This window comes from Paenibacillus mendelii (genome assembly GCF_024498075.1).
Taxonomy (GTDB): Bacteria; Bacillota; Bacilli; order Paenibacillales; family Paenibacillaceae; genus Paenibacillus_Z; species Paenibacillus_Z mendelii.
In genome coordinates this window covers 346029-461371 of the sequence record NZ_JANHOF010000004.1, presented here as the reverse complement: position 1 = coordinate 461371, position 115343 = coordinate 346029, and the positions used below count along the sequence as shown (strand labels likewise).

Annotated in this window: 106 protein-coding genes, 1 pseudogene and 1 riboswitch (1 of these 108 only partly in view); of the genes and pseudogenes, 84 read left to right on the top strand and 23 right to left on the bottom strand. The window is 49.9% G+C overall.

Annotated elements, in window-relative coordinates; translation table 11 throughout:
- Positions 1 to 351, bottom strand: partial view of a class I SAM-dependent methyltransferase gene (locus NNL21_RS16395; RefSeq protein WP_204818335.1) — the start only. Its footprint begins 516 nt before the window's first position; 351 of the gene's 867 nt are visible here — the first part of the coding sequence; it begins with the start codon at positions 349 to 351; its stop codon lies beyond the left edge, outside the window.
- A complete protein-coding gene (locus NNL21_RS16390; RefSeq protein ID WP_204818334.1) occupies positions 338 to 1066 on the bottom strand; it encodes a response regulator in 729 nt (242 codons plus the stop codon). Before NNL21_RS16390 ends, NNL21_RS16395 begins: the two co-directional genes overlap by 14 nt.
- Positions 1067 to 1429: 363 nt before the next feature.
- On the opposite strand from NNL21_RS16390, the gene NNL21_RS16385 reads away from it, so the two are divergent.
- A complete protein-coding gene (locus NNL21_RS16385) occupies positions 1430 to 3286 on the top strand; it encodes a sensor histidine kinase (RefSeq protein ID WP_204818333.1) in 1857 nt (618 codons plus the stop codon).
- On the opposite strand, the gene NNL21_RS16380 is transcribed toward NNL21_RS16385, so the two are convergent.
- Positions 3287 to 3613 carry a helix-turn-helix domain-containing protein gene (locus NNL21_RS16380; protein ID WP_204818332.1) on the bottom strand — a complete coding sequence of 109 codons (327 nt, stop codon included), beginning with the start codon at positions 3611 to 3613 and terminating at the stop codon, positions 3287 to 3289.
- Positions 3614 to 3813: 200 nt separating this feature from the next.
- The gene (locus NNL21_RS16375) at positions 3814 to 5706 is read right to left on the bottom strand and encodes a terpene cyclase/mutase family protein (RefSeq protein WP_204818331.1); all 1893 of its coding nucleotides are present in this window, start codon (positions 5704 to 5706) and stop codon (positions 3814 to 3816) included.
- 352 nt (positions 5707 to 6058) lie between these two features.
- Here NNL21_RS16375 and NNL21_RS16370 point away from each other — a divergent pair, with 352 nt between their 5' ends.
- The 6 genes from NNL21_RS16370 (at position 6059) to NNL21_RS16345 (ending at position 11227) form a co-directional block, all read left to right on the top strand.
- A complete protein-coding gene (locus tag NNL21_RS16370) occupies positions 6059 to 6337 on the top strand; it encodes a hypothetical protein (RefSeq protein WP_204818330.1) in 279 nt (92 codons plus the stop codon).
- Between the two features lie 260 nt (positions 6338 to 6597).
- On the top strand, positions 6598 to 7569 hold the full coding sequence (gene cyoA, locus NNL21_RS16365; protein ID WP_204818540.1) for a ubiquinol oxidase subunit II: 972 nt from the start codon (positions 6598 to 6600) through the stop codon (positions 7567 to 7569).
- Positions 7570 to 7597: 28 nt separating this feature from the next.
- The gene (locus NNL21_RS16360; RefSeq protein ID WP_204818329.1) at positions 7598 to 9568 is read left to right on the top strand and encodes a cbb3-type cytochrome c oxidase subunit I; all 1971 of its coding nucleotides are present in this window, start codon (positions 7598 to 7600) and stop codon (positions 9566 to 9568) included.
- 1 nt (position 9569) lies between these two features.
- Complete coding sequence (gene cyoC, locus NNL21_RS16355) at positions 9570 to 10229, top strand: cytochrome o ubiquinol oxidase subunit III (protein WP_204818328.1); 660 nt, start codon at positions 9570 to 9572, stop codon at positions 10227 to 10229.
- Position 10230: 1 nt separating this feature from the next.
- Positions 10231 to 10581 (top strand): cytochrome o ubiquinol oxidase subunit IV, encoded by a 351-nt coding sequence (cyoD, locus tag NNL21_RS16350; protein WP_204818327.1) that lies wholly within the window; start codon positions 10231 to 10233, stop codon positions 10579 to 10581.
- Positions 10582 to 10885: 304 nt separating this feature from the next.
- Complete coding sequence (locus NNL21_RS16345) at positions 10886 to 11227, top strand: LapA family protein (protein ID WP_204818326.1); 342 nt, start codon at positions 10886 to 10888, stop codon at positions 11225 to 11227.
- A 147-nt stretch (positions 11228 to 11374) separates the two neighbouring features.
- Here the strand turns inward: NNL21_RS16345 and NNL21_RS16340 are convergent, their stop codons facing one another.
- The gene (locus NNL21_RS16340) at positions 11375 to 12193 is read right to left on the bottom strand and encodes a DUF6597 domain-containing transcriptional factor (protein WP_256555281.1); all 819 of its coding nucleotides are present in this window, start codon (positions 12191 to 12193) and stop codon (positions 11375 to 11377) included.
- A 143-nt stretch (positions 12194 to 12336) separates the two neighbouring features.
- Between NNL21_RS16340 and NNL21_RS16335 the strand changes: the two genes are divergently transcribed.
- Positions 12337 to 12786 carry an SRPBCC family protein gene (locus tag NNL21_RS16335; RefSeq protein ID WP_204818325.1) on the top strand — a complete coding sequence of 150 codons (450 nt, stop codon included), beginning with the start codon at positions 12337 to 12339 and terminating at the stop codon, positions 12784 to 12786.
- Positions 12787 to 12869: 83 nt separating this feature from the next.
- On the opposite strand, the gene NNL21_RS16330 is transcribed toward NNL21_RS16335, so the two are convergent.
- Positions 12870 to 13775, bottom strand: coding sequence for a helix-turn-helix domain-containing protein (locus NNL21_RS16330; RefSeq protein ID WP_204818324.1), 906 nt, complete (start codon positions 13773 to 13775; stop codon positions 12870 to 12872).
- A gap of 238 nt (positions 13776 to 14013) precedes the next feature.
- Between NNL21_RS16330 and NNL21_RS16325 the strand changes: the two genes are divergently transcribed.
- The 18 genes from NNL21_RS16325 (at position 14014) to NNL21_RS16240 (ending at position 38665) form a co-directional block, all read left to right on the top strand.
- Positions 14014 to 15039 carry a Gfo/Idh/MocA family protein gene (locus NNL21_RS16325; protein WP_204818323.1) on the top strand — a complete coding sequence of 342 codons (1026 nt, stop codon included), beginning with the start codon at positions 14014 to 14016 and terminating at the stop codon, positions 15037 to 15039.
- Positions 15032 to 15745 (top strand): PIG-L deacetylase family protein, encoded by a 714-nt coding sequence (locus tag NNL21_RS16320; RefSeq protein WP_204818322.1) that lies wholly within the window; start codon positions 15032 to 15034, stop codon positions 15743 to 15745. Before NNL21_RS16325 ends, NNL21_RS16320 begins: the two co-directional genes overlap by 8 nt.
- 343 nt (positions 15746 to 16088) lie before the next feature.
- Complete coding sequence (locus NNL21_RS16315; protein WP_204818321.1) at positions 16089 to 17039, top strand: sugar phosphate isomerase family; 951 nt, start codon at positions 16089 to 16091, stop codon at positions 17037 to 17039.
- Between the two features lie 236 nt (positions 17040 to 17275).
- Positions 17276 to 18571 carry an aspartate aminotransferase family protein gene (locus NNL21_RS16310; protein ID WP_204818320.1) on the top strand — a complete coding sequence of 432 codons (1296 nt, stop codon included), beginning with the start codon at positions 17276 to 17278 and terminating at the stop codon, positions 18569 to 18571.
- 42 nt (positions 18572 to 18613) lie between these two features.
- Positions 18614 to 20347, top strand: a complete 1734-nt coding sequence (locus NNL21_RS16305; RefSeq protein ID WP_204818319.1) for a dihydroxy-acid dehydratase — start codon at positions 18614 to 18616, stop codon at positions 20345 to 20347.
- A gap of 93 nt (positions 20348 to 20440) precedes the next feature.
- Entirely contained in the window at positions 20441 to 21616 is a 1176-nt protein-coding gene (locus NNL21_RS16300; protein ID WP_204818318.1) for a M20 family metallopeptidase, read from the top strand.
- A 184-nt stretch (positions 21617 to 21800) separates the two neighbouring features.
- Positions 21801 to 22937, top strand: a complete 1137-nt coding sequence (locus NNL21_RS16295) for an ROK family transcriptional regulator (protein ID WP_204818317.1) — start codon at positions 21801 to 21803, stop codon at positions 22935 to 22937.
- Between the two features lie 261 nt (positions 22938 to 23198).
- Positions 23199 to 24386: a hypothetical protein gene (locus tag NNL21_RS16290; protein WP_204818316.1), complete on the top strand. Its 1188-nt coding sequence runs from the start codon at positions 23199 to 23201 to the stop codon at positions 24384 to 24386.
- An 89-nt stretch (positions 24387 to 24475) separates the two neighbouring features.
- A complete protein-coding gene (locus tag NNL21_RS16285; RefSeq protein WP_204818315.1) occupies positions 24476 to 25732 on the top strand; it encodes a DegT/DnrJ/EryC1/StrS family aminotransferase in 1257 nt (418 codons plus the stop codon).
- A 158-nt stretch (positions 25733 to 25890) separates the two neighbouring features.
- On the top strand, positions 25891 to 27066 hold the full coding sequence (locus NNL21_RS16280) for a Gfo/Idh/MocA family protein (protein WP_204818314.1): 1176 nt from the start codon (positions 25891 to 25893) through the stop codon (positions 27064 to 27066).
- Between the two features lie 2 nt (positions 27067 to 27068).
- Positions 27069 to 28097, top strand: a complete 1029-nt coding sequence (locus tag NNL21_RS16275) for a TIM barrel protein (RefSeq protein WP_204818313.1) — start codon at positions 27069 to 27071, stop codon at positions 28095 to 28097.
- 6 nt (positions 28098 to 28103) lie between these two features.
- Positions 28104 to 29057 carry a sialidase family protein gene (locus tag NNL21_RS16270; RefSeq protein WP_204818312.1) on the top strand — a complete coding sequence of 318 codons (954 nt, stop codon included), beginning with the start codon at positions 28104 to 28106 and terminating at the stop codon, positions 29055 to 29057.
- 86 nt (positions 29058 to 29143) lie between these two features.
- Complete coding sequence (locus NNL21_RS16265) at positions 29144 to 29413, top strand: hypothetical protein (RefSeq protein WP_204818311.1); 270 nt, start codon at positions 29144 to 29146, stop codon at positions 29411 to 29413.
- A 43-nt stretch (positions 29414 to 29456) separates the two neighbouring features.
- Complete coding sequence (locus tag NNL21_RS16260; RefSeq protein ID WP_204818310.1) at positions 29457 to 30029, top strand: leucine-rich repeat domain-containing protein; 573 nt, start codon at positions 29457 to 29459, stop codon at positions 30027 to 30029.
- A gap of 288 nt (positions 30030 to 30317) precedes the next feature.
- Positions 30318 to 33626 (top strand): DEAD/DEAH box helicase, encoded by a 3309-nt coding sequence (locus NNL21_RS16255; RefSeq protein WP_204818309.1) that lies wholly within the window; start codon positions 30318 to 30320, stop codon positions 33624 to 33626.
- A 165-nt stretch (positions 33627 to 33791) separates the two neighbouring features.
- Positions 33792 to 34670, top strand: coding sequence for a phytanoyl-CoA dioxygenase family protein (locus NNL21_RS16250; protein ID WP_204818308.1), 879 nt, complete (start codon positions 33792 to 33794; stop codon positions 34668 to 34670).
- Positions 34671 to 35339: 669 nt separating this feature from the next.
- A complete protein-coding gene (locus NNL21_RS16245) occupies positions 35340 to 37553 on the top strand; it encodes a hypothetical protein (RefSeq protein ID WP_204818307.1) in 2214 nt (737 codons plus the stop codon).
- A 44-nt stretch (positions 37554 to 37597) separates the two neighbouring features.
- A complete protein-coding gene (locus NNL21_RS16240) occupies positions 37598 to 38665 on the top strand; it encodes an SGNH/GDSL hydrolase family protein (protein WP_256555280.1) in 1068 nt (355 codons plus the stop codon).
- Positions 38666 to 38764: 99 nt separating this feature from the next.
- Here the strand turns inward: NNL21_RS16240 and NNL21_RS16235 are convergent, their stop codons facing one another.
- Positions 38765 to 39832 carry a branched-chain amino acid aminotransferase gene (locus NNL21_RS16235; RefSeq protein ID WP_204818306.1) on the bottom strand — a complete coding sequence of 356 codons (1068 nt, stop codon included), beginning with the start codon at positions 39830 to 39832 and terminating at the stop codon, positions 38765 to 38767.
- 119 nt (positions 39833 to 39951) lie between these two features.
- On the opposite strand from NNL21_RS16235, the gene NNL21_RS16230 reads away from it, so the two are divergent.
- Entirely contained in the window at positions 39952 to 40845 is an 894-nt protein-coding gene (locus NNL21_RS16230; RefSeq protein ID WP_204818305.1) for a LysR family transcriptional regulator, read from the top strand.
- Between the two features lie 32 nt (positions 40846 to 40877).
- Here NNL21_RS16230 and NNL21_RS16225 read toward each other — a convergent pair whose 3' ends face one another.
- A complete protein-coding gene (locus tag NNL21_RS16225; RefSeq protein WP_204818304.1) occupies positions 40878 to 41762 on the bottom strand; it encodes a LysR family transcriptional regulator in 885 nt (294 codons plus the stop codon).
- Positions 41763 to 41871: 109 nt separating this feature from the next.
- Between NNL21_RS16225 and NNL21_RS16220 the strand changes: the two genes are divergently transcribed.
- The 4 genes from NNL21_RS16220 (at position 41872) to NNL21_RS16205 (ending at position 46052) form a co-directional block, all read left to right on the top strand.
- Positions 41872 to 42243, top strand: a complete 372-nt coding sequence (locus NNL21_RS16220; protein ID WP_204818303.1) for a CidA/LrgA family protein — start codon at positions 41872 to 41874, stop codon at positions 42241 to 42243.
- On the top strand, positions 42243 to 42923 hold the full coding sequence (locus tag NNL21_RS16215; protein ID WP_204818302.1) for an LrgB family protein: 681 nt from the start codon (positions 42243 to 42245) through the stop codon (positions 42921 to 42923). The genes NNL21_RS16220 and NNL21_RS16215 overlap by 1 nt, the downstream gene beginning before the upstream one ends.
- Positions 42924 to 43156: 233 nt before the next feature.
- A complete protein-coding gene (locus NNL21_RS16210; protein ID WP_204818301.1) occupies positions 43157 to 44311 on the top strand; it encodes an outer membrane protein assembly factor BamD in 1155 nt (384 codons plus the stop codon).
- 643 nt (positions 44312 to 44954) lie between these two features.
- On the top strand, positions 44955 to 46052 hold the full coding sequence (locus NNL21_RS16205; protein WP_204818300.1) for an SGNH/GDSL hydrolase family protein: 1098 nt from the start codon (positions 44955 to 44957) through the stop codon (positions 46050 to 46052).
- Positions 46053 to 46263: 211 nt separating this feature from the next.
- Here the strand turns inward: NNL21_RS16205 and NNL21_RS16200 are convergent, their stop codons facing one another.
- The 5 genes from NNL21_RS16200 to NNL21_RS16180 form a co-directional block, all read right to left on the bottom strand.
- Positions 46264 to 46764: a GNAT family N-acetyltransferase gene (locus tag NNL21_RS16200; RefSeq protein WP_204818299.1), complete on the bottom strand. Its 501-nt coding sequence runs from the start codon at positions 46762 to 46764 to the stop codon at positions 46264 to 46266.
- Between the two features lie 26 nt (positions 46765 to 46790).
- Positions 46791 to 47264 carry a GNAT family N-acetyltransferase gene (locus NNL21_RS16195; RefSeq protein WP_204818298.1) on the bottom strand — a complete coding sequence of 158 codons (474 nt, stop codon included), beginning with the start codon at positions 47262 to 47264 and terminating at the stop codon, positions 46791 to 46793.
- 5 nt (positions 47265 to 47269) lie between these two features.
- Positions 47270 to 47872 (bottom strand): DJ-1/PfpI family protein, encoded by a 603-nt coding sequence (locus NNL21_RS16190; protein ID WP_204818297.1) that lies wholly within the window; start codon positions 47870 to 47872, stop codon positions 47270 to 47272.
- Positions 47873 to 47923: 51 nt separating this feature from the next.
- Positions 47924 to 48005, bottom strand: a riboswitch (ZMP/ZTP riboswitch).
- A gap of 189 nt (positions 48006 to 48194) precedes the next feature.
- Positions 48195 to 48623, bottom strand: coding sequence for a VOC family protein (locus tag NNL21_RS16185; protein WP_204818296.1), 429 nt, complete (start codon positions 48621 to 48623; stop codon positions 48195 to 48197).
- A gap of 82 nt (positions 48624 to 48705) precedes the next feature.
- Positions 48706 to 49293 carry a hypothetical protein gene (locus NNL21_RS16180; protein ID WP_204818295.1) on the bottom strand — a complete coding sequence of 196 codons (588 nt, stop codon included), beginning with the start codon at positions 49291 to 49293 and terminating at the stop codon, positions 48706 to 48708.
- Between the two features lie 472 nt (positions 49294 to 49765).
- On the opposite strand from NNL21_RS16180, the gene NNL21_RS16175 reads away from it, so the two are divergent.
- Positions 49766 to 50170: a DUF6220 domain-containing protein gene (locus tag NNL21_RS16175; RefSeq protein ID WP_204818294.1), complete on the top strand. Its 405-nt coding sequence runs from the start codon at positions 49766 to 49768 to the stop codon at positions 50168 to 50170.
- 91 nt (positions 50171 to 50261) lie between these two features.
- Here NNL21_RS16175 and NNL21_RS16170 read toward each other — a convergent pair whose 3' ends face one another.
- Complete coding sequence (locus NNL21_RS16170; RefSeq protein WP_204818293.1) at positions 50262 to 50636, bottom strand: SET domain-containing protein; 375 nt, start codon at positions 50634 to 50636, stop codon at positions 50262 to 50264.
- 273 nt (positions 50637 to 50909) lie between these two features.
- Positions 50910 to 51518 carry a TetR/AcrR family transcriptional regulator gene (locus tag NNL21_RS16165; RefSeq protein WP_204818292.1) on the bottom strand — a complete coding sequence of 203 codons (609 nt, stop codon included), beginning with the start codon at positions 51516 to 51518 and terminating at the stop codon, positions 50910 to 50912.
- Between the two features lie 179 nt (positions 51519 to 51697).
- On the opposite strand from NNL21_RS16165, the gene NNL21_RS16160 reads away from it, so the two are divergent.
- Together NNL21_RS16160 and NNL21_RS16155 are read left to right on the top strand one after the other, a co-directional pair.
- Positions 51698 to 53098 (top strand): MDR family MFS transporter, encoded by a 1401-nt coding sequence (locus NNL21_RS16160; RefSeq protein ID WP_204818291.1) that lies wholly within the window; start codon positions 51698 to 51700, stop codon positions 53096 to 53098.
- A gap of 123 nt (positions 53099 to 53221) precedes the next feature.
- Positions 53222 to 53470, top strand: coding sequence for a glutaredoxin (locus NNL21_RS16155; protein WP_204818290.1), 249 nt, complete (start codon positions 53222 to 53224; stop codon positions 53468 to 53470).
- Positions 53471 to 53574: 104 nt separating this feature from the next.
- Here the strand turns inward: NNL21_RS16155 and NNL21_RS16150 are convergent, their stop codons facing one another.
- Entirely contained in the window at positions 53575 to 54465 is an 891-nt protein-coding gene (locus NNL21_RS16150) for a LysR family transcriptional regulator (protein ID WP_204818289.1), read from the bottom strand.
- Between the two features lie 116 nt (positions 54466 to 54581).
- On the opposite strand from NNL21_RS16150, the gene NNL21_RS16145 reads away from it, so the two are divergent.
- The 23 genes from NNL21_RS16145 to NNL21_RS16035 all read left to right on the top strand — a co-directional run bounded on the left by NNL21_RS16145 (position 54582) and on the right by NNL21_RS16035 (position 79305).
- On the top strand, positions 54582 to 55958 hold the full coding sequence (locus NNL21_RS16145; RefSeq protein WP_204818288.1) for an MFS transporter: 1377 nt from the start codon (positions 54582 to 54584) through the stop codon (positions 55956 to 55958).
- Positions 55959 to 56052: 94 nt separating this feature from the next.
- Positions 56053 to 56457 (top strand): MerR family DNA-binding protein, encoded by a 405-nt coding sequence (locus tag NNL21_RS16140; RefSeq protein WP_204818287.1) that lies wholly within the window; start codon positions 56053 to 56055, stop codon positions 56455 to 56457.
- Positions 56458 to 56544: 87 nt separating this feature from the next.
- Positions 56545 to 57144, top strand: a complete 600-nt coding sequence (locus NNL21_RS16135; protein WP_204818286.1) for a class I SAM-dependent methyltransferase — start codon at positions 56545 to 56547, stop codon at positions 57142 to 57144.
- Positions 57144 to 57824 carry a DUF7002 family protein gene (locus NNL21_RS16130; protein WP_373567569.1) on the top strand — a complete coding sequence of 227 codons (681 nt, stop codon included), beginning with the start codon at positions 57144 to 57146 and terminating at the stop codon, positions 57822 to 57824. The genes NNL21_RS16135 and NNL21_RS16130 overlap by 1 nt, the downstream gene beginning before the upstream one ends.
- Before the next feature lie 210 nt (positions 57825 to 58034).
- Positions 58035 to 59018 carry a metallophosphoesterase gene (locus NNL21_RS16125; protein WP_204818284.1) on the top strand — a complete coding sequence of 328 codons (984 nt, stop codon included), beginning with the start codon at positions 58035 to 58037 and terminating at the stop codon, positions 59016 to 59018.
- Positions 59019 to 59250: 232 nt separating this feature from the next.
- Positions 59251 to 59931 (top strand): GntR family transcriptional regulator, encoded by a 681-nt coding sequence (locus NNL21_RS36530; protein WP_204818283.1) that lies wholly within the window; start codon positions 59251 to 59253, stop codon positions 59929 to 59931.
- Positions 59932 to 60281: 350 nt separating this feature from the next.
- Positions 60282 to 61949 (top strand): ABC transporter substrate-binding protein, encoded by a 1668-nt coding sequence (locus NNL21_RS16115; RefSeq protein WP_204818282.1) that lies wholly within the window; start codon positions 60282 to 60284, stop codon positions 61947 to 61949.
- A gap of 21 nt (positions 61950 to 61970) precedes the next feature.
- Entirely contained in the window at positions 61971 to 63956 is a 1986-nt protein-coding gene (locus NNL21_RS16110) for an ABC transporter permease subunit (protein WP_204818281.1), read from the top strand.
- 2 nt (positions 63957 to 63958) lie between these two features.
- Positions 63959 to 64807, top strand: a complete 849-nt coding sequence (locus NNL21_RS16105; RefSeq protein ID WP_204818280.1) for a carbohydrate ABC transporter permease — start codon at positions 63959 to 63961, stop codon at positions 64805 to 64807.
- Positions 64808 to 64914: 107 nt separating this feature from the next.
- The gene (locus NNL21_RS16100; RefSeq protein WP_256555304.1) at positions 64915 to 66996 is read left to right on the top strand and encodes a right-handed parallel beta-helix repeat-containing protein; all 2082 of its coding nucleotides are present in this window, start codon (positions 64915 to 64917) and stop codon (positions 66994 to 66996) included.
- Between the two features lie 32 nt (positions 66997 to 67028).
- On the top strand, positions 67029 to 67787 hold the full coding sequence (locus tag NNL21_RS16095; protein ID WP_204818278.1) for an SDR family NAD(P)-dependent oxidoreductase: 759 nt from the start codon (positions 67029 to 67031) through the stop codon (positions 67785 to 67787).
- A gap of 52 nt (positions 67788 to 67839) precedes the next feature.
- The gene (locus NNL21_RS16090; RefSeq protein WP_204818277.1) at positions 67840 to 68130 is read left to right on the top strand and encodes a hypothetical protein; all 291 of its coding nucleotides are present in this window, start codon (positions 67840 to 67842) and stop codon (positions 68128 to 68130) included.
- Positions 68123 to 68884 (top strand): phytanoyl-CoA dioxygenase family protein, encoded by a 762-nt coding sequence (locus tag NNL21_RS16085; protein ID WP_204818276.1) that lies wholly within the window; start codon positions 68123 to 68125, stop codon positions 68882 to 68884. Before NNL21_RS16090 ends, NNL21_RS16085 begins: the two co-directional genes overlap by 8 nt.
- Positions 68885 to 68944: 60 nt before the next feature.
- On the top strand, positions 68945 to 70852 hold the full coding sequence (locus NNL21_RS16080; protein ID WP_204818275.1) for a DUF8034 domain-containing protein: 1908 nt from the start codon (positions 68945 to 68947) through the stop codon (positions 70850 to 70852).
- A 173-nt stretch (positions 70853 to 71025) separates the two neighbouring features.
- Positions 71026 to 71151: a hypothetical protein gene (locus NNL21_RS16075; protein WP_256555279.1), complete on the top strand. Its 126-nt coding sequence runs from the start codon at positions 71026 to 71028 to the stop codon at positions 71149 to 71151.
- Entirely contained in the window at positions 71148 to 72632 is a 1485-nt protein-coding gene (locus NNL21_RS16070) for an aminotransferase class I/II-fold pyridoxal phosphate-dependent enzyme (RefSeq protein WP_204818274.1), read from the top strand. Before NNL21_RS16075 ends, NNL21_RS16070 begins: the two co-directional genes overlap by 4 nt.
- A 1315-nt stretch (positions 72633 to 73947) precedes the next feature.
- On the top strand, positions 73948 to 74856 hold the full coding sequence (cyoA, locus tag NNL21_RS16065) for a ubiquinol oxidase subunit II (protein ID WP_204818273.1): 909 nt from the start codon (positions 73948 to 73950) through the stop codon (positions 74854 to 74856).
- Positions 74857 to 74892: 36 nt separating this feature from the next.
- On the top strand, positions 74893 to 76866 hold the full coding sequence (locus tag NNL21_RS16060; protein ID WP_204818272.1) for a cbb3-type cytochrome c oxidase subunit I: 1974 nt from the start codon (positions 74893 to 74895) through the stop codon (positions 76864 to 76866).
- Complete coding sequence (cyoC, locus tag NNL21_RS16055) at positions 76866 to 77495, top strand: cytochrome o ubiquinol oxidase subunit III (protein ID WP_204818271.1); 630 nt, start codon at positions 76866 to 76868, stop codon at positions 77493 to 77495. The genes NNL21_RS16060 and cyoC (NNL21_RS16055) overlap by 1 nt, the downstream gene beginning before the upstream one ends.
- Positions 77496 to 77825 carry a cytochrome o ubiquinol oxidase subunit IV gene (cyoD, locus tag NNL21_RS16050; protein ID WP_204818270.1) on the top strand — a complete coding sequence of 110 codons (330 nt, stop codon included), beginning with the start codon at positions 77496 to 77498 and terminating at the stop codon, positions 77823 to 77825.
- Between the two features lie 115 nt (positions 77826 to 77940).
- Positions 77941 to 78333 (top strand): FixH family protein, encoded by a 393-nt coding sequence (locus tag NNL21_RS16045; protein ID WP_204818269.1) that lies wholly within the window; start codon positions 77941 to 77943, stop codon positions 78331 to 78333.
- Between the two features lie 46 nt (positions 78334 to 78379).
- On the top strand, positions 78380 to 78712 hold the full coding sequence (locus NNL21_RS16040) for a c-type cytochrome (RefSeq protein WP_256555303.1): 333 nt from the start codon (positions 78380 to 78382) through the stop codon (positions 78710 to 78712).
- A gap of 17 nt (positions 78713 to 78729) precedes the next feature.
- The gene (locus tag NNL21_RS16035; RefSeq protein ID WP_204818267.1) at positions 78730 to 79305 is read left to right on the top strand and encodes an SCO family protein; all 576 of its coding nucleotides are present in this window, start codon (positions 78730 to 78732) and stop codon (positions 79303 to 79305) included.
- A gap of 116 nt (positions 79306 to 79421) precedes the next feature.
- On the opposite strand, the gene pdxR is transcribed toward NNL21_RS16035, so the two are convergent.
- Positions 79422 to 80876, bottom strand: coding sequence for a MocR-like pyridoxine biosynthesis transcription factor PdxR (gene pdxR / locus NNL21_RS16030; RefSeq protein WP_204818266.1), 1455 nt, complete (start codon positions 80874 to 80876; stop codon positions 79422 to 79424).
- A 277-nt stretch (positions 80877 to 81153) separates the two neighbouring features.
- Between pdxR and NNL21_RS16025 the strand changes: the two genes are divergently transcribed.
- Complete coding sequence (locus NNL21_RS16025) at positions 81154 to 82101, top strand: carbon-nitrogen hydrolase family protein (protein ID WP_204818265.1); 948 nt, start codon at positions 81154 to 81156, stop codon at positions 82099 to 82101.
- Between the two features lie 141 nt (positions 82102 to 82242).
- Here the strand turns inward: NNL21_RS16025 and yjcZ are convergent, their stop codons facing one another.
- A complete protein-coding gene (gene yjcZ / locus NNL21_RS16020) occupies positions 82243 to 82341 on the bottom strand; it encodes a sporulation protein YjcZ (RefSeq protein ID WP_256555278.1) in 99 nt (32 codons plus the stop codon).
- Between the two features lie 919 nt (positions 82342 to 83260).
- On the opposite strand from yjcZ, the gene NNL21_RS16015 reads away from it, so the two are divergent.
- Both NNL21_RS16015 and NNL21_RS16010 read left to right on the top strand, forming a co-directional pair.
- A complete protein-coding gene (locus NNL21_RS16015; RefSeq protein WP_204818264.1) occupies positions 83261 to 83728 on the top strand; it encodes a GNAT family N-acetyltransferase in 468 nt (155 codons plus the stop codon).
- Positions 83729 to 83995: 267 nt separating this feature from the next.
- Entirely contained in the window at positions 83996 to 85039 is a 1044-nt protein-coding gene (locus tag NNL21_RS16010; protein WP_204818263.1) for a Gfo/Idh/MocA family protein, read from the top strand.
- 91 nt (positions 85040 to 85130) lie between these two features.
- Here NNL21_RS16010 and NNL21_RS16005 read toward each other — a convergent pair whose 3' ends face one another.
- A complete protein-coding gene (locus NNL21_RS16005; RefSeq protein ID WP_204818262.1) occupies positions 85131 to 85826 on the bottom strand; it encodes an endonuclease/exonuclease/phosphatase family protein in 696 nt (231 codons plus the stop codon).
- A 419-nt stretch (positions 85827 to 86245) separates the two neighbouring features.
- Between NNL21_RS16005 and NNL21_RS16000 the strand changes: the two genes are divergently transcribed.
- The 17 genes and pseudogenes from NNL21_RS16000 to NNL21_RS15910 all read left to right on the top strand — a co-directional run bounded on the left by NNL21_RS16000 (position 86246) and on the right by NNL21_RS15910 (position 104465).
- On the top strand, positions 86246 to 86755 hold the full coding sequence (locus NNL21_RS16000) for a phosphatase PAP2 family protein (RefSeq protein WP_204818261.1): 510 nt from the start codon (positions 86246 to 86248) through the stop codon (positions 86753 to 86755).
- Between the two features lie 23 nt (positions 86756 to 86778).
- Positions 86779 to 87426, top strand: a complete 648-nt coding sequence (locus NNL21_RS15995; RefSeq protein WP_204818260.1) for a GNAT family N-acetyltransferase — start codon at positions 86779 to 86781, stop codon at positions 87424 to 87426.
- Positions 87427 to 87576: 150 nt separating this feature from the next.
- Positions 87577 to 89898 carry a glycoside hydrolase family 2 protein gene (locus NNL21_RS15990; RefSeq protein WP_204818259.1) on the top strand — a complete coding sequence of 774 codons (2322 nt, stop codon included), beginning with the start codon at positions 87577 to 87579 and terminating at the stop codon, positions 89896 to 89898.
- 87 nt (positions 89899 to 89985) lie between these two features.
- Positions 89986 to 91167: a cellulase family glycosylhydrolase gene (locus NNL21_RS15985; RefSeq protein ID WP_204818258.1), complete on the top strand. Its 1182-nt coding sequence runs from the start codon at positions 89986 to 89988 to the stop codon at positions 91165 to 91167.
- Between the two features lie 186 nt (positions 91168 to 91353).
- Positions 91354 to 92055 (top strand): phytanoyl-CoA dioxygenase family protein, encoded by a 702-nt coding sequence (locus tag NNL21_RS15980; protein WP_204818257.1) that lies wholly within the window; start codon positions 91354 to 91356, stop codon positions 92053 to 92055.
- 325 nt (positions 92056 to 92380) lie between these two features.
- The gene (locus NNL21_RS15975) at positions 92381 to 93451 is read left to right on the top strand and encodes a sensor histidine kinase (protein ID WP_256555277.1); all 1071 of its coding nucleotides are present in this window, start codon (positions 92381 to 92383) and stop codon (positions 93449 to 93451) included.
- Positions 93448 to 94083: a response regulator gene (locus NNL21_RS15970; RefSeq protein WP_204818255.1), complete on the top strand. Its 636-nt coding sequence runs from the start codon at positions 93448 to 93450 to the stop codon at positions 94081 to 94083. The genes NNL21_RS15975 and NNL21_RS15970 overlap by 4 nt, the downstream gene beginning before the upstream one ends.
- A 139-nt stretch (positions 94084 to 94222) precedes the next feature.
- Positions 94223 to 95155: an ABC transporter ATP-binding protein gene (locus tag NNL21_RS15965; RefSeq protein WP_204818254.1), complete on the top strand. Its 933-nt coding sequence runs from the start codon at positions 94223 to 94225 to the stop codon at positions 95153 to 95155.
- A gap of 12 nt (positions 95156 to 95167) precedes the next feature.
- Entirely contained in the window at positions 95168 to 96442 is a 1275-nt protein-coding gene (locus NNL21_RS15960; RefSeq protein WP_204818253.1) for an ABC transporter permease, read from the top strand.
- Positions 96442 to 97545 (top strand): ABC transporter permease, encoded by a 1104-nt coding sequence (locus tag NNL21_RS15955; protein ID WP_204818252.1) that lies wholly within the window; start codon positions 96442 to 96444, stop codon positions 97543 to 97545. Before NNL21_RS15960 ends, NNL21_RS15955 begins: the two co-directional genes overlap by 1 nt.
- Positions 97546 to 97756: 211 nt before the next feature.
- Positions 97757 to 98842: a Gfo/Idh/MocA family protein gene (locus NNL21_RS15950; RefSeq protein WP_256555276.1), complete on the top strand. Its 1086-nt coding sequence runs from the start codon at positions 97757 to 97759 to the stop codon at positions 98840 to 98842.
- Between the two features lie 192 nt (positions 98843 to 99034).
- Positions 99035 to 99997, top strand: coding sequence for a helix-turn-helix transcriptional regulator (locus tag NNL21_RS15945; protein ID WP_204818251.1), 963 nt, complete (start codon positions 99035 to 99037; stop codon positions 99995 to 99997).
- Positions 99998 to 100073: 76 nt separating this feature from the next.
- The gene (locus NNL21_RS15940) at positions 100074 to 100685 is read left to right on the top strand and encodes an SRPBCC family protein (protein ID WP_204818250.1); all 612 of its coding nucleotides are present in this window, start codon (positions 100074 to 100076) and stop codon (positions 100683 to 100685) included.
- Positions 100686 to 101022: 337 nt separating this feature from the next.
- Complete coding sequence (locus NNL21_RS15935; RefSeq protein ID WP_204818249.1) at positions 101023 to 101910, top strand: fructose bisphosphate aldolase; 888 nt, start codon at positions 101023 to 101025, stop codon at positions 101908 to 101910.
- A gap of 216 nt (positions 101911 to 102126) precedes the next feature.
- Positions 102127 to 103307 (top strand): annotated as a pseudogene (locus NNL21_RS15925) (DUF2515 family protein).
- A 134-nt stretch (positions 103308 to 103441) separates the two neighbouring features.
- Entirely contained in the window at positions 103442 to 103921 is a 480-nt protein-coding gene (locus tag NNL21_RS15920; RefSeq protein WP_204818248.1) for a DUF6530 family protein, read from the top strand.
- Positions 103922 to 104105: 184 nt separating this feature from the next.
- The gene (locus NNL21_RS15910; protein ID WP_204818247.1) at positions 104106 to 104465 is read left to right on the top strand and encodes a GIY-YIG nuclease family protein; all 360 of its coding nucleotides are present in this window, start codon (positions 104106 to 104108) and stop codon (positions 104463 to 104465) included.
- A gap of 95 nt (positions 104466 to 104560) precedes the next feature.
- On the opposite strand, the gene NNL21_RS15905 is transcribed toward NNL21_RS15910, so the two are convergent.
- From NNL21_RS15905 to NNL21_RS15890, 4 genes are all read right to left on the bottom strand, one after another.
- The gene (locus tag NNL21_RS15905; RefSeq protein ID WP_204818246.1) at positions 104561 to 106477 is read right to left on the bottom strand and encodes a glycosyl hydrolase family 18 protein; all 1917 of its coding nucleotides are present in this window, start codon (positions 106475 to 106477) and stop codon (positions 104561 to 104563) included.
- A 172-nt stretch (positions 106478 to 106649) separates the two neighbouring features.
- Positions 106650 to 106928 carry a YxcD family protein gene (locus NNL21_RS15900; protein WP_204818245.1) on the bottom strand — a complete coding sequence of 93 codons (279 nt, stop codon included), beginning with the start codon at positions 106926 to 106928 and terminating at the stop codon, positions 106650 to 106652.
- Between the two features lie 2 nt (positions 106929 to 106930).
- The gene (locus NNL21_RS15895; protein WP_204818244.1) at positions 106931 to 107359 is read right to left on the bottom strand and encodes an SHOCT domain-containing protein; all 429 of its coding nucleotides are present in this window, start codon (positions 107357 to 107359) and stop codon (positions 106931 to 106933) included.
- A 170-nt stretch (positions 107360 to 107529) separates the two neighbouring features.
- Positions 107530 to 107850, bottom strand: coding sequence for an iron-sulfur cluster biosynthesis family protein (locus tag NNL21_RS15890; protein WP_256555274.1), 321 nt, complete (start codon positions 107848 to 107850; stop codon positions 107530 to 107532).
- A gap of 112 nt (positions 107851 to 107962) precedes the next feature.
- Between NNL21_RS15890 and NNL21_RS15885 the strand changes: the two genes are divergently transcribed.
- From NNL21_RS15885 to NNL21_RS15855, 7 genes are all read left to right on the top strand, one after another.
- Positions 107963 to 109477, top strand: a complete 1515-nt coding sequence (locus tag NNL21_RS15885; protein ID WP_204818243.1) for a carboxypeptidase M32 — start codon at positions 107963 to 107965, stop codon at positions 109475 to 109477.
- A 203-nt stretch (positions 109478 to 109680) separates the two neighbouring features.
- Positions 109681 to 110385: a methyltransferase domain-containing protein gene (locus NNL21_RS15880; RefSeq protein ID WP_204818242.1), complete on the top strand. Its 705-nt coding sequence runs from the start codon at positions 109681 to 109683 to the stop codon at positions 110383 to 110385.
- On the top strand, positions 110318 to 111511 hold the full coding sequence (locus NNL21_RS15875) for an NAD(P)/FAD-dependent oxidoreductase (RefSeq protein WP_256555302.1): 1194 nt from the start codon (positions 110318 to 110320) through the stop codon (positions 111509 to 111511). Before NNL21_RS15880 ends, NNL21_RS15875 begins: the two co-directional genes overlap by 68 nt.
- Positions 111512 to 111578: 67 nt before the next feature.
- On the top strand, positions 111579 to 112052 hold the full coding sequence (locus NNL21_RS15870) for an SRPBCC family protein (protein ID WP_204818240.1): 474 nt from the start codon (positions 111579 to 111581) through the stop codon (positions 112050 to 112052).
- Positions 112045 to 113277 (top strand): beta-ketoacyl-[acyl-carrier-protein] synthase family protein, encoded by a 1233-nt coding sequence (locus NNL21_RS15865; RefSeq protein WP_204818239.1) that lies wholly within the window; start codon positions 112045 to 112047, stop codon positions 113275 to 113277. The genes NNL21_RS15870 and NNL21_RS15865 overlap by 8 nt, the downstream gene beginning before the upstream one ends.
- Before the next feature lie 127 nt (positions 113278 to 113404).
- Positions 113405 to 114406, top strand: coding sequence for an ABC transporter substrate-binding protein (locus NNL21_RS15860; protein WP_204818238.1), 1002 nt, complete (start codon positions 113405 to 113407; stop codon positions 114404 to 114406).
- Between the two features lie 29 nt (positions 114407 to 114435).
- Positions 114436 to 115239: an ABC transporter ATP-binding protein gene (locus NNL21_RS15855; RefSeq protein ID WP_204818237.1), complete on the top strand. Its 804-nt coding sequence runs from the start codon at positions 114436 to 114438 to the stop codon at positions 115237 to 115239.
- Positions 115240 to 115343 lie beyond the last annotated feature (104 nt).

Here is a 115343-nt window from a genome sequence, read left to right as displayed (position 1 = left end):
GATAGGTCGGCCAGCTGTGCGGATCTTGTCCATCATCCAGCTCCAATTGACCGCCTGCTCGGGGAATAGGCCGGTATGCTTGAAGCTTGTCGGGCGGATATGGAACTTCAGCTCCTTGTATCCGATCGTCCAACGATCCGGTACTTGCGTGTTGAAATTCCATTCTCCGCCGCCTGAGGAGCTGCGATGGTAGTGGCCGTCCGCATTGTTCCAGCGTCCACCTTCATTCGTTCTAGGCCAGATGACCTGCGGATCCGGCCGGCGAAGCACATATTTGCCCCAACGCTCCAGCTTCTCACCGCTTCCGGTATCCAGTAGTTCATAATCGTTCCATTGATCAGCGTTGTACATGAGTAATTCCTTCCTTGAAGTTGAATTTATAGCCGACGCCGCGGACCGTGACGATAATAATCGGGTTGGTTGGGTCAGGCTCGATTTTCTTGCGCAGATTGCTGATATGCACCATGAGTGTGCGGGTATCTCCCATGCTATCGGCACCCCACACGATAGTGTATAACTCATCCAGCGGGAATGCACGATTAGGCGATTGAGCCAAACAAACGAGCAGCTCAAATTCTTTGGCTGATAAGGCAATCTCCTTCTCGTAGACATGGACGGTTCTTGCTTGTAAATCAATGACAATCCCCTCGAACGCAAGGACCTCATCAGGTGCGCGGTCACCGAGCTGTTGACCAATTGCCGATTGCCGCCTCAGATGAGCTTTAACCCTTGCCACGAGCTGGCTTGGGCTGAACGGCTTCGTCATATAATCGTCGCCGCCAACATCCAGACCGTGTATAATGTCGGTATCGTCACTTTTGCAGCTGACGAATAGGATCGGAACGCCGGAATCCAAGCGGATTTGCTTACATACCTCGATGCCGTCCAGACTCTTCAGCTGAATGTCCAATATGATCAAATCCGGCTTTAGTTCTTTGGCCAGCCGGAGGGCGTCCTCACCATTGTCCGTCGTATGTACAACGAAGCCGTCCTGCTCGAGATACAGGCCGATCAGCTCGGTAATGTCGGGTTCATCATCAACAACCAAAATTCGATTTCCTTGCATTGTATATCCTCCCCATGAAAGTTGGTGACCAGACCTGTGCCTTTGGTCAAACCAATGCTCCTCCTCGGTTATTATATCGAATGTATGGAGGTATGATCAATCGACGTTTTCATTATATAGGAGGGAAGACTTATTCGCCGTCTTTTTATCATCGTCATCTTACTAACAGCCGTACAACTTCTTCTAACCAGCTGTTCTTCCAACACGGACAACGCTGCCCCTGAGGCAAAGGAGGGGGTTCTGGATCTTAGAAACTGGTCATTCGAAGAAGACGGGAAGGTCGAGCTGCAAGGACAGTGGGCATTCTATAGCTATAAGCTGCTTGAGCCGCAGGAGGTAACGCCGAGTGGACAACCACTCCTTGTGGACGTCCCCAAATCATGGAACAGCTATCCAAGCGGCTTCGGATTGAAGGGTGGACAAGGGTTTGCGACCTACCGGCTGAATGTGCTCATCGATCAAGCCGATCAGCTGCTGGCGATTCGAGTGCCTAATATATTCAGCTCGTACAAGCTGTGGATCAATGGCAAGCTGCTGGCAACGGCAGGGCAGGTTGGTACGAGCCGCGACACCTCGAGCGCGGAGCAGTTCCCTCGCATCGTGACCTTCAACGGACAGGCCGATAAGCTGGATATTGTGGTCCAAGTATCCAACTTCCAGCATCGCAAAGGCGGCATATGGAAGGATTTTACGCTTGGGGACAATAGTGATATCACGAAATCCCAGATGAAGCTGACGGTCCAGGAGATGATTATTTTCGGAAGCCTGATGATCATCGGCATCTACCATATCGGACTTTATGCTTTCCGGCGGCAGGAATATTTTACGCTCTACTTTGGTCTGCTGTGCCTCTTTGTCGCGGCGAGGACAAGCGTGACCAGCGATGCTTATCTGATGCAGCTGTTCACCAGTCTAACCTGGGAAGCCGGGATGAAGGTCGAATATATTTCATTTGCCTTAAGTGTGGTCTCGGGCTATTTGTACATCTATGGATTGTTTCCGAAGGATGCTTCCAAGCGGGTAAAGCGGATTATTGTCAGTTTCGGCATCTCGCTTTGTTTTGTGGTGCTGCTGACACCAGCAATTGGCTTTACTCGGCTATTGCCGGTCTTCCAGCTGTTTGTCCTGTTGGCCAGCCTGTACTCGCTGTTCGTCCTCATTACCGCGCAGATGCGGAAGAGGGAAGGCGCGTCGTTCGTACTTGCGGGAGTGGCGGTGTTCGTCGTTACCATCCTCAACGACATGCTGTTCTATAATGAATGGTTCGCGAACAACCAGCTCGTACCCCTCGGCCTCTTCTTTTTTATTCTGATGCAGTCGTTTATTATTTCCACCCGCTTCTCAAGCGCGCTGCGGAGAGTGGAGCAGGTATCGGATGAGCTGCGGGAGTTGAACATACACCTCGAGGAGCGTATTGAAGAGCGAACGGAGGCGCTGCGCCGAACGAATGAGACCTTGGAGCAGACAAACCGGGAATTGGCAAGAGTAGAGATGTCGCGGAGGCATCTGATGACGAACATTTCTCACGATCTGCGAACGCCGATCACACTGCTGCAAGGGTACTTGGAGGCCATGCAGGATGGCGTAGTAAAATCCGAAGAACAGCAGAAGAAATATATCCGCATGATGCTTGGCAAGGTTGGCGGTTTGAATCGGCTCATTGGGAATTTGTTCGAGCTTACTAAGCTCGAGGCGGGGCAGCTGCGATTTGAATATGCAGAGGTGACGCTATCGGAGTGGATGAATCAGCTGTGCGAGCATTATGAATTGGATGTCCGGAGCAGGGGCATCCAATTCATATGCGGGTATACTCCATCTCCTGAAGAACAGGAGGAGCCACTGCCTCCGGAGCGGATCCTGCTGCATATCGATCAGCAGCGGATGGATCAGGTGCTGGCTAATTTGATCTATAATGCGATCAAGTACACGCCTGCGGAGGGGAGGATAGCGCTTACTTTTCAGTTCGAACGAAATTCCAATCGGGCTGTCGTAAAGGTAGGGGATACGGGCAGCGGGATAGAATCCGAACATATGCCATTTATTTTCGACCGTTTCTACAAGAAAGATAAGGCGCGAAACTCGGCAGAAGGAGGCAGCGGCTTGGGACTTGCGATTGCCAAAGAGATTGTAGAAGCGCATGACGGAACGATCAGCGCGGAAAGCGTATTTGGTGAGGGAACCGTAATTTGTTTTACGCTTCCTGCCGTCCTAGCGGAGTGATTATTCCGCCTGCCGGATGACAGCCATCATTTTCGCGATCGATTGCTTCCGTTTGTCCTGATCCATGCTGTTCAAGATCCGAATGATCTCCAGCGCTTCAGGCATGACCTGGGGGTCAGCCTTAGCAGATTGTTCACCGCCAATGATGTAATCAAGCGAAACATTGAACAAGGCGGCAAGCTTCTTCAATGTTTCGTATACCGGCTGGCGGTTGTTTATTTCGTAATGACTGTAAGCGGAGCGTGTAATCCCGATTTGCTTTGCGACTTCTTCCTGCGAAATGCTTTTTCTCAGCCTTAGTTCACGCAAGCGATCTCCCATCGTCATCTTAACGGCTCCTTACTTTCATACTAAACAATAAGACCTAGTACAAATGGTATATATCCTACTACTAGTAATTTATGATACGAAGTGTATCATTGTCAAGGCTTGCAATGAAAATTTATAGGTAATTCGGGGTTTTTTCGCATTCAAAGAGAGCCGGCGGCAAATGGAAGGCCGCCCGGTTCTCTTTGTTTCTATGGAGATCAAGGTGAAGGGAAGAATTTGCTGCGGTATTGAGACAAGGCAAGCAGCGGCCAGATAAGCGGATAGCTCTCATACCGGGAATAAATATGGCCGGGCAGTCCGGCTCCTGTCGGGTAGGAAGTCACACTTCCTGTGGTTAGCAGGTGGCGCAGCAGGAAGTCGGCAGCCCGATCCGTTGCTTCATTCGCAGAATCGAGTACCGAGACCAGCGCATCCAGTGCCCAGGCCGTTTGAACGAGAGTGGAGTATTGAAGCGGGATGTACCTCATGATGCGATCGCTGCCGCATGATTCACCGAATCCTCCATCCGGATTCTGAATCGAGAGCAGCCACCCGATCGCTTTGACTATCTGGGGATGCTCCAGCGGCTCACGTACAGCCGACAGGCCTGTTAGCGCAGCCCAAGTGCCGTAAATATAACAAACTCCCCATCTGCCGTACCAAGATCCATCCTGCTCCTGTGTTTCGTAAAGGTAGCGGCAAGCGCGGTTAACGAATGGATGCTTGCCCGATAACCCCACGGTTCGACCTAGATATTCAAGCGTACGACCGGTTAAATCGGGAGAGGAAGGGTCCGTCGCAGCAGCTTCCGCCCCTTCAAGAGGAATCCACTTCATCAAGGGATGGTTGTTGTTCCGCTCGAATGCGGCCCAGCCTCCATCATCGTTCTGCATCGACAGGATCCAATGAAGCCCGCGTTCTGCCGCATCATTGTGTTGATTTGTCTGCCGAAGCGGCTCAATGGCCCGAAGCGCGGCAGTCGTATCATCGACGTCGGGATTGATCGTGTTGATGTCCGAGAAGCCCCAACCGCCAGGCTCAGGGTTCTTCACGTGAAGCTGCCAGTCTCCCAGCTTGGTATGCTGCCTGCTGAGCAAGTAGTTTCCCGCTTGAATAATGGAAGGATGATGGGGAGGGACGCCGGCTTGCGTGAGGGCGTGACTGGCAAGGGCGGTGTCCCAAACCGTCGATGTCGTCGTTTGCAGATGGAGCCCGCCGCTGTCTGGCCGCAGAAAGGCTATAATGCCATCGATCGCCCGGAGAATGACGGGGTGGCTTCTATCATATCCGATCGCTTGCAGCGCATAGATCATGAATATCGTCGAGCTGGCGTAGCTGTATAGTGTTCCATCAGGCTCAATTCGATCAAGCATATAACGCTCTGCTGTCTGTGTCGCTCGTTGCTTGAAGGCGGACGGAGCCTCTTTCCAAGCGGCTGCCCATTGCTTCAGCTGTCCAAGCAAGCCGCTTCGGAAGTATGGATCCCAGAGCGAGTCATCCAGACTGTTGTCGATCATGGTCGGCTGTAACTCATTTAGGACGGGGATCTCGGGCGCTTGAAAGGTTTTGTGGCGATCGGCCAGAAGAAGCATGGGCGCCATATGAACGCGGGCATAGCCGGAGAATTGAAAGAAATGTATAGGCGATGAGACAGGCAGCATAAGTAGAGCAAGTGGTATCGGAAAGAAACGCGTCCATGGGATCTGACCGATTACGGCGAGCATGAATTTGGTGAGCAAGCTGTCGACGCGCCTGATTCCTCCCCGCCGAACGATCGCCTCCTTAGCCCTCAGCATCATAGGTTCATCGGAGCTTACCCCGGCGTAAAGCAATCCAAAATAACATTCGACCGTTGCGGATAGGTTGCCGCCAGTTTCATCCGGATATACGTTCCATGAGCCGTCTGCCAACTGTCTATTCAATATCCGGTCGCATAAGCCGCTGACGATCTCCGGTTTATCCAGCTCCATTGTCCGAATTAGGATTAGAAAATTCGCATCCGTCATCATCCCGCTTTCCGTAAAGCCATACCGCCACGAACCGTTATTCTGCTGGTCGCGCTGCAGCTGCTGGACCAGAGCGGAAATTCCTTCGTTCATTCGATTGCGCATGTGTATCCCCTCCGTTCTTCGCTATTGCTAATGTATGAGGAGGCCGCATCGGTTCATAACCTAGCGAAATGCGATATCGTCACAGGTTTCGCGAAGCCGGTTATCGTATATATGAGTCTGATTTATTATTAGCGGGTAATGATTGGAATAGCGAGAAGTCTTCACCTGCATGTGGCTTTATGGTGCCTGGATAGCTCTGGAATTCCGAATCATGGCCGCAAATACCGCCCTTTTTTTGTTTTTGTCTAATTTTTGAGCAAAAAGTGAAATTTATTTGAACACTTTTCATTCATTTGCGGTTATAATAGAACTATAAGAGCGGTTACACAAAGAAAACGGGGATGTGATCGGAATGAAAGCGAACAACATGAAGGCTGGACATCCGGAACTGGAGCGGGCTAAGCGTTTGTTCACGGCAATGAAAATTATGGCATGGGCTTGTTTGGCGGCTGGCATCATTCTTAGCATGTGGAATGTAAGCCACTTCAGTGACAAGAATTTGTCATTGATGGTAGGCATCGGGTTCATGGTAGGCAGCGTCTTCATTTATACAATCGGCACTGCGATTAATATGGTGGAGACTCGCAAGCTGGACATACATGACATGACAGAAAGACCCGATATCGCATAACTGTCACTCAGGTGCATGATTGAAGACAAGAAGCCCCTCCCGAGAGTCGATCGGGAGGGGCTTCTTGTCTTTGGTTTTCAATAATCGACGAATTGGTGAAGGAATTATTACAGAAATTCTAATTTTCAATGACGCCTTTGTTAACAGTGCAGATAGGTGCAGATATATGCCTTCACATCTGTTATGGTTACTCCATGAGAGAAAAATCACAAAGGTAGTCTCAACAATGAATGGCCGCTAAGGAGATGAGAAAGTTGAAAATGCCGACCAAATGGAAACGTTTAACAGCACTAGCGACGATGGTTCTGACAACGGCTTTGTTATCGGGCTGCAGCAATATGATGGTGCTGGATCCAAAAGGCCCGATCGGCGCGCAGCAGAGAGATCTGATCCTGATTTCTTCAATTTTATGTGCAGTTATTCTCGTACCCGTACTTATCATGACTTTTGTCATCGCATGGCGCTACCGTGACAAGCCGGGCAATAAGTCAAAGTACACGCCAAAATGGGAGCATAGCACCAAGCTGGAAACCATTTGGTGGGGAATCCCCATTGTCATCATTGGGATATTAGCCGTAATCACGGTTCGTTATACGTATGCTACGGAGCCTTCCAAACCATTGGAGTCGGCGAACGAGACGATGGTCATCCAAGTTACTTCATTAGATTGGAAATGGTTGTTCCAATATCCGGAGCAAGATATTGCAACGGTAAATTATCTCCAATTCCCGGCAAATGTGCCGATACGCTTCGAGCTGACCTCGGATGCGCCGATGAACTCCTTCTGGATTCCTCAGCTCGGTGGACAGATGTATACGATGTCCGGGATGGCGATGAAGCTGCATCTGCAAGCAGATGAACCCGGAAGCTTTTTTGGTTCGGGAGCGAACTTCACCGGCAGGGAATTCGGCAAGATGAATTTCGAGGCGAAGGCAACGACTCAAGAGGAGTTTGATGCTTGGGTGAAGCAGATTAAGTCGGAATCACCGGCACTAACCTTAGAAGGGTACAGCAAGCTTGCTGAGCAAGGAGTCACGCATGAGCAGTCATTCTCCTCGTTCCCCGAAGGGTTGTTCAATAAAATTGTGAATAAATACGCCTCCTCTCACCAGCATGGTGCGAAGACGGAAGCGAGTACGGACAAGCAAGAGAAAAGCGAGAAGGATGCGGAAGCAGCCGACTCCACTGCCGATGGCCAAGAAGGTCATGATGCAAATCATGCGGGTCATTAACGAATAGACGAAAGAGAGGAGAGACCGCATGTTTGAGAAAATAAAGGAGTTTGCGTCTGAGTTTTTCGTAACGGGCGACCCCCTCATTTATGGGGCCGATGTCGGTATTGCGCTGACGTTGATATCCATCGTGGTTGTCTTGACCTATTTCAAAAGATGGGGCTGGCTCTGGCGTGAATGGCTGACGAGCGTTGACCATAAGAAAATCGGTATCATGTATATTATTGCTTCACTGCTTATGCTGTTCCGCGGCGGCGTGGATGCGCTCCTGATGCGCACACAGCTGGCTATGCCGGATATGCAGTTCCTGGAACCGGAACACTATAACCAAATCTTCACGACGCATGGCGTCATCATGATTCTATTCATGGCCATGCCGCTCATGTTCGGTTTATTCAACATCGTCATTCCGCTGCAGATCGGCGCGCGTGACGTTGCCTATCCATTCTTGAACTCACTTAGCTTCTGGCTGTTCTTCTGGGGCGCGATGCTGTTCAACATGTCGTTTGTCATCGGCGGTTCGCCGAATGCAGGCTGGCTGGCATATCCGCCTCTGTCGGAGCTGTCACACAGTCCAGGGGTCGGGCAAGATTTCTATATCTGGGGCATCCAAATCTCGGGTATCGGGAGCTTGATGACCGGGATCAACTTTATCGTTACAATCTTGAAGATGCGCGCGCCAGGCATGAAGCTTATGAAAATGCCGATGTTTACCTGGTCCACGCTTTCGAGCTGTATCACCATTATCTTTGCATTCCCGATCCTGACTGTGACACTTGCGCTGCTGTTCCTGGACCGCTATCTGGGCGCGCACTTCTTCACACTTGACGGCGGGGGCAACCCGATGATGTATATTAACTTAATCTGGATGTGGGGTCACCCTGAGGTCTATATCGTCGTACTCCCGGCATTCGGTATCTTCTCGGAGATCGTCTCGACGTTCTCGCGGAAGAAGCTGTTCGGTTATAAATCCATGGTGTTCGCACTCATGAGCATTAGCTTCTTCTCCTTCTTCACATGGGCGCATCACTTCTTTACAATGGGCTCTGGAGCTAACGTTAATGCCTTCTTCGCCATAACAACGATGATTATTGCCATCCCGACCGGGGTCAAGGTGTTTAACTGGCTGTTCACCATGTTCCGCGGAAGGATTTCGTATAAATCACCGATGCTCTGGACGATGGGCTTTATCCCATGCTTCGTCGTCGGGGGCATGACAGGCGTATTGCTGTCCGTCGCTCCAGCCGACTTCCAGTTCCATAACAGCTACTTCCTGATCGCGCATTTCCATCAGGTGCTCATCGGCGGCGTTGCCTTCGGATATTTCGCCGGCCTGTATTACTGGTGGCCGAAGATGTTCGGCTTCAAGCTGAATGAGAAGCTTGGCAAATGGGCTTTCTGGCTCTGGAATATCGGTTTCTACGTGTGCTTCATGCCGCAGTATTTCCTTGGCTTGGATGGCATGACTCGCCGCGTAAGCTCGTACGGCTGGGACATGGGCTGGGGTCCGCTTAACCTGGTATCGACAATCGGGGGCTTCCTGATGGGGATCGGCTTCCTGTTCCAAGTCTGGCAAATTGCGCACAGCATTAAGTTTATGGAGCGCGACACGACTGGCGATCCATGGAACGGTCGTACATTGGAGTGGTCGATTCCATCGCCGGCTCCTGTATATAACTTTGCTACATTGCCTCAAGCTACCGAACAAGATGCTTGGTGGGAAGAGAAGCAACGCCGTGAGCAGGGACAGAAGCCTGCTGCACAGCCGCCGCTGGAACCGATTCATATGCCTCGCAATTCGGGGATACCATTTATCAAATCGTTCTGCTGGTTCGTAGCGGGCTTCGGCTTCGTATTCGACTGGCTCTGGATTGCCATACCGGGTCTTGCGGGCGTAGCAATCTGCATGCTAATCCGCTCGTTCACGTACAATACGGATTATTACATTCCGGTCGATGAGATCAAACGGACGGAAGCGGCGTTAAGGGGGTCGGTCTAACATGGAAACAACATTCTTAGGACGCAAGCGCAAACGGCTTGAAGCCGCGCATGCGGACATCGGCGGACATAGCGCAGGCGGTTCGCACGATGAGCATCACGACCATGAGTCGCTCAAGACTTTCGGCTTCTGGATCTTCCTGATTACAGACTGTATTCTGTTCGGTACATTGTTTGCGACATACATCGTCCTTCGCGGCAATACCAATGGAGGTCCGACAGCCGAAGAGCTGTTTCAGATGCCGGGCGTAATCGCATCGACATTCATCCTGCTTACGAGCAGCTTCACAAGCGGATTAGCAGTGCTATCCATGAATCGGGGGAACGTGAAGGGCCTGATCGGATGGCTTGCCGTAACGGCGCTGCTGGGCGCATCGTTTATAACGCTTGAAATTACCGAATTCGTGCATATGGTTCAAGCAGAGAATGCCACAATCGGAACGAGCGCGTTCTTGTCGGCCTTCTATACACTGGTCGGAACGCACGGCTTGCACGTTTCGCTGGGCCTTGTCTGGATGGTAGCGCTGATGATCCAGCTTGCCCGGCATGGCATCACGGCGGTGACCAAACGGAAGGTCAATGTCATTAGCTTGTACTGGCACTTCCTGGACGTTGTCTGGATCTTCGTCTTCACGATTGTGTATATGATGGGGGTGATGTAAGATGGCACAGCAACCAAACGGATCACATGGTGCAGGCGGCCACGGCCACAGTTCCCATAAGGGTCACGGCTCGTTCAAGTCTTACCTCATCGGTTTCTTATTGTCGATTGTACTGACGATTATTCCACTGGTCGCAATTCTTAAGGATCTAGTGGAAGGCACGGCGGCCTTGGTCGTTCTGCTTGTCACGGCAGTGCTGCAGTTTATTGTCCAATTGCTCTTCTTCATGCATCTGAATGAAGAAGATAAACCACGCTATAATTTGATGACGCTCATATTCGGGCTTGTCATCGTCCTGACGATCGTAGCAGGATCGATCTGGATCATGACGAATAATGCGGTAGCTCATTAAGCATGACAAGGCTGTTCCAAGTAGAAATTACTTGGGGCGGCTTTTTTATTATTAAACGACGGTTAAACAACGGGTTTCAAACGATTCATAAGCATGCTGCACCGTGCTCGTGGGCAGGAATCATCACTGCGCGCTTTGCGGCATGAAAGTGCTTGAACCGGGCAAGTTCGAGCAGTATAATGAGCGAGAGCGAATGGAGTTAATCCTTTCCACGCATGTTAAATACCGTGGTGCTTACAAGGGTGCAACTATAAACATACATACGTAAGACGAAGGCACTCACACAATGGAAAGGGGAATGGCTATGAAGACACAATGGACCATCATTGCGGCGCTGCTGTTCGCTTTGATAACGGCGATCTTTGCTGTTATTAATGTGGAGGCCGTACAAGTCAATTTTCTATTCACCGAGACGAAAAGCCCGCTCATTCTCGTCATACTTGTATCCACGCTGCTTGGCGGATTAACGGTCGGACTATTCGGCATCGTTAGGCAATATAAATTACAGCGCCGTATCCGGGAGCTGGATCATAAGCTGGCCTCGCTTGGCATAGACGAGCAGGATGTGACCGGCTCTCCCGTGAAATCAACCGAGAAGCCGCGCCGCGGAGACGACAGCAAACCAATCGTACTTCCTAAGGAGTAATAGTTTTGCGCTTGCTCACCTTGCAATAGGATGGCGTAGTATCAGAGCAGCCGATACCGGAGATAACTCCGAGATCGGCTGCTTTTCTTAATTTGGTTAATTCGGATGTCTGGAAGGAGAGCATCGTTCAAGGATCTTAAATAGCGTTTATACCTTTCTCGCGCGAATGTATTCTTCTGGCGATAGGCCGACAATCGATTTGAAATCACGAATGAAATGAGATTGGTCATAGTAACCCAAATCGAGTGACAAGGCGGTCCAGTCATTGGCTTCGTCTTGGTGCATTCGTTCCGCGGCTTCATGCAGCCGATAGCGTAGAATGACCCATTTTGGACTTACCCCAACATAACGATCGAATAGTCGCTGCAGGGTTCGTTGATGAAGCCCGCTCATACGAGCGGCATCGTTAACTTGGCGTATCGTGCGGTCGTCACGAATCCCGTAGACGATTTCACTTACAAGCTCGACATTCGGATCCCGCTCAGGCAGGCGATCCCGAAAGAACGTATCCACACGGTGCGCGGCTTGCTCGATATGGTGATACTGCTGCAGAACTTCACCTTCTAGCGATAAGCTGTCCAGGCCGAAAACCTCTTCAATGCCTAGAGACTGGTCGGTTAAATGCGATACAGGAGCATTCCAAAACGGATAGAATCCTCCAGGCTTGAATTTCACGCCTACCACCCAGCCTTGATCCTTAAGCAGATGGCTCGAGGTTGCGCTTGATACGCCGTAAATGCGGGTAGTCTCTTTCTCGACGACCAGGTTGACATTGGGGTGGGCAATAACGGTTTGGCAATAAGGAGCTTGTCCACGCAGATCCCATTGGATCACCCAATAATGCTGGATGAAGAAGCTCGTATCGGGCGAGGGGGGGAATCGGTTTAATGAAAATTTGGTGTCCCCCATGCTGGGATGGAGGATGCCTTTTCCTAGGCTGTTAGTGCTTCTGATGATTGCATCCATCTGTGTACCTCCTAATTGTGAAACTTATGATTCTATCCTTGTCGCATTTTTACAATACAAGATGTTCATATATCAGTAGCATAAGAGGAGCGGTCGAGCAGTCGACTGCCGCAACGATAATAATTTAATTCTGGAGGTAGAGCATGGATCTTACTTATCATATCTATATCGGCGCGAAGCCTGAGGAAGTGTGGAACGTTCTGATTTCAGACGAAGCTGTGAAGCAAACGATGTTCGGATGCACGATTCGCTCGACATTCGAAGTTGGTGATGATTACGCGTATGTCGGACCAGGCAACGACGGTGATGAGACGGTGCATGTTTATGGAAAAATACTTGTCTTCGAACCTAACCGGATCATGAGCTATACGGAGCATGCCGGACCTTCCTATCGCGATAATCACGCTGAGCTGGAGACCCGGGTAACCATGGAGCTCGAACCCATCGGTGAATGCACGAAGGTGACGCTGGTCAATGATCTATGGCCGGCCGATCACCCGTCATACGAGAAGACGAAGGAATCATGGCCGATGATTCTATCCAATATCAAAACCTATGCGGAAACCGGAAAGACGCTGGACTTCGGCTGGTAATTGATCCTTGGATGTCCTATAGAATAAGTTAGAACCCCGATCAGCTGAAGGAGCTTCTGCTTCCATGCTGGCCGGGGTTCTTTCTAATACGGGAAGGACGGCTGCTCGAGCTTGGCTTTGACCGATTTGGCATATTCCGATGGGGACATGTCCGTGACCGATTTGAAGTGTCTGGAAAAATTATGTATATTGCTGTAATTTAATAAAACGGCGATTTGGGAGAAGTTGTGCTGCTCTTCGCGAATCATCTTTTTGGCCTTCGTAATTTTGAGCGTTTTGAAATATTTCATGATGCTTTGACCTGCCCGTTCCCTGAACAGCGTGATGGCATAGCTCTTGCTTAAGTTAAATCGCTTACAAATTTGCTCCAAGGTAATATTGTCATCTACGTGCTGTTCCATATACGATGTCATCAATTGAATTAATTCCATCTCGCTTTTCTCTTTGGTAGCAAAGGAAATAGGCTGTTCCTGCCGCATGGATTCACCATTTTGCAGCAGGCTGACCAGAAGCAGCTCGAGATAGATTTTAATTAATTGCTCGGTTCCAACGGGGGCACTCGTACGCTTCGTTAGTGTATGATCTTTCGGATCGTCGAATGGAGGCTGGAAGGCTAAATAACCATTCTTCAAAATTTGCGCAAGCATATCTCTTTGCTGGGCATCGAGGCTAAAGATTTTGTCATGAAAGAAGGACATCGCGGGCGATTGGCATTCAAAGCTGACGACGAAAAGATTCGGTGCGGTCTTCCGGTTTGCCCATACGCTATGAAATTCGTTCGGCTTATGAAAGATCACATCGCCTTGTTTCAGCTTGTATCCTTCCGCGCTTGCGATGACCTCGACCTCACCTTTATCCACGTATAGAAACTCCCAGAAATCATGCTGCTCGCCTTGAAAAATATAGTCCTTCGAGAACTCGAAGTCATGCAAGGAAATGATTTGTTGGATCGTTATGACTTCTTTGAGCTCTGTCTTAACAAAATTCATGGATTCGACTCCTATATTGTAATGATTTGTCTATATTATACCGTTCCTGACAAGCAATGAGAATAAGAAGAACAGCAGATTAGATACATAATCTGCTCTTTTGGATAAATATTATGGAGCTTAAAGGCGTTATGATAAATGTATCTGGGAACAAGCATGCAAATTACAGGAGGGAGAATGGCAGTTATGAGCGAAGGTCATTTTCAAGCAGCAGGTGCTGGAAAAGCAGGGATGAGCCATGATTAAAATAGGCCTAATCGGTGTTGGTTTTATGGGTTCCACTCACGCGCTATGCTATGAAGCACTGGCTGGCTCCGCGGATTTTCAAGTCACTGCCGTCGCCGATCTCAATTCGGAAACCGCTCACAAAATAGCCCAAAAGTTCGGTGCAAAGGTATACGCTTCAGGAGCTGAACTGATCGATCATGCCGACGTCAATACCATCGATATTTGTCTTCCGACCTATCTGCATACCGTACATGCTTTGCAGGCCATAGAGAAGGGGTATGACGTATTCATTGAAAAGCCGGTGTGCCTCCAGGAATCCGAAACCGAGTGGCTGCTGGAAGCGCAGCGTAAGACTGGCGTTAAGGTTATGGTCGGGCATTGCTTGCGGTTCTGGCCCGAATATGAAGCGCTTAAACAGCTGCATGATCAGAAGACTTACGGCTCCTTCATATCCGGCGTATTCACAAGAGTGAGTCCGCGTCCGGCTTGGGGCTGGGAGGATTGGATACATGATCCGCAGCGAAGCGGAACGGTTGCGCTTGATCTTCACATCCATGATGTCGACTATGTCCGGTATCTGCTGGGTGAACCAGATCAAATCAGCAGCGAGGCGATCTATTCCGATGGCAAGATCGAGCACATCTTCGGTCAATTCCGTTATGGAAGCGGTGTTGCGTCACTCGAGGCATCATGGGATTATCCACCAGGCTTTCCATTTGAAATGGCATACCGGGTCAAATATGAACAAGCGACGGTCGTGTTCAGCAGTCTGAAGTCTCCCTCCCTCACGATCTATGGGAACGATGGAAGCGTGATCGTTCCGGAGCTGGTAAATGGCGAGCAAAGCCATGATGAAGATAGGGGCGGAAATATCAGCTCATTGGGTGGTTATTTGAATGAGCTGCGTTATTTCCTGAACTGCTTAGACCGGGGAGAAGATATTCGTAACGCAACGCTTGCGGACGGAGCTGCTTCGTTCCGGCTGGTGATGAGAGAGATAGATCGTGCAAAAGAGAGGAGCGGGAAGCATGTCTAAGATGAGTATATTAGCCGTTGGCTGTCATCCTGATGATCTGGAAATTGGCTGCGGCGGAACGTTGGCAAAGCTGAACAGTCTGGGACATCGTGTTACGATGTGTCATGTTGCCAATGGGAATAAAGGTCATGTTGTAATTCAACCGGAAGAGCTGCGCGTGATCCGTGCAGAAGAGGCGCAGAATGCCGGCAAGCTGATTGGAGCAGAGGTTCATTCGATGAATGTGCCTGATCTGCAGGTCAAGTCGGATAACGATGAGCTGATTCATGATCTCATACGTCTCATTCGCGAGGTCAAGCCGGATTATATCATTACGCACAATCCGGAGGATTACATGAAGGACCACCAAGAGGTCAGCAAAGCGGTGTACGATGCCAGCTTCTCAGCGACTGTTCCTCATATGCTGCCAGGTGTGCAGGCTCATGGACGCGTTGTGCCCATCTACTACATGGACACGTTGGCGGGGATCAATTTCGTACCGGATGAATTCGTTGATATTACCGACATGATCGATATCAAGCTTAAGATGAATGACTGTCATCAGAGTCAGCTTGCTTGGCTGAAAGAGCATGACGGCATCGATTTTCTTGAATTTGTGCAAAGCTGCTCCAGGTTCCGCGGCATTCAATCCGGCGTCAAGTATGCGGAAGGCTTCAGACGCTGCCAAGCCTGGCCGCGGCTGACGACACAGCGGCTGCTGCCGTAGGCAAGGCAACGAAGCGAATGCTTTGACGCCGGCCTGCAACAAAGGGCGAAGTGGGAAGATTGATTTATGGAGAAGCGCCAGCGGTCGCCTTTGTTCCCGGATTAGATCCTTTAACCCTTGTTTAAAGGAATCCATGAACAACAGCAACTCCGCGAACAATCCCCCTTCTCGGCCGTTTGTGATCAATTTTGAGCAGGCGAATGCTTACGAAGCAAGTTTTGCTGCGAAGTATATTCAATGATGATTAAGCTTCACAAAACGAAGCGTATGCTTACGGAGCAAGTTTTGCTGCGAAGTATATTCAATGATGATAAAGCTTCACAAAACTTTTAGGAGTGATCAAATGGATTTTTTAAGCACAAAGCAAGGCTCTTTGTTGGATACCTTCTTCCCGAAGGGTTGGGATCTGGAGAAGATTGATCAATGCTGCAGCCATCCGCCAGAAGCGATAACGGAGCGTCAATCGTTCTGGCATCCCGACTTTGAGCCTGTCGTCTGCGAACAAATTCATGATTTTGATATGATGCTCGGCCATGAAATCGCGATGGAAATCAAGCAAGCCGCAGATGAAGGGCGCAAGCTGGCGCTCATTCTTCCTGTCGGACCGATGGGCATGTACAAGTGGGCGGTCTATTTCTTGCGCGCCTGGAACGTATCCTGCAGCCATGTATACGGCTTCAATATGGATGAATGGAGCGACCAAGAAGGCAATACGCTTGAACCGACGAACCCCGGAGCTTTTCAGAACGCCATGCAGAATGCTTTCTACGGCCCGCTCGGCGAATTGACGGTACCTGTAGAGCAGCGTAATTTCGCTACGAAGGCGAATCTCCCGACTTATGCGGAGAAAATCGGCAAGCTCAAATCGGAAGGGGCCAAGCTGGTCACGATCTTCGGGATCGGACGGATGTGCCATATTGCGTTTTGGGAGCCTCATTTTGCCGCTGAATATGATTCGGAGCAGGAATGGAAAGCACAGGCCTACCGGATCGGCGCCAGGCTTCACCCGCTCACAATCGAGCAGAACGCGATTACCAGCTTCAAGAGCCGGACTACACTTGTTCCCTGTACGGCGAATACAATCGGCCCCGCGTTATTTCTGCAGTCCGATCGTATCATCGGGGGATGCGATGGCGCACTGGGCAGGGGGATGCAGTGGCAGGGGATGTCCCTGTGGATGACGCTTCGTTATGGTCCCGATTCTTGGATTCCATCTACCTATATGCCTACACTTCCGGGCAAGCTGTTCTTCCTGAAGGAGCTGGCAGGACCTTTGGAAGCGGACTGCAACTAGCCCGGCGTGTCTTCTGGCATACGTAAGAAAGTCCATGTAACAAGCGTAAATATTAGACAGAACAGTAAGCAGATGTCACGAATATTTGACAGAACGAATACCTCAAAAAGGGCCGTTCTGTTTTTTTTTTAATTTAGGGGTAGAGGAATTCGCGAGGTGCTGGTAGAATAGCATTAAATAAAGTTATAAACGCTGTTTAAAAAAATGAAAGCAGCGATATTTAGGAGGATGTTCATATGAACACGCAACGCAGCCAAGAGCTTTATGAAGAAGCTAATCTGTACACTCCTGGGGGAGTACATACATCCATTCGCAACGTCGAGCCCCATCTTATTTTTACAAAAGCAGAGGGCGCTTACATTTACGATGCTGACGGCAATAAGTATCTGGATTTTCAAGCTGCTTTCGGTCCTTACATTCTCGGACATAGCCATCCTTATGTGAATGGTAAAGTTATAGAGGCAATTCAAAGAACGGATTTGTACGGCGTAGGTACGACGGATCTTGAAATCGAGCTGTCCCGCTTGATCTGTAAGCATGTTCCGTCAGCAGAGCAGGTGTTGTTCTGTAACTCCGGCTCGGAAGCCACCTATCATGCGATCCGGTTATCGCGCGCGGTAACGGAGCGTAAGAAATTGATCAAGTTCCAAGGCTGCTACCATGGCTGGCATGACTACGTTGCCCGCAACATGCTGAGCAAGTGGGACATGATCGGCAAGCGGGATCCAGGCTCGGCAGGGATGATGGATGAAGCGATCGACAACACGCTCATCTGCACCTACAATGATCTGGAGGACGTGGAACGGACGTTCAAGGAGAATGACGGCGAGGTCGCAGCTCTGATTGTTGAGCCTATTCCGCACAATATCGGCTGCATTATGCCGCAGGACGGATTTCTGCAGGGATTGAGAGACCTCTGCGATCAGTATGGCGCCGTATTGATCTTCGACGAAGTGATCACGGGCTTCAGACATGATATCGGCGGATTCCAGAAGGTAGCCGGTGTAACGCCTGATCTGACAACGATGGGCAAGGCCATGGCGAACGGATACCCGATTGCCGCTATAGCCGGGAAGAAACAATTTATGCAGCGCTTCAATACGAATCCTGGCGGCGATGTCTGGTTTGCCGGTACGTATAATGGACATGCGGTCGGTACAGCGGCTGCCATCGCTACCATCGAACTGATGGAACGTGAGCCTGTTCATGAGTATGTGTTCGCTCTGGGTGAGCGGATGCGCAGCGGCATTCGGGACATTCATGCCAGACTTGGAATTCAAGCGGTTGTAGCCGGTTTCGGTTCCGTGTGGACTACGTACTTTATGGACTTTATGCCTCAGAATTATACCGATCTACAGCAGAATGACGCCGAATTCTATGTTCGTTACCGGAGAAAGCTTCTTGAGAGAGGCATCTACAAAATGCCAATGAACCTTAAACGGAATCATGTGGGCTACAGCCATACCGAGCAGGATATCGATTATGCGCTGGAAGTCATTGAAACCGTATTAAAAGAAATGCTCGCAGAATAAACGTTGAAGAGATAAAGAGGACGATCTCGAAAGGGGAGCATCATGAAATTACGCAGCAGCGAGTGGTTTGAGAATGAGAACGAGGAATTAACCTTTCAGCACCGAACGGCCATGCGGGCTATGGGACACAATCCAGACACGTTTGTCGGCAAGCCGATCATCGGTATATTCAATGCTTGGAATGACTTGAACAGCTGCAATTATCCGCATAAAGAGCTTGTTGAATACGTTAAGAGAGGCGTATTGCTCTCCGGAGGTTACCCGATCGAGATGCATACGATATCGACGCCGGCCGATTTTATGAAGCCGTCGGACCTGCTGTATCGGAACCTGCTCTCCATGGATCTCGAGGAAAGCATCCGCTCGCAGCCGATTGACGGCGTTGTGATGCTATGCGAATGCGACAAGACGGTTCCTGCGCAGCTGATGGCCGCGGCCAGCTGCGATTTGCCGGCGCTGCAGTTTGCAGCTGGCCATCGCTCGTCGGGGAGCTTCCGCGGAAAGACGGTTAACTACGGAACAGACCTGTGGAAGTATTCCGATGATTATAAGGCAGGGATTCTCTCCGAAGAAGAATGGAAGGAGCTGGAGCAGTCGATCTCTTGCAGTCTGGGCGGGTGTCCGGTGATGGGATCGGCCTCCACGATGAAGGGTCTGTCCGAGATGCTCGGCATGATGCTCCCTGGTACGTCCAGCATTCCCGCTACCGATGCGCGTCGTAAAATCGCTGCGGAAGCGACAGGTTTCCGGATTGTAGAGATGGTCAGGGAGAATTTAACGCCTTCCAAATTAATGACGGAGCCTGCTTTCAATAATGCGATCAAGCTGCTCGCGGCAACCGGCGGCTCCACGAATGCGGCGATCCACCTGACAGCGATAGCGGGCAGATTCGGCATTCGAATCCCAATCGAGCGCTATGAGGAGCTCACCGAAGAAGTCCCGCTGGTCGTTAATCTGCAGCCTAGCGGGTCTCACAGCATGGATGACTTCTTCAAAGCAGGCGGTCTGCGTCGGGTCATCCACAATATCATGCCGCTGCTCGATCAAGATTGTCTGGGCTGCACCGGCGAGACGATTGGGCAAATCTATGGCCGAGAGATGCCCGAATACGAAGCGGCTGCTGAAGTCATTTCGGCGCTGAATGCACCATTCAAAGAGCGTGCTGGTTTAGCGATATTGAAGGGTAATCTCGCACCGCAGGGTGCGGTCATCAAGAAATCCGCCGTCTCGCCTCATCTGTTCAAGCATCGCGGGCAGGCCATTGTTTTTGAAAGCTACGAAGAAATGCTGGCTCGCATCGACCGCGATGATCTTGAAGCCACCGAAGACAATGTCTTGGTGTTGAAGCACTGCGGACCCGTAGCGATGGGCATGCCTGAATGGGGCTCCATCCCGATTCCAGCGAAGCTGCTGCGTCAAGGCGTTCGAGACATGGTGCGGATCAGCGATGCGCGCATGAGCGGAACCAGCTATGGCGCTGTAATTCTCCACGCCGCGCCGGAAGCGGCGATTGGCGGGCCTCTTGCGATCGTAAGAGAAGGCGATTGGATCGAGCTGGACGTTGAAGCGTCGACGATACGCCTCGACCTGGACGACAGCGAAATAGCGGCCCGGCTTGCAGCATGGCAGCCGCCTAAGCCGCAGCATACAAGAGGATATCCAAGACTGTTCGCCGACCATACCCTGCAGGCCCCAGAGGGCTGCGATCTGGATGTCCTGCGTCCCGACAGCAAAGAAGACGCTGTATTCGTTCCTCCCATTGTCGGCAGAGGTTAGAAGACAAGCTGCATGACGGCAGGATTCTCGTAAGCCGCTATGGCTTTCGATCAAGGAATGTATCTTAATAAGATGAGGGAGGACGAATGAATCATGTCATTACAGACCATTCTGGACAAAGTGGATACCGAGCGCCTCATTCGTGACACGCTGGAGCTTGTGAATATTAAAAGCATAACCGGTGATTCGATGGACGTTGCCGACCGCTATGAACAGATGCTCAAGGAAGTGGGATGCTCGGTCGTGCGCTACGAGTTTTATCCGAACAATCCGACACTGGTTGCTGTATATGGAGACGGAGACGAAGCTTCCGGAAAAACGATCATTTTCAATGGTCATATGGATGTCATCCCGCTTGCTCATGATGAAGCGACAGTTCGCGACGGACGCATTTATGGCAGAGGAACATGCGATATGAAGGGCTCCCTGGCATGTATGCTGGAAGTATTGCGCTGTCTTCAAGAAACGAACACCAAGCTTCCGGGACGGATCATGATGATTGCAAACAGCCTGCATGAGAGTCCGGGTGGACGTGGCGAAGACCTCGTTGCCCTAGTCGAGCGGGTACCGCTCAAGGCGGATGTGGTCGTTGTATTGGAAGGCGCTACGTCGGATTGCACGGTGGCACAGCTTGGTTCGGCAACATTCGATATCGTGATCGAGCGTTCAGGCGAGACCTGTCATCAGCTTCAAGCACCCTTTGGTACCCCACATCCAATCACCATCGCAGCTGAAGTCGTCCAATTGTTCGAGCAATGGAATGCGGAGCTTGCGAAGACGGAAATCGAGGATATCGGACATGCATCCTATTTCGTCGGCGCAATTGAAAGCGGCAAGTTCTATAATCAGTTTCCATCAACGGCATCCATTACCGGTGTGAGACGATACGCACCCGATGAGAAGTTCGAGGATGTGGTACGGGCGACAAGCGAGGGATTAGAGAAAATCGCCGCGGCCCATGGCGTGGAAATCAAGCTCGATATGAAGAAGGTCCGGGACGGATATCGGATCGATAAAAACAGCGAGGCCGTTCATGCGCTGCGCCGGTCTGTGATTGCGGAACGGAATATCGAATTTCCGTTGGTTGGGAAGAAGGTCGTTACGGATGCAGGCATCTTCGGCCAGGCTCTCGGAGTGCCCGTATTATGTCATGGACCCGATTTCCGTACGGCTCACGGAGATGTCGAGTATGTCGAAATCCAAGAGCTGGAGACGACTACAAGATCCTATCTGCGTTTTATCGATGATTTTTTAGCGTTGAACGCATAGATCGCTGAGCAAGTTGTAAATAAGACAGACCATGCCCTTTCGGGTGTGGTCTGTTTTTGTATTGAGCCGGCTCAGCTCCCTGACTGCTGAAGCTTTTCCATATGGGACAGCTGCACTTTAGTTATTTTACGGAATGAATTATATTTGATATAATAGAGCAAATGTTTGAGAAGGGATGAAATAAATGAAATTAAACCCGTCGGAACTGCTAGTTATCAAAACCATTCAACAAAGCGACGGCGTTTCCAGGAAAGCAATTGCCGATAAAACCGGGCTATCCCAGGCGTCTATAACGAATATCAGCAAAGTGCTTTTGGAACAGAAGTACATTATAGAAGGGAATCGAATCGGCAATGGACTGGGAAGGAAGGAAGTCCTGCTCTATCCGAATCCCGATAAATTTTGTTTTCTAGGCGTCGATATCGGTGGATACCGGGTCCGGCTTGCCCTGGCGGATCATAATCTGGAGATCAGCCATGAACAGGAATTTTTGATGGATGAATTCGAAGGCAAGGAGAATGTGCTGGAGGAGCTGATGGCGCGGATCGATTCCTTCTTGAGCGTATCGCAGCGTGAGAAGGTTGATGCGATTGGTGTAGGAGTAACCGGGATTATTAACACGGAGCGAAGTGAAATCTTGAATATTCCTAACTGCAAGGGCTGGGACAATGTGAATATTAGGCATGTGCTCAAGCAGCGATACGCTTGCCCTGTTTATTTGGAGGAGAGCGGGCGGGCGATGGCTTATGCGGAGAAGATGCTTGGCAAAGCCAAAGCTGTGAATGACTTTATCGTCGTGCATATCGCGTTCGGGGTGGTAGCGGGCATCTTCATTAACGGCCAGCCGCTTCGAGGATTAAACAACGTAGCTGGTTTGCTTGGGCATATCACGGTTGACGATACCTCCTACCGGTGCTTATGCGGGAATTATGGATGCTTGGAGACTACTGTTACGTATCCGATGCTGGAAGAAGAATATCAGAAGAAAGAAAGCGACGGGCGTCTTCTATTGGATGCATACCGCATGAACAATAAGAATGCGCTGGATGTATGTGTCACAGGAGGGAAGTCCATCGGAGTTGTGCTGAGCAACGTTATTAATTTATTTAATCCGGCTGCAATCTATGTTGGCGGCCCCGTATTCGATCACTTTCCTCTTCTATTCGAAGAGGTTAAGCGAACGATCCTATTAAGGGCAAACCGGTTTGCAACCGTTGGGATGAAATTGGAGAAAAGCACCTTTCATGACCGTCAAGGCGTCATGGGTGCGTTGGCATTAGCCGGCAATTTCTATCTATCTGAAGACATCGAGCAGATTTGATATTGTCCCCCTTAGATACGTTTCATTCAACGAACAAGCCCATCCCGCCAGGATCGGCTTGTTCGTCGTTTGTACTGCCTTCATAGGAATAAATACATTGGAATTTCAGGATAAGAAAGGGTTTACATCCAGCGGGGTGTGATATATAATTCATCTAGTAAAGTAATTGTGTGTTACGGGATGCAATTACTTCACGGGAAAGTGGTAAGCGAGGGTTGAAGTTGTTCATTGAGAAGCTTCCATTCGAAGAAGAGGTGAATTATGGCGAATACGTTGAAAGCAGCTTTCCGCAAAGTAAAAATCACGCCGGAGGAATCTGCTCCTCTGCAAGGGTATGACCCAAATGTCTATATTGCCGAAACGGCATCAGACATTCTCGATGATCTATACGCCCGCGTTCTCGTCTTGGAGGAGGGGAGGCGCCGTCAGGTTATGGTTAGCGTAGATTGCTGCCTGACGAATGAGATCACCTTCCAAGCATCCGATCCGTCTGGCAAAGTAGGCACGTATCGTCATTTGCTGCAGACCTTTCCGGAAGGCACCCGCCGGGAATGGGCGGTATTGGCCGGGGTCAAGGAGGACGCGCTGTCCGTTCATGCTACGCACACCCATAGTGCGCCGGAGCATCTCGGTGCGAAGTATACAGCTCGTATCGGTCAGGCGATCGCTGAAGCAGCTCAAGATCTGCAGCCTGTACATATTCGAGCGGCATCGGGCCACAATCGGATTGCTTCGTACCGGCGGCCTAACCTCCAGCATAATGAGGAGCATCCGATCGATACCGCGCTGAACGTCGCTGTGTTCGAGACTGAAGCTGGCGAGCTAATAGGGGCTCTCGTGAATTGTGCCGTCCACCCTACGCTGCTGACCAATCCTCTCAATCGGGTATCCGCCGAATTTGTGGGGTTGGCTATGAAAGAATGGGAGGAGAATGCCGGACCTGGATTTACGGCGATGTTCATTCAAGGGTTTCTGGGGGATGTCGGACCCTTCGGGCATTACCGCAACGAAGAAACGGATACGTATCCATGGGTAAAGCGCAGAGGGCATGAGTTGTATCTTCAAATCATGGAGGTAACCGAGCAATTAACTCCCCTTGACGGTCTGCCTCTAAGAAGTATGGAGCGAAGGGTTGAATTGCCTACTAGGAAGGGATACTTTAAGCCCGCTATTCCTGTCGTATTGCATGGTAACCGAATTGGCGATTTGGTCATTCTCTCGGCATCCTGCGAAGTGTTCAACGGCTATGTGAATATCCTTCAAGCCGACTCGCCATTCCCGTCGACGTGGTTCTCGGCAGTCGCAAACGGATATACGGGCTATTTGCCAACGCACAGCGCGTTCCATGATGGACTCGGAGGTTACGAAATGAATACCACGCCTTACAACGAAGAGGCTAGCGAAATCTTCGTTCAGGCGGCCAAACAATTGCTCAGAGCGTTAACATAAAATCGGGACAGGAGAATAAATATGATCAACATAGCAGCTAGTATGTCAGGTTCAATCGGTGATGTAAAAGTTGAGAGGGGGCTCGCGGCATGAACACGGATAATACCTTCCAACCGGTACGAACGAAGCCATGGGATTTCGGCATGTTGAGCACGGAGGAGTTTGGGCAGCGGGAGAAGGATCTGGTTCTCCAGGTATTGGAGAAGAAGCGGGTATTCCGCTATTACGGCGGGGACAAAGAACAATCGGAAGCTTACCGGTTGGAGAAGCTGTACCGGGAAACGGTCGGAACGAAGTATGCGCTTGCCGTTAATTCGGGAACTTCAGCACTCGTTGCCGCGCTGATCGGTGCCGGTATTGGTCCTGGGGATGAAGTCATCGTTCCTGCGTATACGTATATCGCCACGGCGGCGGCCGTTCTCACTGCCCGTGCCGTACCGGTAATTGTGGAAGTTGACGATTCCTTGACGATGAACGCCCAGGCTTTCGAAGCGGCCATCACTCCTCATACGAAAGCGGTTATTCCGGTTCATATGCGCGGGGTTCCTTGCCGCATGGACGCCATCTTGGATGTCGCAAGCAGGCATAATCTTATTGTCATTGAGGATGTTGCGCAGGCGAATGGAGGCTCCTATCAAGGGAAGCCGCTGGGTTCCTTCGGTCAAGCAGGCTGCTTCAGCTTCCAGCAGTATAAGCTCATTACCGCGGGAGAGGGCGGCATGCTCTTGACCAATGATGAGAAGACGTATGCCCGGGCGAATATCTATCACGATTCCGCATTCGTCTATTGGGATATGAACGGGGGCAATCAAGAACCGTCGTTTCCCGGTGAGAACTATCGGCTAAGTGAAATTAATGCCGCACTTGCGCTCGCGCAATCGGAACGGATTCATGCCATCATATCGAAGCTTCAGCATATTAAAGGTACAATCACTGCGGGCATCGGCCATTTGGAAAGCATACAGCTGCAAACCATCCCCGATCCGCAGGGAGATGTTTCGTACAGCTTGGTTTTCTATTTGCCGACTGCGGAGCAGTCGCAAGCCTTCTCGAAGAAGCTGGGGCTTGAAGGCATTCCGAACGGGACGATCAATAATAATGGATTTGCGGATCGTCATATTTATAAAAACTGGACCTATGTTATGGAGAAAAGAGGTGCCTCCGAGACAGATACGCCTTGGAACTGTCAGAGCTACAAAGGGGATGTCCAATACTCGCCGGATATGTGCCCCGTTACGCTTGACTTGCTAAGCCGGGCAATTTCCATCGGACTGCATCAGCGTATGACGGATGAGGATTGCGACGATGTCATTCGCGCGATCTGCAAAACAGCAGAATCCTTCTAGTTCAGCGGTCTAAGAAGACCGAGCAAGGATGATGCTTACGAAGCTAGTTTTGCTACGACCTTGCGGTCTAAGGTATCAAAACTTAGCTGATGCTTACGAAGCTAGTTTTGCTACGACCTAACGGTCGATGGTATCAAAACTTTTAGGAGAGTGATCACATGACAGCCAAGCGTAAAATACGTGTCGGTATGATCGGTTATAAGTTTATGGGGAAAGCGCATAGCCATGCTTATCGAGACCTCCCTTTTTATTTTGATCCCGAGGCAGAACCTGTGATGCAGGCGATCGCAGGCCGTGATGAAGAAGGGGTTCGAAGCGCGGCTGAGAAGATGGGATGGGCTTCTTATGAAACGGATTGGCGCCGCCTGATCGAACGGGACGACATCGATCTCATCGATATTTGTACGCCGAACAATGCCCATGTGGAAATCGCCATCGCGGCAGCCGAGGCGGGCAAGCATATTTTATGCGAGAAGCCGCTTGCCATGAACGTCGAGCAAGCATCGCGCATGCTGGATGCGGTGAACAAAGCGGGTGTTACAAACATGATTTGTCACAACTATCGCTTCGTTCCCGCAATCAGGTATGTGAAACAGTTAATCGACGACGGACGTCTCGGAACGATCTATCATATGCGGGGTACTTATCTGCAGGATTGGATCATGGATCCTAATTTCCCTCTCGTCTGGAGGCTTCGAAAAGAGGTTTGCGGCTCAGGCACTCACGGGGATCTGATGGCGCATTCGATCGATCTGGCGCGTTATCTGGTTGGTGAATTTACGGAAGTGAACGGGATGATGCATACCTTCATCAAGGAGCGTCCGCTTGGCGAGATGAGCGGCGGGCTGAATGCCCAGGTGCAGAGTGACCGTACAGGAGAAGTGGATGTGGACGACGCAGTGGCGTTTCTCGCACGTTTCGAAGGCGGTGCCTTAGGTGTATTCGAAGCTTCGCGCTTCGGGAAGGGCAACCGCAACGGCAACCGTTTCGAGATCAATGGCTCGAAGGGGTCCGTTCGTTGGGATATGGAGAATATGAACAACTTGGAGGTTTACCTGGAAGAAGATGAGAAGGGTCTTCAGGGATTCCGTACGATCAATTGCACCGAAGAGGTCCATCCCTATACAGGCAACTATTGGCCAGCAGGCCATATAATCGGCTACGAGCATACCTTTATCAACCTGTTGCATGAGATGATGAGCGGCATCGCCCAAAACAAAAGCACCACGCCGAATTTCGAAGACGGCTACCGAAATCAGCTAGTATTGGAAGCCGTAGAGCGTTCCTCTGAATCCAGGCAATGGGTTCAGATCCCATCCAAAGGAGAGATGTAACTATGACTTTTCGATTCTCGTTCGGACCATGGAATATTCACGAAGGGAGCGACCCGTTCGGGGCTCCTGTCAGGTCCTCTTATTCGTTTCAAGAAAAGCTGGCAGTCTATCGCGAGCTCGGCTTCGAAGGGGTGCAGTTCCATGACGATGATGTCGTGCCCGATATCGACAGCAAATCCAATGCGGAAGTATTGAAGGAAGCCGCGGCTATGCGCCGGGTGCTGGATGAACACGGTCTGGTCGCTGAGATTCTGGCCCCGAGATTGTGGGATAACAGCAGAGGAATCGACGGGGGGTATACGTCTAACAATGCGCGGGAACGCGCGTATGCAATCGACCGCTCGAAGCAGACGATCGACATTGCCCGGGAGATGGGGACAGACAGGCTGGTGCTGTGGCTGGCAAGAGAAGGTACGTATATTCGTGAAGCCAAGAGTCCGACAGCTTCCGTTCACTACCTGATCGATGCGATCAACCAGCTGCTGGAATATGATCCGTCCATCCGCGTACTGATCGAACCGAAGCCTAACGAGCCGATGGATCATGCCTATATTCCGACAATCGGACATGCGTTATCGTTGGCTTATGCAACCACTGATCCAAGCCGGGTCGGCGGGCTGATCGAATCCGCTCACTGCATCCTCGCGGGGCTGGATCCTTCCGATGAGATGGGATATGCAATGGCGCTAGGCAAATTATGGAGTGTCCACCTCAATGATCAGAACGGTTTGAAATATGATCAGGATAAGGCGTTTGGTTCGGACAACCTGCGCAGGGCGTTTAATCAGGTACGCGTCCTTGTCGACAACGAGTATGGCAAGAATGGGGAATTTATCGGCCTCGATGTGAAGGTCATGCGCACCCAGCCCCGAGAGCTTTCCTTCAAGCATCTTGAGAACAGCAAGAAGACGTTCCTCCGGCTGGCGGACAAGGTGCGGACTTACGATAGGGAAAAGGAGCGCGGATTTATCGAAGCCCGTGACTACGAAGGCTTGGACGAGTATGTGCTGGCTCATTTAATGGAAGGATAACGGGCGATGACGACGATGAAGCAATTCATCTTTGAAGAATCCCGGCCTTTTGCAAGCTGTCACGCTTCTACACTTGTATCGCTTGATGATGGTTCGGTTCTGGCTGCATGGTTCGGCGGTACCGATGAGGGCGATCCCGATGTGGACATCTGGTGTTCACGGAGAACCGACGGGCAGTGGTCAGCTCCCCATCGGATAGCCGGTGAACCTGGTATCCCCCACTGGAACCCGGTCTTGTTTCAAGGGAACAATGGAATTCTATACTTGTACTATAAAGTAGGTCATACGATACCGGGCTGGTACACCCGTGTCCTTGAATCGCGAGATGGCGGCTCGACATGGGGACAGCCCGCTGAGCTTGTAGCAGGCGATGTGGGCGGAAGAGGACCGGTTCGCAATAAGCCGATTATTACGAAGGACGGCACATGGCTCGCGCCGGCGTCTTTAGAATCAGAGGTTTGGGATGCTTGCGTCGATATTAGCCGCGATCAAGGTCAGAGCTGGACCATGAGTGAGCTGGTGCCGATCCGGCACGAAACGCTTCGGGGGAAGGGCGTCATTCAACCTACCTTGTGGGAATCGGAGTCAGGCCGGATTCATATGCTGCTCCGCAGCACGGAGGGGTCAATCTATCGCAGCGAGTCCGATGATACCGGAGCTACCTGGTGTGAAGCTTACCCGACCGGGCTGCCTAATAACAACAGCGGTATCGACCTTGTGAAGCGGGATGAAGGGAAGCTTGCGCTGGTGCACAATCCGGTGAGCGAGGGGAGCCTTCGTACGCCTCTCGTAGTCAGCCTGTCCGATGATAACGGAACAACCTGGCGGGAATGGTTCGTGCTGGAGAGTGAACCCGGTGAATATTCTTATCCGGCTATTATTAGGAATGGCGATAAATTGCTCATCACGTATACGTGGAAGCGCGAACGTATCGTCTTTTGGGAGATCGATTGCGAGTAATGTGCATGCAGCTGCTTAATCGCATAAGGATATTCCAGACTAACACAGGTCGAAGATAGAAGCTATTGACGGAGGCGGCCTCTAAGGTGAACAACAGAATCATCGAAGCCGCGGTGAGAAAACAGCTTGGCAAAGAACAAGGAGAGCTCACCGAAGCGGATATTTTATCCATTACAGCATTGAAGCTTAATCGTCTGGAGCTTGAAGACGTCAGTGATCTTGCCCGATTCCATAATCTAGTTGATCTAGAGCTGCAGGACAATTGGCTGACTGATCTATCTCCACTGCGCTCGATCATTCATCTCGAAAGACTGATTGTCTCGAATGACCCGTTTTTGCCCGAGGATGAAGCCTAAGCGTAAAAATTCATTTTCGAGCTTGGAATTTATTACGGAGCTTGTGAATCTTCGCGACATCGGCTTTGTTGATTGCGGCATCTCGGACATTACACCGCTTCAATCGTTAATAAACCTAGAGAGTGCTTGGTTATATGTTTCCGAAATAAGCGATTTGTCGCCGCTTCAGGGGCTGTCTAAGCTCCATAAGGTTTATTTCTACCATTCTAGACTGCGTGAGATTGAAGTGTTCCAGGCGTTACCTCATATTCGGGGAATTGCAATAAACGCAAACGAGGTATCGGATTTAACGCCGATCAAGGATTGTATTGAAATGAACTATCTGGATGCGCACACCAATCATATTCGTGATATTGCTCCGCTCGAGAAGCTGACCAAGCTTGTCTATCTTACGCTTGCGGAGAATGATATTCATGATATTCGTGCGCTGGAATCGATGCAGGAGTTAAGACATTTGACCTTATCGTCAAATCCTAATTTGCAGGACATTAGCGTCGTGAAGAAATTGAAGTCCTTGCGCCATTTAGAATTATGCGACCTTGACTTGGACGACAAGGTGAAAGCGGATTTATCAGAAGCAATGCCGGAATGCCGCATCATGTACAGCTACGGTTAGTGTTGTAGTAATTAGCAGCTGTATGTTACAGTTTTTATTCAGCTGGAGTCCAGATTTTGGAGAGTAGAAACAGCGTCTATCATCCTGCCCGGAAGCAGACATGACGGCGCTGTTTTTTGTCGTATACGGATATAAGACACCGAATAGGTGAATAAGGGATCTTCCATCTAAAGGTATAGGCTCTCCTTCTTCAAGACGTAATGATAGGTGTAATAGTTTGATTGTAAGAGGATGAATGTTAGAATTGAAACTAACATCATGCGGATTAATAAAGGATGGATACGGGTAATGAGCGTTCATTTGACAGAGCAGGTTATGATCATGTTGTGCGGCAAACTCGCCTACGATAAGGGACAGGCCTATTTCCGTAAAGGAAAAGTAACGATAACGAAGAGCAACTCCGATTGGACTCTGGTCGAAGCAACGGTGAACAGTGATGGAAGTCAACAAGTTACCGTAGAAATCGATCATAATGGGAAACTGGAGGCGGCGTGCAGCTGCTCAGCTTTATTCTCCTATGATAAGCATTGTAAACATATTGCGGCGGTGCTTCTTAACATCCATGCGCTGCAGCAAGGCGGCAGCCCTTCGGTGAAGTCACCTGCACTTGAGCGGCGTATGAATAACGATAACGAATATAGCGATTCTCACAGAGACTCTGAAGCCAGGTCGGCTAGTGATAGACAAATTATTAACAGCGTGCTTGGAATATTCGGGGGTAAACCGCTGCGTCCAAGAAGCGGAGCTCATCGCTTCGATACCAGAGAATGTCTTGATGTGGAATTTATATGCAAACCGTACTCCTATGGTTATCGTAAGCGCATGTTCGGCATTGAGATGAAGGTCGGGCCTAAACGGCTGTATATTGTACAGCAAATTAGCGCGTTTCTGGATCGAATCGACCGAGGTGAAGTCTATACCTTCTCGAAGCATTTTACGTATGATCCGGAGATCCATAGCTTTCAGAAAGAAAATAATGCGGTAATCAGGCAGTTAATTCATATCTCCCAGAATGAAACGATGTACCGCGATTCAACCACTCCTTATTCATTTGGTGCGGCCAATACGGGGAATGACCGGATGCTCCTGGTTCCCCCTGTTTCTTGGGAGACGCTTCTCCCGCTGTTAATCGAAGCTCCTTCAGCACGGCTGGAGCAGGAGAGTGGTACTTATGATGGTATTCAAGTATCGGATGAACCGCTCCCGCTGCAATTTCAATTTGACCAAGCATCGTCCGATGACTTTCAGATGGAGATTGAAGGCTTGGATCAGATTACCGTAATGGAATCGTACGGGATTGTTCTCTCTGCAGGAAAACTGCTAAAGCTGCCTCCCGATCAATGTAAGCGGCTAACGGAGCTGAAGGACATGCTTGGTACATCATCAAGGCCGCAAATCAACATACAGCCGGAGATTATGGAAACCTTTATGGAGAAGGTCATTCCCGGCCTAATGAAGCTTGGCAGGGTTCATATCGCGGAGGCGGTTTCGGACCGTATCGTTCAGACGCCACTCAAGGCGAAGCTGTATCTGGACCGGGTGAGGGATCGTTTGCTCGCCGGACTGGAATTTCAATATGGCGATATCATCATTAATCCATTGGAGAACAACGTTCAGAAGAAGCGCAGCGGCGGGCACCTCCTTATGCGTGACGGGGAACACGAGCGACGTATCTTCGAATTAATGGACCAGAGCTTCATCGCGAAGACGGAAGCCGGTTATTTCATGGATGATGAGGAAGCGGAATATGATTTTTTGTACAATATCGTTCCTCAACTGGAGAAGGTGCTGCAGGTTTATGCGACCTCAGCCGTGAAGGCAAGGCTGCACAAGGGTCCTATACATCCGAAGATTACAGTCGATGTGGATGAACGAACGGATTGGCTGGAATTTAAATTCGATATGGGGGGTATTCCAGAGACTGAGATTCGTAAGCTGCTGCAATCGCTCGAGGAAAAACGAAAGTTTCATCGGCTTCCGAATGGGGCGCTATTGCCGCTGGAGAGCGACGAGTTTCAAGAGATGATCCGGTTCCTTAATGAGGTCGGGATTCGTAACAGTGATGTACTGGGAACCCAATTCCGCCTCCCGGTCGTCCGGGGGCTTCATATGATGGATGCCGATCGATCAGGAAATACGGTGAAGCTGGGCAGATCGTTCCGTAAGCTCTTAGAAAACATGCGAAATCCGGACAACCTGGACTTCCCGGTACCGGGCAGCCTGGAACAGGTGCTCCGCGATTACCAGAAGTATGGGTTCCAATGGCTGAAGACACTTGCGCACTATCACTTTGGCGGCATTCTAGCCGACGATATGGGTCTTGGCAAAACGCTGCAGAGCATCGCCTTTCTCGTGTCGGTTCTGCCTGAGATTAGAGAGGAGGGGCGGCCGGCAATTATCGTCACACCGGCTTCTCTTGTTTATAACTGGCGAAATGAGTTGAGGAAATTCGCTACTGAGATTCGAGCCATAATTGTGGATGGCACCAAGCCGGAGCGAAGTCGGATGCTTAAGAATACATCCCAGGTGGATGTCATCATTACGTCCTACCCGCTGCTGAGGCGTGATGCCGCTTTGTATGCGGAACAGTCGTTTCACACCCTTATTCTCGATGAAGCGCAGATGTTCAAGAATCATAACACACAGACGGCTCAGACGGTGAAGCTGATTCAAGCGAAATACCGTTATGCGCTTACGGGAACGCCGATGGAGAACCGGCTCGAGGAGCTGTGGTCGATCTTCGATGTGGTTTTCCCTGGGCTGTTTCCAGGTATTAAGGAATTTCAAGACTTGTCACGAGAGTCTGTCGCCAAGCGGATCCGCCCGTTTCTCTTGCGCAGGTTGAAGAGTGATGTGCTGAAGGAGCTTCCGGACAAGATTGAAACCCTGCAGGCCGCCGAGCTGCTGCCGGAGCAGAAGAAGCTGTACGTGGCATATTTGGCGAAGCTGAAGCAGGAAACGGTAAAGCATCTGGACGATGACAGCTTTCAGCAGAACCGAATCAAAATATTGGCGGGCTTGACCCGGCTTCGGCAGCTTTGCTGCCATCCCGCACTGTTCGTAGATGATTATGAAGGCAGCTCAGCTAAATTCGAACAGCTGCTGGAGATTATCGAGGAGTGCCGGAGCGCAGGGAAGCGAATGCTGATCTTCTCGCAATTCACTCAGATGCTCAAGCTGATCGGGAGAGAGCTTGGTGTGCAAGGTGTATCGCACTTCTACTTGGACGGTCAAACACCCGGTTCAGAACGTGTCGAATTGTGCAGCAGATTTAATGAGGGGGAGCGGGAATTGTTCCTGATTTCCTTGAAGGCTGGTGGTACCGGTCTGAACCTGACGGGTGCGGACACGGTCATTCTCTACGACTTATGGTGGAACCCAGCTGTTGAGCAGCAGGCGGCTGACAGGGCGCACCGAATCGGGCAGAAGAACGTCGTCCAAGTCATTCGTCTCGTCGCCCAAGGGACCGTCGAGGATAAGATGTTCGAGCTGCAGCAGAGAAAGATCCATCTCATCGATGAAGTGATTCGTCCCGGTGAAGAGGCCTTGTCCGGGTTGACGGAGCAAGAGATTCGAGAAATTCTTATGATTGAATGAAAATGACCTCCACGGCTCACCGTGGAGGTTTGTTGTTTGAATAGCAGTCCATAACCTGTCTGCATACACAAAAGTTATTATCTTACTCTGGAAACCGTTGACAAGGATAGAGGTTCTGTTATGATGACGATATCTATTCATTCCATATAGGGAAGAGGGTTCCAGATGGAAAAGAAGGTATTGCCCTACACCTATGAATTTGACATCAACGAGCTGGATGCCATACGCGCATGTAATGAAGACCATGGGTTTGCTGTTGTTAAAGGGTTAATTAATGAGGAAATGGTGGAGGAGCTCAAGGCCGATGTAAGGCGCGTGCTGGAGCCTACCTGTAACCCCGCGCCAGGAGCTACGAATGTAGCACTTACATTCATCGAAGAATCGCCGGTTATGGCGCGGTTGCTTACATATGAGCCATTCATGCAAATTGCGAGACATCTGAACTACAATAAGCCGATGACCCTTCTCCGGAGTGCCGCGATCTATAAGAAACCCGAAGCTCCTCCAATGGTATGGCATACCGATTGGGCGCCGCGGGAGCATCCGTATACGGTGGATTCCTTTCTTAACAACTTGGGCGGCTCGTCGATGTGGTTCTATTTGAACGGCACGCATCCCGACCGGGCAGGGCTTGCGATCATCCCCGATTCCCATACGGCAGATTGGCCGGGACCTGTTGGCTTTGCATTCATGGACCGGAGGAAATTCTTCTACCGCAAAGGTACAGAGCCGACTCCTTCGATGGAGCTGGATTTCCCTGAAGTGCTGCCCCTGTATACGGACCCTGGGGATTTGATCATTTTTGCCGAAAAGACGTATCATGCCGTATTTCCTCATAACGGCAGTGAAGTAAGGCTTAGCTGTGGAACCGGGTTCCATAGCACGAATACGGCTTCACTAGAAATCTGGCCCAAGCCGGATTCAACGAGACGATTTATTGACTCGTGCCCGCCAGAAGTTCGTCCGCTGGTAGAGGATTATACGGGGATCGATATGAAATGGGTACAGGATTACAACCAAAGGTCGGCGGGCGGAACAAGGTAAAAATAACGAGACATGGACAGATTGCGGGTGGGGGATATCCTCGGATAAACCAAATTGGAAGGCAAAGCTAATCCCTGGTAGTTTCAATGTATATCGAGACTGCTACTCTTATAATTGGTAACTTACACTTCCAATTTATATGAGAGCAGTTTCTTTGTGGTTTCAAATATAATAAAAATGGTGCTGTCCCATAGCAAATCGATATCGACACTTCATAGACCGATTGTATCCGGAACTTGGCTAATTAATTTGTTCTATCAATTATATTTAGCGTTCTTCTATAATGCGTGGGCTTCCTCTATTAGATGTATCAAAGTGGGTAATTATACGATTCAATGGATTGGGTTTTCAGGATAAGAAAGGGTTTACATTTAGAATTGTGTAATATATAATTTAACTGGTAAAGTAAATAAAGACTATAGTGCTTGAAACAGCTTTTCAGAAAATCACGCCAAAGGAATCTGCACCTTTATAACCGTAAATACATTAATAACGTCTATCCCGTTCTGCAAATATTGTTAGGGGGTTGGTAGTAAAGTGATATTCAATAGTCATACAGAATCCAATTGGAATCGGATCTCGGGATTGTTTCCGCGAACTCGGTCGAAGAGAATCTATATTCATGGACCGCTAGCGCATACTTTAGTGGAAGTCCGGCCGGACTTTAGCGTGCTTATTAAGGATGCACTTGGCCGTAAAAAGGATTTACGTCGTGGTCACGTTTTTTTGATAGGAGACGAGATGGATGGCCAACCGCAGTTTTTTGATTATCGCAACGTTGAACAACAATTGTTTTCTCCTAAAGAGCCGATTTTATTTTCTTCTCTATCCCAATCAGGTTTTGCACATCGCTTGACCAGCTTGACGGTAACAGAATCGGATGGCAGCACTTGTATACATCAATATATGTCAATAACCAACCTACACCCTACGCAAGCGAGATCAGGCCAATGGTATTTCCAGAATGTTGAAGTAAGTCATGGTCATTTTTACGTCCACGAGAATGAGGACTATGTTCCTTTCAATAGCGTGCCAAAGGCTTGGTTTGAAGGCATGGCTTTAGAGCATGCAAGGATTGATTCAACGTGCGGAAGCCTGCTTGATCAAGACGGTTCAGTATGTATTCGCTACAAAGCCGACTCATCCTCAATAGTAGAATTCATAGCTGGAGCGGGGGATTTCAGCCAATTACTTAAATTCGAAATGCAGCTAGCTCCAGGTGAAACCAAGCAAATACAGGTCGAGATTTACGATACCTGGGTCAAGAAGACGGACAGTCTTGAACATCATGTAAACAAAGCTTTTATTACTGAAGAGTCTGCAATAGCAAAAAGTAGAAGGAATTGGAGTGAGTGTTTATCCAACCAAACGGAGATTTATGTTCCGGAAGCGGTTATACAAACAATCTTTGATACGGCCCAGACGAACTCATTGCAACTGATTGCCCAGAGGGAAGACGGATCAGCACTTCCAGGGCAAGGAGGATTTAACGATTATACAGTTGTTTATACTTGGGAAGTATCCAACTATTTGCGGATATTAACCCGTTTAGGGAAAGCAGATATTGTAAAAAGAACGCTGAAATATTTTTTGAGTACGCAGGAAAACAGTATTGGCCCAGATGGAGACATCTTATCGCCAGAGGGATCATTTCGTGCTTATATTTTCTGGATGGGAGAGACCGGATCCGTTCTTGGGCTGCTTGCGGATTATTATTTGGTAACGAAAGATCGTGAATGGCTTCAAGCTAATCTGTCCATTATTCTCAAAGCCTGCGAATGGGTTTGCAAGGAGCGAAATGCCACTAAAGAGTATAAAGAAGATGGCTCAAAAGCTGCCCACTTTGGGTTGTTACCCAAAGGGCGTGTTCATGATTGGCCGGATAAAGGCTACTTCTACTTTTCGAATGTGACAACATGGGAGGGTCTAAGCAGCATGGCTGCGGCCTTGGCTGATATTGAACATCCAGATGCGGATAGATATATAGCTGAAGCAAATGAGTACAAGGTATGCATTCTTGAGTCCATTAGACAAGTCACTTCTGTTGATCATGACAATGTCAGATGGCTGCCTAATGAAGTATATACAAGAATGGATGTCCGATCTGGCGTCTATGCACTTGATGGTCCGCTAAGCTTTATTGATACGGGACTTATCCAACCATCGGACGATATTATTCCGGAAATTGAACATATGATGCGTAAGCACTATGCGATGAGCGATTTGTTTGCTGTTAAGCTTCCGGGGATGGAAGATCAGAAGCTGGGAGAAATTCAAGAGCAATATGCCGGGTCAATGATTGACCTGTATTACGTTAACAGTGCGGAAAAAGTATGGCACAAAATTTGGAGTTTGCGGGGAGAAAGAGAGAAGGCGCTGCGTTACTTCTACTCGACAATGGCTTTTTCTACGACACTTGATACCTTCCATGTACATGAACGCTTTTGTCCGGAACTTCCGTGGTTGTCCCCTTGGCAGCCGAATGGAAGCGGTAATGGGCGTATCATGGAAATGATATTAAACACGCTATTTATAATCGAAAGCAATAAGCTGTATCTTCTTCCTTGTGCTCCTGCTGAATGGCTTGATGTTGGAAAACATGTTCAGGTAAATCATATAGCCACCGTCTTCGGGAAACTTTCGTTGTTTATTGAAAGAAGCTCATTGCGTTCAATTCATGTGAAACTTTCTCTCCCAAAGGGTATTGAACAATTGTCCCTAAACCTGATCTTGAGAAATAATTATCGTATTCATGCGATAGACGAGCTGAGGATAGACGGTGAAGTATCGGATTGGCATGGAAGTATTGGCGTGAATACGTTGGCGTTGAATGATCCGGGCCAGGAAATGAATTTTAATGTCGTTTTGTCCACTTCAGATTAATCTTCGCGGACTTTGCATAACCAGATTATAAGGAGGGTTAACTTATGGTACAACACAAGCACGAAGATGGGGAAATGCATTGGCTCTCCCCCAATGAGCCCCCTTTTCAAATTTCTGGATTCGCTTGGTGGTCGCAGGAGCATAAGTACCGTCGGCTGCCGGTTGTAGGCGCAGGAGCAATACGTGAAGAAGTGGACGAATTGGCGAACCATACAGCAGGTGGGCAAATACGTTTTCAGACGAATGCCACCAAATTAATCATAAAAGTGAGGCTGTTTGGTCCAAACAACATGGAGCATATCCCAGGAACCGCTGTAAACGGATTTGATTGCTATTTGGGTTTGCCTGGCGAGCAGCTGTATTATAGTACAACGCGCTTTCCTCACAATGCCGATGAATACGAAAGCGTATTATTTACATTCGTTGAACCTGAATTACGATGTATTACCCTTAATTTCCCGCTTTACCAAGGTGTTCATGAAGTGCAAATCGGGGTGAATACAGACGCGAAAATGATGGAATACCCTCCATATGACATTGAAGGCAAGGTCATCGTGTATGGTACTTCGATTACTCAGGGAGGCTGCGCCTCACGCCCCGGGATGGCTTACAGTAATATTCTAAGCCGTAGATTCAACATTGAGTTTATAAATTTGGGTTTTTCCGGCAATGGAAAAGGTGACCCGGAAATTGCGGAGTTCATTAGCCAAATTGAAAAACCGGAATGTCTGGTTCTGGATTATGACGCCAATTGCGTGAATCTTGATGGTTTGATAACAACCATGTCTGAATTTATTCGAATTTTCCGCCGTCGGCATTCTAAGGTCCCTATCCTCGTCGTATCACGAACACCTTGTGGATATGAACATGCTCAATCCTCAGCCTATGAAGAAAGAGTGGCAAGAAGGAACTATCAAAGCGGGCTGGTAAGGGAGCTTCGGGACCAAGGGGATCGATTCATTTATTTTTGCGACGGGGCGGACTTACTTGGGGAAGTATGGAATGAATGTACAGTGGACGGCCTACATCCGACTGATCTTGGCTTTATGCAGATAGCCAATGGGTTAACTCCAATACTGAAGGACATCTTGACGTCTCTTCGAGACGATTGACGTACTAACCGAAGGTTATGTAGTCCCGGATGCCGAGCCCGGCACCAAAAGACGTCTCCCAGCATTGGGAGACGTCTTTATTAATTAGGGATATTCGTCTTAAACCTCGACCATCCAGCCAAAAGGATCCGGAAGCGTTCCGGTTTGAATGCCGGTTAACGATTCGTACAGCTTGGCTGACAGCTCGCCAGTTTCACCATTGTTAATGATAAGCTTATCTCCGCGCCAATTGAGCTCTCCAATCGGAGAAATGACGGCTGCAGTACCCGTACCGAATGCTTCTTCAAGCATTCCTTTCTCGTGGTAGTCGTATAGCTCCTCAATCGAGATTGTCCGCTCTTCAACAGGAATATTCCAGTGCTGGAGCTGCTGAATAATGGAGTTGCGTGTGATACCGTCCAGAATACTGCCATTTAGTGCAGGTGTATGAACGGTTCCGTTAATCTTGAAGAAGACGTTCATGCTTCCGACTTCCTCGATGTACTTGCGGTGTACCCCATCGAGCCAGAGCACTTGCTCGTAGCCCTTTGCTTTGGCTTCCTCTTGTGCGGAAAGGCCTGCTGCGTAGTTACCGGCAGTCTTGGCTTCACCGACACCGCCGTTCACAGCACGGACATAGTGGGACTCCACATAAATTTTGACCGGATTGACACCGTTCGCATAATAAGCGCCAACGGGCGACATGATGATCATAAATTTGTACTGGGTTGAAGGAGCAACGCCCAATGCAGGTTGAGTGGCGATAATGAATGGACGGATATATAGCGACGTACCGGGGCTTGAAGGGATCCAATCCCGGTCAACCTCGATCAGCTGCTTCAAGGCGTCAATAAATACGTCCTCTTCGAGATAAGGGATGCTTAAACGCTCGTTGGAGCGGTTCAGGCGTTGAATGTTCTTGTTAGGTCTGAACAGAAGGACGCGGCCATCTTCGGTTCTGTAAGCCTTCAATCCTTCGAAAACGGTTTGTCCATAATGAAATACTTTAGCCGCGGGATCCAGCACGATTGGCTGATAGGGTACAACGCGTGGGCTATGCCAGCCGCTTCCCGCGTCATAATCCAGGATAAACATGTGATCCGTGTAATGAACGCCAAATCCAAGCTTCTGCTCGGATGGTTTTTCTTTCTTGTTTTGTGTTCGCTGGATTTCCACTGCTTGAACCAAATGGACCATCTCCCGTTACATTTGTAAACGCTAATTGAATGATAGCAGTTCATGGGATATATTTAAAGTATCTATATTATTGTTCTATTATACCTTAAAGGTATAGGAGTGATTGAAGCATGGATATGCGCCAATTGAAATATTTTTTGACGATTGCCCGGGAAGGACAGGTCACGCGTGCAGCAAAGCTGCTCAATATGGAACAGCCGCCGTTAAGCCGCCAGCTCAAGCTCATGGAAGAGGAGCTAGGCGTGAAATTATTCGATCGCCACGGCAAGGGGCTGCAGCTGACTGATGCCGGTGAGCTGCTCAGGCAGAAGGCCGAACAGCTGTTTATTCAATTCAATGAAACGCTACAAGAGGTGAAAGAGACGGAAGAAGGCGTCCGCGGTGTTCTGTCCATCGGCTCGGTCGTTTCATGCATCTCGCTGCTGCCCAAACGCATTGAACGATTCCGGGAGCGATTTCCCCGTGTAACGTTCAAAATTTTGGAGGGTGATCACTTTTATCTCGGAGAGGAGCTGGAGAAGAGAGCGATCGATCTGGTTGTAGCCAGACTTCCGTTCGAAGCACTGACGGATCCGAAGCAGTATGCGGTTCTTCCGCTGCCTTCCGATCCATTCGTCGTTGTTATTCCAAGTTCATGGGAGCAATATTCAGGCAACCAGACGATACGAATGATTGAATTGGCGCAATTTCCTTTCCTCACCTTAAAGACGGATCAAACGACCCGGATGCATGAGCAGGTGGTGAACGAATGCAAGCGTCATGGCTTTGAGCCCAATATCGTATGCGAGTGCTCAAGCGTCGCCATCATCATGTCGCTAATAGCGGAGGGGATCGGCGCAACGGTATTCCCTAAATCGGTCATGTCTTCATTCCCGTCCACTGTCGTGAAGATGCTCGACATTGAAGATGCAGACTTTCAATCCGATGTGGGCATCCTATGGCTGAAGGATCATTATTTACCCAAGAGTGCTCGATTCTTCATCGACAGCTTTGAGGCGAATTAAGGGCGGCTGCTCTTCGATCCTTCTATACGTGCTCAACTATTGAATTTCTCTCTTGTGAAAGAGATCCATTGTCTGGTTGCCAGAGAAAGATAGCCTTCTCTTTTCCACACCATAATAAGCCGCCAAGGGATGATCGGCTGAACAAGCGGGATGGAACGTACCTTCTTCGGATCAAGTGCGTCACATATCCGGCTAGGCAGCATCGCGATGCCCAGATTCTCGGCGACCATCTCACCAATGAAATCCCATTGTGAGCTTTCATAAACGATATGAGGGTCGAACCCGCTTGAGATACATTCCTTAATAATACGGCTGTGGAGAGCGAACTCACTATTGAACAGGATGAACCGCTCCTCAGCCAGCTCGGCAAGTGTAAGTTGCTGCTGTGATGCGAGTCGGTGTGACGGGTGTAGAATGACCTTCAATCGATCCTCGACAAGCGGGAAAGAATCAAAGAGTTCTTCATCCACCGGCCAGAGCACCACCCCCACATCAAGTATGCCCTCTGCAACGCTTTCCTCCACTTTACGAGCGCCATCCTCCACTAAGGTCAGGGCAATGCCCGGATAACGATCCTGAAAGCTCTTAATCACTCCAGGGAAGAAGCGGGAGCCAGCCATAGGAGGCAATCCAACGCGAACATTCCCTTTCTTCAAATAAGTCAGATCGTTAATTTCGGCTTGCAAATGATCGAATAATTGCAGGATCGGTCCGGCGTAGCTATGTATGGCTTTCCCGGCATCCGTAAGCTTGATCTGCTTCCCGTCACGGATAAACAGTTCGAGGTTCAGCTCATTCTCCAGGTTTTTGATCATTTTGCTTATCGTAGGCTGTGTGATATGTAAGGCTTCTGCCGCCTTGGTGAAGCTGTTGCGGCGGACGATCTCGGCAATATATTGCAAGTGGCGTATTTCCATAAGCGTCCTCCTTCCATAGACAAATGGAATGCAAATCATGATATATATTCATTTTACTCATGACGAGCAAGTCTGTATACTTTTGGACATAGGAAGGGGTAGAACGGCTATGAAGAAATTATGGATTACGACGGCTCAAATCATACTGTTAATCGTTATTGCTCAGATTGCGGATGTACTCGTTCAATGGCTGCATCTGCCGATACCGGGTAGTATCGTTGGCATTATATTGTTATTTCTGCTCCTTCAATTGAAGGTGATCCGATTAGAATGGGTCGAACGGGGGTCGAAATTTCTAGTTGCCGAAATGCTCTTATTCTTCATTCCGGCAACCGTGGGCATTATCAACTACAAGAGCCTGATCGTCAACAGCGGTCTATCGATATCGATTACGATCATTGTGAGCACCTTGGCCGTTATGCTGTGCGCAGGGCTGATTGGTCAATGGATCACAGGACGTAAGGAGAGGGCGGCTTCATAATGGGAAATGCGTTGTTCTGGCTGGGCGGCACGATTGCCATCTACCTGGCTGCCAAGAAAATATATCGCGCTCATCCAAAGGTTTACCTAACGCCGCTAATTGTTGCGCCTGTCGTGGTCATTGCTGTTATTCTTATCAGCGGGGTATCGTTCGATACGTATGACGAAGGAGCGGGATGGCTGACCAAGATGGTCGAGCCAGCTACGATTGCCTTGGCCATCACGCTATATAAGCACATCGACATATTGAAGAAGAATGCGTATGCCATTCTCGCGAGTGTCAGCTGCGGCGCAATAGCTGCGATTGTCACCTCTGTCGGGCTCGCCCGTTTGCTTGGGTTAAATGAAGAAATCATGGACAGTCTCGCACCGCGCTCGGCAACCACACCCATTGCAATGACTATCTCGCAATTTAATGGGGGCGTGCCTACAATCACGGCTATTGCAACGCTCGTTACAGGCTTATTGGGCTTAATAATGGGACCTCTGATTGTCAAATGGTTCAAAATACGCAGCTCGATCGCCCGCGGCGTGCTGTTCGGGACCAGTGCTCATTCGGCCGGGATCAGCAAAGCGCTGGAGTACGACACCGTGACGGGATCAGTCGCCGGAATAGCGATGATGTTCACCGCATTCGTTACGCTATGCGCAGCACCGTGGTTGATTATTTGGCTTCAATAGGAAGCCCTAGGGATGAGATCGACAAGCGAACACCGCCATTAGGCGGTATTTTTTATATGGTTTGGTGAGTCAGAAATCTATGGATGGCATAGGATCTCATAAAACAGGATCGACTTTTCACGCCCTTGCATGATATGATCGGGAATGTCTAAATACCCATATTTCGACAATTGATTTGGATTCATATAGGTCATAAGATACTTCTACTACATATAAAAGGGGATCCGAATCTGGTGAGGAAATATATGTTCACGCTGCTGCTGTGTACCCTGTTAGCAGGTTGTGCTTCTGTTGATCCGGCAGATCAGCTGTACCAAGATAGCATGCAAAAGGGGATGGAGGCATTATCCAATCAACATTATGAAATGGCGGTTCAATATTTCGGGGAGGCAAAGAAAGCAAAGCCAACCGCGGAAGCCGACGATTACTTGAATAAGGCGATTAAGCAATATGAAGACGTGGGAGACATTAAATCCAATCTGGACAACGCGCGGATGGCGATGGATCAGCAGGATTACGGGACAGCGGTCAACTTGCTTCGAACCAATTCGGACAAGAAGAATAGAGTTGGACAAGCAGCAGAATGGGTTGAACAATCCGCATCCATCCTTGCGGATGCCGAGGTCTTGTGGCGGGACAGCCTGATCGGAGAGTGGGGACAGGTCCCTACCAGCTATGAGGCCTATCATTATGTCAAGATTCAAGATTTGAGTGCGAATCGAATGAGGGTGGAGTTGATTTCGACCCAAAGTCCTCCGGCCAGCCGGTATGCTTCCATTGCTGTTGAGGCTGAATATTCGAGCGGAATGATCAGCTTTGTGTATGACGACGATGGATGGGGGAACAAGGGCAGCGGCACGATTAGGATGATTAAAAAGGATGAACTGGAAGTATCGATCGGTGAAAGCTACTCCAATCCGGAGGCCAATTGGTCCTTGAAGAGCAGCGCCTCCTGGCCTAGAATCACCGATGAGATGAAGCAGCTGGCTGCATCCAAGGACGCAGAGAAGGAACAAGAAATTGCGAGAGAACAGAAGCGTATTGCGGATGCAAAACGAACGATTACTCGTGACTCGTTAACGTTTCAGATAACCGATATTTTATACTCCAAACCGTTAAACTCGAGTCAGATCTATTATACGGTTACGAACGATCCTAACGTTGATTACATGGCATACGCGGCATGGGCTATCTATTTTATGGATCAGAACGGCGATCCGATGACACGATCCGTAGGCGGTGGCGGCACGAACGCGCTGATGCCAGGTGAGAAATCGAAAGGAAATTTTTTCGTAGAGGGAGATGTTCGAAAGTATTCATCTATCACCATAGCGCCAGTATCGGAAGGAACGTACCCGATCGTAGATCCGCTGCAATTCGAGAGATAAGACTAGTTTCAGGGATTCAAACTTTTATACAAATAAGCCGATTCCAATTGGGATCGGCTTACTTGTCGACCTAAACCTGCATGCAAAATTGAATGATTGTGGAGCATTAGGTAACCTTGAAGTAAACCTAGCTTCCAAAAATTGTAATGGCTGACAGTCGAGCAATCGATACTTGCGAAAGCGCTTCAATCCGCCTGATACCGGAGGGCGCTTTTCGGGAATTGGCATCTGGGCACCTCGGTAGATAACCGGCTGAACGCCCACGGCTTCGATGAGTTTTTTGGTTTCCTGGCAGGCTGTGTGGACTATTATTCGCATATTTTTTACTGGAGCCAAGGGAACAGTGTGAACCTCGTTCACGTTCTGTGGCATAATGAAAGGGGAAGTATGGCATAACGGAAGCTATCGACGGAACTGATCACGGCTGCTGATCCCTTCCACTTATCCGATCTGTCCGACGATCCCGGCGAACGGACCAATCTGGCGGGGGAATATCCGGAAGTAGCGGAGAGGCTGAAGCGCGACATCGAACATTGGTTGGCCGAAGTACATTTGACATAGATGGTATCCGGTAATTCAGCACTCATGCAGCGTCATCTTTCGGCTGACCTACACATGAATGCGAAAGGAAACGTGAACGTCGATGAATGAGCATATTTGGAACCATCGGAAGCCGCTTTCGAATCTCCCGAAAGCGCTTGCTTCCGGTACCTTGAGAGTTGGCTTTATTGGAGGCTCGATCACGGACGCCAGGCCGCGCAATAATTGGCCGGAGCCGGTGGCCGCCTGGATCAAGGAGAACTATCCGCAAGTACGGGTTTACGTCGAGAACGCCGCTATCGGAGCAACAGGCAGTGAATTGGCCGTCTTCCGGGCCGAGCGCGATCTGATCGAGCGGGAATGTGACTTGGTTTTCGTCGATTATTCGGTGAACGACAGCGACGATCCGGTCGAGAAGCGGATGCGCACCCGGGAAGGACTGCTGCGGAAATTGCTGCGGGACGGCAGCAGGGATGTTGTACTCGTCCACACATTCCGCCAGGAGTTCTATCGCGATCTAATCGATGGAGGAGCTCCCGCGTCGATAGCGGATTTCGAGAAGCTGGCCGAGCATTACGGCATCGGTTCCGTCAACATGGGGCTGCATGCCCTGGAGGAAGTGAAGCGGGGGCGGATGCGCTGGGAGGAATGGCTTCCCGATGGTCTCCATCCGACGGAACGCGGCAGTCTAAGCTACGCGCAGAGCGTCATCGCGTTCCTTCAGTCAGAATTGTCGGAGGAGCGCAAGGCCGTGGATTCGGAAGCGGGTAACCCGCTGCCAGAACCGCTGAATGCGATGCACTGGGGCGATGCGTTCCGCTTGGATTTGTCCAGCATCGAGACAGAAGGTCCCTGGTTAATCCGGCGCTGGCCGCATCTGGAATGGATGGATCAGGTGCTGGAGACGGCGGCGATCGGGGCGAGGTTGTCCTTCACCTTCGAGGGGCGAGGACTTACGCTCGGATTCGACTTTGGCCGGTCTGCCTCGGAATTCCGTTATCGGATAGACGGGGGCGAGTGGCAGGTCTCTAAGCGCGAGCGTCCGGACTGGTGCGGTAACGACGGCTGGTACCGGATGTTCCCGGCAGCCGACGATTTATCGAACGGTCAGCATCGATTCGAGATGGAAGTCATCCACGGGGACGGGCCGAATTGCACGGGCAGCAACTGCCGTCTGGCACTGGTTGGCGTCGTACGATAGCACGGTAACGTGTTGGCATGCCAAATTGCCGTAAAGTCGGGTTGATCAAGAACTCGTCCATTTAACCGGCACGGAGCAGATCAAGGGCTTGCCTGTATAGAGACGTAGAGCGAACGCCTGGGAACAGCAGTTGCATGATGCGTCTAAATGGCACTTCCGGTACTCGCATCTATGGCGAGTACCGGAATAATCCGGCGGACTCATTTATCAATCATGTAATCTTAAGCTCGAATAAAGAAGTCGGATACTTCCCAAGAACCACGGTTTCGTTCACTTTATTAAATCCTTGCCTCGTGTAAAACTCACAAAGACGGGTTCTATCAGAAGCGCAATCAAGCTTAAGAAACTTTTTGCCAAGATGCTTGGCATGTGATTCTGCCCAGCGGATCATCCCTTGCGACACTCCCGTTCCCCCATATTTTCTGCGAACACATAGCTTATGCAAATACAACGACTGATGGACGGGATCATCAGGCCATACCCAGGGATCCTCTTCCTGAAGGATCATGACCGCTGCTGTCTCATTGTTCAAGAATCCCATGTACATCTCATCAATGGGGTTGCTCGCCAACAATTGTTGGGCGGAGACTTGGTCTGCACTCCACATCGGCATGCCGCGTTCGGATAACCAACCTGCGCCTTCCTTCAGAATGGAGGAGAAGAATTCCATTTCCCCGGTTCGAATGTTTCTAATGATTAGACCTATCGACACACGGTTCCTCCTTGCTTCGCGATACGTCAAACCACATCTTTCGTGAATGTTACGCGATGGTATCCAGGCATGAAATAATCCGGTTCATGTTTTACATCTTCGAATCCAATCCTGTGATAGAAGGTAAGCGTATCTTCATTCCCTATATGACCCAAAGTATATAGAATAACTTTACTCCCGCCCAATTCTCTTACTTTGCTGCATAGGGTACCAATCATCGAAACACCGATTCCCCGGCGCCGGCAATCTTTCTTCACGACGATTCCGATAAGCTCGTATAGGCCTAATTCATCCCTATACATGTAGCCTCCATGACCAAGGATTATTTCGGTATGAGCGACATAATAGCCGCATTTGGTGCCTTCAGCGGATTCCAAGCATTCACGCCAGCGTGCCGGATATTGTTCGATGATGAAGTATGGGAACTGTAGAGTATGTTCCGCCATGATCGATTTCACGAAAGGGGGATCACTGATAACCAGCGGCCGAATGTTTACCATGGTTGTCATTCTCCGGTGTAATAATCGTATTCCATGATCCGGGCAGCTTCCAGCGCTCGTTCTACCCCTAATAATTTGCTCACCACATACAAGGACATATCGATACCGGCAGAAACGCCGGCGGATAGAATGATTTTGCCATTGTCCACATAACGAACATCCTTGACGATCGAAGACGATTCCGGTGCAACCTTCTCCAATTCGCCGATGGCGGATCGATTTGTCGTTATCCGCAGTCCATCCAATAGGTTTGCTTTCGCTAGAATCAAGGCACCTGTGCAGACGGATAAGACAAGCTCAGCTTGGGTCGAAGCCATGCGAATCCAGTTGAGAAGAGGCTCGTTATTCATCTCTCTTCTTGAGCCGAAACCGCCGGGGATGATTAACAGATCCGGTCTGGGGCAGTTATGGATCGTATAGGATGGATTGATGCTTAAATTTCCTACTGCAAGAATCGGGTCACTGTTTTCCGCTACTGTGAAGACATTGAACTCGGTTCCCCGGCTGCTTCCGCAAATGAAGGCTTCGAACGGTCCTGCGAAATCCAGAACTTCAACCTGCTCATAAATCAAAATCGCAACATTTCTAGGCGGCCGTACCTGTTCCATCAGGCTCATCTCCCTTAATAAAAATAAAAAAGCATTCAGTCGAGCGACCGAATACTTTGCCCAGGCGAACGGCTTTATGAAGGTATGTGCTCCCTCGTGGTTCTCCACGTTTTCGCCAGTAACACATCCTGTAAATTCCATATCCCATATATATCAGAATTGTTAGATAATTTCAATAAAGAGTTTGCAAAGTGGAAGAGGAGTGAGATAATGCGCGGCTTATTCCGTCATGAATAAGATCAGATCATAAAAAAGGATATAGCATCTTTTCTGTACAAGAAAAGTTCCATATCCTAATTGGGCTAATAATTAGATGATAGAACTACATGAACTGTTCTCCATCGTCATAATTAAACTGCCATTGAATGCCGAATTTATCTTCGAGGCTCCCGTAGCCCTTGCTCCAGAAGGTTTCCTGAAGCTCCATGACTACTTTGCCCCCTTCTTGAAGTTTATGGAACAATTTCTTGATATCTTCCAGATCATTATGAACGATCGCCAGACTGATGTTATTCCCTTCAATAAATGGCATCTCAGGAAAGACATCGCTGAACATGACATTGCTGCCTAGAATATTAAGCCGGGTATGCATAATTAAATGCTTGACTTCCTCTGGGAGCTGATAATCCGGGTTAGGCGGGGCTTCCCCGAATGTCGTCATATGTGTTGCTTCAGTATCAAAAACCTGTGCGTAGAACTCGACAGCATCACGACAATTTCCATTGAAATTTAGGTATACATCAACAGCCATTATCTTCACTCCTCGTCGGTTAATATGGACAACCTTACTATTTCCATATTGTATCATTAGACCAAGAATAATCAAATGTATGCTAATTGATGATATTAATCGTGATGATGCCGACTGTATACGTCGATCCGGTTTTCGTAGTGCCTCGAATAACTAAACTGTGAGTTCCTATTGGCCAGGTCGAAGGGTTAATACTGCCTGTAAAGGAATTCACGAGGTTGTTCGCCCCATTGTATGCAGGTGTAGCAGCTGTGACATCCGGACGTAAAGCGCCTGTCAGGGCTCCCCAGGATCCGTTATCCAAATTCCAATCATACCTCGTGACGCCCAACCCATGAACGGACCAGCCTTGAGCATTGATAGGCGCCGTGCTTCCATACGTGCACATGATCGTTCCCGTTACGGTCTGATTCCCGGTTGGAGGTGTGCTGAATGGAAAATCCATTGTATTCAAATACGAAGTGGAGGCTGCGGGATTGGCGATGACGACGGTTATGATGCCGACCGTATACGTCGCTCCTGTCTTCGTTGTACCTCTAATCGTGAGCGTATGATTGCCTACAGGCCACGTGGAAGCATCGATGCTGCCTGTAAAACTATTGACGATATTGTTAGCGGCCGTATAAGCAGGCGTAGCTGCGGTAACATCCGGACGCAGCGCACTCGTCAACGTGGCCCATGATCCGTTATCCAAAGTCCATTCAAATTTGGTGATGCCTGAGCCATGAACGGACCAGCCTTTGGCTGTAACATATCGGGGAGGTTGAAGTCAGATAGGATACGACATGATCCCGGCGGGTTACCGGGGAAATACCGTTATACGAGGTGTCGTTTGCATTGTAGGCGTAACGGAGATTGTAACTGACGACGCTTAGCTGAGTGTCTGCAGAGGCAACGGGCAGTTCGGATTGCGGTAATAGAAAACTTGAGAAACCAAGCAATAACGGTACGACGGATATGAGGATAATCGGGGGGAAGATGTGTCATCCTCGGTCTGCTTCCAACCGACTTCACTTCGTGAATATGGATATTTCATAGAAACCGAATAGGTCCGTCATAAGTTCACAACATGGGGGTGGTACTATTGTACAGCTGCAGAAATTATTTGGGTTCGAAAAAAATAAAAGGATGGGGATAGACACATGGTAGAGGCTAGACAGCTCAGCAGTCGTATTCGGGGATTTAGATGGATTTTTCTAATTCTGGCATGGGGATTGATCGCATGTATCGTAGTTCAAACCTACCTTGCGGGAATGGCAATCTTCGATGATCCGAGCCGCTGGAGAACACATGTCAATTTTGTTCATATATTTGAATTTATACCGCTGCTTATGATTGTATTTGCCCATCTCGGTAAACTCCCCATAGGGACAGGCTGGCTGTGTCTTGCTCAATTTGGGCTTATATACTTCCAGTATTTCACGGCCAATCTGCCTGGGGCAGGTGCGCTCCATCCGGTTATGGCCCTCGTGTTGATCGTGCTGTCTCTATATGTGGTCAAACGTGCGGGAGGGGTTGTATTCGTAAGAGAAGGAAGCCAAGGATAAATGGTGAATGCGCGGAGCTTGCTATGATTATGCAGAGGGGGGGAGCACTCCTTATCGGGTCATCATAACCCGATGAAGGAGCGTTCAAATCTTATTCGTTAAACCATAGCGGATCATCGCAATCGACTTCGCCATTGTAGTTGATGAGTATTTCCTCGCCGGCCTTAATATCGGTGTAAGCAAAGAAATCGAAGGTATGATTAGCGAAGTTAATTTCATACGTGGCATTCGGTGTATAGGAATGGTTAAACAAACTGCCATACCCTAAGAGGATGGCCGTATGGTTAGCGCCATATTCATACACGTAATCGGCAAGGATTGTTTTCTCGATGAATTCATGTTCCTCATTGGGATAAGGAATGACAGGCGCTTCGTGTATGAGCTCGCCTTTAGAAATGTCGCGTGATGCGAATACCCCTCTGTTGAATTCGCCGCTACTTAGCTTGGATATCTTTATTTCAATCATATTGGTCACCTGCGCGCTCTTTAGTCTATGGATTTTAATGGCTCATCTAATACCATTCGAAAGAATTAGTGTAACGCACTCTCAAGGAAACAGCAAGACACACGAATGGTTCCTTAGGCACCTGATGGAATAAAGCGGGATTGCGAATACACGAGTTCAAGGATGGCTACCACCAGCATGGGTTTAATTAGGGCGTAATATTCAAGGATACCGATCTCAAGCTCATCCTCTGTACTTGAGTACGGTACAAGGGATAATTAGCGCAGCATAGACTCATTTATACAGATTCGTTGGACCTAGCATATGCAGACGCTTCAGCTGTGTGGCCATATACTTGGGCGTATAGGAAATATCATGCTCGAGCCAATGCATAATGAGACCGAGATGCGCAGAAGTCGCGTAACGGATAATCATTTCGCGGGGGACCTTCAGCTGAACATCGTGAGGCTGGGCGAGGGAAGATCGATGATACAAGGCATCGCGAAGCGCTTGTTCCATACGTCCTGCAAAGCCGGGCAACCCGTTTGCTCCAAGCATGACTTTGTAAAATGCGGCATTGGACGCGATATGCTCAAGCTGGTGAATGAACGAGGGCGGCGGCATATCGGAATCCAAGCAGAAATCTTCGGCTTCGAATGCAGGCGGCAGCTGAATCGTGGTTGAAAACTCCTCCAGCATTTCGTTCACGACTTTGTCCAGGAGATCATATTTATCCTGGTAATGGAGGTAGAAGGTCGCACGGTTAATTTGTGCCCGCGCGGTAAGATCGCGAACGGAAACATGATCGAAGCCCTTCTCCTCCATTAATGAAATCAATGCATCCCTGATCAGAAGCAGCGTTCGTTTGATGCGGGGATCAATCGGTTTATTGGATGCAAACATTAGCGGCTCCTTTGTCGAACAAGTATACCGAAGACAACACGGCTCCGGGAATTGTCGCATACGCGACATCTATTGCGAAATTGACGGTTGATCAGCTTCTCCATACCCTTTATTGTAATCTACACAGAATTGCATTTGCAACACTTTGTCGAATAAAGGTCGGGGAGAAGTGATCGGAAATGCCGGGTAAATCAACAAAAACAGGATTTGTTACAACGGGGCTGTTGATGGGATTGATCTTGTCGTCATTGGATCAGACCATCGTGTCCACTGCCATGCCCACCATTGTCAAAGAGCTTGGAGGAGGCTCCCTCTACAGCTGGGTGTTTGCGGTCTATATGCTGGCCTCCACCGCGACAATGCCCATCTATGGGAAACTGGCCGATTTATATGGGCGGCGAAGCGTGTATTTATGTGGATTATCGTTGTTTCTCGCAGGCTCGTTTCTATGCGGAATTGCCGCAACGATGGTGGAGCTTATCGCATTCAGGGGGATTCAAGGTCTAGGGGCAGGCGCTCTTATGCCGATTGCCTTCACCATTGTGGCGGATGTCTTCCCGCCCGAACGAAGGGGAAGATTTATGGGACTATTCAGCACCGTATTCGCCATCTCCAGTATTCTAGGACCGATGATCGGCGGGATTCTGACGGATTATGGACAGTGGAGCTGGATCTTTCTCATCAACCTGCCAATTGGCATGGTCGCGGTGATCATGATAGCGATTGGGCTGAGAGAAAATAAGAGGAACGATGCGAAGCGCAGCATAGATTGGCTCGGAGCGGTGACCTTAACCGGTGCCAGCGTCTTCCTGCTGCTGGGTCTCGTTATGGGCGGCACAAGCTATGCATGGAGTTCTGCTCCGATAATAGGCTTGCTTGCCGCAGGGATTATTCTTGCCGGTGTGTTTATATTTGTGGAAACGGTGGCAAAGGATCCGATCCTCCCCCTTCATCTGTTTCGGCGGCGTACGATTACATGCAGTCATTTAACCGGCTTCTTTATGAGTGCGGCCATGTTCGGTGCAATCACTTATATTCCGCTCTATGTCCAGGAGGTAATTGGGGTAAGCGCATCCATCGCCGGTTACATCTTGACTCCGCTTATGCTGTCTACGGCGGTAACCTCTACGATGAGCGGACGGTTCATGAATCGATTCACCTATAGAGCGATTCTGACGGGGAGCCTGCTGCTGATGATCACGGGACTTATCCTGCTGGCTCAGATGAGCATCGATACGACGAAGACGCAGGTTATCGCATACATGGTCATTACAGGACTTGGAATGGGGGCGGTATATCCGACGCTGGGGATGGCCGCCGTGAATTCAGTGGAATGGCATCATCGTGGCGTCGCCACATCGTCGTCCCAATTCTTCCGTTCCATTGGCGGAACGATCGGGGTCAGTGTGCTCGGAAGCCTGCTAATCCATCAATTGGAGACGGGAATAACCGTGGATAAAGCACTATTAAGCCATACGCTGACTCAAATCTTTCTATTAGGCGCCGTGTTTGCCGGTATTGGTTGGATCATCAGCCTGTTCATCGGTAATGCGCGATTGGTTCAGCCCTCGAAAAGTTAAGGTGTTTGATACTGCAAACACAGCACTTTTCTTGAAAATTCGTCATTGACTCTGTACCAAGGTAGAGCCTTTATACTGTATCGGTGGAGGATAATCAATCACGTATTGGAGGGAAGGGTTTATATGAGCGCAACCATTGAAATATTTGCGGACAGCAGTCCAGAAAGTCGTAGAGTCGTCGATGAGGTCAAGGCGTTAGCTTGTTCCAAATGTGAAGTCATTGTTTATAACATGAATGAAGGAAGCAGCACGGCCGGCGGACAGGACAAAGCGGGTGCATACGGTATAACAGCTCTTCCAGCCGTAACGATTAACGGCAGAATCATTGATGTTGAAAGGTTGACAAGAGCTAAGTCAGCATTATTAGATTAGCTAGGAATCTATGGCAAGTATTCTGCCGCTGCAAAGAGCATTAACGACCCGTTAATGCTCTTTGTAATGCAGACCTGTCTATTGTCCAATTTTTGTTCCCTTATCTAGGTTTTTTGCAGTTCGGAGAAGTAGTGGACAAGAAAGCGCTGAAACTCGCGTGCAGCCAAGGAGATATAGCGTTTCTCAAGCCACGAGATCATGAAGTCGCGATGACAATCGGGTTGATCAATTTGCAGATGCGTATACAACGGCTCCTCATCGCCCTTGCATGCCGGGACAAAAGCAACACCTAGTCCGGCTTGAACAAGGCTTGATAACGCGGCAGGGTCTTCAACCTCACAGGCGATAAGACGCTTTATCCCCGCAGCCTGGCAAAGCTCCTCATTCATTTTTCGAAAGGGATGCCCTTCTTTATACTCGATAAACGGTTCATCGGCTGCTTCATGCAAGGATATACAGCCTCGATTCTCCATCGGGTGTCCTGGAGGTACCGCAAGGAAAACCTCCGAATGGAGTACAGGCATCTCACGGATCCCCGGTCTGTCCATACTAGCTGCGCCAAAGCATAAATCGACTTCCCCTTTCTCCAATAGTTGGACCATGTCTTCCATTGAAGCAGGGGCGATCTGTATAATGCGAAAGCGTATTTCCGGATACATCAAGCGAAAGGCACCGAGTGCTTTGGATAAGCGATTCAAAGTAGTCGTTGCGATCGCGATACTCCCGCGTTTCATTCCTGCGAGATCGGCCACTTCTCTCCGGCCTTCATCCAGCACCGTTAATGCGGTTTCCACTTTGCCAAGAAATGCTTTCCCGAACGTATTGAGACGGATTTTTCTGCTCTGGCGGTCAAATAACGGAACACCCAGATCTTCCTCCAGCCTGGCAATCGTCTTGCTAAGAGCAGGCTGCGCGATATGAAGCTCTTCAGCGGCCTTCGTCATATGCTCCAGTCTGGCAACCGTTCTAAAGTAATGCAATTGCAGAAGCTCCATCGTCTTCATCCTTTCATTCATATACTCAAAGATATGAATGCATATCATAATATATATTTTTCATTATTTAATACGCATTATAAAATAATCCCTGACAGGATGAAAGGGGTTATGATATGGAATCTGAAGTGCAGCAGCAAGCGGGTGACAAATTAATTCGAATTCTTGCCTTTACATTGGTTATTTCGGTAATGAACGCTACGATGTTTAATATCGTGTTGCCGAAGATCAAAGAGGAGTTCCAACTTTCCTTGGCGCAGGTAAGCTGGGTCTTTGCGGTTTATACGCTGGTATACGCGATCGGGTCGGTCGTTTACGGGAAGCTCGCTGACACCTATAAGCTCAAAAACTTAATTACGTTCGGTCTGATCCTGTTATTCCTAGGCTCGGTGGCGGGGCTGGCTGCGGAAGCGTATTGGATGGTTCTGCTCGGCAGAATCCTGCAGGCATCCGGGGCTGCAGTAATTCCCGCAATCGCGATGATCATTCCCGTTCGTTATTTCCCGGCAGAGCGGCGCGGACGCGCGCTCGGAATATCGGCTACCGGCCTGGCGCTTGGCAATGCTATCGGGCCTGTCATTTCTGCATTGATTGTGAGTGTCGTCCATTGGCGATGGTTGTTCTGTATGCCATTGTTCCTATTGATCACGGTGCCCTTCTACCGCAAATATTTACGTGACGAACAGACCCGAGCAGGGGGGATCGACTGGATTGGCGGCGGACTTCTGGCCGGTACCGTTGCACTGCTTCTTCTGGCCGTAACGCAAGGAGGATGGATCCTTGCTGCAGGCAGCCTGATTTTCTTTCTTCTATTCATCGTCCGAATTCACTCGGCGGCGGAGCCATTCGTTCAACCGCGGCTGTTCCGCAATCACAATTATTCTCTCGGACTGATAATGGCCGTATTCATCATGAGTGCCGGGTACTCGCTTCCTTTTCTAACGCCGCAATTATTAGCTGATGTCAACGGGCTGTCCCCGGGTTGGATCGGTGCCGTGATGGTTCCTGCTGCAGTCACATCGGCGATATTGGGAAGAAAGGGCGGAAGACTGGCGGATAAGAGAGGGAATTCAACTCTTTTCTACATTGCATTCGTGCTGCTGTTGATTTGCTTTGCATTATTCTCATCCTTTGCCGGCAGCTCACCGGCATTCATCGCTTTCTTTCTGATATTTGGAACCGTAGGCCAAATGTTTATGCAAATCGCGTTGTCCAATTCGATTTCCAGGACACTGCCGAAGGAACAAACCGGAGTAGGGATGGGACTTTTGACGATGTTGAACTTCCTTGCCGGGGCGGTCTCGACAGGTATCTATAGTAAAATAGTTGACCAAGGCTCCGGGTATCGCTGGAACCCCATGAACACCTCCCCGGGCTCGTTCGTATACAGCAATATTTACGCTTTACTCGTAGTCGTGCAGATCGGAATTTTAATATTTTATCATTTTCAATTTAACAGCGATCATAGCAAGAAAACACCAAGATTGAAATAACGGTTATAATTGGCACCAGGAGCTCGTTTCATGTAAGCAGTTGACCCTATACCTAGGTATAGGGTTTACAATGTGTTTAAGGAGGGAGTCTTGAATGAGAACTTTAACTGTAAGCCAAGTTGCCGCTGCATCCAATGTGCGCATGGAAACCGTGAGATATTACGAAAGACGGGGACTAATCACGAAGCCTCCACGCAGCGAGTCCGGTTACCGGATGTTTACGCAGGTCGAAGACATACAATTTATAAAGCGAGCCCAGGAAATCGGATTCACGCTTGAAGAGATTCGAGGAATTCTTAACCTGTATAAGAGTGAAGAATTCCTGCCCTCCAAAGAAATGCACCAATTGGCCCAAGCGAAAGTTCAAGAGATCGATGAAAAGATAAATCGATTGCAGCAATTCAAAGCTCTGTTGGAACAAGTGACGACATGTCCGGTATCCATGATGCCGCTTCCCAAGTCTCAATGCCCTGTTATTCAAAAATGTAAGGGAGGGTAGTCCCATGATGACATGAAGTATTCGTCTTCGGGTATAATGTCTATTGGATAAATGGCTGCGGATGCTGACAATGAAGGAGATTTAGTGATGAACAATCCATGGAATGCGCGTTTTCTAGACGAGAGCTATGTGTATGGGACCGAACCTAATGTATTTGTAGCAGAGATGCAAAAAAGACTTCGTCTGTCTGGTGATGCTTTGGCAATTGCCGAAGGGGAAGGGCGCAATGCGGTATTTCTAGCTGGAGAAGGCATGGACGTGACGGCATGGGATTTCGCTGAATCGGGATTGAACAAAGCGAAGAAACTTGCCGAAGCAAAAGGAGTAACCGTTCATACTGAGTTAGTTGATTTGAATGACGCTCAATGGACACCGGATCGGTGGGATGAAATCATCTGTATCTTCGGGCATTTCCCGAAAGAATTGTGCAGAAAAACTCTATCCGGCGTAAAAGAAGCGGTTAAGCCGGGAGGATACTTTATCACGGAAGTGTACTCGCAGTATCAACTGCCTTATCAAAGCGGGGGACCGCAGGATGTAGAGCTTCTATATGCTCCTGAAGAATTATGGCAAACCTTCGCCGATTGGCGCATCGTCCACTTCTTTATGGGGGAGGTAGAACGTCACGAAGGGAAGCTGCACAGCGGCTTGTCCCATGTGATCCAATTTGTTGGGCAAAAGCCTTGATGAGAGGGGCTGTCATTGCTGCGATAACGAAACCAGCTGGCAGAAAGTCGCTCTATCATTGTACAAGAGTGCGAAATTTGCCGGCGATTGCACATTTCGATGCTCTATTGTCGAGTCATACCATAAACCCCAATCATCTAGGTGAACGACGCTCAGAGGTCATAGAAGTGGTCTATAAGGATTTTCCAGTGACGATCAATGCCCATCTCAAGATTCCGGACCGTATGATCGATACTGCGTGCACCCAGGAGCAATTCCGCGCTTATTTGGACCGGCATGTATTTTGTTGGCCTACCTTAAGGGATTGCCGAAAAATGATGGATTCGTACACTCGCAAAGAACCGAATGAGGCGTTTGCGGTTCTGGAGTTCGATGCGTATTCCTTATTGTTGGCCCATGACTCAGCCGTGAAGCTGTCCAAGTACGACTCGGGCAGCTCACCGCGGTTTCCAAGCCGCTGTTCATATAGGAAGAGTGTGGAGATGTTTGTAACCTTAGATGACTTCAGAAGCCTTATAAACAACACGGTGCCGACAAAAACATCCGAAATTCATGAGATCCTGATCGAAGACCGGGTTATGAACGTGTCTAAGTACCTGAGAGCCGTGTATACCGACGATGACCAAGAAGTGCCTGAGCGTTGGAAGGGGCTGAGGAAGCCTGCAACAGAATTGAGTTGAACGTCTTGAAGACCTTGCCTCCTATGGAAACGGCAAGGTTTTTGCTGTTGGATCAGGCACGGCGGGTGAAGACCGCAGAGGTGAGAGAGGTACGTATGAGAATTAGCGTATAAACGATCCGCCCCGCAGCAATAATGAGAGGATGCCGGGAAGGGGAGGGTAAGTCTGCTCCCCTTTGTAACTAGTAGATCTAAGGAGCGTGCCGTTGAAATGACGATCGGATTGGATAAAGTGAAAAAGTGTGTTGCCATCGCCGCATTGTCGGGATTGCTGCTCAGCTTCGGAGAGGGGCGGAGCTTTGCGGATAATAGCCAAGGCGAGCAAGGGACAAACATTGAAGCGGAAGCGAAGTTTGATTTTTCATTCGTATGGATGTCGGACACGCAGTATTATTCGAAGACGTTCCACCGGTATTTTCGGGATAATGTCGCTTGGATTCGGGATAACCGCGTCACGCAGAAAATTCAATATGTCATTCATACCGGGGACATCGTCGATGATGGCGACCAGATCGGACAATGGAAAGAAGCAGACCGGAACATGAGAGTGCTTGATGATGCCCGTATTCCTTACGGAGTACTGGCAGGCAACCACGATGCAGGTCAACGAAGTGCTTACGGCCATTACAAGAGAGTGTTCGGGACAGACCGGTTCAAGAATCAGCAGACGTATGTCGGTTCTTATCAGAACAATAGGGGGCACTATGATCTTCTGTCCGCTGCCGGCCATGATTTCATTATCGTGTATATGAGTTGGGGCTTCGGCAATGAGGAAATCGACTGGATGAACGAGGTCTTGAAGCGGTACCCGAACCGGAAGGCGATGCTGTGCTTTCACGAATATATGCTCGTCTCCGGCGAACGGGCGCCGATCGGGGATAAGGTTTATGAACGCGTCGTGCTTCCTAACAAGAACGTATTTGCCGTGTTGTCAGGGCATCATCATGATGCGGAGATGATGATCGACCCGGTGGACGACAATGGCGACGGCAAGGCAGACCGGAAGGTCTATCAGATGATGGCCGATTATCAAGGTGCGATTGACGGCGGCCTTGGATACATGAGGCTCCTCCAATTTGATATTCGGAACGGCAAGCTTCACGTCAAGACATATTCCCCTACACATAACGTCTACAACTATTACGATCCGGTTAAATACCCAGGAAAAGACGAATTTACGCTCGATATTTTGTGAATGTCAAGTATATGAGGCGCTGTGGGGGTTGGTGTTGAACCGGATCCGGTCGGAGTGAAAAGAGGAATCAGTACCCCTGGAGCGGGCCGCATGCGGCGCCGCCTCTTTTTTTGCTGAGCTTTGAAAGGTTTTGTCGGAATATATTTAGGGTTTGACTTCCATTCCATCTTCTTATATCTTATATATAAGAAAGCGATTACATTTTTGAAAATGCGAAGAAGGCGTGATTCTTGTGGATCTACCCAAAATACAAACCTCCAATTTATTTGACCAGGTGTACGGCACCTTAAAGCAAATGATCATACGCCGTACCTTTCGTTCGAATGAGAAGATATCCATCCCTGTCCTGGCTAAAAACCTAGGAATCAGCATCACTCCGATCCGCGAAGCATTGAACCGGCTGGAAGCTGAGGGACTGGTAAAAACAGTACCCAAGGTCGGGACATTTGTGGTCGGGATCGATAAGAGCTATGTCGAGCAGGTGATTGAATTCAGGCTTATAATCGATTTCTGGGTCATGGATCAGTATCGCCAATTCTCCGGAGAGCGGTTTGAGGAAATTACCGCCAAGCTTGATCAACTCACACGATTTGCAGTTTCGGAGGTGGACCCGGCTATCACGCCCATTGAGCAATACGGCAATTTCGATATGATTTTTCACACGGAGTTTATCAATGCCGCCGGCAATATTCAAATATTGGAAACGTATCAGAATCTGATGAATTTTCGAATTTTGACCGTCTGCGACCCGACGCCGGAGAAATATAATTTGTCCATGACGCAGCACCGGGAAATCGTGGATCAACTGCTGCAGCAGGACTGGCAGGGAACGCGTGACGCGATCCGTGAGCATCTGGATTACTCCAAGCGCAATTTAATCGATTGGATCGATAGCAATGGCGGGGAGGTGTAAGCAGTACCTTCCTGTCTATACGATCTATAGCTGCAACCAAGAGTCTCCCCTACCATTCACTCCTTCTCTGCATCAGCACCCCTGAACGCCTTCAAACAAACCCTAAACCGACGATATAGACCCTGCAACCGAATCCTCATACAAGATTGCACAAAGTCATAGCTTGTTTATCCATTTATGTTATTAAGGTGGTGATTTTTATTCATTAAACCTATCGGTGTAACGGAAAACGGATATGTGCTTCAATGGGCTTCATGCATCAGAATTGAATTGCTGAATATTGCCTTCAGGTCTTGTTCATCAGGAGCGCTTTGAATAAGCGTCTATTCTATTCTTATGGAGGGTTATGCATGAAAAAAATAAGCATGATGCTTGTTATGATCGTTTTTGCCTTAACGACGGTTCTTACAGCATGCAGCGATTCTTCCAAGCCGATAGTACCCGCCAATAATGAGCCGGTAACGACAGATAACAACAGTGAAAATAAAAGTGCAAACACGCCGACAGAGCCCGTAAAGGAAGAAGAACCGGCTGTCGCGGAAAAGAAACAATACAGCGGCGAGATCGTCATCTCGCTGAACGGAAATCCCGAGGATGCCGGGGACGCCAAAGCGTTCGAAGCTCTAGCGGCGGCTTATAAGAAAGTACAGCCTAATGTGAAGCTGGTATGGGAGCCGAAAGGAAGCACCTCGGGCGACTATCCGACCGTTCTTGGCACGATGCTTGCTGTAGGCACGCCGCGCCCGGACCTGGTTGCTGGCAATTACGTGCCGACCTATGACAAGTATTTGAATTTCGATAAGTACCGCTATCAGGTTAATCCGTATACCGGCAACAAATGGGATGATGACTTGGACTTTAATTTCTTCGTGGCCAAGAATGCCAAGGGCGAACGCATCATGCTGCCGACTCAATCCGTTCATATCATGTGGTTCTACAATAAGGATATCTTCGACAAGCTGAATCTGCAGCCGCCGACCAACTGGGATGAGCTTGTCAGCGTATCGGAGAAAATCAAAGCCGCCGGCATGATCCCGATTGCTTCCAATTTTGTCTGGAAAGTGCCGCAGTGGGTGATCGAGATTTATCTGGATCAATTCACCCGTAATTGGCATGACATCGTCAGGGCGCAAGAAGGGGATTACAACTACGACGATGAATTAGACGGCACATTCAAATCGGATCCGAACGATCCGTACATTGATCTGAAATACAATTTCAATCAGGCGAGGCTGTACAAAGCAATTAAAGACGGCCAAATCCGTTTCGATACGCCGGAGATGACCAAGATGGTCACAGATATGGCAAAGGTGTTCCCGAAATACGCGCAGAAGGATTTCTTCGTCAGCACCGACGATTATCCCTTATTCCTGCAGCAGAAGGCGGCCATGATTATCGATGGCACCTGGAGCCTGCCGACCGTGAAGAAGGATATGGAGAATCTGAATGACCCGGAACGGCTGAAGGAGCTGAAAATTACGGATACCAGCTCGCTCAAGCCATTCAATTGGGGGACGTTCGAGAACCCGCCGATGACGGGCGACCTCGTTCAAGGTCCGGTCCGAAGCGTAGAGTCGGCGACAGGCGAATATGTCAGCATTATCGAGAAGAATCAGGAACAGACCGATATGGTATTGGATTTCGTGATGTTCTGGCTTTCCCAGCCCGGGTATCAGGCCTGGGTTGATGGCATGGTGGCAGCCAATGAATTCAATCCCGGCGGTCCGGTCATGGTTCGGAATGTAACGGTGCCGGCGGATATCCAGGAGATGTTCAAAGGGGTCAACATGCTCGGAAACGCGGAAATTCCGATCAACAATCCACTGTCGACAGGAGTGCCTGACCTGAATAAAGCCAACTTCAATCTGTACAAAGAGGCGCTCGAAGGCAAGATAACGCCAGAGGAATTCGGCAAGAAGCTTCAGGAATCCTGGATCAAGAACTTTGATGCCATCATCAAGAACGCAGGGCTGACCGCAGAAGACATTGAGCATCCGGAACGGGCGCCGGGGCAATAAGCGTCCAGTCAGGGGGAAATCATGCCGAGCATATCAAGGGAGAAAGGCGCCGCGCTGTTCGCCGGAACAGCGCGGCGCACGGCCATTGGAGCGGCCATACTAATTGTCCTTGCGAATTTATTGTATGTTTTCGTCTTTGCTTCTAACGGGGAGCCTTATCAAGTAAGCCGTTCTCTTGGCGGCGGGAGAGTGATGAAGGCGATCGAAGTTAACACTCAGACGACTGCCGCTATCACCAGCGACAGCCGGCTGATGCTGATTGACAGTCAAGGGGCGGTCCGCGAGCAGAAGCTTGAAGGAACGGTATCCGATCTGGCCTTATCGGCGGACAGGAGCAAAATCTATGTCGGCACAAGCGACAGGAAAGTATTTGGTTTCGATTTGTCGCTGGAGGAGCTGGCCAGCTTTAACGTGAACGGCCGGGTCATCGGCCTGGATTCCGCGGTTAATGGAGAAATTGCGATTGCATATGGAATCGGGCAGTATACGGACCGGTTCTGGGTGGGCTTGTTCGACGAGTCCGGAGAGGCCCGGTATAAGACGAAGATCGGCTTTGATGTGAATGCTGTCGCTGCAGGGACGCAGGGCGTATACTTCGGCACGGCTGATTCCAAAGTTGGCTATTTGTCTCCCGCGGGCGAGGAGCTGTGGAGAACGAATCTGATCCAGCCCATTACAAGGCTCAGCTTGAGCGGCAGCGAGGAGCTGCTTGCCGGTGACGAGAGAGGCCATGTTTCGCTCGTATCGGCGAAAGGGAAGGTGCTCTGGATCAACAAGCTGTCTGAGTATCCCATTACTTTGGTGGCAGAGGCTGATGAAACGGGGCATATTCTAGCTGGAGACAAGGACGGCAAACTATTTGTACTGGATGCAGAGGGGTATGTGCTCTACGATGCGCAAGTATCGGCAGGCGCGATAAACAGTCTGATTGGCTTCGCAAGCGAAGAGATTCTGCTTCTGACTGACCAGGGCAAGACGGTCACCGTTTCTCTGGGCAGCGCGCTGGATGCGAGGAGGATGTTCTACATCCAGACTGCGCTGATCGTTACGAATGCTCTACTCACCCTGACTGCAATAGGCGCCTTAGTCTGGTCGGTTGCAAGCTGGCGTGCAGCCGTCATCCGTTTCGGAAGAAGGCTCAAGCGTTCCAAGTCGGCTTACCTGCTCCTGCTTCCTTCGATTATTCTCATTCTGATCTTCAATATCGCTCCGACACTGATGGCGGTATTCTATTCCTTCACCAACTTTAGTTTGAAGGAACCGCTGAAGGTGAATGGGCTGGATAACTTTATCGCCCTCTGGTCCGATCGGTTCTTCTGGATCGGCATATGGAACATGTTCCTTATATTGGTCACTTCGATCATCAAAGAAGTGACGATGCCGCTGCTTGTCGCAGAGCTGATCTTCTGGCTCCGCAGCAGCCGCTTGAAGTATGTGCTCCGAACGGCTTATGTCGTTCCCAGCATCGTGCCGGGGGTTGTCGGCATTCTGCTGTGGAAGATGATGTATGAGCCCGAAACAGGGATGATCAATCAGTTTCTAAGTGCGATTGGCCTTGACAGCTGGAAGCGGGCTTGGCTTGGAGAGGAAAGCATTGCGCTATGGAGCATTATCATGGCTGGATTTCCCTTCGTGAGCATCTTCGCCTTCCTGATCTATTTCGGCGGGCTGATCGGGATCAGCAGGGACATCTATGATTCATCCTCCATCGATGGAATAGGAACGTGGGGACGCTTCTGGAAAATCGATCTGCCGATGATCCGGCCGCAGATCAGGCTGATTCTGTTCTTCACCTTCATCGGAAGCATCCAAGGGTTCGCCAATATCTTTCTATTTACCCGCGGCGGACCGGGCACATCTACCTATGTACCGGGCTTGCAGATGTATAATCAGATCTCTAACGCCAATTTCGGCTACGCATCCGCCATCGGTTTTGTGCTCGCAATCTTCGTATTGGCCGGCTCGATATTGAACCTGCGCTACTCCAAACAGGAAGGAGTCGAATGAGGATGCCGGGGAAAATCAATGCCAGAGAGATCGTCAGCTATTCCTTGCTGCTTGTCATCCTGATACTTTCATTCGTTCCGATCATCATGATGCTCTCGATGTCACTGCGTGACAGCCTGATGATCTACGGCGATTTCTGGGGAATGCCCTGGCCGCCGAAAATCAGCAACTACTCCTTTGCGCTAATCGATCTGATGGCACCCATTCTGCGGACATTGTATTTATGCGTCGTTTCAATTGTAGGTATAATGCTGTTCGCGACGCTCAGCGGCTATGCGTTCGCCCGGCTCAAGTTCGTGGGGCGGAACATGATGTTCTGGATCATCGTCATGCTGATGACTGTTCCAGGCGTACTGCTGCTCACGCCGAATTTCGTGCTAGCCGACTGGCTGCATCTGAAGAACAGTCTCGAAGGGCTTGCCGTGTTCTATATCGGCGGCGGCCAGCTGTTTGCAATTTTTCTTCTTCGCACCTTCTTCACCTCCCAGCCGGAGGAGATGTTCGAAGCGGCGAGGGTGGAAGGGGCCAGTGAATTCCGCTGCGTGTGGTCGATCGCACTGCCACTGGCGCGTCCGATCCTGATTACCATCGCGATCATGAACTTTCTGTCCATCTATAATGATCTCATCTGGCCGATGCTCATGATTAGCACGCCGAACCTGCAGACGATCTCGATGGCGCTTGCCAATTATGCGCCGGATGCAGGAAACTCGATAGGCAAAATATCCCGTCCGGATCTGGGCATCATCACATCGGGATATGTATTCGCATCCATTCCGTTGTTATTGATGTTTATGGTAGGGATGCGTTATTTTATCGAAGGCTTAACATCCGGTTCCATTAAAGCATAACGCGCATCCGAGCTGATCACCGGTAGCGCCTGATGCAAGAATACGCATCTATTAATGCTGTTGCTATTGAAGTCGTGACATTCGGAAGGAGAGAGGTACAGGTGAGTATGAACGAGCTGTATATTTCTACATTAGGTAACGATAACTGGTCAGGAAGGAAGCCGGAGCCCAATCCGGACAAAACCGACGGTCCCTTGGCAACGATCGCCGGAGCGCGGGATGCCATTCGGAAGCTGAAGCAGTCAGCGAGGCTCTCCGGGCCGGTTACGGTATGGCTTCGCGAAGGCCATTACTACCAGACCGAGCCGGTCGTGTTTACACCGGAAGACTCGGCACCCGTTACCTATGCCGCCTATCCCGGAGAACAGCCAATCGTGGATGGGGGCGTACGGATAACAGGCTGGCGGGAGGAGACAGTAGGCGGCATTGTGATGTGGGTCGCCGATGTGCCGGGCGGCACCGAGGGGAATCATTACTTCCGGCAGCTATTCGCAAGCGGGGAGCGCCGCATGCGGACACGACTGCCTAAGCAGGGCTTCTACTGGATGAAGGACGTGCCGGGAACGGAAATTCATCACGAAGGGATGACGAGCGATCTGTTTGCCGGGACGGATACGTTCGTGTGCGCAGAGGGCGACATTGACGCGTCTTGGCGCAATATGAATGACGTGGATATCGTGGCGGTGCATTACTGGATCGAAGAAAGAATGCCGGTGCAATCCTTCAATGCATCAACGGGTGAGGTGAAATCCAGCCGGAAGAGCATGTTCGTGCTCAAAGACGATGTCGCCAAGCGATACGCCAAATATTATGTGGAGAATGTATTCGAAGCTTTAACCGAACCAGGGCAGTGGTATCTCGACCGTACAGCCGGCAAGGTCTATTACATCCCGCTCCCGGGCGAAGCCATGGAGGAGACGGAGCTTGTCGCCTGCTCGGCCCATCAGCTGCTCAAGCTAGCGGGCAAGCCGGAAGAGGAGAAATACGTGGAATACGTATCGTTCAAAGGCTTGACCTTTGCGCACACCGATTGGGTTCAGCCCAAGGGCGGCGGGGAACGGTTCGAGCTGCCGGGAATTGATTTTGCCGCTGCTCCGCAAGCCGCCTTCCATATTCCCGGTGTGATTCATATGCGCGGAGCCCGTTATTGTTCCATTGAAGACTGCCGGATCGAGCGAATCGGCTGGTACGGCATCGAACTGTCCGAGGGCTGCACGTCCAACCGGATTGTCGGCAATACGATTGCCGATTTGGGAGCAGGCGGGATTAAGCTGGACGGGTCGGACGCGAGCGGCTCCGTACTGCTGCGAACGGGCAGTAACCGCATCACGGATAATCATATACATGCGGGCGGACGTATCTTTCACAGCGCCTGCGGCATTCTCTCTGTCCATTCGCCTGACAACATCATCTCGCATAACCATATCCATGATCTGTATTACACGGGAATCTCCTGCGGCTGGGTATGGGGCTATGGGGAGAATGTATCGAAGAACAACAAGATCGAGAAAAACCATATTCACGATATCGGGCATGGCCTTCTCAGCGACATGGGCGGAATCTATACGCTTGGCATCCAGCCGGGTACGGTCATTCGCGGCAATCTCATCCATGATATTGAAAAATGCAACTATGGCGGCTGGGCGATCTATCCGGATGAAGGCAGCTCTCATCTTATTATCGAGAACAATATATGCTTCAAGACAAGCAGTCAGGTGTTCCATCAGCACTACGGGCGGGAAAACATCGTGCGCAATAATATTTTCGCTTTCGGCCGTGAGGGCCAGTCCTCCCTTAGCAGAGTGGAGGCTCATCGATCCTTCACGTTCGAGAAAAACATTATCGTCTCCGATGGACAGCCGATGTTTGTCGCGGGCTATTCCGGCCATTTTGACAAGAAGGGCTTTTATAGTGATTTGAATCTGTTCTGGGACATCTCCGACCATGAGCTGGTATTCGGCAATCAACATTTCGATGAACAGGCGAATTTCTCGCTGAATGCTCCGCGATCGATGGCAGATATGCAGCAGCTCGGATATGATCTGCATTCGATTCATGCCGATCCCCTTCTGGCAGATCCGGCTGAGGGAGACTTCACGCTGAAGGAGGATTCGCCTGCATTCGCACTCGGCTTTCAGCCGATTGATCTGTCCGATGTTGGCCCGCGCTCTGCTGCAGACAGAGAGTAGCGCAATTACTACCCATTCCAGGAGATGAAGCAATGAGCGTACAAGGGAAAGCGGCGATCATAACGGGTTCCACGAGCGGTATCGGCCAAGCGGCCGCAGAAACGCTGGCGCGTCACGGCGCGAAGGTGCTCGTAAGCGGCCGGGATCAGACGAGAGGGGAGAGCATCGCCCGGTGCATCATGGATAGCGGGGGTGAAGCGCATTTCATTCCAGCCGATCTGTCTGACCCACAAGCGCCGGGCAGGCTTGTCCATGAAACGGTACGCCTGTGGGGAAGGATCGATATAGTCGTCAACAATGCCGCTCTCGTGTGCAATAAGCCGGTTGAGAAAATTGTGCATGAGGACTGGGACCGGCTGCTGTTTGTCAATCTGAAGGCTCCGTTCTTCCTCATACAGGCGGCGCTGCCGTATCTGAAGGAAAGCCGCGGCAGCGTCATTAACATCAGCTCCATCAACGGTATCCGTAATGACCGCAATAACTTGATTTACGACACGATCAAAGCGGGTTTAAACCATATGACCCAAGGACTGGCTCTGGATCTGCGGTCTGCTGGTATTCGCTGCAATGTCCTTATGCCGGGGGGAATTGCGACGCCGCTGCTCAATCAATGGTTCCGTCAGTTTGCAGGCAACCCCGAGGAGGCGGATCGGCTGGCGGAGGCGGCCAAACAGGAACCGAATGTGGGAACTCCGCAGCAAATCGCCGATGCGGTGCTGTTCCTGGCAGGCAGTCAAGCTGCATGGGTGAATGGCGCGGTAGTTCCCATCGATGGCGGGTATCATCTATGAATTCGGCCATGCAAGACAAGAGATTATTCAAAGTCGAGTGAGGTGCGGAATTATGACAATGAAGAGGCAGCAGATCTTATTTCTGTGCTTGGTTAATCCGGAGCTCAGCTCCAAGACAATTGCATGGGCACTCTATGACGGCGCATCCGGCGCGGATGACAGCCGGATGGAAACAGGCGATTCGGAGGTTCCTCCCTATGGTTCTGTACTGGATGCCATGAGAGACGGTTGGAAGGTCATTCAGGCTCCCCAGCTGCCGTATTTCGTGCATGGCCATGAGAATGAAACCGGCCATCTGCCATGGGAATATATGCTGGAGAGGGAGGTAGAGATCCATGGTTAGTACGGCGAATTCACATCTGCTGGATGCGCGCCAGATGGCGCGTTTCTGCAGCGACGGTCTGATCGTATTGGAGGATCTGGTTCCGCAGGAGCTCAATGAAGCTGTCTATCACGATGAATTAACCGTCCAGCCGCAGGGCTATGAATTCTGGAACAGCTCGGAGGCCATCCGCCGAGTATTCGATCTGCCTCAGGTCAAGGGCGTCATCGAAAGCCTGATTGGCCGCAACTATGTCTATGATCATTCTTTCCTGCATACTGTCAAGCCCCATATCAGCAAATCGCAGAATTGGCATGTGGACTCCGGCGTGATGAATCCCAATCCCCATAATTTCGATATCCAAGCCTTTTATTTTGCCCATGACACGCCGATCGAAATGGGGCCGACACTGGTGCTTCCCGGTTCCCAGCTGCGGCGGGCCAACTATTGGAGCATATCGCGCTATAAGAATATCGAGGGGCAGCGCCATCTGGCCGCGAAGGCGGGAACCATCGCTTTTATGCACCAGGATATCTGGCACTGCGCCCAGCCCAATCGAACGGACCGAACCCGTTATGTGTTCAAAATCCGCTTGAATGCGGTGGAGCAGCAGCGGAATCTGTTCAACACCGACGGTTATGACGATCCGGAAGTCCGTGAGATCCTAAAGACCCATTACCCCTGGTACGGATCGGATTGGCAGAAGGAATATTATCAAAGGCTGGAGTTTTGGCGGTTTCTGGTCGGCAACGATTATATATGGAAGAAACGTTAAAGGGTACGGAGCTCGGTATCGATTTCACCCTCAATAATCGCAGGCAGGGAGATGCAGATTATGATAAAGTTGGCGGCTGAGGAATGCTGGGTTCCTCCCCAATGGGCGCTTATGGAGAGATTGCTGTTCGATTCGCTGAATAAAGCGGCGGTTGAATTCGTGAGCCGTTACGTACGTTCTGACGGCACATTGATTTGGCGCCCGGATTGGCCGGGCATGGACGGCTCGGATGATCCCTATGAAGGATTCATGTATCTGGCGCTGCTGTACGTCATGGGAGGAAGCGATGAAATACTGGAGCTGGCCCATAAGGTGTGGGAAGGCATAACATGGCAGTGGGCGGAATACGGTCAAATCTCCCGTGAATTCGATGCCTATTACGATTGGATGCACCATGGGGAAGGCTATCTCTATTTTTATTTCCTCGGGCTTGCGGATCCGGGTTACTTGAAAAACAGGCAAAGATCCATCCGGTTTGCGGCGATGTATACCGGCGGCGACGAGGAAGCCCCCAACTACGACCCGGAAAAACGGCTGATCCGATCACCGATTAACGGCAGCAAGGGTCCGCGATTTATGATGACGGAGGAGGATTGGATCACACACCGGGGGATACTCGATCATTATCTGGCGCCGTTCGAGGATATGGCAGGCGTGGATTTTGCATCAGGTACATGCTCTTGGTCGGATGATGCGATCTACAAGGAAATCATCCGGTTGATGAATGAACGGATGGCCAGGGGAGATATTCCGCTGAATCTGAATGCGACAAGCATGGTGACCCATGCTTATCTGCATGCCGGGCAAGAAGCCCACCGCGATTGGGTGCTGGATTATATCGCTGCATGGAGAGAGAGGATCGACAAGAACGGCGGCATCATTCCGGATAATGTGGGATTAAGCGGTGAAATCGGGGAATACATGGACGGCAAATGGTGGGGCGGCTATTACGGCTGGCGCTGGCCGCATGGCTTCTTGACGATTATCGAGCCTCTCATAAACGCCGCGGCCAATGCCGTTCTATTGACAGGTGACATGAAGCAGTTGGATATCGCCCGCTCCCAGCTGGACCGTAATTGGGCGCTCCGCAAGCTGGAGAACGGGAGGCATTCAGTGCCATATAAACATGTGGATGCGGGCTGGACGGATTATCGGCCTGCTGATCCGCTGTATCCCATACATCTGTGGTTCATCTCCATGGCGGATGAGGACTTGGAGAGGATCCAGAGGATCGGGCTGGAAGAGAGCTCGCTTGCGATCCTGATTCCCGGATTCTCTGGGACGGAAGAGGGGACGCACCGGAATACGAAGCATTATAACGGCAATACGATTCCCTGGTTTCAATATATACAGGGGAATAATCCGACTTATCCCCAGCGGATATTGGAGGCGAACTACAAGCTCATTCATAATCAATTGAATAAGATGCGTTCGCCGGAAGGCGATCCTGAGGAGTGGCGCGCGGACGGGTATAACCTGGAGGCGCTGTCCAGTATTCACAAGTGGCAGGAGATGTGTCCGGTTTATTTTGAAGGTCTGCTGCAAACTACGCATGGCGCGCCTATGCATATTTCACATGGCGGCCTGCAGCATGCCAGTGTCCGGTATTATGATGCGCGAAGGCAGCGTCCCGGGCTGCCTGCCGATGTAGGGGCACTTGTAGAAGCCGTATCGGCAGCGTCACTGACCCTTCAATTGGTCAACATGAGCTTGTTGGAGCAGAAGGAGATTATCGTGCAGGCAGGGGCGTTCGGAGAGCACCGGTTCGAAGAAGCGGTCATGTTCAACCAGCAGGGCAAGGCGATTCAGCGCTCGGCTGTAGGGGATAAGTGGCTTAGCATCGAGCTGGCGCCTGGTGCGGGGTGCCGCCTGGAGCTGTCTTTAACCCGCTATGCGAACCAGCCATCCTATGATTCGGTGTGGCCCGATCCGTACAAGGAAGAAATTCTGTCGGGTAGAAATCTGTAGAGCTAAATCTTGTTGACCCAGCGCCGGACAGGTGCTGGGTCTCTTTGCTTTGCTTTGCTTTGAACCGTCACGTATTCGAATCCCAGTTATAACATTCATGTCTATCGTTATGAACCGCTGCTACAATTTCCAATAGCACCTGAATCAATGCCGTATTCTCAGCAGGAAGGATTGTGAACAAGATCATGCATTACTTTCCAATGGCTGGAGCAAAAAGAAATGAAATGGATGGTTACGCCCTTTCTCCATTCCGTTACGATCAGTTTGGAGACGATTGTGGAAAGGAAGAACGATCATGAATCAACAACAGACACCCTTATTTACGGCTTTGATGCAGCACGCTGCGAGCGAACCCGTGCAATTTCATATTCCCGGCCATAAGAAGGGGAAGGGAATGGATCCTGAATTTCGTGCCTTTATAGGAGGGAATGCGTTATCCATCGATCTCATCAATATTGTTCCGCTCGATGATCTCCATCAGCCGACAGGCGTGATTCAAGAAGCAGAACAGCTTGCGGCGGAAGCCTTCGGAGCGGACTTTACCCTATTTTCCGTTCAAGGAACAACTGGGGCGATCATGACCATGATCTTATCGGTCTGCTCGCCAGGGGATAAGATCATTATTCCTCGCAATGCCCACAAATCGATCATGTCTGCCGTTGTATTATCGGGTGCTAAGCCCGTAATGGTATCACCGGCAAAGGATCTCAAGCTCGGGATTGATCATGGCGTGACGGCGGGTTCGATCAAGCAGGCGTTAGATGAGCATTCGGATGCCAAGGCGGTATTGTTAATCAATCCAACTTATTACGGAACCTGTGTCGATTTACACGAAATGGTTGAACTCGTTCACAGCTATGGCATTCCCGTTCTGGTTGACGAGGCGCACGGCACGCTGATTCACTTTCATGAGAGGCTGCCCATGTCGGCGATGCAAGCGGGTGCCGATATGGCGGCAACCAGCGTTCATAAGCTCGGCGGGTCTTTAACGCAGAGCTCGATATTAAACGTACAGGGAAATCGGGTGAATAAAGAGCGCATTCGTACCATCATGAGTATGCTGACGACAACGTCGACCTCTTACTTGCTGCTTGCTTCCCTGGATGCATCGCGAAGACAACTGGCATTGAAAGGCCGGTATATGGCGGAAGAATGCATAAGATTGGCCGTTTATGCCCGCAGCCAGATCAACGATATACCAGGACTCTATTGCTATGGAGATGAGATATGCGGCGCTGAAGGCGTGTTTAATTACGATCCGACGAAGCTGTGCATTCATATTCAACGTCTTGGCATCACCGGTTATGAGGCAGAGCTATGGCTGCGCCGTGAATGCAATATCGAGGTTGAGCTCAGCGATCTTACGAATATCTTGTGTCTGATTACATTGGGGGACACGGAATACGAAGTGAAGCTGCTCACCCAGGCTCTGCGAAGAATGTCCGCCGCATTCAGAGATCGAAGCGGGGGCAATCCACTTAAACCTCTTCCGATACCGGAAGTGCCAACGTTGTTCATCTCGCCGCGGGATGCCTTCTACGCAGACGCGGAGAAGGTTCCCTTTCCACAATCGGCTGAACGGATTAGCACGGAATTCATCTATGTCTACCCTCCAGGCATTCCGATTCTGATGCCCGGGCAAGTCATAACCCATGAAATCATCGATTACGTGATCCAGCATATGGAGGCAGGTCTCCCGGTTAAAGGACTCGAGGATCCGTACAATCAAGAGATAAAGGTTGTTTCGAATTCTGTTCGTGGAAGCAACGAAAATGGCTAGTAGCTGTGCTCTTCATAGTGAAGAGCTTTTTTTATTGGTCTTCACTCAACGGGAGGCTGTAAGACCACAATTCGGTCTTACGGTGAACGTTCGAAGCGCAAGTCGAGGCCGTAAGGCCGTTTTCCGGCGTTACAGCAGCGGAATAACGCGGCAGTCAGAGAAACGACCTGCTGTAAGACCGAAATTAGGTCTTACGGCGAACGTTCGAAGCGCAAGTCGAGGCCGTAAGGCCGTTTTCTGGCGTTACAGCAGCAGGGTAACGCGGCAGTCAGAGAAACGACCTGCTGTAAGACCGAAATTCGGTCTTACGGTGAACGTTCGAAGCGCAAGTCGAGTCCGTAAGGCCGTTTTCCGGCCTTACGGCAGCGGAATAACGCGGCAGTCAGAGAAACGAGCGGCTTGCTGTAAGACCGAAATTAGGTCTTACCACGAGTGTTCGAAGCGCAATTCGAGGCTGTAAGGCCGTTTTCCGGCGTTACAGCAGCGGAATAACGCGGCAGTCAGAGAAACGAGCTGCTGTAAGACCGAAATTCGGTCTTACGGTGAGCGTTCGAAGCGCAATTCGAGGCCGTAAGGCCGGTTTCCGGCGTTACAGAGCGGAATAACGCGTCAGTCAAAGAAATGAGCTGCTGTAAGACCCCAATTCGGTCTTACGGCGAACGTTCGAAGAGCAAGTCGAGGCCGTAAGTCCGTTTTCTGGCGTTACAGCAGCGGAATGACGCGGCAGTCAGAGAAATGAGCTGCTGCTGTAAGACCCCAATTCGGTCTTACGGCGAACGTTCGAAGCGCAAGTCGAGTCCGTAAGGCCGTTTTCCGGCGTTACAGCAGCGGAATAACGCGGCAGTCAGAGAAACGAGCTGCTGTAAGACCCCAATTCGGTCTTACGGCGAGTGTTCGAAGCGCAAGTCGAGGCCGTAAGGCCGTTTTCCGGCCTTACAGCAGCGGAATAACGCGGCAGTCAGAGAAACGAGCTGCTGTAAGACCCCAATTCGGTCTTACGGCGAGTGTTCGAAGCGCAAGTCGAGGCCGTAAGGCCGTTTTCCGGCGTTACAGCTGCGGGGTAGGCCAGGGAAGCTCGCTGGCATCGGTCAATGCTTGCCTTAGTTGGCGCGCGCTCAGCTCCTCCACAACTTCTGCTCAGGCTAGCTTACCTAGCCATTTATCCATGTGGCTAAAGTTTGTCGCATTTGTATCTATTTATTGAACATGGTCGGGTTTTTCAATTGGTTAGTGGCTGGTGACACCTGTACCATCCACCCTTAAAGTAGGACATGATTCATCAAGTACCCTTGCAAGGCGAATAGGAGATGAGAACATGAAAGCGTCCAAAGCAGTCCGCTGGGCGGCATCCTTGCCCATGCTGTTGCTGCTGATCTTGACGACCACCGGATGTACGGAGAAATTTGTGGTACTTGATCCGAAAGGCCCGATCGCAGAGCAGCAGCGAGATTTAATCATCATCTCAACGGTATTGACTTCCATAGTCATTGTACCCGTTCTGATTCTTACGGCGATTATCATTTGGCGCTATCGCGACAGGAAAGGCAGAAAAGCGAAATATACGCCAGGCTGGGAGCACAGCACGAAGCTGGAAGTCATCTGGTGGGGGATTCCGATCGTCATTATTACGATCCTGGCTATTATTACCGTGAAGGGCACCTACGCCCTTGAACCGTCCAAGCCCCTCGTGTCGGATAAGAAACCGATGACCATCCAAGTGACTTCGCTGGATTGGAAGTGGCTGTTCCAATACCCGGAGCAGGGGATCGCAACCGTGAATTACGTCAAATTCCCGGAGGATGTGCCGATCCGGTTTGAGATTACCGCCGATTCTCCGATGAATTCGTTCTGGATTCCCCAGCTTGGCGGTCAGATGTACGCGATGTCGGGGATGGCCATGACGCTTTATTTGCAGGCGGATGAGCAGGGAGCATATTGGGGCTCGGGTGCGAATTTTACCGGAAAGGATTTCACCAAGATGTATTTTGATGTCCATGCAGCTCCGCAGGATGAATTTGAACAATGGGTGAGTGAAGTGAAGGCTTCATCCCCCGTGTTGACCCTTGACGGCTACAAACGGTTGTCAGAGCCTGCCGCCTCTGATATTCGAACGTTCTCCGCTTTCCCGGAAGGCTTGTTTGAGATGACGGTAACCAAGTATGCGTCCTCGCATAATCACGGCTTGTCTTGGGAGGACATACAGAAAGTTCAGATCGAGGAGTAAAGACTTCGCAATGAAGACGTAAGGAGAGAAACATCCATGTGGGAAAAGGTGAAAAGCTTCGCCTCGGATTTTTTTGTAACGGGCGATCCGTTAATTTACGGGGCAGACGTTAGTATTGTCTTAGCTGCGATTTCGATTGTGTTCGTCATGACCTATTTTAAAAAATGGGGCTGGCTCTGGAGGGAATGGTTAACGAGCGTCGATCATAAAAAGATCGGCATCATGTACATTCTCGCTTCTTTCCTCATGCTGTTCCGGGGTGGCGTGGATGCCCTGCTGATGCGGGCGCAGCTGGTTGTGCCGGAGATGGAATTTCTGACGCCGGATCATTATAACCAGATCTTTACCACGCATGGCGTAATTATGATTTTATTTATGGCGATGCCGTTCATGTTCGGATTATTCAACGTGATCGTGCCGCTGCAAATTGGCGCGCGCGATGTGGCCTTCCCGTTTCTGAATGCGCTCAGCTTCTGGCTTTTCTTCTCGGGAGCCATGCTGTTCAACCTGTCTTTTGTCATCGGGGGATCGCCGGATGCAGGCTGGCTGGCTTATCCGCCCTATTCAGGGCTGATGCATAACCCGGGTCCTGGACAGGACTTCTATATATGGGGCATACAGATTTCAGGAATCGGCAGTCTCATGACCGGTATCAACTTTATTGTGACGATTCTGAAGATGCGCGCTCCCGGTATGAAGCTGATGAAGATGCCGATGTTCCCGTGGTCGGTTTTATCCAGCTGTATCGCGATTATTTTTTCTTTTCCCATTCTGACCGCAACACTGGCGCTGCTGTTTTTGGACCGATATGCGGGTGCGCATTTCTTCACCTTGGACGGCGGCGGCAATCCGATGATGTATATCAATCTGATCTGGATGTGGGGGCACCCTGAGGTTTATATTATCGTCCTTCCCGCATTCGGTATCTTCTCGGAAATCGTATCCACCTTTGCGAAGAAGAAGCTATTCGGTTATAAATCGATGGTGTACGCCATGATGATTATCAGTATTTTATCGTTCCTCGTATGGGCGCATCACTTCTTTACGATGGGCTCCGGAGCGGATGTCAATGCGTTCTTCGCCTTAACGACCATGCTGATCGCGATACCAACCGGCGCTAAGGTGTTCAACTGGCTGTTTACAATGTTCCGGGGCAAAATCACCTTCGAGACGCCCATGCTCTGGACAATCGGCTTTATTCCGTGCTTTGTCACGGGTGGAATGACAGGGGTTTTATTATCGGTCGCTCCGGCTGATTTTCAATTCCACAACAGTTATTTCCTTGTTGCCCACTTTCATCACGTCATCATTGGCGGCGTGGTGTTCGGCTACTTCGCCGGTTTGTATTATTGGTGGCCCAAACTATTCGGCTTCAAGCTCCATGAGCGGATTGGAAAATGGGCGTTCTGGCTGTGGAATATCGGATTCTACCTGTGCTTTATGCCGCAATATGCGCTTGGTTTAATGGGCATGACAAGACGGGTCGCGACGTACGGATGGGACAAGGGCTGGTGGGAAATGAATCTGGTCTCTACCATTGGTGCGGGCTTGATGGGAATCGCCTTCGTGGTTCAAGTGTGGCAGATCGTATACAGCGTCAAGCATCTTAGAAAGGATAGAACGGGCGATCCATGGAATGGACGCACGCTGGAATGGTCGATCCCTTCTCCTGCACCGCTGTATAACTTTGCAACGCTGCCTCAGGTTACCGCTCAAGATGAATGGTGGGAGGAGAAGCTTCTTAGAGACAATGGTCAATCATCGTCCGTCCCGCCGGCGCTTGAGCCGATTCACATGCCTAAGAATTCCGGGATTCCTTTTGTCATGTCGATGTTCTGGTTCGCCGCCGGCTTTGGATTTGTATTTCAATGGCTGTGGTTAATTATAGCGGGATTGGTTGGCGTAGCGGTGTGCATGCTTGTTCATTCCTTTAACTATGACAACGATTATTATATTTCCGTTGATGAAATTAAACGCACGGAAGCTGCGATAAGGGAGGTGCCCAACTAATGGCTGAGCACAATGGTTCCGGACATGCCTATCATACTGAATCGCATTCCGCCGCTCACGATAACCATCCGGATCCGGAGGAGCTTCGTACATTCGGGTTCTGGATTTATCTGATGACCGACGTTATTCTATTCGGCACTTTGTTTGCCGCTTATATCGTCCTTCGAGGCAATACCAATGGCGGACCGGGACCTGAAGAACTGTTCCAGATGGGCGGCATTATTACGAGCACGTTTATTCTATTAACGAGCAGCTTTACGAGCGGTCTCGCCGTGCTGGCTATGCATAAGGGAAATCGTCAAGCCTTGATGGGTTGGCTCAGTGTCACGGCTTTGCTCGGCGCGACGTTCATTGTGCTGGAAGTAAGGGAATTTATTCATCTGGTGCATGAGGGAGCTACCATAGGCACAAGCGCTTTTCTATCGGCCTTCTTCACGCTGGTCGGCACTCATGGGCTCCATGTATCGCTGGGCTTGGTCTGGATGATCGCACTTATTATTCAGCTCGCGAAGCATGGCATTACGCCTGTCACGAAACGTAAAGTGAATGTAATCAGCCTGTTCTGGCATTTCCTTGATGTGATCTGGATCTTTGTCTTTACGATTGTCTACTTGATGGGGGTGAGCTAGATGACGCAGCATGAAGGGACGAACCCGCAAGCGGCAGGGCTGCATGGCTCCTTGAAATCCTATACGCTCGGATTTCTGTTCTCCATCGTATTGACGATCATTCCAGTTGCGATCGTCATGAACGGCTGGTTGGAGGGGGCGGCCAGCAGCATCGTTCTGATGATGGCAGCTGTGCTGCAGCTCGTCGTTCAACTGATTTTTTTCATGCATCTGCGGGAGGAAAAGAAGCCGCGATACAATCTGGTGACATTAATTCTGGGCCTGGTCATACTGCTCGTTATCGTGCTCGGCTCCATGTGGATCATGCTCTACAATACGGTGGCCACATGATCAGGTTCTCCTCTATTCCATTGGTAATGAGGGATGGCTTGATGGCCATGTCTATCAATCATGAATGTAATACCGCAGGACGTTTCATCTAAATTTGAATGTGGAGGCAGTTATAGTGAAAAAATTTTTATTGCTGGTTGTCGGGGCTTCTTGCCTCTTGCTGATTACGGCCTGTTCCAATTCATCTTCCGATAACGCTGAAGGTTCCAAGTTGATTCAAGTTGAGGTGAAGCCCGTTCAAGAAACGCTGCAGCCTGGAAGAGCCATCTTGATTGATGCGCATGTGACGCAGGGCTCGGAGAACGTTACAGATGCACAGGAAGTCAAGTTTGAAATTTGGAAGAAGGATGAGGAACAACATAAAACGATAACCGCAGCTCATTGGCAAGATGGTGTATATCGCATCAAAACGATATTTCCGGGTGATGGCACTTACTATGTGATTGCTCACGTTACGGCCAGAGACATGCATGTTATGCCCCAAAAGGAACTCATTGTAGGTGGTTAGGAGAGCGGCTCTATGTTTCATGAGGAGGGAGGAGAAAGCTTTGAAAATGAAAGTTTATTCTTTTTTTCTAAGTATGATCATCGTCCTGGTATTAACGGCATGCAGCTCAGAAGGAAACACTCAAGAATTAGAAGCGGGAGCAAATAGCCCCGGGGATGTCGAAGCAATAGCTTTGTATAAACAATCCTGCCTCTCCTGCCATGCTGCCGACCTGAGCGGAAGAGTGGGTCCGGGGCTGCAGGAGATTGGTTCTAAATTGTCGGAGGAGCAGCTGTTTGGGCTTATTCAAGATGGCGCTAGAGGCATGCCGTCTTTCAAGAAGAAGTTAACTGCCGCGGAAATCGAGGCTTTGGCGCAATGGCTCTCTAACAATAAATAGACGAAGGAGCGTTTACGGTGAGAAAGGCGGTCTTGTACGTGTTCATTGGTGTGTTGATTGTCCTTACTGCCGCATGCGGAAGCAGCAAGCCGAATCAACTCCATTATCAAGTTGACCCATTGGATGCCGTGAATCAGAATGGGGACCCTGTGTCTTTGTCTGATTTGAAGGGGAAGGTCTGGATTGCGAACTTTGTGTTCACCTACTGCGCAACGGTATGTCCGACGATGACGGCTAATATGTCCATGCTGCAGGAACGTTTGAAATCAGCGGGCGTTGAAGCGGAGCTGGTCTCGTTCTCTGTCGATCCCGAGCGGGACGATCCGGAGGCGTTAAAGACGTACCTGACTAAATTTGACGCCGATTTCTCGAATTGGCAAGTGTTGACCGGCTATGAATTCGACGAGATCAAAACATTTGTGCTGAATTCGTTCAAGTCTGTCTTAGTCAAGGATACATCTTCCGATCAGGTCATTCACGGTACTTCATTCTTCTTGGTCGACCCCTCGGGTACGGTTGTGGCGAAGTACGATGGGATGCAGGATACTCCTTATGATAAAATAATCAGAGATGCTAAATCGCTGCAGCAGTAGGTAATAACGAAATAAACGGCTGACCTGAAGAGGGCCAACCGTTGTGTACGATTCATTTCATAGATGGAAGAAACCGCGGAGGTATCTATACTCGGCGGTTTCTCTAATTAATGGGATCATCGCGGCCCGTTAGATTCGCCAATCAGCTCTCGCAGGGCTTCAGCAAATTTCGCGATCCCGGGGCCGATTTCATCCGCCTTTGCTCGTGCATACGTAAATCGAACGTAACCGGAATCCGAACCATACACACTTCCCGGTACGAATACAACTCCTCGACGGATAGCTTCTTCAAGCAGCTTGCCGTCATGGACCTCTGGAACCAGCTTGCACCACAAATGCAGTCCGCCCTGAGGAACGGTAAATTGGACGTGGTCGGGAAGCTCCCTTCTTAAGGACTCGATGAGCAGGTCTTGCTTAAATTTCAACTGCATCCGCAAGCGGTCCAGATGAGGCTCAAAATAGGACGATTTCAAAAACTGTGCGGCTACCTGCTGTGGAATCACGCTAAGTCCGAAATCCATCTGCTGCCGTGCATCCGCCAGCCTCTCTACAATGGTGCGAGGGGCGACCATCCACCCAATTCGCAGGCCGGAAGCGGCGATTTTGGAGAAGGAACCGATATATAGAACGGAGCCGATCGAATCCATGGATTTAATGGGTGACGGGGGTTCTCCTTCATACGCGGTCAAGCTGAACGGGTCGTCTTCCACAATTGGCAGCCCCAATTCGCTTGCCACGTCGAGCAGCTGTTTGCGCCGTTCGGCTTCAAACACCGTACCCGTTGGATTCTGAAAATTCGGATTCATAAATACCATCTTGATGCGATGCTTCTTATACAAGGAGCGAACATCCTCGGGACGGACTCCATGGCGGTCTACGGGGAGCCGGAACAACCGGAGCCCGGCTGATTGAAACATCGGCAAGGAGTAACAGTATGAAGGATCTTCAATCGCAACGGCGTCACCAGGGGACAATAAACATTGTGTAATGAGATATAAGGATTGCTGGGAGCCGGACGTGATCAGAATGGACGATTCGGTCGTTTGAATGCCCCGATATTTCGCCAGATACGAAACAAGCGCTTGCCTGAGCGGGATATAACCTTGCGGGTTATCGTAGCCCAAATAAGAGGTGTATTTATGCTCGCTCATCAGCATCGTTATTTCATCGATTGGAGCCAAGTCGGCTGACAGCTCGCCGCTGGCGAAATCAATCAGGGATGGCTGCTGGGTGAGCGCTTCACGGATCCTCCGCATAAAAGGCAAATTCGGCAGAAAGCTGCCGCCTTCGGCATACCGGCTCCAGTTCGGCGTATGCTTGGGCGTAGCTCCCCAAATGGTTTTACTTACACGCGTTCCGCTGCCTGTCCGACTCTCGATGATGCCCATCGATCGAAGCTCTGCGAAAGCCAGAATGACGGTACTTCGGTTGACGCTTAGTTGTTCCGATAATTTTCTTTCGGATGGCAGCAGGCTGCCCGGCGGAAATTCGCCGTATGAAATTCTTCGTTCCAAATGATCGGCAATTTGTACGTATATGGGTTCTTTGCTCTGGCGATCCGGTTTCCACATGATTTGATTACACATCCTCGGTTAGCAAATAAAACATGACTGTATCGTTTATTTTACCACTGATTCTCATAAATATAGATTCGGTTTTCATCTTAACCATGACAATAGTTTATCCATTCGATGAATTTGGATGGTAGTCATAGGTTGCAAGTGGATGGTTGAATTTCCTTCCACTTTGGATGGTTCGCTAATGTGCGTTTTCTTATATCATAGTGTTTAAGTCGGAATTCGATGCGCTTCACGATGTACAGGCATCGCCGCAAGGAGGGATGATGAAATGAAGAAACGTCAACTGACAGTAGCTGTCGTTCAAGACGCACCTATTTTGTTCGATAAACAATCCGCCATGGACAAGATTGAGAGCATGTCGAGAGAGGCGGCCGGGCAAGGAGCCGAATTGATTGTGTTTCCCGAGGTATTCTTGCCGGGGTATCCCCGGGGTTTAAGCTTTGGTGCCCGTGTTGGAAGCCGTACGGTGGACGGGAGAAGAGATTGGGAACGCTACTGGGAAAGCTCCATCGCCATCCCAGGGGCCGAGACCCGGATTTTTGGCGAACTGGCTAGAGAGCTTGGCGTTTATCTGGTGATCGGCGTTGTGGAGCGTGACCAGGATTTCAGTACGGGGACGTTATTCAATTCGATGGTATATATAGGTCCGGACGGGGAGCTTCTGGGCAAGCATAGAAAGCTTGTTCCAACAGGTTCCGAACGTCTCTTATGGGGACAAGGCGACGGAAGTACGCTTACCGTTATCGATACACCTTTCGGCAGAATCGGCGGATTGATATGTTGGGAAAATTATATGCCGCTGGCGCGGACGGCTATGTATGCGCAAGGCATTGACATTTATCTTGCTCCAACGGCTGATGCCCGCGATACGTGGCAGTCGACGATCCGTCATATCGCTTGTGAAGGCCGCTGTTACGTTATTTCTTGCAATCAGTTTGCGACGAAAGCTTCCTATCCGACTGATTTGGCTTGTTATGAGGACATCCAGGACGATGCCGATACTCTAAGCCGAGGGGGCAGCGCTATTGTAGGGCCGCTAGGCGACTATATCGTTGAGCCGCTCTATGAACAGGAAGGGATTCTGATTTCAACGCTGGACCTCTCCTTGATCACACAGAGCCGGTTTGATTTTGATGCAGTCGGGCATTACAGCCGTCCGGATGTCTTTCAATTGATCGTCAACGACAGCAAGCAAGACATCGTACGAAGAAAATGACTTGGCGGGGAGGAACATGCCTTTATATCAAGGCAAGACAAAGAAAAAAGACCCGCGGTGTAGTTCGGGTCTTTTTTGGGGGGAGGGAGGAATCATGACAGTCCACGTATAGGAGGTCACTTGAAGGTTACTTCGCTGCGACTAGAAGCGCATGCAGCTGCAAGCAATAATCACCAACAAGATAAAAAGTACCAGGATCGTTCCTGTGTTTGTGAAAGCTCCACCAACATATCCGGACATTTTTGAATGCACCTCCTTGCCTGCAGGGTACCCTTTATTTTATGCACGACTATTGTAGTATGATTGGGTGTTTGTTACAGAGACGATTATTCCATGTCAATAGCCTTTGAGTATTCAATGTAAAAGATCCGCAGACCGGGCGGGTCTTTCAGGAGATATATGAAGGCACTATAGAGTCTCCCTGTACGGAATTTACATCGGAATTAATTAGAAACCGCCAAATATCCCGCAGCTACAAGCGATAATCACCAACAAGATGAAGAGTACCAAGATCGACCCTACGTTTGTGAAGGCTCCACCAACATATCCAGACATATTTTCTTGCACCTCCTTGTGTTGTGGTACCTTGTAAGTTATGCATGGCTGTTCTTGGTTGATTGGGTGTTTGTCACCGAGATACTTAATCAATGTCATTGGCCTACGCTTCTTGAAGCGTTAGGGGATTATTTCGATTACATACGAGGTTATTTGTTTTATTGTGGCATGCTTGCCTGCACGGCTGAAAAGGTATACCTAGCAGAAAGCGTAGCTTATATGGTTGTCAACGCATAAAATACCCTCTACAGCGGCAGAACTCCCATGCCTGATGATTGTCTTCAGATGCAACTCCACTGCTTTCCGATTCATCTTCTGATGCAGAACTTCTGCGAATTCATCTTTTCCTTGGATAAGTTTCTCACCGGCAATATTCAAGGGTGATATCATCCGTAACATTCGCCAGAATAAAATCTTGATCGTGAATGGCAAAAGCAACGCTGAGATCTTTAAGCAGCTCTTTTCTCGGTGCGTTCCCGCAATCCTCCATGCTCTTAGGCTCGCTAAGTGCTGATCCTCCCTAACCAAATCATGATGGCAGGTGATTGTTCATTGAAAAGCGAAGTATAGTCCTAGGCGTGTTGAATAATAGGGAGTGAGAAATATGGAGATAAGATCGGCATTGCGGCATGATCTTGAAGGGATTGTACGGCTATTGGTTGATGATGAGCTGGGTGTAAGCCGAGAACGATATGAACTTCCATTACCCCAAGCCTATATAGATGCTTTCTCAGAAATCCAAAAGCAGGCAGGAAATTCGATAATTGTTGCTGTAGAAAAAGAAGAGGTAATTGGCTGTCTTCAGCTTACATTCATACCGGGACTTGCGCGATTAGGAATGACGCGTGCTCAAATCGATGGTGTTCGAGTGGACAAGCAATATCGCAGTAACGGTATTGGAGAGGCAATCGTTCGTCATGCCATCGATTCAGCAAAGGCGTATGGCTGCGGACTGGTTCAACTAACAACGGATAAAAAACGCAAAGATGCCCATCGATTCTATGAACGTCTAGGATTCGTGGATAGTCACGAAGGTATGAAATTGTCCTTAGGTGATTCCGTGGAATCCTAGATGCGCCACTAAAAATAGATAATCGCCAATAATTTTAATTCTTATGCGCTCATCGTCCTCTATAGTAAAGCTATCGTTGTAACACTGGATTCACTCCGTAGCGAGTTTAACCCGAAGAAAACCGCCGAAGATACGCCTTCACATTAGGATTGACGAAGCGAATCGCGAAATGCTATGTTAAACTCGAAATTTAACAGATTTCCAGCAGGCGCGGTTATTCAGAGGATCTGAGCCCGTATAGCTGTTATAGGGAGGAGACATGCCAGTATGAAGTTGAAAGCCGTGCTTGTCGGAACGAAAGGCTGGGCAGATGCCCATGCCAAAGCGTACCAAGAATGCGATCGAATCGAGTTAGTGGGGATTTGCGGACATTCTAATGTAGACCGTCTAAATCAGCTTGCTGACCAATATATGATCCCGCACCGTTCCTTGAACTTAGCACAATTACTGCAGGATACGAGCCCTGACGTGGTCGATATTGTCAGCAGCGCAGATGCTCGGCTTGAATTGGTGAAAGTGGCTGTCCAGTTTCCCAGCGTCAAGCTCATCAATATCGAAAAACCATTAGCGCTTACACCTTCTGAAGCTTACGAGATCGCGGAGATTTGCAAAGCAAATCAGAAATTAGTGCTCGTCAACCATCAGCATAAATATTTACCGGCATGGAGCACAGCCCGCAAATGGTTACAAGACGGAGCCATTGGTGAAATTGAGTTTATTCGGGCCTCCACGAAAGTGAACATTATGGAGCAAGGCTCGCATCTCATTGATATGGTCATGTTTTTTAATGATTTCAACCCTGTTAGCTGGGTGATGGGTCAAACGGGAGCCTATGAAGGGAAGGACAGCTCTTCCATCATCGCACCGGATGAATCGATGGCGACCGTGCTTTTCGATAATGGGGTGCGTGCTATCTTCGAATGCGGGGCGTTCGCCAGGTCCATTCCGGGAGAAACAAATCCGTTCTACCATATTGGCATTGACGTATACGGTTCCGAGGGACATCTGAAGATTGATCTTAACCAGAAGCTCGAACTAAGAAATTATACAACACATCAGCATGTGGTCCAGAAATCGAGCTGGGAAGACAGCTACATGGGCGCATTGGTCACTTATATGGATTCCATTGAAGGATATGTGTCGGATCCCGAAGCCGGCCATATCTGTGATCTTGAGCATTCGATGCTGTCGTACCAAGTGATGATGGCCATCTACCACACCTCCAAATACGGGGGCAAAGTAGCTCTGCCGCATCAGTTCGAGGACAGCATTGTAGAAAGATACATCGACCAAGCCGCTCAATTAAAATAGCAAAATCAAGGTGGACAAGGCCGTTGATCATGGTGGTGCGGTGAAACTTTTGGTGTCATAAATAAGGGATATTGTGTCAATATATAACGTGTTAATTATCTGATCTCCAGCGAAACTGTGCAATAACCGGATTATGATCCGAAGAGGCCGAAGGCTGTACCCAGGCTTCGGCCTCTTCGATCATCATGTTTACAAATATATGATCGATCTCTCCCCCATTCTCTACGGTAGGACGCGTGTTCTGTAACTCGATTTTTTGCCAACGAGAGTTCATTTGTTTCATCAAAGCGTCGTCCATCTCCATATTAAAATCCCCAGCTAAGATCGCAGGCTGTTCCAGCTTGTTTAAAACGTCACAAAGAATCGGGACCTGCTTCATTCGTGACTTCGTATTTACTCCCAGATGGGTATTTAGTACGGTGACCGTTTCTCCTCGTATTTGCAGTCTCGCTATGAGAATACTCCTTCGCTCTATGGACCCGCCAAGATACTTAATTTCTTTTGAAATAATCGGATAGCGGCTTAGAATGGCATTACCGTATTGGACGATGAGAAGGTTCACACTGGGAGAGAAGCAGGAATACATCCCGAGTTGTTTGGCCAATCTGTTTACCTGATCTTGAAAGCCGCTGCGAGGTAAAAATCGGTCAACTCCCTGCAGGGAAACAACATCCGGATTAGCTTCCGCAATGTCTTCTGCTATGTGTCGTAAACTGGTTCGCCCATCCATGCCTTTTCCGTGTCGAATACCATAGGTCATCACTCTAATATAGTTAGTTGCGTCCATTTAATTCACCACATTCTGCTTATTATAATGAAACGACTGGCTCACACCGTTAAATTTATTCATTACGCATTATAGATCTAGATCAGTCCATTAAATCATCTTATTATTTTATACATAAAGTAGTCTTTTAATCATATTTATCCATTACTTTTCGTTTTTCTAACAAGAGCGAGCAGTCATTTATGTTAATGCACTCATCAAAATGAGCGTATCAGAGGCATACATAATGCTCCGTCTTGAGACGGAGTTTGACCTATACTTGAGTACGTTTGTTTTTGTAATTGGATCAGGTATCATGGCATTAAAAGAAATAACAGCAGAATGGTAAAGAAATAATTCAGTTTCTTTTTTAATTTTAATTTTGAATGAATCATTCAAACTAAAGTTGTTCCGATAGTGGTCGAAGGAGCGTGAAATTTATGCAGTGGATCAAACGAATGGATCACTCCTTATTGTTGTGGTGCAATCAGCGGCTGAGCAGACCGTCGCTAGACTGGTTGTTCGGTTGGTTAACGCATTTGGGCGGAGCTTCGTTTACGATTCTGTTCGCGGTGTTCCTAATAGGGTTCGCCAAGGGAGAGTTCAGCGAGGCAGGGCTTGAAAGCTTGATCGCCTTGACAATTAGCCACATCATTACTGTGATCATAAAGAAAAACGTGCGCAGAGCTCGGCCTTATCGCAAGATGAACCACGTGAGAGTAGGTAAATTCCCTTTGAAAGACTATTCGTTCCCCTCCGGCCATACAACCGCTATATTTGCTCTACTTACCCCGCTCATGCTTGCTTCAACGCCTGCCGTCTCAATGATCTTGACCGGTCTTGCGATCTTGGTTGCTGTCTCGCGCGTGTATTGGGGCTATCATTACCCGCTGGATTGTTTGGTTGGAGGAATGATTGGTTATATGACGGCCATATTTATTACTTTATGAGGAGCTCTTGAGGGGGTAGCGGGATGATCCAGATTAAACGAATGGCGGATTACGATCATGATATTCGAGATGACGTGGCGGATGTGTTCGTGGATGGTTATTATCGAAATCTGTCCTTTTTCACCAAAGATAGAACGAAGTTGAAAGCCGCCTTTTGCAATCTGTTTTGCCCGGATGTGTTCTATGTCGCGGAGGTGGACGGTGAGATTGTCGGTATACTGGCCTGTTCCAATAATCGGCAGCCGGCGATGGCTATTGATAAACCTTCCTTGAAAGAAGCGTTTGGTTTCCTTATGGGAAGTATGGCCTACCTTACGTTAGATAAAGAATTTAATGCTGTATTGCCTTATGAAGACGATACGGGTTATATCGAATGTGTCGCCACATCGGAAAGAGCGCGCGGTAAGGGGGTTTCGACTGCGTTGTTCAAGCATGTGATGCAAGAACTGCCCTACCGCCATTATATCCTGGAGGTTGTCGATACGAATGTAGTTGCGTTACAGATGTACAAAAATCTTGGATTTGACATTTACGAGCGGAAACAGGAGAAACTTTCCAGAATAAAAGGCTTTAAGGAACGGATCTACATGAAATGGAGTAAGGGGGGAGTAAGTGATTTACCAGTTGATTTATTTTCGTGTAAACGGCTGCATGGCTTATTTTACTCCTGAAGCCTTGATCTTCGTCGGAGACAAAAGAGCTGCCGAAATAAAGATAGCTTTTTCCGAACTAAGGGTAAGAAAACGAAGGCCTAGCCCCCTATACTGATGAAAGGAGCGTTAACCGCTTCTGATCATCCAGACAGGGGGCTTACTTCATATATGACCCGAACAATCGACCTTGATGGTCAATGGACGTTATACTACTTTCCGCAGGGGGAGCACCAGATCTCTGAGCCGGCGCAATTGCAAACGTTTTCTATGCAGCCGATCGCAGGCCAGGTCCCAGGCAACGTGGAGCTGGATCTCGTCGAAGCCGGATTATTGCCGGATCCGTATGTGGGTGACAATATTTACGAGCTTCAACAATATGAGACCTACGAGTGGTGGTATGAGCGGGAGCTTCAAGTGGACGTGCCGATCGGCAGCCGGCGCATCGAGCTGATTTTCCACGGTGTCGATTGCATGGCAGCGTATTGGCTGGATAATGAGCTGATCGGTCATTCGGACAATATGCTCATTGAGCATCGCTTCGATGTGAGCGGCCGGATCAAGCAGGGACAGAAGCATAAGCTGACGATTCGCATTCGATCGGCAGTCATCGAGGCGATGTCGAAGCGATATGATCCTTCGAGCCGCGCGATGCAGACGAACTATGAGCAGCTATGGATTCGCAAAGCGCCTCATATGTATGGCTGGGACATTATGCCGCGCGCGGTATCAGCAGGCTTATGGCGATCCGTCGAGCTTGTTGTGCATGAAGCGAATGAGATCGATGATTTGTACTTCACCACGGTAGAAGCAACCGAACGGCATGCGGTTGTGCAGCTGTTCTACCAAATGCGGGCAGAGCCGCGCCGATTGCGCAATTTGCAGCTCAAAATAACGGCCGTTTGCGGCAGCTCGCGGTATGAGCAAACCTATCCGCTGCGATTTACTTACGGCCATCTTCGCTTCGCCATTCCGAATCCCTCGCTGTGGTGGCCAAGGGGTTACGGAGAAGCAGCGCTGTATGAAGTGACGACCGAGCTTCTCAGCGGAGAGGAAGTACTCGATACGCGAGTGGATCACATCGGGATTCGTACCGTTGAGCTCATTCGCACGGATATATCTACGATAGAGCATCCGGGCCAGTTCATGTTCAAGGTGAACGGCGTTCCGATCTTGATTAAAGGCTCGAACTGGGTGCCGCTCGACATGTTCCACAGTAAGGATGCGGACCGGGTGGCCGAAGCAATCGACTTGGCCGTCGATTTGAACTGCAACATGCTCCGCTGCTGGGGCGGCAGCGTCTACGAGGATCATGATTTCTTCGATCTATGTGATCGGAACGGAATTCTCGTCTGGCAGGATTTCGCCATGGCTTGCGCCATGTATCCGCAGGACCCTGCATTCCAAGAGGCTCTTCGGAAGGAAGCGGAAGTTATCGTGCGCAAGCTGCGCAATCACCCGTCGCTTGCGATCTGGTGTGGAGATAACGAATGCGATGACAGCTTTGTATATACGGGGCTTGACCCGAATGATAATGTACTCACGCGAAAGGTTCTTCCGGATGTATTGTTCCAGCATGATCCTTACCGCCCATATGTGCCAAGCTCGCCTTACATATCCCCGGAAGCGTACCGTCTGAAGAATGAGGACGCTTACCCGGAACGTCATCTATGGGGCGCGCGCGATTACTTCAAGAGCAGCTTCTATTCCATGGCAAGGTCGCATTTTGCCGGAGAGATGGGCTACCACGGCTGTACGAGTCTATCCTCGATTCGCAAATACATTGAAGAAGAGCATGTATGGCCGTGGAAAGACAATGAGCAGTGGGTAACGCATGCGACGGCTCCGGTTCGCGGACCGGATTCAGCCTTCCGTTACCGTGTCCAGCTGATGGCAGATCAGATTAATGAGCTGTTCGGCCAGTATCCGGAACGTATCGAGGACTTCATTATCGCTTCGCAAATATCGCAGGCTGAAGCTAAGAAGTATTTCATCGAGCGCGTCCGCATGCGCAAGTGGCATACGACAGGGGTGCTCTGGTGGAATCTGATAGACGGCTGGCCGCAATTCTCCGACGCGGTCGTAGACTATTATTACAGCAAAAAACTGGCCTATCACTATATCAAACGCGCCCAGCAGCCGATTTGCATAATGGTCGATGAGCCGGATAGCTGGCATATTCGAGTCAAAGTCGGCAATGACAGCAATCAGGCGGCCAATGGAACGTTCCGGGTATGGGATGCGGACAGCAGCGAGACCTTGCTTGAGGGGCCGTTCGAGATTGAAGCGAATGGACTTGGCGATCTGGGCGCGATCCGCGCGCCTCGCAGCCAGCAGCGTCTGCTCCTGATCCGCTGGGAAATCGATGGTATCGAATATGGCAATCATTACTTGCAGGGTACACCGGGCTTCTCTTACGAGCAGTATAAGTCTTGGCTGGAGAAGATTGCTCTGCTTCCCCAAGGCTTTCAAGCCGATGAGGTAGGCGTATAGTTGTCGAACCCATGCGGGCAGCACGGTTTGTTGATTGGTGTAGAGAGAATGGTATTGTTTATTGCGAATCGGAGGGTCAAGAAGAAGATGAGACGATTAAGTATCAGCGCTATGGCTGGATTGCTTGTATTGCTGCTTGTGCTTTCAGGCTGCTCACTTCTGGATAAGGAGCCGGATGCAATGGGACTGAGCGTGAACGAAGAAGGAATATTGATTCGTGACGGCAAGCCGTATCATGGCGTGGGACTTAACTTTTTCAGCTTGTTTAACCGCACCATGGACGATCCGGAGGACAAGAGTTATGCAGAGGGATTAAAGGAAATCGGCAGCTTCGGTATCCCGTTTGTCCGGTTTGCCGCGAGTCCTTATTGGCCGGTAAGCTTCAAGATGTATTTTGATGACCGCGAGAAGTATTACCAGCTGATGGACGATGTTGTTAAAGCGGCTGAGGAAGCGGGTGTTGGGCTCATCCCTTCTTTTATCTGGGCAGAGACTTCATGGCCCGATCTGATGAAGGAGCCAAGGAACGCTTGGGGCGACGTAAACAGTAAAACGATGGACATGATGCGCACTTACGTAACCGAGGTCGTCACGAGATATAAGGATTCGCCTGCGATTTGGGGCTGGGAGCTAGGCAATGAGTTCAACCTTCAGGTGGACCTGCCCAATGCGAAGGATGCAAGACCTCCAGTCGTGCCTGAACTTGGGACGCCAACTGAGCGGTCCGAGAAGGATGACGTGACGAGCGAAACGATGGCCACGCTGCAGGCGGAATTTGCGAAGACCGTTCAGGGGATCGATTCGAGCCGCATTATCCTGACAGGGAATGCATTGCCTCGTCCATCGGCTTGGCATCAACGCGAACAAAATTCATGGGGACAGGATACGAAGGAAAACTTCAAGACCATCTTGAAGGATCAGAATCCGCTGCCATACTCCATGCTGACCGTCCATTATTATCCTGGTGAAGCGCGTTTCGGTGCTCCAGATGACCCGAAAGTATTGGTCCCGCTGATGATGGAAGCATCGGCAGAGGCGAAGCAGCCGCTGTTTATCGGAGAAATCGGCGTGAGCGGCCCAGAGGAAACCGGAAGACCGGTCTTCGAGAGCTATATGAATGAAATCGAGAAAGCACAGGTGCCCCTGACAGCAGTATGGGTTTACGATCTTCCGAACCAGCCCGAAAACACGATCTTGGGCTCGAACGAACGTCGTTACCAGTTAGAGATGCTTCAAGAGATGAACAAGCGCATGTCGAAGCTGAAGTAACCGGGAACACTTGAATAATTCCGCACCGCTCAAGTCATCGGAAACTTGGGTGGTGTTTTTTACCGGGACAGCTTCTCTTCCTTATAGAGGGCGATTAGATCGAATCAACTACTCTATTACTAGTATAAATAATCCTGATCTTGAGTATAATTTATTGCTTGTTGAGAAGTACAGGAGGTGGTTAGGATGAACGAAAAGGAAAAATATTTATTTGATTTACAAGGTTACATAGTTATTGAGAATGTATTGTCCCAGGAGCAGCTCACTATACTGAACCGGGCAATCGATGAGAAGAAGGTATTATGGGAAGAGCCGGCATTTCGTAATCTGATTGACGATCCAACTATTGAGCCATATCTGACCGAGATTCTCCAGGAGGAGTATCGGCTGGATCATGAATATTCCATCATTCATCAAAAAGGAGATTCATTGTTTGGACTTCATGGCGGCGGGGTTCCTTACGATCCGGGTCAATATTATATATTTAAAAATGAGAGGATGTATAGCGGCCTTACAGTCGTTTCCTATGCGCTGTCGGATATTGGCGATCAGGACGGTGGTTTCTGCTGCATCCCCGGCAGTCATAAATCAAATTACAGAACTCCCAAAGAATTCGTAGACTACTCTGAAACCGGACCTACTGTTCATATTTCGCAAAAAGCGGGAGATGTGCTCATTTTTACCGAGGCGCTGACCCACGGTACCTATACTTGGAAAGCTTCACACCAACGCAGATCATTGCTTTTCAAATATGCGCCGGCGATGATTTCGTGGGCAGCCTTCCAAAGATCGCAGGAGCGGATGGATTTGCTTACGGAAAAGCAAAAATCTATTGTGCAAGCCCCAGCTTCAGTAGGATATAGACATTATGGGAAAAATAAATCATAAACGTTATCCATGTACATGTATGTGGATCAGACCCTAAGTGATTTGATATGAGAAAAGGAACCCGTAGAAGAATCAATTCCGTTGATTCTTCTACGGGTTCTTTATGTTTGGCAAAGGATATTCGATTCTTTTCCTAAAACCTCTTTTTTACGCATACATCTGTAGAATATGGCAGTTTGATAGATAAACACCCTTTTTGTTTGATATTATGGAAGCGTACACTACCGTGGTTAAGGAGATCAATATGCACACGTTTTGGATATGGCTATCTCTATTAATCCTCATTTGGATTTGTGGTCTGCTGCATCTACCGCTGGAGACACGGATGATGCCATGGAGAATGCTGGGCACCGCCACTTTCTTCGCAGCCTTCTTCATATCTCCTCTACTGCGAACAAAACCGGTTCTTCTGACGATCAATCTGATCTTTGCTTCGATACTTGCTGTCAGCGTTCTATGGCCGGACATGGATGGGACCGTCAATCCATATACATTCTTGGTGCTGTCACTGCTTGCGGGGAAAGCAGTCTATCGATTACCGGTTATTCATGCCTGTATCGTCGGCTTCTTTCTGACATTAGGCGCCTATGCTCCCTCACTCGCGGATTATCCCAATCTGCCTGCCGTCTATATCGGTTTATATGCGGTGCTGCTAACGCTTGCTTTCACCGTCTATCGCATTGTCTGGCAGCAAGCAGTGGATGCTGCCGCACGAAACGAGGCGCTATTAGGCGAATATCGCAAAATGAAAAGGCGTATGGCATCCGATGAGGAATTGGCCCGTCAAGAGGAGCGTGCGCGGGTTGGCCAGGATATTCATGATTCAGTCGGACATAAGCTGACGGCCTTAATGATGCAGCTGGAAGTATTTCGCATGCAGACGGATGCGGAGTCGGAGGTTCAAGTTCGGAATCTGAGGGAGCTGGCGCGGGAGAGCTTGCAGGAAACGAGAAGCGCGGTCAAGGCATTACAGGATCATGAGCCAGGCGGACTGCCTGCCATCATGAGATTAATTCGCAAGCTTGAAGCGGAGAGCGTGATTAAAATCCACTTTGCCGTGAAGCACGGGGCGCTGTCCGCTCCATTAACGAACAATCAATCCATTGCGGTATACCGTGTCGTCCAAGAGGCGTTAACGAATATTATGAAGCACAGCAGGTCCCGGGAGGCTGAGGTCATGTTCGAAGCGCCGGGCGGCAGCGTGTTCCGCTTCGAGATCTCGAATCCAGGCGCAGCCCATGCTCCATTCCAGGAGGGCTTCGGCTTCAAATCGATGCGGGAACGAATCGAGAATAACCATGGACGGCTTGAGGTGATCTCGAATCATGAACGGTTTATCGTCAGCGGCACATTGCCGCTGAACCTTACATCCAGCGTAGAGGAGACAACCAGATGATCAGAATTTTACTTGCCGAGGATCAAGCGATGGTACGTCATGGTTTGAAGATGATGATCGAGACGGATGATGAGCTGCGCGTGACCGGCGAAGCCGGCAATGGGCGGGAAGCGGTGGAACAGAACGAGCGGAATCGATTCGATCTGGTTATTCTCGATATCCAGATGCCGGTCATGAATGGCTTGGAAGCCGGACGAATGATCCGGAAGCGGTGGCCGGATCGTAAGGTTCTCATGCTGACGACGTTTAACGATGACGAGTATGCGCTTGAGGCTTTGAAGATCGGAGCGAGCGGATATATGCTAAAGGATGCCGAACCCGATGCGTTGATTCGTTCCATTCGCAGCTGCATGTCAGGCGGACTGTCGCTGCAGGATCATGTTGCGGCCAAGGTGATCCCGCGGCTGCTTCATCGTTCGGAGGAAGAGAAGACAGTCGATTCCGCCATTACACCCCGCGAGATGGATATCTTGAGACTTGTTGGGGAGGGCCGCAGCAACCGGGAAATTTCCGAAGAACTAGGCTTGTCGGTCGGCACGGTCAAAAATCATATGAGTCAATTGATGGAGAAGCTCGAATTGCGTGATCGTACACAGGTAGCGATCTATGCGATCCGTCACAACGTCGTATAGAACGGACAGCAGAACAAACATGACTTCAGTCATGGGTAGAGCAGGAATGGATGACGGAGGACAGTGTGAGCACTGTCTTTTTCTATGTATACTTACCGGTAGGAATAAGGTTAGGCGCGCGATTGGAAGGGGAGATTCGATGCTGGAAGCAATGGAGTTACGGAAGGTTTTCAAAGGAAGAACCGCGGTTGACGATGTGAGCTTATTTTTGGATCAAGGTGAATCCGTGGGCTTGCTGGGGCCGAACGGAGCAGGCAAATCAACGACCATCTCGATGATTTCTTCCTTATTAACGCCGAATTCGGGGGACGTCAGGCTGAATGGGGTAAGCATCGTCAGCAAGCCGCAGTTCATTCGTCAAGTACTCGGCGTAGTTCCGCAGGAAATTGCACTGTATGAGGAATTGAGCGCTTATGAAAACTTAAAGTTTTTCGGCAGCATCTACCGGCTGAAGGGCAAGCAGCTGGAAGCGAAGATTCAAGAATTGCTGGAGATGGTCGGGCTGCGGGATCGGCAGAAGGAGCTCATTAAAACCTACTCCGGCGGGATGAAGAGACGCATCAATATAGCTGCCGCGCTGCTGCACGATCCACAAATCGTGATCATGGATGAGCCGACAGTCGGGATCGATCCGCAATCGCGCAATCATATCCTTGAAACCGTCAGACTGTTAAATCGCGAGAAGGGGACTACGGTGTTGTATACGAGTCACTACATGGAAGAAGTAGAGCAGCTATGCAGCCGGGTTTACATTATGGATCATGGGCGGATTATCGCATCGGGAACGACGGAGGAGCTGCGCCGTATTCTGTCCGGTGAAGATACACTGCTGCTCAAGCTGGATAAGCCAAACAAAGATTTGGCTAATGTGCTTCGATCGTTGGCACCGATCAGGCATGTCGAAGAAACCGATAACGGTTTGAAGCTGATTATCGCCAAACATAGCAGCTTACTATCCCAAATCGTTCAAACTGCGGAAAGCCACCAAGTGGAAATCATTAATATCCATGTGCATACACCGAGCCTAGAGGATGTATTCTTGCATCTGACCGGTCGAACCTTGAGAGACTAGGGAGGGAGCCGCTTGATCTCATTCTTCAAGAAGGATTTCCTGGTTCACTGGCGAGACCGGAAGGAAATTATCATCTCACTGATCTCGCCGCTTGTGATCATTGCCGTTATTGGGATCGCACTGCCTGGCTGGGTCGAGAATCCAACCAAGACTTTGCAGATAAAGGTGGCTCTTGTAAATGCAGACGATGAGCAAGCCGCCATGCAGGAGTTTCGGGATTCTCTCGCTGCACGTTCCTTGCCGGATGATGAATTGTTGGATATCGAGCAGCAATTGGAGCAATTATCTCCAATTCGAATGCTTAAGCAGGTATTTCAAGCTGAACACGTGAAAGAAATCGTTAGCATGGAAGAACTGGGGAACGACGATGCCCTCCAGCAATTGCAAGAAGAGCGGATTGCAGCGGTTGTAACCATACCGGATGGATTTACGCTTGCAGCACTGAATAAAATGGTATGGAACGACGGGGAGGGAACAGCGCTTCGCATAATAGCCGAGAAGGCTTCCTTGCAAGTCGGTGTTCTGAATGACATTATCGATGGCTATGTCCAAAAGTTGAATGTGCAATCTGCTTTCCACCACTTGTTGGGAGCGGATGCCGGCGCAGCGGCTATAGCATCGGACGATTATAGCGGAATAGGCGGCAGGGAGATGGTTGACGGTGTCGAAACGGTAACCTCCTTTCAATATTACGCTCTGGCGATCAGTATCGTATTTGCGCTTCTGTTATCCGTTACGATGGCTTCAAAAGCGATTACAGAGAAACGGGAGCGCACGTTTCAACGAATCCTTCTTACGGGTTCTCAGCCGTTTCATTATTTGATGGGAAAGATGAGTGCTGCCTTCTGCTTGTCTATCTTGCAGCTATCAATTATTATACTTATTTCGCATTTCGCTCTGAACATCTTCCCGGGTCGCTCGTTACTGTTCTGGCTTGGCGTGTCCGCTGTCCTTGTTCTATTGTCACTGTGCGTGGGCGCGTTGGTCGTGCTCTTCACCGCGCTGGTGTTCCGATTACATGACGAGACAGCAAACGGCATTGCTTTCATCTTTTCATTGATTGCAGGCACGATCGGCGGCAGCTTCGTACCGATCTATATATTGCCTGACTGGCTTCGATCAGCCGGCGAATGGACGCCGAACGGATTGTCGCTTGCTGTGCTCCTCCAATGGATCCAGACAGAGACGGTAGCGGACCTGTCAGTGCCTCTTGTTAAGCTGGCCGTATTCGCAATTGCAACAATCGGCCTAGCAAGCTGGTGCTTTCCAAGAAGGGGGCGTATCTAATGAATCCGATATTTATGGCGCAATGGATGAAGGAGAAGCGTTCTCCGATAATGATTCTGGCCTTCTGCGGGCTCAGCATCCTCGCCACACTTCTATTCGGGACGGGCTCGGACAGCAAGATGCAAATCGGTGTATTCCCGGCAGAAGGTGCGGGAGACACTGCAGCGGAAGAATGGCTTGACTTGTTGAATAAGGGCGATGCGGTTGAATTTGTCATGCAGGATGAACTACAGGCCCATTCGGAAGTGCGGGAGGGCCGTGCCGACGCAGCACTTCAATTAATGGAGAATGACTACCGGATCATCGCAGCCATCGATAATCCGAATGTACAGCTTGTGGAGCAGCAGGTTCACACCGTATTTGTTGAGGAACTGCAGCTGCGAGCAGCAGAAGCTTACAAGAAGGATACGAGCGCATTTCGAACGGAAGTAGAAACCTACTTGAAGCATCCGCCAATAACCGTACAATCGCAAACAACGGAAGGCAGTCAACTCATTAAATATAATATGAGCCTGCAACTGCTATTTACGTTCACCCTATTCCTCGTAATGTTCACAATAGGCTTCAAGATCAACTCGATCACGATGGAGAAGGTATCCGGAATATGGAGCCGGGTTATCCTCTCCCCGGTACGGAAGTCTGAGATGTACATGGGACATCTCATGTACAGCGCCATGATCGGCTTTGCTCAAATAGCGGCGGTATTTCTTCTCTTCCGCTACGCGTTCGGCTTTAATCTTGGCGATCAGTTCGGTATGCTGCTCTTGATTGCTGCAATGTACTCAATGACGATCGTAGCTTTGTCTATGCTGCTCACGGGAATGGTGCGGACACCGGAACAGTTCAATGCGGTCTTTCCGTCCGTCATTCCGATCATGCCGCTATTAAGCGGCGCTTACATGCCGCCGGGAACGATTACGAATGAATTTCTGCTCACAATATCCGAATTGTTCCCGTTGAAACATGCATTGGATGCGATGATTGATATCGCGATCTACAACGCAGGTTGGCCGGATGTCTTTCTATCGGTTGCCAAGCTGTGCATGATCGGTGTGATCTGCATGGGGATCGGGATCAATCTGATGGAACGCCGCCGGGTGTAACTGCCAATTGAATGAGTAGCCTTAAGTACGGCTCCGCTTCCATGATGAAGTCACGATGGAAACGGGGCCTTTTTTGTAATGTGTGGAAATCGGTGAAAATTCACAATTCGATGTTGTATAATCTCATCGTTAATTTAATGTCTCCGTTGTATAATTTGGGTGCGGTAAGGTGAAATAACCAAATTCAAGAAATCGGTGAAAGGTGGAGATTGTGCTGCCAAATCGTCGCAAAGTTCGAATAGCTGTAGTCGGCTTAATATTTGGTTACAGCTTCGCGGAAATATACAAGGACCACCCAGATGTAGAATATGTCGGCCTATGCGATGTCAACGAGGAGGTGCTGAAGCAAAGAGGCGATCAGCTGGGGATCGATCGTAGACATGCCAGTGTGGAGGAAGTACTTGCTTCGGATCAATACGATGCCATTCATTTGTTGACTCCTATACCGACCCATGCACAGCTTTCGTTAGATGCCTTGAACGCCGGTAAACATTGCGCATGTGCCGTTCCGATGGGGACGACGCTGGAGGAATTGTATGCGATTGTGGAGGCATCAAGACGGAACGAGAGAAATTACATGATGATGGAAACGGCCGTATACACGACCTATTTTTTGCATCTCAAGCAATTAATCGAGCAAGGGAAATTCGGTCATATTCAATTTCTTCGCGGCGTTCACTATCAGGATATGGAAGGATGGCCTTCTTACTGGATGGGATTACCGCCCATGCACTATGCTACGCATGCCGTCGCGCCTCTACTGGCAATTGCGGATACAAGAGCCAAGAAGGTCCATTGCTTGGGATCGGGCTTTATGCGGGAAGAATTGAAGAAACCATATGGCAATCCATTTCCGATCGAATGTGCGATCTTCCAATTGGACAAGGCGGATTTGGCTGCGGAAGTGTCTAGAAGTCTCTTTTATATGGCCAGAAAAGGTGCGGAGACGTTCAGCGTATACGGAGAGAAGCTCTCCTTCGAATGGTTGGATGAACCGGTCATGTATCGGCGCAGTGAAAACAATGCTTACTCCAGAGGCACCGATTATATTCCGTATCCAATCGATCCGGAACCGGATTTCCGTCACTTGCTGCCGCTTGAAATTAGGCGTCATGCTGACAACGGACATCATGGTTCCCACCCGCATCTTGCGCATGAATTTATTCGCAGCATCCTAGAGGAGCGGCAGGCTTCGATCAGCGCCGTAGTCTCGGCGAACTGGACGGCCGCAGGCATCTGCGCCCATGAATCGGCCATGCATGGCGGAGCGGAAGTCGAAATACCGAAGTTTGATTAATCAACGGCGCTTCCGATAAGGGGCGCCGCTTTTTTTTATGCGTATCGGCGGATATATGTAGTCCCGTGAATGATAGATAAGTGGGCGAAGATTATCGTACAATGTCAATATAATGAAAGAGAAAGAACGGGGCGATCAGGAAACCGGCTATCGAATAACCAAACACCCCGAGTGAAAGGGCTGCTGAATACGATGTCTAAAGCTGACAATATGCTTGCGATTCTAGGACTCCTGCAATCACGAAGAAGAATGACGGCCAAACAGCTGGCAGAGGCATTGGAAATTCATATTCGAACGGTGTATCGGTGTGTTGACGCTCTATGCATTGCCGGCGTACCCATCGTTTCCGAGATTGGACGTGACGGAGGGTACTTGATCCCTGACAATATCAAGCTAGAGCCCTTGTTCTTTGATGCCGATGAACAAAAAGCGCTTCTCCAAGCAGCTGCATTCGCCAAGGAAGCAGGTTATCCATCCGAATCGGCGCTCAGTCGGGCGATTGCAAAAATAAAGCGATATACCAATCCGGAGCAATTGCAGCGGATGGAGCATTACGAGACGAGTATCGAGGTCATTCAACCGCCCTCTGTGCCGGCTCTAACCTCGTTGCTTGCAGAGATCGAAACCGGGATGGAGCAGCAATCAAGCCTCGAACTCAACTACAAGGCCGGATATGATGGCGTCCAAAGCAAGCGTATCCTTGACCCGTATGGACTCGTCCATTGGAAAAGCAAATGGTATGCGGTTGGTTATTGTCACCTGCGAGGAGAAATACGGAGCTTCCGTGTCGACCGCATGAGTGATATCCGATGCACGGATAATAAGTATCAGCGCCCACAGCCATTCTCTGCCCGGGATTTTTTATTGAGCAGCTTGCTCCCAGAATCGGGATCTGATCATGATATGATTTCGGTTCGCATACAAGGCACCCCGCAAGCTTTGGACGATTTATGCAGACATTGGCTGCTAGGTCACGCACTCGTCGAGCGAACGGTGGATCAAGCCCATTTCAGACTCGATGAGGAGACCCTCTATTCACAACTGTCTTATTATCTATTATCTTTCGGCGGGAAAATACGAATCGTAGAGCCGGAGGAATTGAAATCATGCCTGATCGACATTACAGCATCTCTGCTAGATTATTATCAATCCTAAATTCACAAACACTGACCTGCTTTGTCAGTGTTTGTATTCTATAATGAAGTAAACGGATCCGTCAGGAGGAGAGAAGTTGGCAGGCTCTATTTTTAAGCGAGATGTGAAGGCAGCAACGGGAACCTCATGGGAAGAATGGATCATGAAGCTTGGGCAGACCGTCGACCAGCATTGGTCTCATGAACAAATTAAACATTATATCGGCGATAACGATGCAGTATCGGAGGATTGGAGCGAATGGATCGCCAATATGTACGAACATCTCATGGGCCGAATTCCTGTAGGAACCACTAAGGATGCGGGCGTGCAAATTGGGGTCAGAAGGACAATGGCAGTCACTAAGGAGGAAGCCTGGGATTTCCTCACGTCGCCAAAGGGTTTGTCGTTATGGATCGGGGAGGCGCCTTCTTTCAAGCTTCAGGTGGGACATGAATACGAGTCAAGGGAAGGCGTGTCGGGGAAGATTACAGTAGTCGTACCCTGCCATAAGCTGCGAATGACATGGAAGCGCCCAGAGTGGGACAACCCCTCCCGCCTTCAAATCTATGTATTATCTACGAAGACGGGAAAGACGAGCATTGCGATTCATCAGGAAATGCTGGATGATGTCTATATGAGAGAAGTCATGAGGCGATATTGGGATGAGATGTTGGATAACGTCCGAGATCAGGTGGAGACGGCAGGCTGATTAAATGGAGCCATATGGATTTACGTGTGCACAGCGCTTGGGTTTCCAAGCGTTTTTTTGGTTTGTTCCGCAGCTCCAGCAAGACTTCGTCAGTGCTTTGATTATGAATTTATTGTACAATAAAGAAAATTCTAGCTTCATCATCAAGTCTGAGCGTGATCGGCATGTCTATCCGGATTGATCGTCGAGCATACTCGTCTGCGGCTTATGACGATAGGATCACCCCTTGCCGGTGTGAGCGCCAAGCAGCAGGTTCCCGTTTGGAACCCATAAGAAATGGTTAAACCGTACGATAAGGGTTAACGTTCATCATTTCACGAGAAAGAAGGAAAAGGCGATGAAAAAGGAACAAATGGATCGAATGCATACGGGAGAGGGCTTTATCGCTGCGTTGGACCAAAGCGGCGGAAGTACGCCAAAGGCATTGCTGCAATACGGCATCAAGGAGAGCAGCTATTCCAATGACGAAGAGATGTTTGACTTGGTTCACCAAATGAGAAGTCGAATCGTCACAAGTCCGGCGTTTGATTCGAAACATATTTTGGGTGCGATCTTGTTTGAAAATACGATGAATCGTATGATTCATGATCAATTTACCGCGGATTACCTATGGGAGAAGAAAGGCATTGTGCCCTTTCTCAAGGTCGATGAAGGACTAGCTGGCCTTGACCATGGCGTTCAGCTCATGAAGCCGATTTCGGATTTGAACGGCTTATTGAAGAGGGCGGCAGACAAGAATATTTTTGGGACGAAAATGCGCTCGGTTATTAAAGAGGCCAACCCGGAAGGCATTCGAAAAGTAGTCGAGCAGCAGTTCGATATTGGCAAACAAATCGTAGCGATGGGGCTTGTTCCTATTATTGAGCCTGAGGTAGATATTCATAGTGCGGATAAAGCGCAGTCGGAGAAAATGTTAAAAGAAGAGATCGTCAAGCAATTGGCTGCTCTTGATCCAGACGCTAAAGTGATGCTGAAGCTCTCCATTCCGACAGAGGATGATTTCTATCGGGATCTCATGGACGATTCGCATATTGTTCGGGTCGTCGCTTTGTCAGGCGGATATGATCAGAGGGAAGCAAATGAAAAACTGGCCCGCAATCATGGCTTAATCGCCAGTTTTTCGCGTGCCTTGTCGGAGGGGTTAACAGCCCAGCAAACAGACGAAGAGTTCAACGCGATGCTGTCCCATTCCATTGAATCCATCTATAAAGCATCCATCACCTGACCTTTCAGGAATCGCGGGCTCGTGTCATCCGATACGATTCATTAATGAAACAGCAATAGGAAAGATTGAAGAAGAGGTTAAGCGGATTCGTCGTCTGCTTAACCTCTTTGCTTTGTTTCATGCCGCTGTATTCACCCCAGCCGCTCGTCATCAATCGTCAAGATATGTAATAGGATATCTAAGATGGCTAATGCGTTTGCAAGGAGAGATGAATGCATGGGAATTGAGTTGCGGACGCCGTTGGATTGGTTTACAAAAAGTCCATTTCCAGCGTTTCATCCAATCAAAAAAGAATTGCAGAAGAAATTGAAGAACGCTCCTAAACAAGCTTTAACCCTATCCGAATTACCTGCCGGGGATCAGCTCCTCATCGGGCAAATTCAGGATATCACCCGTCAATTAAACGTGAACAATATTACCCGGACCGCGACGTATGGAGCGTACTACCGGCGCCATCCGGAGATTGAATGGGCCTTCCTGGGGCATATGGTGTCCCGAAATGGCGGCTGGAATATGACGGATTTGCGGGGGGAGCCTCACTCGCGGTTATTGTCGGATACGGAACGGAATCTTTATTTTCAATTTTTGGAACGCGGCAATTGGCTGATTTTCCAAGATGCCTACCCGCAAATTTATTGTATGAGGAAAGCTTGCGGAGAGATGCAAACCTGTTTCATTTGCTGCCCTATTTTCATGTATCCGCCTATATGGAAGTCATGTGGAATCATTTCTGGACGAGCGGTGACCGCTATCTGCTGACGATTGCTCTAGTGGTCAATGAGCAGAGCTACCTGGAAAAAAGAATGATTCAGAATCAGCATTATCAGAATACGATTCTTCAGACGATCGCGTTTAAACTCCATGATTTGTTGAGCTTAAATCAAATTCTATTTCCTTATTATATAGCATCGGAAGCAGGTGACCGGCAAGTGACCGGTCTGATCGGTGAAACGCTTCATCGCTTTGGTTCGCTTCATGAACGAATTATGTTGGGCAAACGGCTGTACTCCTTGCTCTTCGGACATTCCGATCATCTTCAGGGCGCATTAAGCTGGGCGATGGATCATCCGCACACGGCTTCCCGCAAAGACTATTGGCCGCATTTGTTCAACGACGTGAATGACTCTGTACCGGGTGCTCCCTACAAAAAACGAATGAAGGATTGTCAATTAAAGCCGGGGGCCAACCGTTTGTACAGTCCGGCATTACACCATGTATGGCGTAACGTCGAGCATGAAGAAGCGGAAGCCGGAGATTGGTTCGACGATTGGAAAGTCATCGCGCATTTTGTGAAGTCCGAAGAAGAACAGGCAAGCGGCCCAATTGTTCATGATTACTGCCAGACCTTGGATAAAGTTGAACATGCAGCTATGGCCAAAACAGCGATATTCGAGTAGTGAATAGAAGGCATGTGATCGCGAACCGGATTGACTGATCCGGAACTGCAGGTTAAGATCAATTAGTAATTTAGTAAATCAGTAATTTAGTAAATTACTAAATTACTAAATTCTTAACTGGAGAGTGCGAAAGAATGAAAATACCAACAACTCTAAAACATAAACCTGTCATCATATCGGAAAATTATGAGCAGGTTGACGGCCGAAACGCCGGGAACACGGATGCCAAAGGTCTCTCCCTTGGGTTAGCCCAATGGAACGATAGAGGAAAGGTCGATATCTCCGCAAAGGTATGGAGACATACAGGGGAGAAATGGTCCCGTCAATCGGAAGAGCTTCCTATGCACCGCGTACTTGACTTAGCCATTCTAATTTGCAGAAGCAGCTTGCATTTTCAGGACGCCTATCGTTTTCCGAAGCTGTATGACCCTGATCAAACTACGATTGACCGCATTGGACTGCAAGGGGATGCGATGAGTGTTGCCGTATGCGAAGAAAATCCCATGATTGATCATGATATTCAGCTGTTCGCTCAGGCACTTGGTGAAGATGGCGAAATGATTGGAGAGCGGCTTCGGGTATTGTCCCGTCTACTTAAAGAAATGGGTTATTGAAATGTATGGAGATGAACAATGTGAAGAACAGCAATGAAGATGATGTATTATCGCCGGCTCAGGAAAAACACAGCTTGCAAAGGCATTGTCGGCTGAATTAGGTCTGCCCTACACGAAAGTGACCTGTTTTGCCGACATGGATACGTTGTGATTTATGTATTCATTCATTGAAGGAGAGAGAGGCATGGACAAGAACAAGCGCAAGGAACTGCAGGAAGAATTCAAGCTCATTAAGACCTATATGGGTGTCATAAAAATTACAAACAAGACGAACGGAAAAATATACATGGATAGCTTTCCCAACCTGAAGAATAAGTGGATGACCATTCAGATGCAATTGGACATGGGGAGGTTTGCAAATTCCCAACTGCAGCAAGATTGGAAGGAAATGGGGTCAAGCGCATTCGCTTTCGAGGTGCTTGAAGAGAAGGAAGCGGATGACGTAACCGACATCAAGTGGGAACTGAAGCAGATGGAAAAGCTGTGGTTGGAGGATTTGCAGCCCTATGGAGACAAGGGATATAATAAGCCGCAAATGAGATAAATGGATAACAAGGCAGTCAGGAGTACGCAATATTGCGCTCATGACTGCCTTGTTCGTTCGTGATAACATAAACAGGTAGGATGATTGTACAGACGTTATTTCTGCTGCAGCATCATCGTCCACAGATCGGCGCTCTCATACCCCAAGCGCCATATGGCTACGCCGGCAAGATCATACTTCTTGGCGAGGGCAATGCGGGCTTTTACGGTACTTGCCGTCTCTGCCCAGAATACATGCTTATAACCATTCTTATAATAGGTGTATTTTAATTGACCCGATTTAGCGTCGAGAACGCCTTTTGCTCCGTTTTCTTGAATAATTGCAGGAATATCCTTCATCAGGATCGCTTTGTTGTCGATGAGCTTGCCGTTTCCATCTATTCGCCATTCCCTTACATAGAACGGGATGCCGAGCATGAGCTTACTGCGTGGAATGCCGTAGTCAAGAAATTGCTTCACCCCATCCTCGACCCAGCGAAGCTCCCCGACGGAGCCGGCTTTATCGCTGCCCTTCCAGTGCTGATCATAGGCCATGATCATAATCGTATCGACAATGTCCGCAAGTGCCGCATGATCATATGCGGTTTTGTGATTCCAGCTGACGTCGCCGCGCGGCAAATCGATTGATACGGATAAGCCCTTCTGGTGCGCGGCTTTGGTGAAGTTTCGCACAAACGCCGTATACAAGGCCCGATCGCCGCCGGCAAGCGCTTCAAAATCGAGATTGATGCCAGCTGCTTTAAGCTCGACGAGTCGTCCGATCAGCGCCTGTGTAAATTTCGTCTGAGCCGCGCTATTGCGAAGGAAAGCGCTTGTCATCACGCTGTCGAATTGATTGTGCACGAGCGGCATGAGCTGAATGCCGGACTTACGCATGGTCTCGACAAGAGCGGGATCAGAGCTGTCCGTTAGCGTGCCATCCGCTGAGGCAAGCTCGAACCAGCTCGGTGAGTCGATATCGAGTCCTTGCGTTTGAGATACCTGCGCTTCGATCGTCGAGCTGCGCGAGGTTCCATTCCAAGCCAGGTAGAGCAGCTTGGACTTATTATTCCAGATTGCGCGGCCGCTTTCGGTCGTGACAACCGAATCCGCATAGGCCGCTGCCGTTGCTACAGCCGATTTGCGGGTATGAAATTGACCAAGCTTGCGATCGCCTTGTGTGACGGTCAAGTAGGGGACGTTCGTCCACCATGTCGAACCGTCCTTAACGACGGAGGCGAAGGCGAATTGTTTGGCGAAGAAGATCGCGCTTCCCAGACTGTAGAAGGTCCGGACTGTCTTACCGTTCTGCATTAGCGTATAAGGGGCTGGACTGGCGTGAACCGTCTGACCCGTCGCTGTATTCATCACGGAACTGCCCGCGATTTTGGCGGAAGCACGTATCGCATCGAGCAGGAATGCATATTTGGTGCTGCCTGTTGATTCACCGTTAACAATAATGTCGTATACAGGTGTCTTCGAACGTTGGGCTGTCTTCTGAGCTGCGGTTAGGTTGTCCCAAACCCATTGATTCGTTGCGAGCTCCATCACATGCATGTTCGTGTAATACTTGGCGGCCTTCTTGGCCTCAGCAATGGTAGCGAAGCTCCACTCAGGAAGCGTCTTATCGCCTTGATATAGCTGATAATTCGGATATGTACCTTCTACCCACCCGGGCTGCTGCAGATCGCGTATTTGTGCAAACCGCAGCTTCTTCGCGAACGTTCTTGCTTCTGCCAAGGTGCGGAATTCCCGGTTGTCCGTGGAGAAACCGCTGTCATAAACTTTGTACCGGGGGAAATTGTCCCACATCCACACGCGGCCTTCGATCTTCTCGACATGGCTGTACGCGAAGCTCTTCGCATAAGCGAGTGCCTGAGCCTCGCTTGCAAACTCTTTCAGCGCTTCATCGTTCTGATAGACCCGAAATTGCGTTGCATGGCTCGCGCTGCTGGCGCTCGCCGTTCCCGCTGTCGCCAAACCGGCTTGCAAGGCCAGAATAAGTGCGATCATCAAACTCCACTTGATACGCATGTGCCTGAAATCACCTCTCCTCTATGAATCTATAACTTAGACGCGAGAGGGAGGGAGAGGTTTCGCTATAATCGGCAAATACCGCAATTTACCATGTTTCAAGGGATAAACGGCGGCAAATGAAAAAAGCGAGTCCGGAGTGATCTCCGGACTCGCTGGCAATATGGGATGATTAATCTTCGATATCTGCCCAGAAATCCTCGTCTGCATCGAGCGTGATTTGGGAGCGGAATACTCGGCGATTGTACTCTTTATAGACATATTGCTCAATGGCTTCAAGCAGATTGGCTTCCACCAGATATTGGCTTCTGCCCTGGACCCAAACCTCGGCGGTAAAGCCGTATTCTTCTTCCCAGGCCAGCTGCACTTCTACATCGGATGGCGAGACGCCTCTGCGCTCAGCCATATGAAGGCATACCGCATTGATAATCTCGTCGGTGTGTATACGCATCTTTAGTAGCGACCCCGGTCATTCGGCGTTTGCGGCTTGCGGCGATTTTTGAAGTACATGAAAATGCCTCGTATCGCAACGATCAGTATGAAAATAGCAAACAAGTTGACGAGCAGGCCTAGGAAGTCACCCATAAAGCCCATACCTGCGAACATGCTGCCGAACATCAAGCCGGCTAATCCGCCGATCATCATGCCCTTCATGAAGCCGCCACCGCTGGTGAATCCACGCTTCTGCGTCGTGCCTGCAGTTGCACCTGGTGATTTGGTACCCGGATTGCTTGCGTTCACATTATCCGTCGACTTGCTCGGTGTCTGGGTGAAGCTTTTCTTCGGCGATTTAATTCCGCCTCTTGGTTTGGCATCGACCGTTCCCGCGGTTACCGCGAAGAAGAGGGCGAAAGCCATGACTAACATCAACCCTTTTTTCATCTGTGGTTCTCCTCCTGTAATAGATACAAGTAAATTGACATTACCTTTCTGTACAATTACGTTTAATATAATCAAAGGTTTCATATTTCATTCTTCAAAAATAGAATTATTTCTATAGAAGATTTCGGATGGATCAACTAGAGATAGATTCGTTTCCTGATCGGCTGTGACTAGGTCAGCAAACGCATATGTACCGTATAAATTTGATTGTCGCTTTTCAAGCTGAACGTATGGCGTGTCCGGTCGAAATCGATCTTCAAGCGGGGCTCGAAAAAAACTTCATAGCGCGGTTCATACCATACTCCGTACGGATCGCCGGCTCCTTGTCTGTCGTCTTGATCGGGCGCCTGGATGAGCTGAAGCGCGGGAACGCCGCTGACGACGCAGCCGCAGCCCTCCGTATCGTAGAGCAGCTTCAAGCTTCGTTCCCCGTCCTTTAAGTAGCCAGAAAGCTGTTCAACCGCAGCTGGCGTGAATGTAAAATGCATCATAATCTCTCCTTTACCTGCTCGCTGTAAACCAATAAAGTTGATTATACGTTTATCAAAATGTAGTATCAAGTAGAAGGTATCATACCCTACACGTGAAAGGCGGAGTTGAAAAGTGACGACAAGAACGGAAGAGGTTCTGCAATCGTTCCGGGAACGAATCGGACAGATCAAGAGCTATGAGGAAGCGCTCGGCGTTCTCTACTGGGATATGCGCACAGGTGCTCCCCGCAAGGGATTGGAAGCCCGTTCAGAGGTGGTAGGCGCATTATCCGTGCAATTGTTCAAGCTGCAGACGGCTCCGGAGCTGGGGGAATGGCTATCCGCGCTGGAGGCTTCCGGCAGTTCGGAGCAGCTCGGTGAAATCGACCGGAGATTGATCCGGCACACACGCAAGGAATACGATCGTGCGGTCAAAATTCCCGAGAAGCTGCACCAGGAATATGTCGTCTTGACGACGCAGGCCGAGACGCTCTGGGAGGACGCCAAGGAGAACAGCGATTATGCATCCTTCCAGCCTTATCTGGAAAAAATCATTACATATCAGAATCAGTTCATAGACCTGTGGGGGCCTGGGGCTACCCGCTACGATACGCTGCTCGATGCATATGAGCCGGGAATGACGACAGCTGAGCTGGATCGGATCTTCGGCGGCTTGCGGGAAAAGCTGGTTCCACTTGCTGCTGCGATCGCAGCTTCGCCGTATCAGCCGGAGCAAAGCTTCTTGAAGCAGACTTATGCCAAGGAAGCGCAGAAGAAATTCAGCTTGTTCATCTTGGAGCAGATGGGCTTTGACTTTGCGGCAGGCCGTCTGGATGAGAGCGCACATCCATTCGCCACAGGATTAAATCCAGGAGACGTTCGGATCACGACACGTTACCTGGAAGATGATGTGATGAGTGCGTTGTTCGGAACGATCCATGAAGGCGGCCATGCGCTCTATGAACAGAATATTATGAAGGAGCTCATCGGAACGACGCTCTGCACGGGTACTTCCATGGGCATTCATGAGTCGCAATCCCGTTTCTGGGAGAATGTCATCGGCCGCAGCAGACCGTTCTGGAACCGGTATTACGGCGACCTGCAGCAGATGTTTCCGGGTCAGCTGAATGTGTCGGTCGATGATTTCTACCGGGCTACGAATGTCGTTCAGCCTTCCCTCATTCGCATCGAAGCGGATGAATTAACTTACAACCTTCATATCATCATCCGTTACGAGATGGAGAAGCTTATCTTCAATGAAGGGGCGAAGGCAGCCGATCTTCCAGGTCTTTGGAATGAGAAATACAAAGAATATCTGGGCGTTACACCTGAGAATGACGGAGTAGGCGTGCTTCAGGACGTCCATTGGTCAGGAGGCGCATTCGGCTACTTCCCGTCCTACTCGCTTGGTAACATGTATGCTGCACAAATGACGGCTCAGATGGAGAAAGAGCTGCCCAACATGTGGGAGCTGGTTGAGAAGGGAAATCTTCTTCCGCTCAAGGAGTGGTTGACGGACAAGGTGTATAAGTATGGCATGCTTCGTACGCCATCGGAGATCATTACCGATATAACGGGCAACCCGCTGGAGCCCGAGCATCTCGTGACGTACCTGGAACGTAAATACAAAGACATCTATAAGCTGTAATCCAACGTTATCCTCCATCAGACGACTTTGAGGCGATCCTGCCTTGAGGTCGTTTTTTTATGGGATGGCCGTCATAGGGTGGAGGGAGCTTTGCGATAAATGAAAATAATGTAAACGAATTTGGATAAAAAATCAGGAAAAATATAACGATAAAGGAAAGCGCTTCTGCGTAAATGTATTTGTACGCGAGAAGGAGGACAAGCATGAATCGATTGATGAAGAAGGAACTGCTCGACGGTATTGAAGGCGCCGACGGCATCGATAGCGCGGAATTGGAGACCAGCTTAAGAGAAGTATGGCAGGTCAACCGCTATCTAGGCGGTAATCCGGCATTGTTCGTCCATCTGAAAAGAATGATCTTGGAGATAAGGCAGGATCGTCCGATTCGTATTCTGGATGTCGCGACAGGCCTTGCGGACATTCCGCTGGCGCTGGTGAGGTGGGCGGAGCGCCGCAAGCTGCAGATTACGGTGACCGGCATCGATATCCATCCCCGAATCGCGCAGCTGGCCGCGGATCGCACGAAGGCAGCGGGTGTGATTCGAATCGATACGGGAGATGGGCGGCAGCTGCCTTATGAAGACGGGAGCTTCGATATCGTGTTCAGCAACCTCGCCTTGCATCATATGGATGAGGACGGTGCGGTCCGCATGCTTCAGGAGATGAGGAGGGTGGCGCGGATCGGTTGGGTCGTGACTGATCTGCAGCGCCACCCAGCGGCATATGGTGCTGCGAAGCTGCTGGCCAGATTCGTCTGGCGCAGTCCGGTAACCAGGCATGACGGTCCGCTGTCCGTGCTTCGTTCGTTTACCGTAAAGGAGGCAGACGACCTGCTTGTTCGTGCGGGGCTTCATGCTGAAGTGCGCAAACATTTTCCATTCCGATTGGCGCTCGTTGGACGTGCTTGATGCGGATGTAGCCGTCGTCGGTTCTGGTCCGGCGGGAAGCCTGCTAGCCCTATTGCTGTCTAAGCTTGGGGTGAACGTGGTCATGCTCGAGGCTTCCGCGCATCCGCGCCGCAAACCATGCGGAGAAGCGCTCAATCCGGGAGCGCTGCAGGTTCTTGGGCGGATGGGACTCTTTATCGAGGAGGGGATAAACCGCCGTTCTGAACCGATCCGGGGATGGCGTCTGCACTACGGGAAGATGATGCTCGAAGCTGCGTATCCGAATCGCGCGGCAGGAATCGCATGTCCGAGGGCGCTGCTGGATGACTGGCTAGTTCATGAAGCCGTGAAGGCGGGCGCCCGAATCGAAGAGCGTGTCCGCGTGAAGGGTCTTCTGTATGAAGGCGGCAGGGCGAGCGGCGTTCATGGACGTACGGCATCGGGCACACCTTTCGCGGTATCCTCCCGTTTCGTCGTGGGGGCTGACGGTTTAGGCTCCATCGTAGCCAGAGAAGCCGGATTGCACCGATTCGGCAAGCTGCGGAAAGCAGCCTTCACGGTTCATGTATCGGGTGTTGAACGATTAGAACCTCTTATTGAGCTTCATCTGCAAGCCGGTCTGGTAGTCGGGCTGGCGCCGGTCGGGGGAGGACTAGCCAATATGACCCTCGGAACGACCGGCAAGAAGGCGGGGCGAGCATCAGGCCGCAAGACCGAGTTTTTCCGTGAAGCGATCCAGCAGCTGCCAAGATTAGCTAGTCGAATGGAGAGCTTGCGCTTCGAGGACGATATGATCGCCTGCGGTCCGTTCGACCGTCCGAATGCGCCTGCCGCCGGGAGCGGTGTACTGCTCGTCGGCGATGCAGCAGGCTACTTCGACCCGCTAACGGGTCAGGGAATCTACCGCGCTTTTCGAACGGCTGAACTGGCGGCGCCGATTCTATTGGAAGCTCTCGGCAAGAACTCGGTTATTCCATTCGATCAGTATGATCGGCTTGTGAGGCAGGAATTCGCAGGAGGCACGAGACTGCAGCGTTTGATTGAGTACGGTACGGCACATCCGCTTCTTTTCAAGAGCGCGCTTCGCTGTTTGTCTATGAATCAAGGGCTGCGCTCGAGATTGGCGGCGGTCATTGGCGATTGTTGATCCGATTCGTGCACTGCAGACAGACAGCTCGATGAAGACCCTAAGGAAGAAAGGAGTCCATATAGAGTTGCATACCTACAATGAAATTATCATGAATTGCCCACCGGTAACCGCCTTTCAATTAGCCCGTCAGGTCGATCGATGGCCGCAGCATCTGGAGCATTATCGAAAGGTCCAGTTTGCAGAGGGGAACAGCAGCGATGGCGGCTTAGTGGAGATGGCCGCTTATCGCAGGTTTGACAAGGTGAGCTGGCCGGTCTGGTGGGTGAGTGAGATGGAAACGGACGAGCAAGCACTGCGGATCCGCTATCGGCATGTGAAAGGCATAACACGGGGCATGGAGGTCGAATGGAGGATCGAGTCTGCTCCTTCAGGTACTTCAAAGGTAGGAATCGTGCATGAGTGGGCGCAGCCGCAAGTAGGGCAGCTTGTCGCAGCGAGAGTGATCGGTCCGGTATTCGTTCATTACATCGCGGATCAGACCTTGAAGGGGCTTAAAGAAGCGGCGGAACGCCATAAGGAGGCAGCGGCATATGGGTGATCGAAGAGCGGTCGTGACGGGCATCGGCTGTGTAACGCCGATTGGAACCGGTGTTAGGGCGATGTGGGACGGTGTCAAGAAGAGCGAGAGCGCAGTGAGGAGCATCGACCGGTTCACCGCGGACGGGCTGCGCAGCAGGATTGCCGCCCAAGTGACGGATTTCGACCCGCTCCAATATATGGACAAGAAGCGGGCCCATCGGATGGACCGCTACTCGCAGCTGTCCGTGGCGGCTGGCTCCATGGCCTTGGAGCATGCGGGTATCCGGCCGGAGGATGCGGAGCAGGAGCGCGTTGGCATCTTTATGGGAAGTGCGCTCGGGGGCATCGCTTATGCTGAAGAACAATGCGGGCATTATTATACGGGCGGATACCGTTCGGTTTCGCCCACCTTAGGCTTCTCGGTTTTTGGCGGGGCGGCCTCCTGCAACATGGCGATGGCCTTCGGCTTTAACGGACCGAACGAGACGAATTCCATGTCCTGCGCTTCGGGGGCGGTTGCGCTTGGGCGGGCGCTGCAGTCGATCCGACGCGGAGAGGCCGACTTTATACTGGCAGGCGGGGCGGAAGCGCCGCTCTCGCCGCTCTCCTTCGGCGCATTCGATATGCTCCGAGCGATGTCGACCCGCAACGAAGCGCCCGCACGGGCGAGCCGCCCATTCGACCGTAATCGCGACGGCTTCGTTATGGGGGAAGGCGCTGCCGTACTCGTCATCGAGGATGAAGCGCATGCGAAGGCCCGAGGAGCAACCATTCTTGCGGAGCTCAGCGGCTTCAGTGTCAGTAATGATGCGCATCATATGAGCGCACCTCTGCCCTGCGGCTCCCAGGCTTCGAGAGCGCTGCGGCAAGCGCTCGCCGATGCGGATATGTCGCCGGACGAGGTGGGATACATTAACGCCCACGGTTCCTCAACGCTTCTAAACGACGTGACAGAGTCCCTTGTCATCCGGAGCGTGTTCGGAAACCGTCCCGTCGCCGTGAGCGGCACGAAAGGGCTGTACGGTCATCCGCTTGGCGCCTCAGGGGCTATTGAGGCGGCGATTACCTGCATGTCGCTGCATGACGCTTGGCTTCCGCCAACAACGAACTTGGAAGAGCCGGATCCGGAGGCTCAGCTGGATCTTATCGCGGGTCAAGGGCGCTCTGTCCAAGCGGACGCGGCGTTATCCAATTCCTATGGATTCGGCGGTATTAATGCAACACTCGTTTTTCGCCGGGGCTAATGCTGTGGCAGAAAAGTTTGAATATACCTGACATCGAGGACGTTCTTCCGCTTTTGGAATGAACGTCCTTTCTATTTGCAGCATAGGGTATAGTATTCCTATCAAGTTGAAAGTAGAGGTTATGATCATGAGGAGGAAACAATGGTTGGCGGCTGCTTTGGCAGCTGTAATGCTAACTGTCTTGGCGGCAGGCTGCGGAGGCGGGGGAAATAAGGAAGCCGTTAAAGTGCGTATAGGCGAGGTGACGCGTTCTCTCTTCTATGCTCCTCAGTATGTGGCCATCGCCAAAGAGATGTTCAAGAAGGAAGGCCTGGATGTGGAATTGACCACGACCGCCGGCGGAGACAAGACCATGACGGCTTTGCTGTCAGGCGGGATCGATGTAGCGCTGGTCGGATCGGAGACGTCGATCTATGTCTATCAGCAGGGCTCGGATGATCCTGTCATCAATTTCGCGCAGCTGACCCAAACCGACGGCACGTTCCTCGTATCGCGGGAGCAGGTTGGCGACTTTAACTGGACCAGCCTGAAGGGGAAGACTTTCCTCGGACAGCGTGTAGGAGGAATGCCGCAGATGGCGGGAGAATTTACACTCAAGAAGTACGGCATCGATCCGCATAAAGATTTGACCCTCATTCAGAACGTCGATTTCGCCAACATCCCGGCCGCCTTTGCCTCGGGCACCGGTGAATATGTCCAGCTATTCGAGCCGCAGGCGTCCATTATGGAGAAGGAAGGCAAGGGGTATGTCGTCGCATCGTTCGGAACCGAGAGCGGAAGTCTGCCTTACACGGTATTTATGACGAAGGAAAGTTACCTCAGCAAAAATAAAGACACGGTCCAAAAATTCACGAACGCGGTTTACGCAGCGCAGCAGTGGGTTCAAGAACATAGTGCGGATGAAATCGCCGATGTCGTGCTTCCATTCTTCCAGGATGCAGAACGCGATATTGTCGTCAAGGTTATCGACCGCTATAAGCAGCAGGGTTCCTATGCGACCGATCCAATCGTCGATGAAGCGGAGTGGAATAACCTGCAGGATGTCATGGCTTCGGCCGGGGAACTGAAGACAAGAGCCGAGCATGGGAAGCTGGTTAATAACACCTTTGCGGAGGAAGCCTCGAAATAACATTTGATCTTCTGGAGGGAGGAGCGCCGATGAAACCGCTATTGGAGCTGCGCGGCGTGATACATGTTTATGTGGGCGATCAAGGAGCCAATCTGGCGGTTGAAGGGCTCGATCTGTCCATTAGCCGCGGTCAATTTATCAGTCTGGTCGGACCTAGCGGCTGCGGGAAAACGACGGTGCTCAGTCTTCTTGCGGGCTTGCTCTTGCCCGCGAAGGGCGAAGTGCTGATTGACGGCGAAACCATCAGGCGTCCGTCTGCGAAGATTGGCTACATGCTGCAGCAGGACTATCTGTTTCCTTGGCGCAGCATCTTAGACAACGCGACAATCGGGCTGGAGCTTAGCGGCAGGAAAACAGCGGAAGGTATCGCATATGTTCGGTCTTTGCTCCATGAACTGGGGCTGGGCGAAGCTGAGAGCCGGATGCCATATGAGCTGTCTGGCGGCATGCGGCAGCGGGTTGCGCTTGCCCGTACACTTGCGACGGAGCCGGAGGTGCTGCTGCTCGATGAGCCGTTCTCCTCGTTGGATTTGCAAATCAAGCTCCAACTGGAAGACCTTGTGTGGAAGACGCTGCGAAGTCTTGGGAAGACCGCCGTATTAGTTACGCATGATCTCGCAGAAGCGGCGGCCATGAGCGACACCGTCATCGTCCTAGCTCGAAATCCGGGACGGATCCTGACGAGGTTTGACATGCCGGAGGAGATGAGAGCGGCGCTCCCAACCGAAGCCAGGAGGCATCCTTCGTTTCAGCATATGTACGATCTAATATGGGAGAAGCTGGAGTCAGGTCATGGGAAGGGAGAAGGGGCGGATGAAATCGACAAAGCATAGTGACGGATACGACGACCAAGGGATATCGCGGGAAGGTGATGACGCGGATCATTCCGTTCATGCCTCCCCTTCTTCGAAATCGGATCAAGCCCGGTTATTCACCT

Bases quoted from the DNA above. Each gene is read 5' to 3' on its own strand.
- NNL21_RS16095 (WP_204818278.1), top strand. From the start codon at position 67,029: ATGAGCGTACAAGGGAAAGCGGCGATCATAACGGGTTCCACGAGCGGT.
- NNL21_RS16255 (WP_204818309.1), top strand. From the start codon at position 30,318: ATGAGCGTTCATTTGACAGAGCAGGTTATGATCATGTTGTGCGGCAAA.
- NNL21_RS16310 (WP_204818320.1), top strand. From the start codon at position 17,276: ATGAACACGCAACGCAGCCAAGAGCTTTATGAAGAAGCTAATCTGTAC.
- NNL21_RS16145 (WP_204818288.1), top strand. From the start codon at position 54,582: ATGGAATCTGAAGTGCAGCAGCAAGCGGGTGACAAATTAATTCGAATT.
- NNL21_RS16110 (WP_204818281.1), top strand. From the start codon at position 61,971: ATGCCGAGCATATCAAGGGAGAAAGGCGCCGCGCTGTTCGCCGGAACA.
- NNL21_RS16280 (WP_204818314.1), top strand. From the start codon at position 25,891: ATGACAGCCAAGCGTAAAATACGTGTCGGTATGATCGGTTATAAGTTT.
- NNL21_RS15880 (WP_204818242.1), top strand. From the start codon at position 109,681: ATGAATCGATTGATGAAGAAGGAACTGCTCGACGGTATTGAAGGCGCC.
- NNL21_RS16160 (WP_204818291.1), top strand. From the start codon at position 51,698: ATGCCGGGTAAATCAACAAAAACAGGATTTGTTACAACGGGGCTGTTG.
- NNL21_RS16215 (WP_204818302.1), top strand. From the start codon at position 42,243: ATGGGAAATGCGTTGTTCTGGCTGGGCGGCACGATTGCCATCTACCTG.
- NNL21_RS16025 (WP_204818265.1), top strand. From the start codon at position 81,154: ATGAAGAAACGTCAACTGACAGTAGCTGTCGTTCAAGACGCACCTATT.
- NNL21_RS16000 (WP_204818261.1), top strand. From the start codon at position 86,246: ATGCAGTGGATCAAACGAATGGATCACTCCTTATTGTTGTGGTGCAAT.
- NNL21_RS15910 (WP_204818247.1), top strand. From the start codon at position 104,106: ATGGACAAGAACAAGCGCAAGGAACTGCAGGAAGAATTCAAGCTCATT.
- NNL21_RS16135 (WP_204818286.1), top strand. From the start codon at position 56,545: ATGAACAATCCATGGAATGCGCGTTTTCTAGACGAGAGCTATGTGTAT.
- NNL21_RS16375 (WP_204818331.1), bottom strand. From the start codon at position 5,706: ATGCGCAATCGAATGAACGAAGGAATTTCCGCTCTGGTCCAGCAGCTG.
- NNL21_RS16130 (WP_373567569.1), top strand. From the start codon at position 57,144: ATGAGAGGGGCTGTCATTGCTGCGATAACGAAACCAGCTGGCAGAAAG.
- NNL21_RS16340 (WP_256555281.1), bottom strand. From the start codon at position 12,193: ATGGATGCAATCATCAGAAGCACTAACAGCCTAGGAAAAGGCATCCTC.
- NNL21_RS16360 (WP_204818329.1), top strand. From the start codon at position 7,598: ATGTTTGAGAAAATAAAGGAGTTTGCGTCTGAGTTTTTCGTAACGGGC.
- NNL21_RS16155 (WP_204818290.1), top strand. From the start codon at position 53,222: ATGAGCGCAACCATTGAAATATTTGCGGACAGCAGTCCAGAAAGTCGT.
- yjcZ (WP_256555278.1), bottom strand. From the start codon at position 82,341: ATGTCCGGATATGTTGGTGGAGCTTTCACAAACACAGGAACGATCCTG.
- NNL21_RS16335 (WP_204818325.1), top strand. From the start codon at position 12,337: ATGGATCTTACTTATCATATCTATATCGGCGCGAAGCCTGAGGAAGTG.
- NNL21_RS15895 (WP_204818244.1), bottom strand. From the start codon at position 107,359: ATGAAAAAAGGGTTGATGTTAGTCATGGCTTTCGCCCTCTTCTTCGCG.
- NNL21_RS15865 (WP_204818239.1), top strand. From the start codon at position 112,045: ATGGGTGATCGAAGAGCGGTCGTGACGGGCATCGGCTGTGTAACGCCG.
- NNL21_RS15920 (WP_204818248.1), top strand. From the start codon at position 103,442: ATGAAAATACCAACAACTCTAAAACATAAACCTGTCATCATATCGGAA.
- NNL21_RS15935 (WP_204818249.1), top strand. From the start codon at position 101,023: ATGAAAAAGGAACAAATGGATCGAATGCATACGGGAGAGGGCTTTATC.
- NNL21_RS16330 (WP_204818324.1), bottom strand. From the start codon at position 13,775: ATGAATTTTGTTAAGACAGAGCTCAAAGAAGTCATAACGATCCAACAA.
- NNL21_RS16315 (WP_204818321.1), top strand. From the start codon at position 16,089: ATGGATTTTTTAAGCACAAAGCAAGGCTCTTTGTTGGATACCTTCTTC.
- NNL21_RS16285 (WP_204818315.1), top strand. From the start codon at position 24,476: ATGAACACGGATAATACCTTCCAACCGGTACGAACGAAGCCATGGGAT.
- NNL21_RS16080 (WP_204818275.1), top strand. From the start codon at position 68,945: ATGATAAAGTTGGCGGCTGAGGAATGCTGGGTTCCTCCCCAATGGGCG.
- NNL21_RS16240 (WP_256555280.1), top strand. From the start codon at position 37,598: ATGGTACAACACAAGCACGAAGATGGGGAAATGCATTGGCTCTCCCCC.
- NNL21_RS15905 (WP_204818246.1), bottom strand. From the start codon at position 106,477: ATGCGTATCAAGTGGAGTTTGATGATCGCACTTATTCTGGCCTTGCAA.
- cyoD (WP_204818327.1), top strand. From the start codon at position 10,231: ATGGCACAGCAACCAAACGGATCACATGGTGCAGGCGGCCACGGCCAC.
- NNL21_RS16140 (WP_204818287.1), top strand. From the start codon at position 56,053: ATGAGAACTTTAACTGTAAGCCAAGTTGCCGCTGCATCCAATGTGCGC.
- NNL21_RS16165 (WP_204818292.1), bottom strand. From the start codon at position 51,518: ATGTTTGCATCCAATAAACCGATTGATCCCCGCATCAAACGAACGCTG.
- NNL21_RS15975 (WP_256555277.1), top strand. From the start codon at position 92,381: ATGATGCCATGGAGAATGCTGGGCACCGCCACTTTCTTCGCAGCCTTC.
- NNL21_RS15860 (WP_204818238.1), top strand. From the start codon at position 113,405: ATGAGGAGGAAACAATGGTTGGCGGCTGCTTTGGCAGCTGTAATGCTA.
- NNL21_RS16225 (WP_204818304.1), bottom strand. From the start codon at position 41,762: ATGGAAATACGCCACTTGCAATATATTGCCGAGATCGTCCGCCGCAAC.
- NNL21_RS16190 (WP_204818297.1), bottom strand. From the start codon at position 47,872: ATGGAACAGGTACGGCCGCCTAGAAATGTTGCGATTTTGATTTATGAG.
- NNL21_RS16100 (WP_256555304.1), top strand. From the start codon at position 64,915: ATGAACGAGCTGTATATTTCTACATTAGGTAACGATAACTGGTCAGGA.
- NNL21_RS16230 (WP_204818305.1), top strand. From the start codon at position 39,952: ATGGATATGCGCCAATTGAAATATTTTTTGACGATTGCCCGGGAAGGA.
- NNL21_RS15945 (WP_204818251.1), top strand. From the start codon at position 99,035: ATGTCTAAAGCTGACAATATGCTTGCGATTCTAGGACTCCTGCAATCA.
- NNL21_RS16070 (WP_204818274.1), top strand. From the start codon at position 71,148: ATGAATCAACAACAGACACCCTTATTTACGGCTTTGATGCAGCACGCT.
- NNL21_RS16205 (WP_204818300.1), top strand. From the start codon at position 44,955: ATGAATGAGCATATTTGGAACCATCGGAAGCCGCTTTCGAATCTCCCG.
- NNL21_RS16010 (WP_204818263.1), top strand. From the start codon at position 83,996: ATGAAGTTGAAAGCCGTGCTTGTCGGAACGAAAGGCTGGGCAGATGCC.
- cyoC (WP_204818271.1), top strand. From the start codon at position 76,866: ATGGCTGAGCACAATGGTTCCGGACATGCCTATCATACTGAATCGCAT.
- NNL21_RS16325 (WP_204818323.1), top strand. From the start codon at position 14,014: ATGATTAAAATAGGCCTAATCGGTGTTGGTTTTATGGGTTCCACTCAC.
- cyoA (WP_204818273.1), top strand. From the start codon at position 73,948: ATGAAAGCGTCCAAAGCAGTCCGCTGGGCGGCATCCTTGCCCATGCTG.
- NNL21_RS16090 (WP_204818277.1), top strand. From the start codon at position 67,840: ATGACAATGAAGAGGCAGCAGATCTTATTTCTGTGCTTGGTTAATCCG.
- NNL21_RS16115 (WP_204818282.1), top strand. From the start codon at position 60,282: ATGAAAAAAATAAGCATGATGCTTGTTATGATCGTTTTTGCCTTAACG.
- NNL21_RS15965 (WP_204818254.1), top strand. From the start codon at position 94,223: ATGCTGGAAGCAATGGAGTTACGGAAGGTTTTCAAAGGAAGAACCGCG.
- NNL21_RS16175 (WP_204818294.1), top strand. From the start codon at position 49,766: ATGGTAGAGGCTAGACAGCTCAGCAGTCGTATTCGGGGATTTAGATGG.
- NNL21_RS16380 (WP_204818332.1), bottom strand. From the start codon at position 3,613: ATGACGATGGGAGATCGCTTGCGTGAACTAAGGCTGAGAAAAAGCATT.
- NNL21_RS16195 (WP_204818298.1), bottom strand. From the start codon at position 47,264: ATGGTAAACATTCGGCCGCTGGTTATCAGTGATCCCCCTTTCGTGAAA.
- NNL21_RS16040 (WP_256555303.1), top strand. From the start codon at position 78,380: ATGAAAGTTTATTCTTTTTTTCTAAGTATGATCATCGTCCTGGTATTA.
- NNL21_RS15900 (WP_204818245.1), bottom strand. From the start codon at position 106,928: ATGCGTATACACACCGACGAGATTATCAATGCGGTATGCCTTCATATG.
- NNL21_RS16250 (WP_204818308.1), top strand. From the start codon at position 33,792: ATGGAAAAGAAGGTATTGCCCTACACCTATGAATTTGACATCAACGAG.
- NNL21_RS16085 (WP_204818276.1), top strand. From the start codon at position 68,123: ATGGTTAGTACGGCGAATTCACATCTGCTGGATGCGCGCCAGATGGCG.
- NNL21_RS16005 (WP_204818262.1), bottom strand. From the start codon at position 85,826: ATGGACGCAACTAACTATATTAGAGTGATGACCTATGGTATTCGACAC.
- NNL21_RS15995 (WP_204818260.1), top strand. From the start codon at position 86,779: ATGATCCAGATTAAACGAATGGCGGATTACGATCATGATATTCGAGAT.
- cyoC (WP_204818328.1), top strand. From the start codon at position 9,570: ATGGAAACAACATTCTTAGGACGCAAGCGCAAACGGCTTGAAGCCGCG.
- NNL21_RS15990 (WP_204818259.1), top strand. From the start codon at position 87,577: ATGACCCGAACAATCGACCTTGATGGTCAATGGACGTTATACTACTTT.
- NNL21_RS16270 (WP_204818312.1), top strand. From the start codon at position 28,104: ATGACGACGATGAAGCAATTCATCTTTGAAGAATCCCGGCCTTTTGCA.
- NNL21_RS16345 (WP_204818326.1), top strand. From the start codon at position 10,886: ATGAAGACACAATGGACCATCATTGCGGCGCTGCTGTTCGCTTTGATA.
- NNL21_RS16390 (WP_204818334.1), bottom strand. From the start codon at position 1,066: ATGCAAGGAAATCGAATTTTGGTTGTTGATGATGAACCCGACATTACC.
- NNL21_RS15890 (WP_256555274.1), bottom strand. From the start codon at position 107,850: ATGATGCATTTTACATTCACGCCAGCTGCGGTTGAACAGCTTTCTGGC.
- NNL21_RS16060 (WP_204818272.1), top strand. From the start codon at position 74,893: ATGTGGGAAAAGGTGAAAAGCTTCGCCTCGGATTTTTTTGTAACGGGC.
- pdxR (WP_204818266.1), bottom strand. From the start codon at position 80,876: ATGTGGAAACCGGATCGCCAGAGCAAAGAACCCATATACGTACAAATT.
- NNL21_RS16275 (WP_204818313.1), top strand. From the start codon at position 27,069: ATGACTTTTCGATTCTCGTTCGGACCATGGAATATTCACGAAGGGAGC.
- cyoA (WP_204818540.1), top strand. From the start codon at position 6,598: ATGCCGACCAAATGGAAACGTTTAACAGCACTAGCGACGATGGTTCTG.
- NNL21_RS16015 (WP_204818264.1), top strand. From the start codon at position 83,261: ATGGAGATAAGATCGGCATTGCGGCATGATCTTGAAGGGATTGTACGG.
- NNL21_RS15985 (WP_204818258.1), top strand. From the start codon at position 89,986: ATGAGACGATTAAGTATCAGCGCTATGGCTGGATTGCTTGTATTGCTG.
- NNL21_RS16150 (WP_204818289.1), bottom strand. From the start codon at position 54,465: ATGGAGCTTCTGCAATTGCATTACTTTAGAACGGTTGCCAGACTGGAG.
- NNL21_RS16370 (WP_204818330.1), top strand. From the start codon at position 6,059: ATGAAAGCGAACAACATGAAGGCTGGACATCCGGAACTGGAGCGGGCT.
- NNL21_RS15955 (WP_204818252.1), top strand. From the start codon at position 96,442: ATGAATCCGATATTTATGGCGCAATGGATGAAGGAGAAGCGTTCTCCG.
- NNL21_RS16305 (WP_204818319.1), top strand. From the start codon at position 18,614: ATGAAATTACGCAGCAGCGAGTGGTTTGAGAATGAGAACGAGGAATTA.
- NNL21_RS15980 (WP_204818257.1), top strand. From the start codon at position 91,354: ATGAACGAAAAGGAAAAATATTTATTTGATTTACAAGGTTACATAGTT.
- NNL21_RS16170 (WP_204818293.1), bottom strand. From the start codon at position 50,636: ATGATTGAAATAAAGATATCCAAGCTAAGTAGCGGCGAATTCAACAGA.
- cyoD (WP_204818270.1), top strand. From the start codon at position 77,496: ATGACGCAGCATGAAGGGACGAACCCGCAAGCGGCAGGGCTGCATGGC.
- NNL21_RS16125 (WP_204818284.1), top strand. From the start codon at position 58,035: ATGACGATCGGATTGGATAAAGTGAAAAAGTGTGTTGCCATCGCCGCA.
- NNL21_RS16320 (WP_204818322.1), top strand. From the start codon at position 15,032: ATGTCTAAGATGAGTATATTAGCCGTTGGCTGTCATCCTGATGATCTG.
- NNL21_RS16290 (WP_204818316.1), top strand. From the start codon at position 23,199: ATGGCGAATACGTTGAAAGCAGCTTTCCGCAAAGTAAAAATCACGCCG.
- NNL21_RS16295 (WP_204818317.1), top strand. From the start codon at position 21,801: ATGAAATTAAACCCGTCGGAACTGCTAGTTATCAAAACCATTCAACAA.
- NNL21_RS15855 (WP_204818237.1), top strand. From the start codon at position 114,436: ATGAAACCGCTATTGGAGCTGCGCGGCGTGATACATGTTTATGTGGGC.
- NNL21_RS16105 (WP_204818280.1), top strand. From the start codon at position 63,959: ATGCCGGGGAAAATCAATGCCAGAGAGATCGTCAGCTATTCCTTGCTG.
- NNL21_RS16185 (WP_204818296.1), bottom strand. From the start codon at position 48,623: ATGGCTGTTGATGTATACCTAAATTTCAATGGAAATTGTCGTGATGCT.
- NNL21_RS16300 (WP_204818318.1), top strand. From the start codon at position 20,441: ATGTCATTACAGACCATTCTGGACAAAGTGGATACCGAGCGCCTCATT.
- NNL21_RS15970 (WP_204818255.1), top strand. From the start codon at position 93,448: ATGATCAGAATTTTACTTGCCGAGGATCAAGCGATGGTACGTCATGGT.
- NNL21_RS16220 (WP_204818303.1), top strand. From the start codon at position 41,872: ATGAAGAAATTATGGATTACGACGGCTCAAATCATACTGTTAATCGTT.